95 protein-coding genes (1 of these 95 cut by a window edge) are annotated in these 112,810 nt (G+C 71.5%); 53 read left to right on the top strand and 42 right to left on the bottom strand.

What is annotated here, in order from left to right; genetic code table 11:
* The 3 genes in view from WDZ95_RS16905 to WDZ95_RS16895 are tightly spaced (at most 29 nt apart) and all read left to right on the top strand, a layout consistent with a single transcriptional unit that may run on beyond the window.
* Window positions 1–331 carry the end of a glutathione S-transferase family protein gene (locus WDZ95_RS16905; protein ID WP_425780329.1) on the top strand. 608 nt of this gene lie to the left of the window's left edge, so only the last 331 of its 939 coding nucleotides appear in the window; the start codon falls outside the window, past its left edge; it ends in the stop codon at window positions 329–331.
* Window positions 328–783: a GNAT family N-acetyltransferase gene (locus WDZ95_RS16900; protein WP_425780117.1), complete on the top strand. Its 456-nt coding sequence runs from the start codon at window positions 328–330 to the stop codon at window positions 781–783. The genes WDZ95_RS16905 and WDZ95_RS16900 overlap by 4 nt, the downstream gene beginning before the upstream one ends.
* A 29-nt stretch (window positions 784–812) precedes the next feature.
* A complete protein-coding gene (locus WDZ95_RS16895) occupies window positions 813–1,718 on the top strand; it encodes an SDR family oxidoreductase (protein ID WP_425780115.1) in 906 nt (301 codons plus the stop codon).
* Here WDZ95_RS16895 and WDZ95_RS16890 read toward each other — a convergent pair whose 3' ends face one another.
* Window positions 1,719–2,747, bottom strand: coding sequence for a DUF72 domain-containing protein (locus WDZ95_RS16890; RefSeq protein ID WP_425780113.1), 1,029 nt, complete (start codon window positions 2,745–2,747; stop codon window positions 1,719–1,721).
* Between the two features lie 9 nt (window positions 2,748–2,756).
* Window positions 2,757–3,686, bottom strand: coding sequence for a response regulator (locus WDZ95_RS16885; RefSeq protein ID WP_425780111.1), 930 nt, complete (start codon window positions 3,684–3,686; stop codon window positions 2,757–2,759).
* Between the two features lie 237 nt (window positions 3,687–3,923).
* On the opposite strand from WDZ95_RS16885, the gene WDZ95_RS16880 reads away from it, so the two are divergent.
* The 5 genes from WDZ95_RS16880 to WDZ95_RS16860 all read left to right on the top strand — a co-directional run bounded on the left by WDZ95_RS16880 (window position 3,924) and on the right by WDZ95_RS16860 (window position 10,307).
* Window positions 3,924–6,236, top strand: coding sequence for a Tex family protein (locus tag WDZ95_RS16880; RefSeq protein WP_425780109.1), 2,313 nt, complete (start codon window positions 3,924–3,926; stop codon window positions 6,234–6,236).
* Window positions 6,237–6,366: 130 nt separating this feature from the next.
* A complete protein-coding gene (locus tag WDZ95_RS16875; RefSeq protein WP_166226614.1) occupies window positions 6,367–7,194 on the top strand; it encodes an HDOD domain-containing protein in 828 nt (275 codons plus the stop codon).
* A 76-nt stretch (window positions 7,195–7,270) separates the two neighbouring features.
* On the top strand, window positions 7,271–8,134 hold the full coding sequence (locus WDZ95_RS16870) for an HDOD domain-containing protein (RefSeq protein ID WP_425780107.1): 864 nt from the start codon (window positions 7,271–7,273) through the stop codon (window positions 8,132–8,134).
* Window positions 8,135–8,180: 46 nt separating this feature from the next.
* Window positions 8,181–9,275 (top strand): phospholipase, encoded by a 1,095-nt coding sequence (locus WDZ95_RS16865; protein ID WP_425780105.1) that lies wholly within the window; start codon window positions 8,181–8,183, stop codon window positions 9,273–9,275.
* Window positions 9,276–9,317: 42 nt separating this feature from the next.
* Window positions 9,318–10,307: a rhodanese-related sulfurtransferase gene (locus tag WDZ95_RS16860; protein ID WP_425780103.1), complete on the top strand. Its 990-nt coding sequence runs from the start codon at window positions 9,318–9,320 to the stop codon at window positions 10,305–10,307.
* On the opposite strand, the gene WDZ95_RS16855 is transcribed toward WDZ95_RS16860, so the two are convergent.
* Window positions 10,256–12,442, bottom strand: coding sequence for a winged helix-turn-helix domain-containing protein (locus WDZ95_RS16855; RefSeq protein ID WP_425780101.1), 2,187 nt, complete (start codon window positions 12,440–12,442; stop codon window positions 10,256–10,258). The genes WDZ95_RS16860 and WDZ95_RS16855 overlap by 52 nt on opposite strands.
* Before the next feature lie 93 nt (window positions 12,443–12,535).
* Window positions 12,536–13,675, bottom strand: a complete 1,140-nt coding sequence (locus WDZ95_RS16850) for an iron-containing alcohol dehydrogenase (protein WP_287469939.1) — start codon at window positions 13,673–13,675, stop codon at window positions 12,536–12,538.
* Window positions 13,676–13,760: 85 nt separating this feature from the next.
* Here WDZ95_RS16850 and WDZ95_RS16845 point away from each other — a divergent pair, with 85 nt between their 5' ends.
* Both WDZ95_RS16845 and WDZ95_RS16840 read left to right on the top strand, forming a co-directional pair.
* Window positions 13,761–14,747, top strand: coding sequence for an alpha/beta hydrolase (locus tag WDZ95_RS16845; protein ID WP_425780099.1), 987 nt, complete (start codon window positions 13,761–13,763; stop codon window positions 14,745–14,747).
* A 1-nt stretch (window position 14,748) separates the two neighbouring features.
* Window positions 14,749–15,615, top strand: coding sequence for a YbgC/FadM family acyl-CoA thioesterase (locus WDZ95_RS16840; RefSeq protein ID WP_425780097.1), 867 nt, complete (start codon window positions 14,749–14,751; stop codon window positions 15,613–15,615).
* On the opposite strand, the gene WDZ95_RS16835 is transcribed toward WDZ95_RS16840, so the two are convergent.
* Together WDZ95_RS16835 and WDZ95_RS16830 are read right to left on the bottom strand one after the other, a co-directional pair.
* A complete protein-coding gene (locus WDZ95_RS16835) occupies window positions 15,602–16,435 on the bottom strand; it encodes an NRDE family protein (protein ID WP_425780095.1) in 834 nt (277 codons plus the stop codon). The two genes, WDZ95_RS16840 and WDZ95_RS16835, sit on opposite strands and share 14 nt — an antisense overlap.
* 6 nt (window positions 16,436–16,441) lie before the next feature.
* Entirely contained in the window at window positions 16,442–17,377 is a 936-nt protein-coding gene (locus WDZ95_RS16830) for a YgfZ/GcvT domain-containing protein (protein WP_425780093.1), read from the bottom strand.
* A gap of 136 nt (window positions 17,378–17,513) precedes the next feature.
* Between WDZ95_RS16830 and mltG the strand changes: the two genes are divergently transcribed.
* From mltG to WDZ95_RS16790, 8 genes are all read left to right on the top strand, one after another.
* Window positions 17,514–18,521, top strand: a complete 1,008-nt coding sequence (gene mltG / locus WDZ95_RS16825) for an endolytic transglycosylase MltG (protein WP_425780091.1) — start codon at window positions 17,514–17,516, stop codon at window positions 18,519–18,521.
* A gap of 5 nt (window positions 18,522–18,526) precedes the next feature.
* Entirely contained in the window at window positions 18,527–19,177 is a 651-nt protein-coding gene (gene tmk, locus WDZ95_RS16820; protein WP_425780089.1) for a dTMP kinase, read from the top strand.
* Window positions 19,174–20,184, top strand: coding sequence for a DNA polymerase III subunit delta' (locus tag WDZ95_RS16815; protein ID WP_166226603.1), 1,011 nt, complete (start codon window positions 19,174–19,176; stop codon window positions 20,182–20,184). Before tmk ends, WDZ95_RS16815 begins: the two co-directional genes overlap by 4 nt.
* Before the next feature lie 94 nt (window positions 20,185–20,278).
* Window positions 20,279–20,644: a PilZ domain-containing protein gene (locus WDZ95_RS16810; protein WP_425780087.1), complete on the top strand. Its 366-nt coding sequence runs from the start codon at window positions 20,279–20,281 to the stop codon at window positions 20,642–20,644.
* Window positions 20,645–20,713: 69 nt separating this feature from the next.
* Window positions 20,714–21,532: a TatD family hydrolase gene (locus WDZ95_RS16805; RefSeq protein WP_425780327.1), complete on the top strand. Its 819-nt coding sequence runs from the start codon at window positions 20,714–20,716 to the stop codon at window positions 21,530–21,532.
* A gap of 23 nt (window positions 21,533–21,555) precedes the next feature.
* Window positions 21,556–22,221, top strand: coding sequence for an ankyrin repeat domain-containing protein (locus WDZ95_RS16800; protein ID WP_425780085.1), 666 nt, complete (start codon window positions 21,556–21,558; stop codon window positions 22,219–22,221).
* A gap of 118 nt (window positions 22,222–22,339) precedes the next feature.
* Window positions 22,340–22,825 carry a tripartite tricarboxylate transporter TctB family protein gene (locus WDZ95_RS16795; protein WP_425780083.1) on the top strand — a complete coding sequence of 162 codons (486 nt, stop codon included), beginning with the start codon at window positions 22,340–22,342 and terminating at the stop codon, window positions 22,823–22,825.
* 18 nt (window positions 22,826–22,843) lie between these two features.
* Window positions 22,844–24,355: a tripartite tricarboxylate transporter permease gene (locus WDZ95_RS16790; RefSeq protein ID WP_166226599.1), complete on the top strand. Its 1,512-nt coding sequence runs from the start codon at window positions 22,844–22,846 to the stop codon at window positions 24,353–24,355.
* A gap of 120 nt (window positions 24,356–24,475) precedes the next feature.
* On the opposite strand, the gene WDZ95_RS16785 is transcribed toward WDZ95_RS16790, so the two are convergent.
* Genes WDZ95_RS16785 through modA form a run of 4 tightly spaced genes read right to left on the bottom strand, consistent with a single transcriptional unit; the run spans window position 24,476 to window position 27,499 of the window.
* Window positions 24,476–25,318, bottom strand: a complete 843-nt coding sequence (locus WDZ95_RS16785; RefSeq protein WP_425780080.1) for a TOBE domain-containing protein — start codon at window positions 25,316–25,318, stop codon at window positions 24,476–24,478.
* 33 nt (window positions 25,319–25,351) lie between these two features.
* Window positions 25,352–26,053, bottom strand: a complete 702-nt coding sequence (locus WDZ95_RS16780; protein WP_425780078.1) for an ATP-binding cassette domain-containing protein — start codon at window positions 26,051–26,053, stop codon at window positions 25,352–25,354.
* Window positions 26,054–26,056: 3 nt separating this feature from the next.
* Window positions 26,057–26,731 (bottom strand): molybdate ABC transporter permease subunit, encoded by a 675-nt coding sequence (modB, locus tag WDZ95_RS16775; protein WP_166226596.1) that lies wholly within the window; start codon window positions 26,729–26,731, stop codon window positions 26,057–26,059.
* A 12-nt stretch (window positions 26,732–26,743) separates the two neighbouring features.
* Window positions 26,744–27,499 carry a molybdate ABC transporter substrate-binding protein gene (modA, locus tag WDZ95_RS16770; protein WP_425780076.1) on the bottom strand — a complete coding sequence of 252 codons (756 nt, stop codon included), beginning with the start codon at window positions 27,497–27,499 and terminating at the stop codon, window positions 26,744–26,746.
* Window positions 27,500–27,722: 223 nt separating this feature from the next.
* Between modA and WDZ95_RS16765 the strand changes: the two genes are divergently transcribed.
* The 5 genes from WDZ95_RS16765 to WDZ95_RS16745 are packed head-to-tail and all read left to right on the top strand — an operon-like array spanning window position 27,723 to window position 31,966.
* Window positions 27,723–28,559 carry an ABC transporter substrate-binding protein gene (locus tag WDZ95_RS16765; protein WP_425780074.1) on the top strand — a complete coding sequence of 279 codons (837 nt, stop codon included), beginning with the start codon at window positions 27,723–27,725 and terminating at the stop codon, window positions 28,557–28,559.
* A 12-nt stretch (window positions 28,560–28,571) separates the two neighbouring features.
* The gene (locus WDZ95_RS16760; protein WP_205710734.1) at window positions 28,572–29,258 is read left to right on the top strand and encodes an ABC transporter permease; all 687 of its coding nucleotides are present in this window, start codon (window positions 28,572–28,574) and stop codon (window positions 29,256–29,258) included.
* A 12-nt stretch (window positions 29,259–29,270) separates the two neighbouring features.
* On the top strand, window positions 29,271–29,984 hold the full coding sequence (locus WDZ95_RS16755; protein ID WP_425780071.1) for an ABC transporter permease: 714 nt from the start codon (window positions 29,271–29,273) through the stop codon (window positions 29,982–29,984).
* Window positions 29,985–30,012: 28 nt separating this feature from the next.
* Window positions 30,013–31,149 carry a M14 family metallopeptidase gene (locus WDZ95_RS16750; RefSeq protein ID WP_425780069.1) on the top strand — a complete coding sequence of 379 codons (1,137 nt, stop codon included), beginning with the start codon at window positions 30,013–30,015 and terminating at the stop codon, window positions 31,147–31,149.
* 22 nt (window positions 31,150–31,171) lie between these two features.
* Entirely contained in the window at window positions 31,172–31,966 is a 795-nt protein-coding gene (locus tag WDZ95_RS16745; protein WP_425780067.1) for an ABC transporter ATP-binding protein, read from the top strand.
* Window positions 31,967–31,979: 13 nt separating this feature from the next.
* Here the strand turns inward: WDZ95_RS16745 and WDZ95_RS16740 are convergent, their stop codons facing one another.
* Complete coding sequence (locus WDZ95_RS16740) at window positions 31,980–34,475, bottom strand: penicillin acylase family protein (RefSeq protein WP_425780325.1); 2,496 nt, start codon at window positions 34,473–34,475, stop codon at window positions 31,980–31,982.
* A gap of 83 nt (window positions 34,476–34,558) precedes the next feature.
* Complete coding sequence (locus tag WDZ95_RS16735; RefSeq protein ID WP_166226585.1) at window positions 34,559–35,503, bottom strand: adenylate/guanylate cyclase domain-containing protein; 945 nt, start codon at window positions 35,501–35,503, stop codon at window positions 34,559–34,561.
* Between the two features lie 299 nt (window positions 35,504–35,802).
* Between WDZ95_RS16735 and WDZ95_RS16730 the strand changes: the two genes are divergently transcribed.
* Window positions 35,803–36,141 carry a hypothetical protein gene (locus tag WDZ95_RS16730; RefSeq protein ID WP_166226583.1) on the top strand — a complete coding sequence of 113 codons (339 nt, stop codon included), beginning with the start codon at window positions 35,803–35,805 and terminating at the stop codon, window positions 36,139–36,141.
* 20 nt (window positions 36,142–36,161) lie between these two features.
* Here WDZ95_RS16730 and WDZ95_RS16725 read toward each other — a convergent pair whose 3' ends face one another.
* On the bottom strand, window positions 36,162–37,121 hold the full coding sequence (locus WDZ95_RS16725) for an LD-carboxypeptidase (protein WP_425780065.1): 960 nt from the start codon (window positions 37,119–37,121) through the stop codon (window positions 36,162–36,164).
* Between the two features lie 2 nt (window positions 37,122–37,123).
* Window positions 37,124–38,500 carry a tRNA adenosine(34) deaminase TadA gene (gene tadA, locus WDZ95_RS16720; protein ID WP_425780063.1) on the bottom strand — a complete coding sequence of 459 codons (1,377 nt, stop codon included), beginning with the start codon at window positions 38,498–38,500 and terminating at the stop codon, window positions 37,124–37,126.
* A 101-nt stretch (window positions 38,501–38,601) separates the two neighbouring features.
* Between tadA and opgC the strand changes: the two genes are divergently transcribed.
* Window positions 38,602–39,729 carry an OpgC domain-containing protein gene (gene opgC / locus WDZ95_RS16715; protein ID WP_425780061.1) on the top strand — a complete coding sequence of 376 codons (1,128 nt, stop codon included), beginning with the start codon at window positions 38,602–38,604 and terminating at the stop codon, window positions 39,727–39,729.
* A gap of 12 nt (window positions 39,730–39,741) precedes the next feature.
* On the opposite strand, the gene WDZ95_RS16710 is transcribed toward opgC, so the two are convergent.
* Both WDZ95_RS16710 and WDZ95_RS16705 read right to left on the bottom strand, forming a co-directional pair.
* Complete coding sequence (locus tag WDZ95_RS16710) at window positions 39,742–40,479, bottom strand: SGNH/GDSL hydrolase family protein (protein WP_425780059.1); 738 nt, start codon at window positions 40,477–40,479, stop codon at window positions 39,742–39,744.
* Between the two features lie 8 nt (window positions 40,480–40,487).
* The gene (locus tag WDZ95_RS16705) at window positions 40,488–41,111 is read right to left on the bottom strand and encodes an FMN-binding negative transcriptional regulator (protein WP_425780057.1); all 624 of its coding nucleotides are present in this window, start codon (window positions 41,109–41,111) and stop codon (window positions 40,488–40,490) included.
* Between the two features lie 116 nt (window positions 41,112–41,227).
* Between WDZ95_RS16705 and WDZ95_RS16700 the strand changes: the two genes are divergently transcribed.
* Both WDZ95_RS16700 and WDZ95_RS16695 read left to right on the top strand, forming a co-directional pair.
* Complete coding sequence (locus WDZ95_RS16700) at window positions 41,228–41,824, top strand: hypothetical protein (RefSeq protein WP_425780055.1); 597 nt, start codon at window positions 41,228–41,230, stop codon at window positions 41,822–41,824.
* Between the two features lie 78 nt (window positions 41,825–41,902).
* Window positions 41,903–42,847, top strand: a complete 945-nt coding sequence (locus WDZ95_RS16695) for a RibD family protein (RefSeq protein ID WP_166226570.1) — start codon at window positions 41,903–41,905, stop codon at window positions 42,845–42,847.
* 24 nt (window positions 42,848–42,871) lie between these two features.
* Here WDZ95_RS16695 and WDZ95_RS16690 read toward each other — a convergent pair whose 3' ends face one another.
* Genes WDZ95_RS16690 through WDZ95_RS16675 form a run of 4 tightly spaced genes read right to left on the bottom strand, consistent with a single transcriptional unit; the run spans window position 42,872 to window position 46,245 of the window.
* Entirely contained in the window at window positions 42,872–43,735 is an 864-nt protein-coding gene (locus WDZ95_RS16690; RefSeq protein ID WP_425780053.1) for a hypothetical protein, read from the bottom strand.
* Window positions 43,732–44,799, bottom strand: a complete 1,068-nt coding sequence (locus WDZ95_RS16685) for a glycosyltransferase family 4 protein (protein ID WP_425780051.1) — start codon at window positions 44,797–44,799, stop codon at window positions 43,732–43,734. The genes WDZ95_RS16690 and WDZ95_RS16685 overlap by 4 nt, the downstream gene beginning before the upstream one ends.
* On the bottom strand, window positions 44,796–45,221 hold the full coding sequence (locus WDZ95_RS16680; RefSeq protein ID WP_425780049.1) for a 6-pyruvoyl trahydropterin synthase family protein: 426 nt from the start codon (window positions 45,219–45,221) through the stop codon (window positions 44,796–44,798). Before WDZ95_RS16680 ends, WDZ95_RS16685 begins: the two co-directional genes overlap by 4 nt.
* 22 nt (window positions 45,222–45,243) lie before the next feature.
* Window positions 45,244–46,245 (bottom strand): zinc-dependent alcohol dehydrogenase, encoded by a 1,002-nt coding sequence (locus tag WDZ95_RS16675; RefSeq protein ID WP_425780047.1) that lies wholly within the window; start codon window positions 46,243–46,245, stop codon window positions 45,244–45,246.
* Window positions 46,246–46,361: 116 nt separating this feature from the next.
* Here WDZ95_RS16675 and WDZ95_RS16670 point away from each other — a divergent pair, with 116 nt between their 5' ends.
* The 3 genes from WDZ95_RS16670 to WDZ95_RS16660 are packed head-to-tail and all read left to right on the top strand — an operon-like array spanning window position 46,362 to window position 49,440.
* Window positions 46,362–47,147, top strand: a complete 786-nt coding sequence (locus WDZ95_RS16670; RefSeq protein WP_425780045.1) for a CDP-alcohol phosphatidyltransferase family protein — start codon at window positions 46,362–46,364, stop codon at window positions 47,145–47,147.
* Entirely contained in the window at window positions 47,144–47,746 is a 603-nt protein-coding gene (locus WDZ95_RS16665) for a YceI family protein (RefSeq protein WP_425780043.1), read from the top strand. Before WDZ95_RS16670 ends, WDZ95_RS16665 begins: the two co-directional genes overlap by 4 nt.
* A complete protein-coding gene (locus WDZ95_RS16660; RefSeq protein ID WP_425780041.1) occupies window positions 47,743–49,440 on the top strand; it encodes a hypothetical protein in 1,698 nt (565 codons plus the stop codon). Before WDZ95_RS16665 ends, WDZ95_RS16660 begins: the two co-directional genes overlap by 4 nt.
* Here WDZ95_RS16660 and WDZ95_RS16655 read toward each other — a convergent pair.
* The gene (locus tag WDZ95_RS16655; protein WP_425780039.1) at window positions 49,381–50,166 is read right to left on the bottom strand and encodes an FkbM family methyltransferase; all 786 of its coding nucleotides are present in this window, start codon (window positions 50,164–50,166) and stop codon (window positions 49,381–49,383) included. The two genes, WDZ95_RS16660 and WDZ95_RS16655, sit on opposite strands and share 60 nt — an antisense overlap.
* A 125-nt stretch (window positions 50,167–50,291) precedes the next feature.
* On the opposite strand from WDZ95_RS16655, the gene WDZ95_RS16650 reads away from it, so the two are divergent.
* Complete coding sequence (locus tag WDZ95_RS16650) at window positions 50,292–51,071, top strand: class I SAM-dependent methyltransferase (protein ID WP_425780037.1); 780 nt, start codon at window positions 50,292–50,294, stop codon at window positions 51,069–51,071.
* Between the two features lie 12 nt (window positions 51,072–51,083).
* Here WDZ95_RS16650 and guaA read toward each other — a convergent pair whose 3' ends face one another.
* Window positions 51,084–52,700: a glutamine-hydrolyzing GMP synthase gene (gene guaA, locus WDZ95_RS16645; RefSeq protein WP_425780035.1), complete on the bottom strand. Its 1,617-nt coding sequence runs from the start codon at window positions 52,698–52,700 to the stop codon at window positions 51,084–51,086.
* A 70-nt stretch (window positions 52,701–52,770) separates the two neighbouring features.
* Window positions 52,771–54,240, bottom strand: coding sequence for an IMP dehydrogenase (gene guaB / locus WDZ95_RS16640; protein WP_166226511.1), 1,470 nt, complete (start codon window positions 54,238–54,240; stop codon window positions 52,771–52,773).
* A 148-nt stretch (window positions 54,241–54,388) separates the two neighbouring features.
* On the opposite strand from guaB, the gene WDZ95_RS16635 reads away from it, so the two are divergent.
* Window positions 54,389–54,937 carry a DUF4124 domain-containing protein gene (locus WDZ95_RS16635; protein WP_425780033.1) on the top strand — a complete coding sequence of 183 codons (549 nt, stop codon included), beginning with the start codon at window positions 54,389–54,391 and terminating at the stop codon, window positions 54,935–54,937.
* Window positions 54,938–54,956: 19 nt separating this feature from the next.
* On the opposite strand, the gene WDZ95_RS16630 is transcribed toward WDZ95_RS16635, so the two are convergent.
* Complete coding sequence (locus WDZ95_RS16630) at window positions 54,957–55,280, bottom strand: RnfH family protein (protein WP_166226509.1); 324 nt, start codon at window positions 55,278–55,280, stop codon at window positions 54,957–54,959.
* Window positions 55,281–55,283: 3 nt separating this feature from the next.
* Window positions 55,284–55,730 (bottom strand): type II toxin-antitoxin system RatA family toxin, encoded by a 447-nt coding sequence (locus WDZ95_RS16625; protein ID WP_166226507.1) that lies wholly within the window; start codon window positions 55,728–55,730, stop codon window positions 55,284–55,286.
* A 101-nt stretch (window positions 55,731–55,831) separates the two neighbouring features.
* Between WDZ95_RS16625 and smpB the strand changes: the two genes are divergently transcribed.
* On the top strand, window positions 55,832–56,320 hold the full coding sequence (gene smpB / locus WDZ95_RS16620; RefSeq protein WP_166226505.1) for an SsrA-binding protein SmpB: 489 nt from the start codon (window positions 55,832–55,834) through the stop codon (window positions 56,318–56,320).
* Here the strand turns inward: smpB and WDZ95_RS16615 are convergent.
* The 8 genes from WDZ95_RS16615 to WDZ95_RS16580 form a co-directional block, all read right to left on the bottom strand.
* Complete coding sequence (locus WDZ95_RS16615; protein ID WP_425780030.1) at window positions 56,262–57,428, bottom strand: NAD(P)/FAD-dependent oxidoreductase; 1,167 nt, start codon at window positions 57,426–57,428, stop codon at window positions 56,262–56,264. The genes smpB and WDZ95_RS16615 overlap by 59 nt on opposite strands.
* Window positions 57,425–58,177 (bottom strand): S1C family serine protease, encoded by a 753-nt coding sequence (locus WDZ95_RS16610; RefSeq protein WP_166226501.1) that lies wholly within the window; start codon window positions 58,175–58,177, stop codon window positions 57,425–57,427. Before WDZ95_RS16610 ends, WDZ95_RS16615 begins: the two co-directional genes overlap by 4 nt.
* A gap of 2 nt (window positions 58,178–58,179) precedes the next feature.
* Window positions 58,180–59,271, bottom strand: coding sequence for a nucleotidyltransferase domain-containing protein (locus WDZ95_RS16605; protein ID WP_240936636.1), 1,092 nt, complete (start codon window positions 59,269–59,271; stop codon window positions 58,180–58,182).
* Window positions 59,271–60,221, bottom strand: a complete 951-nt coding sequence (locus WDZ95_RS16600) for an HprK-related kinase A (RefSeq protein WP_425780027.1) — start codon at window positions 60,219–60,221, stop codon at window positions 59,271–59,273. The genes WDZ95_RS16605 and WDZ95_RS16600 overlap by 1 nt, the downstream gene beginning before the upstream one ends.
* Window positions 60,218–60,427 (bottom strand): hypothetical protein, encoded by a 210-nt coding sequence (locus WDZ95_RS16595; protein WP_425780025.1) that lies wholly within the window; start codon window positions 60,425–60,427, stop codon window positions 60,218–60,220. Before WDZ95_RS16595 ends, WDZ95_RS16600 begins: the two co-directional genes overlap by 4 nt.
* 80 nt (window positions 60,428–60,507) lie before the next feature.
* The gene (locus WDZ95_RS16590) at window positions 60,508–61,110 is read right to left on the bottom strand and encodes a hypothetical protein (protein WP_425780023.1); all 603 of its coding nucleotides are present in this window, start codon (window positions 61,108–61,110) and stop codon (window positions 60,508–60,510) included.
* A 113-nt stretch (window positions 61,111–61,223) separates the two neighbouring features.
* Complete coding sequence (locus WDZ95_RS16585) at window positions 61,224–62,618, bottom strand: TIGR03013 family XrtA/PEP-CTERM system glycosyltransferase (RefSeq protein ID WP_425780021.1); 1,395 nt, start codon at window positions 62,616–62,618, stop codon at window positions 61,224–61,226.
* Between the two features lie 92 nt (window positions 62,619–62,710).
* On the bottom strand, window positions 62,711–64,615 hold the full coding sequence (locus WDZ95_RS16580) for a hypothetical protein (protein ID WP_425780019.1): 1,905 nt from the start codon (window positions 64,613–64,615) through the stop codon (window positions 62,711–62,713).
* Between the two features lie 625 nt (window positions 64,616–65,240).
* Here WDZ95_RS16580 and WDZ95_RS16575 point away from each other — a divergent pair.
* The gene (locus WDZ95_RS16575; protein ID WP_425780017.1) at window positions 65,241–67,142 is read left to right on the top strand and encodes a hypothetical protein; all 1,902 of its coding nucleotides are present in this window, start codon (window positions 65,241–65,243) and stop codon (window positions 67,140–67,142) included.
* Between the two features lie 6 nt (window positions 67,143–67,148).
* Here the strand turns inward: WDZ95_RS16575 and WDZ95_RS16570 are convergent, their stop codons facing one another.
* Window positions 67,149–67,925 (bottom strand): IclR family transcriptional regulator domain-containing protein, encoded by a 777-nt coding sequence (locus tag WDZ95_RS16570; RefSeq protein ID WP_287470348.1) that lies wholly within the window; start codon window positions 67,923–67,925, stop codon window positions 67,149–67,151.
* Window positions 67,926–68,058: 133 nt separating this feature from the next.
* Between WDZ95_RS16570 and pobA the strand changes: the two genes are divergently transcribed.
* The 3 genes from pobA (at window position 68,059) to WDZ95_RS16555 (ending at window position 70,896) form a co-directional block, all read left to right on the top strand.
* Entirely contained in the window at window positions 68,059–69,258 is a 1,200-nt protein-coding gene (pobA, locus tag WDZ95_RS16565) for a 4-hydroxybenzoate 3-monooxygenase (protein ID WP_425780015.1), read from the top strand.
* Window positions 69,255–70,136: a CoA transferase gene (locus WDZ95_RS16560; RefSeq protein ID WP_425780013.1), complete on the top strand. Its 882-nt coding sequence runs from the start codon at window positions 69,255–69,257 to the stop codon at window positions 70,134–70,136. Before pobA ends, WDZ95_RS16560 begins: the two co-directional genes overlap by 4 nt.
* 94 nt (window positions 70,137–70,230) lie before the next feature.
* Entirely contained in the window at window positions 70,231–70,896 is a 666-nt protein-coding gene (locus tag WDZ95_RS16555; RefSeq protein ID WP_287470354.1) for a DUF1294 domain-containing protein, read from the top strand.
* Between the two features lie 26 nt (window positions 70,897–70,922).
* Here the strand turns inward: WDZ95_RS16555 and WDZ95_RS16550 are convergent, their stop codons facing one another.
* The 5 genes from WDZ95_RS16550 to WDZ95_RS16530 form a co-directional block, all read right to left on the bottom strand.
* The gene (locus tag WDZ95_RS16550; RefSeq protein WP_425780011.1) at window positions 70,923–73,271 is read right to left on the bottom strand and encodes a YgiQ family radical SAM protein; all 2,349 of its coding nucleotides are present in this window, start codon (window positions 73,269–73,271) and stop codon (window positions 70,923–70,925) included.
* Between the two features lie 92 nt (window positions 73,272–73,363).
* Window positions 73,364–73,972: a GAF domain-containing protein gene (locus tag WDZ95_RS16545; RefSeq protein ID WP_287470357.1), complete on the bottom strand. Its 609-nt coding sequence runs from the start codon at window positions 73,970–73,972 to the stop codon at window positions 73,364–73,366.
* A 28-nt stretch (window positions 73,973–74,000) separates the two neighbouring features.
* Window positions 74,001–74,453 carry a MarR family winged helix-turn-helix transcriptional regulator gene (locus WDZ95_RS16540; RefSeq protein ID WP_166226476.1) on the bottom strand — a complete coding sequence of 151 codons (453 nt, stop codon included), beginning with the start codon at window positions 74,451–74,453 and terminating at the stop codon, window positions 74,001–74,003.
* Window positions 74,450–74,641 (bottom strand): hypothetical protein, encoded by a 192-nt coding sequence (locus tag WDZ95_RS16535; RefSeq protein WP_166226474.1) that lies wholly within the window; start codon window positions 74,639–74,641, stop codon window positions 74,450–74,452. The genes WDZ95_RS16540 and WDZ95_RS16535 overlap by 4 nt, the downstream gene beginning before the upstream one ends.
* On the bottom strand, window positions 74,638–76,194 hold the full coding sequence (locus WDZ95_RS16530) for an FAD-dependent monooxygenase (RefSeq protein WP_425780008.1): 1,557 nt from the start codon (window positions 76,192–76,194) through the stop codon (window positions 74,638–74,640). Before WDZ95_RS16530 ends, WDZ95_RS16535 begins: the two co-directional genes overlap by 4 nt.
* Window positions 76,195–76,304: 110 nt before the next feature.
* Here WDZ95_RS16530 and WDZ95_RS16525 point away from each other — a divergent pair, with 110 nt between their 5' ends.
* From WDZ95_RS16525 to WDZ95_RS16505, 5 genes are all read left to right on the top strand, one after another.
* Window positions 76,305–77,213, top strand: a complete 909-nt coding sequence (locus tag WDZ95_RS16525) for a crotonase/enoyl-CoA hydratase family protein (RefSeq protein ID WP_425780006.1) — start codon at window positions 76,305–76,307, stop codon at window positions 77,211–77,213.
* Window positions 77,214–77,321: 108 nt separating this feature from the next.
* A complete protein-coding gene (locus WDZ95_RS16520; RefSeq protein WP_425780004.1) occupies window positions 77,322–77,879 on the top strand; it encodes a bactofilin family protein in 558 nt (185 codons plus the stop codon).
* A gap of 59 nt (window positions 77,880–77,938) precedes the next feature.
* Window positions 77,939–79,639, top strand: coding sequence for an ExeA family protein (locus tag WDZ95_RS16515; RefSeq protein WP_425780002.1), 1,701 nt, complete (start codon window positions 77,939–77,941; stop codon window positions 79,637–79,639).
* A 9-nt stretch (window positions 79,640–79,648) separates the two neighbouring features.
* Window positions 79,649–80,365: a general secretion pathway protein GspB gene (locus WDZ95_RS16510; RefSeq protein ID WP_425780000.1), complete on the top strand. Its 717-nt coding sequence runs from the start codon at window positions 79,649–79,651 to the stop codon at window positions 80,363–80,365.
* Window positions 80,366–80,369: 4 nt separating this feature from the next.
* Entirely contained in the window at window positions 80,370–81,020 is a 651-nt protein-coding gene (locus WDZ95_RS16505) for an ABC transporter ATP-binding protein (RefSeq protein WP_425779998.1), read from the top strand.
* 13 nt (window positions 81,021–81,033) lie between these two features.
* Here the strand turns inward: WDZ95_RS16505 and WDZ95_RS16500 are convergent, their stop codons facing one another.
* Window positions 81,034–82,197, bottom strand: a complete 1,164-nt coding sequence (locus tag WDZ95_RS16500) for an acyl-CoA dehydrogenase family protein (protein WP_425779996.1) — start codon at window positions 82,195–82,197, stop codon at window positions 81,034–81,036.
* A gap of 101 nt (window positions 82,198–82,298) precedes the next feature.
* On the opposite strand from WDZ95_RS16500, the gene WDZ95_RS16495 reads away from it, so the two are divergent.
* From WDZ95_RS16495 to WDZ95_RS16475, 5 genes are read left to right on the top strand one after another with little or no spacing between them, the layout of a single operon-like run.
* Complete coding sequence (locus tag WDZ95_RS16495) at window positions 82,299–83,507, top strand: acetyl-CoA C-acetyltransferase (protein ID WP_425779994.1); 1,209 nt, start codon at window positions 82,299–82,301, stop codon at window positions 83,505–83,507.
* A gap of 4 nt (window positions 83,508–83,511) precedes the next feature.
* Window positions 83,512–85,653, top strand: coding sequence for a 3-hydroxyacyl-CoA dehydrogenase NAD-binding domain-containing protein (locus WDZ95_RS16490; protein WP_425779992.1), 2,142 nt, complete (start codon window positions 83,512–83,514; stop codon window positions 85,651–85,653).
* A gap of 26 nt (window positions 85,654–85,679) precedes the next feature.
* Entirely contained in the window at window positions 85,680–86,423 is a 744-nt protein-coding gene (gene fabG / locus WDZ95_RS16485) for a 3-oxoacyl-ACP reductase FabG (RefSeq protein WP_425779990.1), read from the top strand.
* Window positions 86,423–87,019: a chromate transporter gene (locus WDZ95_RS16480; protein WP_425779988.1), complete on the top strand. Its 597-nt coding sequence runs from the start codon at window positions 86,423–86,425 to the stop codon at window positions 87,017–87,019. The genes fabG and WDZ95_RS16480 overlap by 1 nt, the downstream gene beginning before the upstream one ends.
* Window positions 87,016–87,612 (top strand): chromate transporter, encoded by a 597-nt coding sequence (locus WDZ95_RS16475; RefSeq protein ID WP_425779986.1) that lies wholly within the window; start codon window positions 87,016–87,018, stop codon window positions 87,610–87,612. Before WDZ95_RS16480 ends, WDZ95_RS16475 begins: the two co-directional genes overlap by 4 nt.
* A 16-nt stretch (window positions 87,613–87,628) precedes the next feature.
* Here the strand turns inward: WDZ95_RS16475 and WDZ95_RS16470 are convergent, their stop codons facing one another.
* Complete coding sequence (locus tag WDZ95_RS16470) at window positions 87,629–88,951, bottom strand: UDP-glucose dehydrogenase family protein (RefSeq protein WP_425779984.1); 1,323 nt, start codon at window positions 88,949–88,951, stop codon at window positions 87,629–87,631.
* 95 nt (window positions 88,952–89,046) lie between these two features.
* Here WDZ95_RS16470 and WDZ95_RS16465 point away from each other — a divergent pair, with 95 nt between their 5' ends.
* Window positions 89,047–90,447, top strand: coding sequence for a hypothetical protein (locus tag WDZ95_RS16465; protein ID WP_425779982.1), 1,401 nt, complete (start codon window positions 89,047–89,049; stop codon window positions 90,445–90,447).
* 1,081 nt (window positions 90,448–91,528) lie between these two features.
* Window positions 91,529–93,427 (top strand): hypothetical protein, encoded by a 1,899-nt coding sequence (locus WDZ95_RS16460; RefSeq protein ID WP_425779980.1) that lies wholly within the window; start codon window positions 91,529–91,531, stop codon window positions 93,425–93,427.
* 71 nt (window positions 93,428–93,498) lie between these two features.
* Here WDZ95_RS16460 and WDZ95_RS16455 read toward each other — a convergent pair whose 3' ends face one another.
* Window positions 93,499–94,509 (bottom strand): polysaccharide deacetylase family protein, encoded by a 1,011-nt coding sequence (locus tag WDZ95_RS16455; RefSeq protein ID WP_425779978.1) that lies wholly within the window; start codon window positions 94,507–94,509, stop codon window positions 93,499–93,501.
* 316 nt (window positions 94,510–94,825) lie between these two features.
* Here WDZ95_RS16455 and WDZ95_RS16450 point away from each other — a divergent pair, with 316 nt between their 5' ends.
* The 4 genes from WDZ95_RS16450 to WDZ95_RS16435 all read left to right on the top strand — a co-directional run.
* Complete coding sequence (locus WDZ95_RS16450; protein WP_425779976.1) at window positions 94,826–107,512, top strand: amino acid adenylation domain-containing protein; 12,687 nt, start codon at window positions 94,826–94,828, stop codon at window positions 107,510–107,512.
* 14 nt (window positions 107,513–107,526) lie between these two features.
* The gene (locus WDZ95_RS16445; RefSeq protein WP_425779974.1) at window positions 107,527–108,333 is read left to right on the top strand and encodes an alpha/beta fold hydrolase; all 807 of its coding nucleotides are present in this window, start codon (window positions 107,527–107,529) and stop codon (window positions 108,331–108,333) included.
* Between the two features lie 4 nt (window positions 108,334–108,337).
* Entirely contained in the window at window positions 108,338–109,183 is an 846-nt protein-coding gene (locus WDZ95_RS16440; protein WP_425779972.1) for a hypothetical protein, read from the top strand.
* Window positions 109,180–112,810: AMP-binding protein (locus tag WDZ95_RS16435; RefSeq protein WP_425779970.1), on the top strand; the 3,631-nt coding region annotated here is incomplete at its 3' end. The genes WDZ95_RS16440 and WDZ95_RS16435, both read left to right, overlap by 4 nt.

Raw genomic sequence — 112,810 nt, 5'->3', positions numbered from 1 at the left:
CACGCCCGACGTGCTCGAGTGGATGGACCGCATCGCCGCCATCGGCCATGGCCGGCCGCAGCGCCTGAGCAGCACCGAGGCCGTGGGCATCGCCCACGCGGCCACGCCCGAGCCCATCCGGCCCGACGAGGTGTTCCAGGACGACCACGGCATTCCCCTGGGCAGCCGCGTGAGCGTGGCCGCCGAGGCCTTCGGCACCGAGGCCACCGAGGGCGCCCTGGTGGCCGCCACACGCACGCGCTACACCCTCGAACGCCACGACGAGCGCGCGGGCACGGTGCATGTGCACTTCCCGCGCGTGGGCTATGTGCTGAAGGAAATCAAGGCTTGACCCCGTCCGACATCCGCTGGCGCTGCCTGCCCTTTGCCGACCTGGGCCCGCACGCGCTGTACGCGCTGCTGCGCCTGCGCACCGAGGTCTTCGTGATGGAGCAGCAGTGCCTGTTCCAGGACATGGACGGCGCCGACCCCGACTGCCACCACCTGCTGGGTGAGCACGATGGCCGCCTGCTGGCTTACGCGCGCCTGGTGCCCGCCGGCCTCAAGTTCAGCGAGGCCAGCATCGGCCGCGTGGTGAGCGACCCGGCCGCGCGCGGCACCGGTCTGGGCCATGTGCTCATGCGCGAAGCGGTGCAGCAGCTGGAGCGGCTCTGGGGCGCGCAGCCCATCCGCATCGGCGCGCAGGCGCGGCTGCAGGCCTTCTACGAACAGCACGGCTTCGTGCGCGATGGCGACATCTATCTGGAGGACGGCATCGACCACATCGAGATGCTGCGCCCCTGACCCCCACAACCCAACGAGGAGACACAACCATGATGCAGGACTTTGCCGGCAGGACCGCGGTGCTCACGGGCGCGGGCTCGGGCTTCGGGCTCGAATGCGCGCGCATCGGCGCGGGCCTGGGCATGAACCTGGTGCTGGTCGACGTGCAGGCCGACGCGCTCGAACGCGCCGAGGCCGAGATGAAGGCCGCGGGCGTGAAGGTGCTGGCGCGCCGCGTCGACGTGTCCGACGCCGCGCAGATGGAAGCGCTGGCGCGTGACGTGCACACCACCTTCGGCGCACCGCACTTCGTGTTCAACAACGCGGGCGTGGGCTCGGCCGGCATGATCTGGGAGAACTCGGTCAAGGACTGGGAATGGGTGCTGGGCGTGAACCTGTGGGGCGTGATCCACGGCACGCGCCTGTTCACCCCGATGATGCTGGCCGCCGCCAAGGCCGACCCGCAGTGGCGCGGCCACATCGTGAACACCGCGAGCATGGCCGGCCTGCTCACCCCGCCCAACATGGGCATCTACAACGTGGCCAAGCACGCGGTGGTGGCCTTCAGCGAAACGCTCTACCAGGACCTGCGCCTGGTCACCGACCAGATCGGCGCGAGCGTGTTGTGCCCGTACTTCGTACCCACGGGCATCAGCCAGAGCCACCGCAACAAGCCCGCCGAACTGGCCGACGAGAAGCCCACCCGCAGCCAGCTGATCGGCCAGGCCATGACCGACAAGGCCGTGAGCTCGGGCAAGGTCACGGCGGCCGAGGTGGCCAGCCGCGTGTTCGACGCGCTGCGCGAGGACCGCTTCTACATCTTCAGCCACCCCCGGGCGCTGGGCAACGTGCGCTCGCGCATGGAGGCCATCGTGAACGCCACCAACCCGCCCGACCCCTTCCTGGAGCGGCCCGAGGTGGGCGAACAACTGCGCCAGGCGCTGCGCGCCGGCTGATCAGCCCCGCGTGGGCGCCCCGGCCAGTGCCTCGGCCAGCGCCTGCGCCGACAGTGGCGCGCAGCCCTCGGCCTTGTTGCTGATGGTGACGAAGGCGTTCTGCCCCGCGCCCGTGACGCCGCGCAGCGTGCGCACGAGCAGCGCGCGTGTGTCTTCGTCCACGTCGTGAATGCGGTCGTAGGGCGCGTACTCGCGTTGCGCGTCTTCGTAGCCGTAGGCGCCGTGCAGCGGGTTGAGGTTCCAGCGGCACACCAGCGGCCCCGGCCAGAGCGCACGCAGCAGCGGCAGCTGTTCGGCCAGGCGCGGCATCTTGGCGTGCAGGCCCAGGCAGTAGGTGGCGCCGCTGTCGCGCAGCACCGCGGCCAGCGCGGGCGCGACCTCGGGCGACAGCCACTCGGGGTTGCGCACCTCGACCGCGATCACGCCATCGGGCGTGGCGCTGCGCACGTCGGGCAGCGCCTGGAGCAGCGCGCGCAGGCGTTCGAGCACGTGCGGCAGGCGTTGCCGCTGCGCGAAGGGCAGGGGGCTGAGCTGGAACACCAACGGGCCGGTGCGCTCGCCCAGGCCCGCGAGTGCGGGCTGCACGAAGGCCTGCACGGCCGCCGCGGGGTCGAGAAACAGCGGGTTGGGCTGGCGGCCCTGGCCGTCTTCGCCACGCACCAGCGCGTCGGTCACCAGGGCCGGCGCCTTCACCACGAAGCGGAAGTCCGCAGGCACCTGGGCCGCGCAGCGCGCGTACTCGGCCTCGGTGAGCGGGCGGTAGAAGCCGCGGTCGATGCCCACGGTGCGCAGCACGGGGTGCTGCGCGTAGGCCGACAGGCCCTGCCGGGCGAGCGTGGATTCGGCGTACTCGCGCGCCCACACGATGCCGGCCCAGCCCGGGTAGCTCCACGAGGAGCTGCCCAGGCGCAGCCGCGGCGGCAGGGCCTGGGCGAGCGTGCGCAGCGCCGGCCCGTGCTCAGCGGGCTGCACGCCGCGGGCGGGCGCCGGCGGCGGCGCATCGGGATCGGGGAACAGCGGGTTCTGCATCGGGCGCGATCATCGCCGGCCCGGGGCACGCCAGCGCGCCAGCCAATCGCGCCAGCCTGGCCGGGCGCTGCCCGCCGGCGGCACGGAGTCGGGGCCGCCCGCGGCCTCGTCGGGGCCGGGCAGTGGCACGGGTGCCTGCCGGTGGCGCTGCAGCGCGCCCTCGATCGCGCGGCGCAGGCTGTCGCGGGTGGTTGGCAGGGTGACGAAGCGGTGGATCAGGCCTTCGTTGATCAGGTGCTGCAGGCCCAGCGCGTCCTGCGAGGCGCTGCAGACCACCACCGCCGGGCGCTGCTGGCGCCGCCGCAGCGCGCGCACCAGGGCCGCGGTGTCGCCCGACAGGGGCACCTGGTGCACCAGCACCACGGCCACGCGGCGCTGGGCCAGCAGCGTGAGCGCATCGGCGGCGTCGTCGGCCGCCAGGGGGCGGGCCAGGCCCTCGCAGGCGTCCTGGCAGACCGCGGCCAGCGCCGCATCGGCCTGCACCAGCAGCAGCTCGGGCAAGTGCTCGGCGAGCGTGTCGGGTGCGGTGGCCTGGAAATCGCTCCAGCCCATGCGGCTCATGCGCGCCAGCCGCGCGGCCTCCTGCACGGCCTGCAGCAGTTTCTGGGTGTCCCAGGGTTTGCTGATGAAGCGGAACACATCGCCTTCGTTGATCGCGGCCACCACCGCGTTGAAGTCGGCATACCCCGTGAGCAGCAGCCGCACGGAATGGGGCGACAGCACCTTGGCCTGCTGCAGGAACTCGGTGCCGCTCATGCCGGGCATGCGCTGGTCCGACAGGATCACGTCGAAGCGGTCGCCGCGCAGCAGCGCCAGCGCCTGCGCGCCGTCCGAGGCCACGGCCACCTCGAACTCCCGGCTCAGTTGCCAGCGCAGCGCGCGCAGCAGGGCGGGCTCGTCGTCGACACACAGCACTTTGGGCAACGCGTGGGATTTCATGGCGGGCGGTGGCTGAAACCGCGGGATGCTAGGCAGGGCATACGGCCCTCCGGATACTGCTTCGGCAGTATTTCGGACCGCTGCGCGTGAACAAGTGCCCGGCCCCCGCCAGGGCTTGCCGCGACCGCCGCGCCCGGGCGTTTTCGAACGGCGGGCGGCGGGTGCTGTGGCACACTCGCGCGCTTTCCCCGTGGCCGGCCGGCCCCGCCGTCGGCCGCCACCGCTTCGACCCGAGACATGCAGAAGATCGTTGCGCAGATCGCGCAGGACCTGAAGGTCCGCGAATCCCAGGTGCAGGCCGCCGTGGACCTGCTCGACGGTGGCGCCACCGTCCCCTTCATCGCCCGTTACCGCAAGGAAGCCACCGGCGGCCTCGACGACGTGCAACTGCGCGAGCTCGATGGCCGGCTGGCCTACCTGCGCGAGCTCGAAGACCGCCGCGCCACGGTGCTCAAGAGCATCGAGGAGCAGGGCAAGCTCACGCCCGAACTGCGCGCCGCGATCGAGGCCGTGCCGACCAAGCAGGAGCTCGAAGACCTGTACCTGCCCTACAAGCCCAAGCGCCGCACCAAGGGCATGATCGCGCGCGAGGCCGGCATCGAGCCGCTGGCCGACGCGCTCTGGGCCGACCCCACGCTCGACCCCGCGGCCGAAGCCGCGGCTTACGTGAAGGCCGAGAAGGGCGAGGACGGCAGCGACTTCACCACCAGCGCCGCCGTGCTCGACGGCGTGCGCGACATCCTCTCCGAGCGCTGGGCCGAAGACGCCACGCTCGTGAAGGCGCTGCGCGAATGGCTCTGGGCCGAGGGCCTGTTCACGAGCAAGCTCGTGGCTGGCAAGGATCAAAACGCGCCCGAGGTCGCCAAGTTCCGCGATTACTTCGACTACAGCGAGCCGATCGCGCGCGTGCCCTCGCACCGCGCGCTCGCGGTGTTCCGCGGCCGCACGCTCGAATTGCTCGACGCCAAGCTGACCCTGCCCGAAGAGGCGGTGCCCGGCCAGCCCAGCCTGGCCGAAGGCCGCATCGCCCTGCACCTGGGCTGGCGCCACCAGGGCCGCCGGGCCGACGACCTGCTGCGCAAGTGCGTGGCCTGGACCTGGCGCGTCAAGCTCAGCCTCTCCAGCGAGCGCGACCTGTTCGCCCGCCTGCGCGAGAGCGCCGAGGCGGTGGCGATCCAGGTGTTCGGCAACAACCTGCGCGATCTGCTGCTGGCCGCACCGGCCGGCCCCAAGGTGGTGATGGGCCTGGACCCGGGCATCCGCACCGGCGTGAAGGTGGCCGTGGTGGACGCCACCGGCAAGCTGGTGGACACGGCCACCGTGTACCCGCACGAGCCGCGCCGCGACTGGGACGGCGCGCTGCACACCCTGAGCCAGCTGTGCGCGAAGCACGGCGTGCAGCTGATCGCCATCGGCAACGGCACCGCGAGCCGCGAGACCGACAAGCTCGCGGCCGACCTGCTCAAGCGCCACCCGGGCGCGCAGAAGGTGGTGGTGAGCGAATCGGGCGCCTCGGTGTACTCGGCCAGCGAATTCGCGAGCCAGGAAATGCCCGACGTCGATGTGAGTCTGCGCGGCGCCGCGAGCATCGCGCGCCGCCTGCAGGACCCGCTGGCCGAGCTCGTGAAGATCGATCCCAAGAGCATCGGCGTGGGCCAGTACCAGCATGACGTGAACCAGAGCGAGCTCGCGCGCCAGCTCGACGCGGTGGTGGAAGACTGCGTGAACGCGGTCGGCGTGGACCTGAACACGGCGAGCGTGCCGCTGCTCTCGCGCGTGTCGGGCCTGTCGGGCGCGGTGGCCAAGGCGGTGGTGCGCTGGCGCGAGTCGCACGGCGCGTTCCGCAGCCGCCAGCAGCTGCTCGAGGTGAGCGGCCTGGGCGCCAAGACCTTCGAACAATCGGCCGGCTTCCTGCGCATCCGCGACGGCGACAACCCGCTCGACATGACCGGCGTGCACCCCGAGAGCTACCCGGTGGTGCAGAAGATCATCGAGACCACCGGCCAGCCCGTGCAGTCGCTGCTGGGCCGCGCCGACATGCTGGGCAAGCTGCGCCCCGAGCTGTTCGCCAACGAGACGGTGGGCGTGATCACGGTCAAGGACATCCTCAAGGAGCTCGAGAAGCCCGGCCGCGACCCGCGGCCCGACTTCCAGGTGGCGCGATTCAACGAGGGCGTGGAAGACATCGCCGACCTGCGCGAGGGCATGGTGCTCGAAGGCACGGTGAGCAACGTGGCCCAGTTCGGCGCCTTCGTCGACCTGGGCGTGCACCAGGACGGCCTGGTGCACGTGAGCCAGCTCAGCCACAAGTTCGTCAACGACGCGCGCGAGGTCGTGAAGACCGGCGACATCGTGAAGGTCAAGGTGCTCGAGGTGGACGCGGCGCGCAAGCGCATCTCGCTCACCATGAAGCTCGACGCCACGCCCGCGCGGCGCGGCGACGGCCCGCGCGACAACCGCTTCGAACCCGCGCGGGGCGGCGGGCGCGCCCGCCAGGAGGCGGCGGTGCCGTCGGCCATGGCCTCGGCCTTCGCGAAGCTCAAGCGCTGAGGACAGGGCCCGCCACGCGGGCACAGACGGCGCTGCCAGGCGGCTGGACGGTAGGTAAATCCCCATCAAGTCCGGCCGCGATCTGCCGATGACCCAGGAAGAAATTCCTGGTCTCTTCGCGCGTCAATCCATGGACTTACAAGCCCTGCTCAATTACCCGGGCGCCTTGCCCGCGATGTCGCGCACCGTCGCCGATCTCATGTCGGAGATGAACAAGGACGATCCGAGCCCGCGCCGCGTGGGCGAGCTGATCGCCCAGGACCCCTCGCTGACCACGCGCGTGCTGCGCCTGTCCAACTCCTCGTTCTTTCGCGCCAGCCGCAAGATCGGCGACGCCCACGAGGCCGTGGCCATGCTGGGCATGACCCACGTGCGCTCGCTGGTGATGGCGGCCGCGCTGGGCTCGAGCTTCAAGAACGTGCCCGGGGTGAACCTGCCGCAGTTCTGGCGCTACAGCCTGCGCGCGGCCGACATCTCGAAGTCGCTCGCGGGCCTGCTGCGCCTGAACGAGGCCAACGCCTACACCGCGGGCCTGATCCATGCCATCGGCGATCTGGTGATGCACATCGCCATGCCCGACGACATCGGCCCGCTCGACATGGGCACGCCGCCGCTGGACCTGCAGCGCGCGAGCGCCGAACGCAACCGGTTTGGCTACACCTATGCCGAGGTGGGTGCCGGCATGGTGGAGCGCTGGAACTTCCCCGAAGCCATTGTGAATGCGCTCAAGCACCAGACCGAGCCCTTCGAGGGCGAGGTCTACGAGCCGCTGGCGGGCGTGCTGCACCTGGCCTCGTGGCGCGCGCGCGCCGAAGAGATCCAGCTCGACGACAGCGGTCTGGCCGCGACCTTCCCGGACATGGTCGGCATCTCGCTCGGTCTCGATCTGGGCGCGGTGCTGGGCAAGGACCCCGAGGAGTGGTCGTTCGAGGACGCGCTCGCGGCCTTCGTGGATTGAATCGAAAGTCCTCAAGTTCTCCTGCCGTCCATCGATAAAGCAGGCAACAGGTCACACTTCAATTGCGGGTACTGCCATGAACCTTGAAAAGCTCCTCAAGCAACCTCAGGCCCTGCCGTCGGTCCCGAAGGTCGTGCGCCAGCTGATCGACACCTTCGAGCAGCCCGACGTGGACCCGATGCGCGTGGCCTCGCTGATCGAAGAAGACCCGGTTCTCACGGCCAAGCTGCTCAAGACCGCCAACTCGGCCTTCTTCGGTCTGTCGCGCAACGTGACCAACGCGCGCGAAGCCATGAACATCCTGGGCCTGATCAAGGTGCGCGCCCTGGTCGTGGCCAGCGCCCTGGGCGAAGGCTTCCACACCGTGGGTGGCGTCAACCTGAACCAGTTCTGGCGCTACAGCCTCAACGCGGCCAACCTGGCGCGCTACATCGCGCTGCCGATCCGCATCGACGAGAACACCGCCTTCACCGCGGGCCTGATCCACGGCGTGGGCGAACTCGTGATGCACGTGGGCATGCCCGAGGCCATGATCGAGCTCGACCGCGCCGTGCCCATGCTCGACCTCAAGCGCGCCCGCGCCGAGCGCAGCCTGTTCGGCTACAGCTACGCCGAGGTGGGGGCCGCGCTGGCGCGCGAATGGAAGTTCCCGCGCCGCATGATCAACGCCATCGAACACCAGACCGCGCCGTTCGACAACGACGTGTACGAGCCGATCGCGGGCGTGATCCACATCGCCTCGTGGCGCGCGCGCGCCGAGGAGCAGGACATGCGCGGCGAGCTGCTGATCAACACCTACCCCGATCCCGTGGGCCTGGTGTTGGGCATCGACCCCGACACCGTGGTCGCCGACCGCATTCCCTCGATCTCGCGCGAGACCGACTTCGACGAGCCCGACGAGTCCGCGGCCGCAAACAACAAGGATTCGGTCGCGCACTGAGCCGCGGCCCCGACGGCGGGCCCGCGGCTCGCGGACAATCCGCGCCATGCGAGCACTGCGCCTCTACGCCGGGCCCCTGGCCCTGCAACACCTGCGAGACCACGGCCTGCGCCCCGACCACGTGGGCGTCATTCCCGCCGCTGCCGGCGGCCCCAAGGGCCTGATCCTCGGGCCCATCGACCGGCTGCTGTTCGGCCACTGGCTGCGCGATGCGCCCCAGACCATCCACCTCATCGGCGCCTCCATCGGCGCCTGGCGCATGGGCACGGCCTGCCTGCGCGACCCGGTGGCCGCGCTGCAGCGGCTCGAGCACGACTACATCCACCAGCACTTCGAGCTGCCCCCGGGCCAGCGCCGCCTCACGGCGCAGCAGGTCAGCGAGGCCTTCTCGGCCAACCTGCAGGCCTTCTACGGCGGGCGCGTGGACGAGGTGCTGCAGCACCCGCGCTGGCGTCTGCACATCGTGACCTCGCGCGGGCTGCGCCTGCTGGCGCGCGACGGCCGCTGGCGCACGCCACTGGGCTACATGGGCGCTTTCGCGGCCAATGCGCTGCACCGCCGGGCCCTGGGCGGCTGGATGGAGCGCGTGGTGTTTTCAGCGCCCGATGCGCCGCTGGGCGGCGTGAGTGCGCTGCCCTTCGGCACCCAGGACCTGCGCACGCGCCAGATCCCGCTCGGCCCGGGCAACTTCATGCCCGCCATGCAGGCGAGCTGCTCCATTCCCTTCGTGCTGCGGCCCGTGGCCGACATCCCCGGCGCGCCCCAGGGCACCTACTGGGACGGCGGCATCACCGACTACCACCTGCACCTGCGCTACCACGCCAGGCCCGAGGCCCCGATCGTGCTGTACCCGCACTTCCAGAAGGCGGTGGTGCCGGGCTGGCTCGACAAGGCCTGGAAGCGGCGCCACCGCAGCAGCGACGCACTCGACCACATGCTGGTGCTCGCCCCCGACCCGGCCTGGGTGCGCACGCTGCCCAATGGCAAGCTGCCCGACCGAACCGACTTCCAGCGCTACGGCCAGGACCTGGGCGCGCGCGTGGCGGTGTGGCAGGCCGCCGTGAAGGCCGCGCAGCAACTGGCCGACGAGCTGGACGAGTGGCTGGCGCGGCCCGACCCGTCGCGCGTCGAAGCGCTCTGAACCGCATCCGGCCAGCGGCCCGCCGGGCGGGATAATCGCGCCGTGACCGCCGCCTACCTCACCGCCGCCCTCTACCAATTCGTCGACCTGCCCGACCACGCCGAGTGGCGCGAACCCCTGCAGGCGCTGTGCGCCTCGCACGGCGTCAAGGGCACGCTGCTGCTGGCGCGCGAAGGCATCAACGGCACCATCGCCGGCCCTGAGGCGGGCGTGCGCGCCGTGCTCGACTGGCTGCGCCGCGACCCGCGCCTGGCGCGGCTGCAGCACAAGGAATCGTGGTCGCCCACGCCGCCGTTCCACCGCCTCAAGGTGCGCCTCAAGCGCGAGATCGTGACCCTGGGCGTGCCCGGGCTCGATCCCACGCGCACCGTGGGTGAGTACGTGAAGCCGGCCGACTGGAACGCGCTGATCGGCCAGCCCGACGTGCTGCTCATCGACACGCGCAACGACTACGAGGTCAAGATCGGCAGCTTCGAGGGCGCGATCAACCCGGGCATCCGCAGCTTCACCGAGCTGCCGGCCTGGCTCGCGCAGCAGCAGGCACTGCAGGCCGACAGGAAGACCCGCGTCGCCATGTTCTGCACCGGCGGCATCCGCTGCGAAAAGTCCACCGCGCTGCTCAAGATGCAGGGCTTCGAGTCGGTCTACCACCTCGAGGGCGGCATCCTCAAGTACCTCGAAGAGGTCCCGCCCGAGCAGAGCCGCTGGCGGGGTGAGTGTTTTGTGTTCGACGAGCGCGTGAGCATGGGCCATGGCCTCAGGCCCGGGGCCTCGTCGCTGTGCCGCTCCTGCCGCTGGCCGCTGAGCGACGAGGACCGCCGTTCACCGCTGTACCAGGAAGGGGTGAGCTGTCCGCACTGCCACGCCCAGCGCAGCGACGAGGATCGGGCACGGCTGGCCGAACGCCACCGCCAGGTGGAGCTGGCGCGCCGCCGCGGCCGCCCGCACATCGGCTCGGCCGTGCAGCCGACTCGGCCGCCTCAAGCGGCCCAGACCCAGAACGGGTCGGCGTCCGACTCGCCGACCGACTGAGACGCACCCGCGCGCGCGGCCGTGGCCTCGCCGGGCCGATCACCCAGCACCTGCCGCAGGCGGCGCCCCGCCGGCGACAGCTTGAGCCAGGCGCCCGCGTGCAACAGGGCCTGTTCACACACTTCGGGCTGGGGCGTGCTCAGCCAGCGCGCGGCCGAGGCTGCGGCCATGGCCAGCAGCCGCTTGGCCGTGGAGGGCGGGGCACCGCGCCAGGCGCTCACCATCAGCGCCTGCGCACGCACCGGGTCGCCTTCGAGCAGGGCCAGCGAGGCGTTGACGGCCGTGAGCAGCGCGGTGCGCGATCGTCCCGTCGGGCCCTCGGGGGCCTGCAGCAGGCCGCGCCAGTGCACGAGCGCATGGCGCGAGCGGGCCTGCAGCGCGGTGTCGATCGCAAACAGCCAGGCATCGTCGCGAAACCAGATGCCGGCCTGAGAGAGCGCGGGCCAGGCCTTTTCGATCAGGGGGAGGGCGTTCGCGTGCTGGGCGTGCAGCGCCAGCCGCCGCGCCTGCAGCCAGGCGAGCACGGCCTGCGGGCGCGGCTCGTCGCGCGCGGAATCGGCGCCGAGCGTGGCCACGCAGGCGTCGAGGGTGGGGTGTTCGCCCAGGCGCGCGCTGAGGTCGCCCAGCGTGAGCAGGCACAGCGGGCGGATGCCCGTCCAGCCGCAGCGCTGGGCCAGTTCGTGGGCGCGCTTCATGCGTTGCCAGGCGAGGTTGAGTTCACCGTCTTCGGCGCGCAGCATGCCGCACAGGTTGAGCAGCAGCGCCTGCAGCCCGTCGGTGGCGACGAGCGCGTCAATGCTGGCGTCCAGGCGCTCGATGCCCGCGAGCTCGACCACTTCGCCGCCGCTCAGGCGGTGCTCGAGCTGCGACAACAGCCACCAGCGGCGCGCCGCCGAGGTGGGCACCACGTCGCGCGACAGCAGGGCCTGGCGCCACCATTCGGGTGTGTCCACCACCGATTGCGTGGCGCACAGCAGGTGCGCGGCCACCGCGGCCGCGCGCTGCGCCCGCACCGGCCAGTGCGGCCGCGCGAGCCTGGCCATGGCGCGCTGCACGCGTGCGGCCACGCCGCGGGTGTCGCCCCGGTGCCATTCGGCCTGGGCGGCCGCGAGCTCGGCCCAGGACTCGGTGTCGGAGTCGCCCGCGGCGTGGGCCTGGTCGCGCAGCTGCAGCGCCTGCGAAAGCGCCGCCGGGTCGCCGCGCCACGCCGCCTCCATCACCAGATCGGCCTGCTGGGCCGGCGTGGACTGCACGAGCGGCATGGTCCAAACACTGGACAGCGTGGGCCCGCCGTCGCCCAGGGTGGGCGGCGTGGCATGCGACAGCGAGGCCAGGCGTTCCCAGCGCATGTCTTCAGAGGCGTCGGACGGGCTCGCGAGCATGTCTTGCAGGCGCACCAGCCAGGCCGCTGACTCGGCCGCGCGCCACACCGCCTGGAACGGAGAGGACGAACTCGCGCGCAGGCGCACCGGCGATGAGGGTTCGATGAGCAGGTCGAGGCAGGCGTCAAACCCCTGGGGCCCTGGCGCCACCTCGCAGCGCGCTTCGGGCGGGCGCAACGGCCCGCGCTCGGGCGGTGTGCCGTGAATGGCGATGCCGTGGCTGTTGAGGGCCCAGGCGCCGAACGCGCCCAATGCCGACGGCAGCCAGGCCGGCGCGCCGGGCATGTTGCGCAGCCGGGGCTCTTCCCAGCTCCAGGCCTTGGCGCCCGATGGGGCCTGCAGCTCGGCGGGCTCGATGCGCCGGTGCAGCACCTCGCCCACCACGCGGTAGCCCACCCGGTGCACGGTGCGCAATGGCCCGTCGGTGCCGTCGGCCAGGCGCAGCGCCTTGCGCACCTTGAGCACGCTCTGGGCGATCACCGACATGGTCACGAAGCGGTTCGACCAGACGTTGTCGAGCAGCTCTTCCTTGCTCACGACACGGCCGGCGTGGCGCAGGAGGTAGACGAGGAGATCAAAACAGCGCCGCTCCATGGGTCGCACGATGTCTTCGCATCGGAGTTCGCGCCGGTCCGTGCGCAGCACGAACGCGCCGAAGCGGAACTCTTCCGCGGTCCACGCGGCGTCGTGGGACGCGGCGTCGCGGGCATCGCGCCAGCGCCTCGCGCTGCCCCCATTGCTGTGCTTGGGCATGACGGCTTTCCTCACCTGAAAAGGCGATTAAAGCACTGCCAAAGTCGTCAGTTTTTCGTGATTTCTGGGGGTGACATGTACGTCAAAAGTGGATCAGGCCCAGGACGCTTCAAGCATTTCGCGGTAGTCCTCGGGCGTGGCCAGGCGCGGATTCGTCTTGTGGCAGTGATCGGCCAGCGCGCCGTCGATCACGCGATCGAACACGCCCGGGTCCACGCCCATGGCGCGCAGCCCCGGCGGCAGGCCGAGGCGCGCGCCCATATCGCGCACGGCCTCGGCCACATCGCCGATGGATCCAAGACCCATGGCCTCGGCCATGCGCTGGAGGCGCTGCTCTTTCTGCATCGATTCGGTGGCGGCGTTGAAGCCGATCACCGCGGGCAGAAAGACGGCATTGAGCGTACCGTGGTGCAGGCGGGGGTTGATGCCGCCCAGGCTGTGGCTGAGGCTGTGCACACAACCCAGGCCTTTCTGGAACGCCATGGCGCCCTGCATGCTCGCGCTCATCATGTTCAGGCGGGCCTCGCGGTCGTTGCCGTTGCGGGTGGCGCGCTCGATGTGGGCCCAGCCGCGGCGCAGGCCGTCGAGGGCGATGCCGTCGGCCGGCGGGTTGAAGGCCGCGCTCATGAAGGTCTCCATGCAGTGGGCGATGGCGTCCATGCCCGTGGCCGCCGTGAGCAGCGGCGGCAGGCCCAGCGTGAGCTCGGGATCGAGCAGGGCGGTGCGGGGCACGAGGTGCCAGCTGTGGAAGCCGAGCTTGCGGCCGTCGTCCACGATGATGATGGCGCCGCGCGCGACCTCGCTGCCGGTGCCCGCGGTGGTGGGCACCGCGATCAGCGGCGGCACGGCGGCCGTGATCCTGGGCGAGCCGCCTTCGATGGTGGCGTAGGTCTTGAGCGGGCCTTCGTGTGTGGCCGCGATGGCCACGCCCTTGGCGCAGTCGATGGCGCTGCCGCCGCCGAGCGCGATCAGGCCGTCGCAGCCTTGCGAGCGGTACAGATCGGCCGCGGCGCGCACCGCGGCCTCGGTGGGGTTGGACGGGGTCTGGTCGAACACCACGGGCCGCAGGCCCGGCAGGGCCGCCAGCAGCCGATCGAGCAGGCCCGCGGCCTTCACGCCGGCATCGGTCACCACCAGCGGCCGGCCCATGCCGATGCGCTCGCACTCGGCCTGCAATTGGGCCAGCGCGCCGAAGTCGATGACGATGTTTGTCACGTACAGGATCTGGGGCATGGGTGTCTCCGGTTATGTTTCGGGCTTCGCCGCGCACTATAGGCAAGCCGCCCGCGAAGGCGGTCGCCCAAAAGACAAAGCACGCATGTCCCACCCCCGTTCACCGCGCCATCGGCTCACGCCCGCCATGCGCGGCCTCATCGAGCGCATCGAGCGCGCCGGCTACCCGCCGTTCCACACCCTCGCGCCCCACGAGGCGCGCGCGGCCTACGCACAAAGCGCGGGCGTGCTCGACGTGCGGCCCGCACCCTTGCCGCGCGAGACCGCACTCGAGATTTCCACGCGGGACGGCGCACGCCTGCCCGCCAGGCTCTATGCGCCCGAGGCCGCTGCAGCCCTGCCGGTCCTGCTCTACTTCCATGGCGGCGGCTTCACCATCGGCAGCGTGGCCACGCACGAGCCGCTGTGCCGCACCCTGGCCCACGGCGCGGGCTGCGCGGTGGTGTCGGTCGACTACCGGCTGGCCCCCGATGCGAAGTTTCCGACCGCGGTGCACGACGCCTGGGACAGCCTGCAATGGCTGCGCGCTCAGGCCGCGGCGCTCGGGCTGGACGCGGCCCGCATCGCGGTGGGCGGCGACAGTGCCGGCGGCACGCTGAGCGCCGTGACCGCGATCGCCGCGCGCGATGCCGGCCAGGCCCTGTCGCTGCAACTGCTGTTCTACCCGGGCTGCGCGGGCCACCAGGACACGCCCTCGCACCACAGCTTCGCGCACGGCTACCTGCTGGACGAACCGCAGATCAGCTACTTCTTTGGCCACTACCTGCGCGACGCGCGTGACCGCGACGACTGGCGTTTTGCCCCGCTCGACGGCCGCGACACCAACGGCCAGACACGCGACCTCGAGGGCGTGGCGCCGGCCTGGGTGGGCCTGGCCGAGTGCGATCCGCTCACCGACGAGGGCATTGCCTACGCCGACCGCCTGCGGCTCGCAGGCGTGCCGGTCGATCTCGAGATCTACGCGGGCGTGGTGCACGGCTTCATCCAGTTCGGCCGCGCCATCCCCGAAGCCCTCAAAGCCCACCACGACGCGGCGCACGCGCTGCGCCGCGCCTTTTCCGGAGAAGCCTGACATGCCGCAACACCAACGCCAGGACTTCCGCCTGTTCCACCGCCTGCGCGTGCGCTGGGCCGAGGTGGACATGCAGAAGATCGTGTTCAACGCGCACTACCTGATGTACTTCGACACCGCCATCACCGACTATTGGCGCGCGCTGGGCATGCCGTACGAAGAAGGCATGGCCAGCCTGGGCGGCGACCTGTACGTCGTGAAGGCCACGGTGGAATTCCACGCCTCGGCGCGCATGGACGACCAGCTCGACGTGGCGCTGAAATGCTCGCGCGTGGGCAACAGCTCGCTGAGCTTTCACGGTGCCATCTTCCGCGGCGACGAGCACCTCATCAGCGGTGAGCTGGTCTATGTGTTCGCCGACCCGGCCACGCAGACCTCACGGCCGGTGCCGGCCGCGCTGCGCGAGCTGCTTCAGGCCTTCGAGGCACGCGAGGACGTGCTCGAACTGCAGGTCGGCAGCTGGGACCAGCTCGGTGACGGCGCGGCCGGCCTGCGGCGCGCGGTGTTCGTGCAGGAGCAGGGCATTCCGCTCGAACTCGAGATGGACGCGGCCGACGCCACCGCCGTGCATGCCGTGGCGCGCAACCGTCTGGGCCAGGTGGTGGGCACGGGCCGGCTGCTGCAGGCCGAACCGGGTGTGGGCAAGATCGGCCGCATGGCCGTGCACCGCGTGCTGCGCGGCAGCAGCGTGGGCCGGCGCGTGCTGCTCGCGCTGATGGAGGCCGCGCGTGCGCGCGGCGACCGCGAGGTGGTGCTGCATGCGCAGCGCAGCGCGGTGGGCTTCTACGACCGGCTGGGCTTTCAGGCGCGCGGCGAGCCGTTCCAGGAGGCCGGCATCGAGCACCTGGAGATGGTCAAGTCAGTGTGAAGGCCTCGCGCCGGTGCCGATCGGCCGCGAGCAGGGGCCGATCGCTGCCGGGGCCGTGGGTCCATTCGTCCACCTGCAGCACGCCGTTCGTGTGCCAGCGCAGCAGGGTGCTGCTGCGCGTGCCATAGGCGCGCTCGGGCATGCGCACGAAGGGGCTGGACAGCGCCCGCTCGATCGCCAGCGGCACGCCCGATTGCGGCAGCTCGGCGTCGTCGGCGAGACGGGTGTCCGTGAGGGCGTCGGCCAGCACCGGCTCGGCCGCATGGGGTTCGGCCAGCGCCTGCCGCAGCGCCCCGGCCAGCCGCCGGGCCTTGGGCCAGGGCGTGTCGAGCGTGGCGTTGGACAGCGTGTGCACGCCCGCGGACAGCGGCGCGAGGTGCAGCCGCACCGCCTGGGTCTCGGACGGGGGCGCGTGCGGCTGGGCGGGGTCGCGGTTGCTCAACCAGTGCCAGCGGCCGCGGCGCAGGTCGCCCACCACGAGGTTGAAGCCGCCGTAGCGCGCGGCTTCCAGGCCGTCGGCAAACCCCTCGGCGTCGGCGCGCGAGTCGAGCCAACGCGAGACCAGTTCGCCGCGGCTGCGGTCGCCGCGCTCCAGGCCGGGCTGGCGCACGTTGGTGAGCCAGGCCACGCGGCCGCCGGGCGTGAGGCCCATCCAGGTGCCCCCCTCGCGCAGGTCGCGGCCCGCCACCACGTCGGCGCCGCCCTCAAGGCGCCAGCGCTGCAGCGGCGCGGTCGGGCGCGCGAAATGCTCGTCGCGGTTCGCTGCCACCAGCAGCGGGCAGTCGGCCGCGGCGTCGATCGCAAAGGCGATCAGGCACATGGCGCGTCAGATGTCGTCGGCCAGGGGGTAGGGCAGGGGCAGCACCGTGAGGCGGGCCTCGCCCGCGCGCAGCGGCTGGCCATCGGCCGAGCTGGTCTGCATGGACACGATGGCGCGCCAGCCGCCCGCGGGATCGGGTGCGGCCTGCACCACGGTGCCGGTGGGCTGCTCGGCGTCGCTCGGGTGGAACACCTCCTGGCCCGCCTGCACCGACGCGCTGGCCTGCACCACGTAGGCGCGGCGCTTGAGCGTGCCGCGGAACTGGCTGCGCGCCACCACCTCCTGGCCCGGGTAGCAGCCCTTCTTGAAGTTCACGCCGCCGAGCGACTCGTAATTGAGCATCTGGGGCACGAAGGCCTCGACCACGGGCTGGGTGAGCGTGGCCACACCGCTGGCGGCGTCGAGGTAGGCCCAGCGCGCGGGGTCGAGTGCCTCGCCCGCGGGGGCGCTGCCGGCCGGGCCCACCCAGAGCGCGCGCGGCATGCCGTCGGCGGGGTACAGGCGCACCAGATTCGCCTCGCCGTCGGCCCACTGGCTCCAGGGGCTGGCGTGCAGGGCGGCCGGCACGGCATCGCCCACCAGGCCGTACACGGCGTGCGCCTCGCTCGCGTCGCTGAGCTTCACCTTGGCGCGCAACACGAACATCTGCAGCCGCTTGAGCGTGGCCGCGAGCAGGTCGCGGCTGCACACCAGCAGCACGCGGTCGTGCGTGCGCTTGAAGGCCACGAAGCTCGCGAGCATGCGGCCCTTGGCCGTGCAGAAGGCTGCCAGCCGCGCCTCGGACAGGCCGAGCAGGGCAAAGTCCTGCGTGAGCTGGCCTTGCAGGAAGCGGGTCGCCTCCTCGCCTTCCGCAGCGATCACACCCAGCGAGGGCAGGGCGGCGGCGCCATGCAGGGCGGGCGGCGCGGGGCGGGCGGTGTCGGGGGCGGGAAGGGTGGTCATGCGTTCGATGAGGGGTGGAAAGTCCGTGATCGGTGGCGGGGACCGCCGCAGGACTGATCGGGCGTGCGAATTATCATGACGGGCTTCGCACGCCGTCGCTGCCCGGCGCATTTTCCCTGCCGACAACAAGTTCTCGATGCGCGTTTTCCGAATCCTGGTGGTCTACCCGCTGCTGCTGCTCGGCATCGCCTACATGCTGGGCCAATGGTGGGTGCTCAAGCCGCTCACGCTGCCCGCGTCGGCCAGCGCCGAGGCGCCGCTGGTCTTCGAGATCCCGCCCGGCAGTTCGGCGCGGCAGTCGGCGCAACGCGTCGCGGACGCGGGGGTCGACGTGATCCCCGACCTGCTGTTCGCCTGGTTCCGGCTTTCGGGCGACTCGCGCGAGATCAAGGCCGGCGTGTACGAGATCGTGCCGGGCACCACCCCGCGGCAACTGCTGGGCAAGCTCGTGCGCGGCGAGCAGGCGCTGCGCAACGCCCAGATCATCGAAGGCCTCACGGCGCGCCAGGCGATCGACGCCCTGCGCCAATCGCCCGACCTCACGAACGACCTCAAGGACCTGAGCCTGGAGCAGGTGATGGAGCGCCTGGGCCTGCCTGGCGTGCACCCCGAGGGCCGTTTCTTTCCCGACACCTACCGGGTGGTCAAGAACGCCCCTGTCTCCAGCGTGCTGCGCCAGGCGGCGCGGGCCATGGACCAGCGCCTGGCGCAGGCCTGGGAGAAACGCGACCCCTCGTCGCCGCTGCGCTCGCCCGAAGAAGCCCTGATCCTCGCAAGCATCATCGAGAAGGAGACCGGCCGCGACGCCGACCGCGCCCGCGTGGCCGGCGTGTTCAGCAACCGGCTGCGCATCGGCATGCGGCTGCAGACCGACCCGAGCGTCATCTACGGCCTGGGCGATCGCTTCGACGGCAACCTGCGCCGGGCCGACCTCGGCACCGACACGCCCTACAACACCTATACCCGCGCCGGCCTGCCGCCGACGCCGATCGCGCTGCCCGGCATGGCCTCGCTGATGGCAGCCGTTCAACCGGCCAGAACCAGTGCGCTGTATTTCGTCGCGCGCGGTGACGGCTCCAGCCAGTTCAGTGCCACGCTGCCGGAACACAACGCAGCGGTGCGCCGCTTCCAGCTGGGCCGCTGATCCGCATGACGCTCTCCACAGCCGGTCTGTTCATCACGTTCGAAGGCATCGATGGCGCGGGAAAGTCCACGCACATCGAGGCCCTTGCACGCGCCTTCGAAACCCGGGGACGGCGCGTGGTGCTCACGCGCGAGCCCGGCGGCACGCCGCTGGCCGAGAAGCTGCGCGCCCTCGTGCTCAACGACCCCATGGACCCGCTGTGCGAAAGCCTGCTGGTGTTCGCGGCGCGGCGCGACCACCTGGTGCAGGTGATCGAGCCCGCGCTGGCCGAGGGCGCCGTGGTGCTCTGCGACCGCTTCACCGACGCCACCTTCGCCTACCAGGGCCATGGCCGCGGCTTCGACCTCGCGGTGCTCGGCCAGCTCGAACGCTGGGTGCAGCAGGGCGAGGGCGGCGGGCTTCGTCAGCCCGACCTCACGGTGTGGTTCGACCTGCCCGCGGCCGTGGCCGCCGAACGCCTGGTGGCTGCGCGCGTGCCCGACCGCTTCGAATCCCAGCCGCAGGCCTTCTTCGAACGCGTGGCGCAGGGCTATGCGGCGCGCGCGGCGCAGCACCCCGGGCGCTTCGCGCGCATCGACGCCGACCAGCCGCGCGAGGCCGTGGCCCTCGCGGTGCACCAGGCTTTCGTCCAGCGCGGCTGGCTGTCACCCCCATGAGCGCCCCGGCGGTTCTCGCCCCCTGGCTGCAGGCCCAGCTGCAGGCGGTGCTCGCCCAGCGCGGGCACGCGGTGCTGCTCGCGGGCCCTTCGGGCCTGGGCCAGTACGAGCTGGCGCTGGCGCTGGCGCGCGCCTGGCTGTGCGAGCGGCCCGGCCCGCAAGGCGCCTGCGGCGAATGCACGAGCTGCCACGCCATCGACGTGCGCACCCATGCCGACCTCTGCGTGCTGATGCCCGAAACCCTGTGCCTCACGCTGGGCTGGCCGCTCGGCGAGAGCGAACAGCGCGAGATCGACGAGAAAAAGCGAAAGCCCAGCCGCTTCATCCGCGTCGAGGCCGCACGGCAGGCCGTGGCCTTCACGCAGACCACCAGCGCGCGCGGCGGCCAGCAGGTGGTCATGGTCTACCCGGCCGACCGCCTCAACATCGAGGCCGCGAACACCCTGCTCAAGACACTCGAAGAGCCCGCGCCCGGGGTGCGCTTCGTGCTCGCCACCGAGGCCGCGCACCAGTTGCTGCCCACGATCCGCAGCCGCTGCCAGACCGTGCAACTGGGCTGGCCCGGGGCCGAAGAGGGCATGGCCTGGCTGCAGGCCCAGGGGGGCCTGAACGCCGCGGCGGCCTTTGCCTGGTGGCACGCCTCGGGCGGACGCCCCGACATGGCGCTGACGCTGTCGCGCAGCGGGCTCACGCCCGAGCAGTGGCTCAAGCTGCCGCAGTCGCTGGCGCGCGGCGACTGGAGCGCGCTGGCCGAACACCCGCCCGCGGCCCAGCTCGACGTGCTGCAAAAGCTCTGCCACGACCTCATGGCGCGCGCGGCCGGCGCACCGTCGCGCTTCTTTCCGCAGGAGCACCTGCCGCCGCCGCCACCCTGGCGGGTGCTGGCCCTGTGGTCGCGCGAGCTGCTGCTGGCGGCGCGCAGCGTCGAACACCCCTACCAGCCCGGACTGCTGCAAGAGGCCTGGGCCGCACGCGCCCGCGAGGCCCTGAACGCCGCCCGTCGTTGAAACGTGTCCGATCGTGACCCAGTGCCGAGACAAGGCCCGGGTCTGCGGCTTGAATCCCCGCAATGCCCCGGAGCCGAGCCTTTAAACTACCCCCATGAGTACCAATCCGAGCACCGCTGCGGCCCGTCCGAGCGTGATTCAGCTCTCGATCAAGGAGAAGGCCGCGCTCTACGCCGCCTACGTGCCCTTGTTCGCCGACGGCGGCATCTTCATCCCCTCGTCGCGCGACTACCGCCTGGGTGACGACGTGTACGTGCTGCTGAGCCTGCCCGACGACCCGCAGCGCTACCCGGTGGCCGGCAAGGTGGCCTGGGTCACGCCCGCCAAGGCACAGGGTGGCCGTACCCAAGGCGTGGGCATCCGTTTCCCGTCGGACGAAAAATCCCGCCAGCTCAAGCTCAAGATCGAAGAAATCCTGGGCACCAGCCTGTCTTCCGACCGCCAGACGCAAACGCTCTGACCGCGCGCGCCTTCAGGACAACGCCTCGCCGCCCCGGGCCGCGAGGCGTTTTTCATGGATCATTCCCCGATGTTCACCGACTCGCACTGCCACCTGAGCTTTCCCGAGCTGCACAGCCAGCTCCCCCAGATCCTCGACGCCATGAGCGCCGCGCGCGTGGACCGTGCGCTGTGCATCTGCACCACGCTCGAAGAGTTCGACACCGTTCACCGGCTCGCCCTCGAACACGACCGCCTGTGGGCCACCGTGGGCGTGCACCCCGACAACGAAGGCGTGCGCGAGCCCACGCTCGATGACCTGCTGGCCGGTGCGGCGCGGCCGCGCGTGGTGGGCATCGGCGAAACCGGGCTCGATTACTACCGCCTGGGCGAGCGCACCCTAGCCGACATGGAATGGCAGCGCGAGCGCTTTCGCGTGCACATCCGTGCCGCTCGCCAGACCGACCTGCCGCTGGTGATCCACACGCGCTCGGCCTCGGACGACACGCTGGCGATCCTGCGCGAGGAGGGCGGCTTCGGCGGCGCGGGCGACTTGCCCCACGCGCGCGGCGTGTTCCACTGCTTCACCGAAACCGCGGCCGTGGCCCGCGCCGCGCTCGACCTCGACTTCTGCATCTCGTTCTCGGGCATCCTGACCTTCCGCAACGCCGCCGAGCTGCGCGACACCGCGCGCCTGGTGCCGCTGGACCGGCTGCTGATCGAGACCGACAGCCCCTACCTGGCACCGGTCCCCCACCGCGGCAAGACCAACACCCCCGCGTTGGTGCCGCACGTGGCGCAGCAGGTGGCCGAGATCCACGGCGTGAGCGTGGAGCGCGTGGCCGAGGCCTCGACCGCCAACTTCCTGCGCCTTTTCAACCGCGTGCAACCCGGCACGGGCACCGCATAAATCTCATGTATTGCATGAAAAACATGAAAAAGCGCGATGTTCTGAAAGCCTTTTTGGCGCTATCGATTGCCCCTGCGGCGTTCGCCAACGCCTACGACGACTTCTTCACCGCGATCAAGCGCGACGACACCAGTGCCTTGTTGCTGCTGCACCTGCGCGGCTTCGACCTCAACACCCTGGATCCGAACGGCCAGCATGCCCTGTACCTGGCCTTGCGCGACGGTGCCGAGCGCGTGGCGGCCTATCTGCTGAACCAGCCGGACGTGAAGGTCGAGTACCGCAACGCCAAGGACGAGTCGCCGCTGATGATGGCCGCGCTCAAGGGCCGGCTGGCGCTTGCGAAAAAGCTCATCGAGCGCGAGGCCGAGGTCAACAAGCCGGGCTGGGCGCCGCTGCATTACGCCGCCACGAACCCGGGGGAGGGCAGTGTCGCGATGGTGGACCTGCTGCTCGAGCACCACGCCTACATCGATGCACAGTCGCCCAACGGCAGCACCCCGCTCATGATGGCCGCGCTCTACGGGCATGCGCGCGTGGTGAAGCTGCTGCTCGACTCAGGCGCCGACCCGCTGCTCAAGAACGAGCAGGGCCTGACCGCCATCGATTTCGCGCGCCGTGCGAGCCGCGATGCCGTGGCCGCGACGATTGCCGCCGCGGTGCGCGCCCAGCAACCGGCGGGCCGCTGGTAGCCGCTCCGGGCGCCTGAAAACTTCGCGCAAACTTAAGGCGCGGCGTAGGTGAATCCCACATGGCGGTGGCTTCACCGGATGACGACAATCCCAGGCTTTGCATCCCCGAGGAGACGTCGTGCAATTCAGAAGCCAGAAAGACTTCGTGTCGGGTCTGCTGTTCACCGCCGTGGGCATTGCCTTCGCGGTGGGCGCAACCAACTTCGACATCGGTGGGGCCGCCCGCATGGGCCCCGGTTACTTCCCGCTGTTGCTGGGCATCGTGCTGGCCCTGCTGGGCGTGCTGGTCACGCTGCAGTCCTTCAGGCGCAGCGCGGCCCAGGACAAGATCGACAACATCGCCTGGCGCCCCCTGGTCTTCATCCTGCTCGCCAACCTCGCGTTCGGCGTGCTGCTCGTGGGTCTGCCCTCGGTGGGCCTGCCGCACTTCGGTCTCATCGTCGCGATCTACGCGTTGGTGATCATCTCGGGCTATGCCCGCCCCAACAGCAGCCTCAAGGAATCGGTCGTGCTGGCCACCATCCTGGCCGTCGGCAGCTACGCGGCTTTCGTTTACGCCCTCAACCTGCAGTTCCCGGTGCTGCCGTGGTTCCTGGGCCAGTGATCTCGGAGACATAACAACATGGACCTGATCCAAAACCTGTCATTGGGCTTCAGCGTCGCCTTCACGGCGCAGAACCTGCTCTACGCCTTCGTGGGCTGTCTGCTGGGCACCCTGATCGGCGTGCTGCCGGGCCTGGGCCCCGTGGCCACCATCGCCATGCTGCTGCCCGTCACCTACGGCCTGGAGCCGGTGTCGGCGCTGATCATGCTGGCCGGCATCTACTACGGCGCCCAGTACGGCGGCTCCACCACGGCCATTCTGGTCAACCTGCCCGGTGAGTCTTCGTCGGTGGTGACCGTGCTCGACGGCTACCAGATGGCGCGCCGGGGCAGGGCGGGTCCTGCCCTGGCCGCTGCGGGCATCGGCTCGTTCTTTGCAGGCTGCGTCGGCACCCTGGTGCTGGCCGCCTTCGCGCCGCCGCTCACCGAGGTCGCCCTGAGCTTCGGCCCCGCCGAGTACTTCGCACTCATGATCCTGGGCCTGATCGGCGCCGTGGTGCTGGCCTCGGGCTCGCTGATCAAGGCGCTGGCCATGATCGTGCTGGGTCTGCTGCTGGGCCTGGTCGGCACCGACATCAACTCCGGCGTCGCGCGCTTCTCGTTCGACGTGCCCGAACTCACCGACGGCATCAACTTCGTCGTGGTGGCCATGGGCATCTTCGGCTACGGCGAGATCATCGCCAACCTGGCGCAGGACGAGTCCGAGCGCGAGGTGTTCACGGGCAAGGTCACCGGCATCTTCCCGACCGCCGAAGACTTCAAGCGCATGTTCCCGGCCATGATCCGCGGCACGGCGCTCGGTTCGGCGCTCGGCATCCTGCCCGGCGGCGGCGCGCTGCTGTCGTCCTTCGCGGCCTACACGATCGAGAAGAAGACCAAGCTCAAGCCCGGTGAACTGCCGTTCGGCCAGGGCAACATCCGCGGCGTGGCCGCGCCCGAATCGGCCAACAACGCCGGCTCGCAGACCTCGTTCATCCCGCTGCTCACGCTGGGCATTCCGCCCAACGCCGTGATGGCGCTGATGGTGGGTGCCATGACCATCCACAACATCCAGCCCGGCCCGCAGGTGATGACCAGCAACCCGGACCTGTTCTGGGGCCTGATCGCCTCGATGTGGATCGGCAACGCGATGCTGATCATCCTGAACCTGCCCCTGATCGGCATGTGGATCAAGCTGCTGACCGTGCCTTACAAGTGGCTGTACCCGGCCATCGTGCTGTTCTGCGCCATCGGCGTGTTCTCGACCAACAACAACAGCTTCGACATCTGGATGGTGGCGGCCTTCGGCCTCATCGGCTACGTGTTCATCAAGCTCGGTTGCGAACCCGCGCCGCTGCTGCTGGGCTTCATCCTGGGCCCGATGATGGAAGAGTACCTGCGCCGTGCGCTGCTGATCTCGCGCGGCGACTGGTCGGTGTTCGTCACGCGCCCGATCTCGGCCTCGCTGCTGGCCGCTGCCGTGCTGCTGCTCGTGATCGTGCTGCTGCCGGCCGTGAAGAAGAAGCGCGAGGAAGCCTTCGTCGAGGAATGACGGGCTGATTCAAGCCCCGACCAGCTGGCTTGGTCGGGGCTTTTATTGGGACTCATGACATTCCACGATGTATATTATGTAAATATAAACATGGGCCACAGCAAACGGGCCCGACCGCCCTCAGCTCACCACCGCCAGCACCACGTCCGACGCCTTCACCAGCGCCGTGACGGCCGCGCCCGGCTTGAGGCCCAGCTCCGCCACGGCCGTCTGCGGCACCACGGCCACCACCTCGAGTGCCTCGTCCACGCCACCCGCATCCGGCGTGCGCACGATCACCTCGGCGTTCACCGCGCCCGGCGTCACCCGCACCACGGTGCCGGCCAGGCGGTTGCCGGCCGACACGCGCGCCTCGCCCAGGCCCACCGCCAGCAACACGGCCGACGACTTCACGAGCGCGATCACCGGCAGCTGCGGCTTCAGGCCCAGCGCCTCGGTGCTGTCGCGCGTGACCATGGCCGACAGCCGCTGGCCACCCGGCAGGCGCAGCTCCACCTCGTCGTTGACCGCTCCGCTGTGCACGGCCGTGACCTCGCCCAGCCACTGGTTGCGCGCACTGGTTTTCATGTTCAACACCTTCAACATCGAGAACGGCTGCTCCAGGTCCATCGCGTCCTGCTCGAGCAGCTGCAGGAATCGCTGGTGCACAGCTTGCACCTGGGCGTAGCGCTCCACCAGACGCTGGCCATAGGCCGTGAGCAGCGTGGAGCCGCCGCCGCGCCCGCCCGTCACGCGCTCGACCACGGGCGTGCGTGAGCGCTGGTTCATGGTGTCGATGGCGTCCCAGGCGGCCTTGTAGCTCATGCCGAAGGCCTTGGCCGCCTGCGTGATGGAGCCGTGCTCGGCCACCGCGCGCAGCAGCGCGATGCGGCCCTGCCCCGCCACGTTCGCCCCGTCCATGGACAGCCACAGCGCGCCGTGCACCTGCAGCCGCTGCTTGCCCCGGTTTTTTTTCGTCGCCATCGCCGCCCCTGCGCTGATCGGAATCCGAGCGTATCAGCGTGCCGGTGCCACCACGCGGCCCGCGTCGAGGCACACCACGTCTTCGGCCAGCGCGCGCACGTCATCGTCGTCGTGCGTGATCACGAGCATGGGCAGTTGCAGCGTGGTCTGCAGCGCCTTGAGCTCGTCGCGCAGGCGCTCGCGCAGCCCTTTGTCGAGCGCCGCGAAGGGCTCGTCGAGCAGCAGCGCGGCAGGCTGCGACACCAGTGCGCGCGCGAGCGCCGTGCGCTGACGCTGACCACCCGAGATCTGGTGCGGGTAATGGCCGGCCACGCCGCCCAGCCCGAAGCGGTCGATCCAGTGGTCCACCGCCTCGCTCTGTACGCCGCGCGGCGGGTTGCGCGGGCCGCGGCTCAGCGCGAAGGCCAGGTTCTGGCGCACCGTGAGGTGCGGGAACAGCGCGTAGTCCTGGAACATGTAGGCCAGCCGGCGCTGCTGCGGGCTCAGGTTCAGGCCCTGCGCGCTGTCGAACAGCACACGCCCGGCCACCACCACGCGGCCCGCGTCGGGCGCCGCGATGCCCGCGACCATGCGCAGCGTCTGCGTCTTGCCCGCGCCCGACGGGCCGAACAGCACCACGCGCCGGGCGTGCGAGCGAAACGCGAGGTCGATCGGGAACACCGAATCGCCCTGCCGCAACCGCTTGCGCAGCGCAATGTCCCAGACCGGTTGAGGCACGGCGTTGACGGGTGCCATGGCTCAGCCCCGGCTCGCCACACGGCCCGGCGCGAGCCGCCCCGCCGCCAACAGCACCGCCATGCAGGTGAGGGACGTGACGGCCACGAGGAAGTTGGCGGTGTGGTCCTGGCCGGCCTGCACCGCCTCGTAGACCGCGATCGACAGCGTCTGCGTCTTGCCCACGATGCTGCCCGCCACCATGAGCGTGGCGCCGAACTCGCCGAGCGCGCGCGCGAACGCCAGCAGCAGGCCCGCCAGAATGCCGCGCCACGCCAGTGGCAGCGTGACCCGGAAGAACAACGCCCCCTCGCCCACCCCGAGCGTGCGCGCGGCGTCTTCGAGTTGCGGGTCCACGGTTTCAAAGGCCGCGCGCGCGGCCTTGAACACCAGCGGGAACGACACGATGGTGGCCGCGATGATGGCCGCCTCTGCGGTGAAGATGAGGCGGATGCCGAAGTGCTGCAGCAGCCACGCGCCCAGCACGCCTTGCGTGCCGATCACCACCAGCAGGTAATAACCCAGCACCGTGGGCGGCATCACCATGGGCAGGGTGAGCGCGGCGTCGAGCACGTCGCGCCCCGGGAAGCGGCCGCGCGCGAGCGCGAAGCCCACGGCCGTGCCCAGCACCAGGTTGATGGCCGTGGCCCAGCCCGCCACCTGCAGGGTGAGGGCGAGCGGCGTCCAGGCCTCGGTCACGGTCGCGCGGCCTCAGGGCTTGCCGAAGCCATGGCGCGCCAGCACGGCCTGCGCCGCGGGCGTGAGCAGGAAGGCCACGAAGCGCTCGCCCAGAGCCGCGTTCGGGCCGGCCACGACCGGCGCCACCGGGTACACGATGGGCCGGGCCGTGGGCACCGCGAAGGCCACGCGCACCTTGTCGGGCATGAGCGCCGCGTCGGTGGCGTAGACGAAGCCCGCGTCGACCTCGGCACGCTGCACGTAATCGAGCGCCTGGCGCACGTTGGTGGCGCCCACCATGCGGGCTTCGATCGCCCCCCACTGCCCTGCCGCTTCGAGCACGCCCTTGGTGTAACGGCCCACGGGCACGCTGGCGGGCAGGCCGATGGCGATGCGCGCGTAGCCGGGCTGGGCCAGATCGGCCAGCGACGCCGGCGTGCGCGGGCTGTTGGCGGGCACGATCACCACGAGGCGGTTGGACACGAAGTCGCGCCGCTGCGACGCCTGCACGAGCCCCAGCGCCTGGGCCTGGTCCATGGTGTCCTGGTCGGCGCTGGCGAACACGTCGACCGGCGCGCCCTTGGCGATCTGCTGCAGCAGCACGCCCGAGGCCGCGAAGTTGTATTGCACCCGGGTGCCGGGGTGCGCGGCCTCGAACAGCGGCGCGATGTCTCGCAAGGCATTCCCCAGGCTGGCGGCGGCCGACACCGTGAGATCGGCGGCCTGCACCCCCAGGGCCAAGCCGGCGCCGAACAACAAGGACAGACCGCGGATCAAGGGCTTGCGCATGGGGTGGTGGCGTTGGAAGCGGCGGAGGAAAAGCGTTGTATCCGAGTATATATAACGCCTCGTGGCATTTTTCTTGCGATCGACGTCGGTGCTGGTGCCAATTCGGCCGGCGCGCGGTCGGTAGAAACACCAGCCAGCGGCCCCGGGCCCCCCGTATTCACAGACCTACAATCGCCCCACTTTCCATCACCGTGGCCTAAAGCCTCACCACCGGAACCTCGTCATGAAACAGCTCCTGATCACCACGACCCTGATCGCTGCCGCCACCCTCGTGGCCTGCGGCAAGAAGGAAGAAGCCGCACCGGCGCCCGCGCCCGCCCCGGCCGCCGCCGCCCCTGCCCCGGCCGCCGAACTGCCCGAGCTCAAGGTCGCCATCGATCCCACCTACGAGCCGTTCACCTTCAAGACCCCCGACGGCAAGCCCACCGGTTTCGACGTGGACATCGCCGAAGCCATCTGCAACGAGATCAAGCGCAAGTGCACCTACGTCGAACAGGTGTGGGACAGCATGATCCCCGGCCTGCAAGCCAAGAAGTACGACGTGATCGTCAGCTCCATGACCATCACCGACGAGCGCCTGCAGGTGGTCGACTTCAGCGACAAGTACTACTTCACCCCGAGCCGCATCGTGGTGAAGAAAGAAACCCCGTACACCGACAACGCCTCGCTCAAGGGCAAGAAGATCGGCGTGCTCAAGGGCAGCACGCAGGAGAAGTACGCGCTGGGTGAGCTCAAGACCGTGGGCGCGAACATCGTGCCCTATGAGGCCCAGGACCAGGTCTACCTCGACATCAAGTCGGGCCGCCTCGACGGCACCGTGGCCGACCAGGTCGAGGTCAACGGCGGCTTCCTGAGCAAGCCCGAAGGCGCTGGCTACGGCTTCGTGGGCCCGGTGCTCGACGATCCCAAGTACTTCGGCACCGGCGTGGGCGTGGCCATGCGCAAGGGCGAAACCGAGCTCAAGACCGCGGTCAACAACGCCATCAAGACCATCCGCTCCAACGGCGTCTACGACACCGTCGCCAAGAAGTACTTCGACTTCGACGTGTACGGCAAGTAAGCCGAGCGGATCTTGTCCGGCTACTACCTGCTGATCCTGCAGGGCGCCCTCCTCACGGTGGGCGTCTCGCTGGCCTCCCTCGCGGTGGCCATCGTGCTGGGCCTGGCGGGCGCGGCGGCCAAGCTCTCGGGCCGCCCGCCCTTCGTGGTGCTGGCCACGGTCTACACCACCGTGGTGCGCGGCGTGCCCGAACTGGTGCTCATGCTGCTGATCTTCTACGGCGGCACCATCGGCCTGAACCACCTGCTCGCGGCCTTCGGCAGCCAGCGCTCGGTCGACATCAATCCCTTCCTCGCCGGGGTGCTCACCATCGGCTTCATCTACGGCGCCTACATGACGGAGACCTTCCGCGGCGCCATCCTCGCCATTCCGCGCGGGCAGATGGAAGCCGCCTGGGCCTTCGGCATGGGGCCGCTGCGCACCTTCCTGCGCATCACGCTGCCGCAGATGGTGCGCTACGCCATTCCCGGCTTCACCAACAACTGGCTGGTGCTGATCAAGACCACGGCGCTCGTGAGCCTGATCGGCCTGCACGAAATGACCTACCTGGCCAAGCAGGCCAGCTCGGCCACGCGCGAGCCCTTCACCTTCTTCTTGTTCGCCGCCGCGCTGTTCCTGGTCTACACCTCGGTGTCGCTGTGGGCACTGCGCTGGGTCGACCGCCGCTTCAGCCTCGGCGTCAAGCGCGGCACCGTCTGAGGCCCCACACGCATGCGCTGGGACGTCATCTTCCAGGCCAAGCACCTCGCGCTGTACGCGCAGGGCGCGGCCACCACGCTGAGCCTGCTGCTGGCCTCGCTGCTCATCGGCGCGGTGCTGGCGCTGGTGTTCGCGATCGCGCTCACGCAGGGGCCGCGGCCGCTGCGCTGGCTGGTCGGGGCCTACACCTATGTGATCCGCGGCACGCCGCTGCTGATCCAGGTCTACCTCATCTACTACGGGCTCGCGCAGCTCGAATGGATCCAGGCGCGCTGGGACGCGGTCTGGCCCTGGGTCTACTTCAAGGACGCGTTCTTCTGCATCCTGCTGGCGTTCAGCCTGAACACGGCGGGCTACACGGCCGAAATGCTCGCGGGCTCGATCCGCGAAACCGCGGCCGGCGAGATCGAGGCCGCGCAGGCCATGGGCATGGGCCGATGGCTCGCGCTGCGCCGCATCGTGCTGCCCAGCGCCATCCGCCGCACCCTGCCCGCCTACAGCAACGAGGTGGTCATGATGCTGCACAGCACCAGCCTCGCGAGCGCGGTGCCCGCCATGCTCGACATCACCGCCGCCGCGAGCCGCATCTACTCCGACTTCTACCTGCCCTTCGAGGCCTACGTGTTCGCGGCCGGCATCTACCTCACCATCACCTTCAGTCTGGTGGGGCTGTTCAAGCTGGGCGAACGCCGCCTGCTCGCGCACCTGGCGCCGCGCACGCACTGACGCCGGCCGGCACCGAGGACATCGCCCCATGCGCCGCACCGAACACGCCTTGCTGAGCCCGAGCCTGGGCGTGCAGAAGACCCTGGTGTCGTTCCACGCCGGCGACCCCGCAGCGCGGCCCAAGGTCTACCTGCAGGCCAGCCTTCACGCCGAAGAACTGCCCGGCATGCTGGTGGCGCACCACCTGCGCACCGCGCTCGAGCAGGCCGAGCGCGAGGGACGCATGCGCGGCCAGGTGGTGCTGGTGCCCGCGGCCAACCCCATCGGCCTGGCGCAGCGGCTCGACCACAAGGCCATGGGCCGTTTCGAGTTCGACACCGCGCAGAACTTCAACCGCCACTACCCCGACCTCGCGGCCGCGGTGTTCGACACCGTGCGCGAGCGCCTCGGCCCCGACGGCGCGGCCAACGTGGCCCTGGTGCGCCAGGCCGTGACCGACTGGCTCGCCGCCTGGTCGCCCAAGACCGAACTCGAGAGCCTGCGCCGCCAGCTGTTGCAGCTCGCGCACGACGCCGACGTGGTGCTCGACATGCACTGCGACTGGGAAGCCGTGATGCACCTGTACGCCGAAGGCGCGTGCTGGCCGCCGCTGGAGCCGCTGGCCTGGCTGCTCGGCTGCCGGGCCGTGCTGATCGCGCGCGACTCGGGCGGCGGGCCGTTCGACGAATGCCTGTCCGGCCTGTGGTGGCAGCTCGCCGAGCGGCTGCAGGCCGCGGGCATTCAGCACCCCCTGCCCCAGGGCTGCGCGAGCACCACGCTCGAATTCCGCGGCGAGGTCGACGTGGCGCACGAACACGCCGAGCGCGACGCGGCCGCGCTGATGGCCTACCTTGTGCACCTGGGCGTGATCGCGGGTGAAGCGCCCGCCATCCCGGCGCCGAGCTGCCAGCCCACCCCGCTCGCGGGCTCCGAGACCCTCACCAGCCCCGTGCCCGGCGTGGTGGTGTACCGCGCGCGCCCCGGCGACGTGCTCGCCGCGGGCGATCTCGTGGCCGAGGTGATCGACCCGACCGCGCCCGGCGCCTCGCGCGTGCACCGCGTCACCGCGGGCGTGGCCGGTGTGCTCTACGCCACCGTGGCCGAACGCTACTGCGTGGCCGGGGGCGAGCTGGGCAAGATCGCCGGCGCCATCCCCTTTCGCACCGGCGCCCTGCTCGGCGCCTGACACCGCCTTATTCCCAGAGTCCATGACCGCTGCCCCCACCCCGTCTTCCAGCGCACCGCTGCTTTCGGTGCACGACATCCACAAGCGCTTCGGCCAGAACGAGGTGCTCAAGGGCGTGTCGCTCGAAGCGCGCGCGGGCGACGTCATCAGCCTGATCGGCAGCTCGGGCTCGGGCAAGAGCACGCTGCTGCGTTGCATCAACCTGCTCGAAAAGCCCAACGCGGGCCGCATCGTGCTCGGGGGCGAAGAGCTGCGGCTCAAGGCCGACAAGCACGGCGAGCTGCAGGCCGTCGACGCGGCCCAGCTGCAGCGCCTGCGCACGCGCCTGGCCATGGTGTTCCAGCACTTCAACCTCTGGGCCCACATGACGGTGCTGCAGAACATCATCGAAGCGCCGGTGCACGTGCTGGGTGTGCCGCGCGAGCAGGCGGTGGAGACCGCGCGCAAGTACCTCGAACGCGTGGGCCTGCGTGGCGTTGAAGACCGCTACCCCGCGCACATGAGCGGCGGCCAGCAGCAGCGCGTGGCGATCGCGCGCGCGCTCGCGGTGGAGCCGGCCGTGATGCTGTTCGACGAGCCCACCTCGGCGCTCGACCCCGAGCTCGTGGGCGAGGTGCTGCGCGTGATGAAGCTGCTCGCCGAAGAAGGCCGCACCATGGTGGTGGTCACGCACGAGATGGGCTTTGCGCGCGAGGTGTCCTCGCACCTGATCTTCCTGCACAAGGGCTGCATCGAGGAACAGGGCGTGCCGGCCGAGGTGCTCGCGCGCCCGAAGAGCGAGCGGCTCTCGCAATTCCTCAAGGGCAACCTGAAGTAGGCCCGAGGCCCGCTCAGGGCCGCAGTTCGAGCGTGTGCTTCCAGGCCGGGGGGTTCAGGCTCAGCGGCCGGTGTTCGTTGGCGGCCCAGGTGGCGCTCATGTCGCGGTAGCGGCTGGAGAACAGGTTGCCGCTCTGGCCGGTCTGGTAGATGAACACCGAGCGGTCCAGGTCTTCGAGGTCGTAGAGCGCGCGCAGGCTCGCGGCGTGGCGGTTCGCGTAGGGTGCGTCGGCCTTGTCCAGGTGGTACTGGCCCACGTTCACGGTGAACGGGTCGCCGCCCGTGGGCACGCGCACCTCGAACAGCTTGGCCAGCGGCTTCACCTCCGACATCGGCCGGTGCACCGAGATCGCGGGGTGGGCGTCGCCCCAGCGCCAGCGGGCCACGTCGGCGCCATGCACGGCCTGCAGGCGGTCGAGCGCGCGCGTGAGCGCGGCGCCGCTGGCCTGGGCACAGCCCGCCGGGCCGCACCAGGCCTTGTTGTCCGATTCCAGAATGCCTTCGACCGCGTTGCGGAACAGGCGCTTGCCGTACAGGGTCTTGAAGCGCTGCTCGCCCAGGCGGCCGCCCACCACACCGCGCGTGAACTCGTCGACCCAGGCGCTGTAGATCAGCGGGGCCGCGGCGTCCGCGCGCATCACGCCATCGAAGCCCTGCAGCGCCTGCTGCGCGGCCGCGGCCAGCGGGTGGGCGCTTTGCGCCTTCTGCAGGAACGGCAGCAGGCGCAGCGTGGACGCGGCATACAGATCGCCCTGGATGCGCTGCAGGCTCGCGAGGTCGTGCTGGGGCGTCTGTTCGAGCAACTGCGCGATGCGCTCCATGCGGTAAGGCGCGGCCCAGTCCTGCGTGAGGAAGTGCGGGTAGTCGGGCCCGTGCACGCGCTGGTTGGCGGTGGCGACCCAGCCACGCGCGCCGCCGTCGTCCTGCGGCGTGTCGGCATACGGCAGCCAGCCGGTCCAGTCGTAGCGCGCTTCCCAGCCCGGCGATGGCGCCACGCCGCGGATGTCGTTGTCGGGCGCTCGCACCGGCACACGGCCCGCGGCCTTGTAGGCGATGCGGCCCGCGCGGTCGGCCATCACCACGCTCTGCATGGGCGCCTGGAAGTCGGCGAAGGCCGCGAGCAGTTCGTCCACCGACTGCGCCCGGTTGGCTTCGAGCGTGGCCAGCACGTTGCCGTCGTCGGCCTCGAGCGCGGTCCAGCGCAGCGACAGCACGAAGCGGCTGGTGTCGATCACCTCGCGGTGCAGCGCCTGCGCGTCACTGAGCACCGGGCCATGGCGCGTGTGGCGCACCATGTGCGTCACGTCGGGCTGGCCCTTGACCTGGATCACCTCGGGCCGCACCGTGAACGGCGCCCACGCGGGCTGGCCGTCGGCCGAGGGCACGCGGTACTGGCCCGGGTTGTCGGGGTTGATCTGCTCGAGGTAGAGGTCCTGCACGTCGGGGCCGGTGTTGGTGAAGCCCCAGGCCGCGTTGGCCGTGCGCCCCAGCACCACGAAGGGCGTGCCGGGCAGCGTGGCGCCGATCACGTCCAGGCCCTTCTGATCGGGTGTGTCGGGCGCCTGCAGCCGCGCGAAGTACCAGATGGCGGGCGCGCTCAGGCCCAGGTGCGGGTCGTTGGCGAGCAGCGGCTTGCCGCTGCGCGTGCGCGAGCCGGCCAGCACCCAGTTGTTCGAGCCCTTGCCCTCCGAATGGCCGAAGGTGTCGGTCCAGGCGCGCAGGTCCTGGGCGATGCGGCTGCGCAGGTCGTGCGCGGGCGGCTCGGACACGGCCGACTGCTTCTGCCCCGCGCCGTTGCGGTACACGCCGAGTTCGCGGTAGAGCTTGCCCAGGTCGGCCGACGCGGCGCGCGGCTCGCCCGGGTACGGCGGGAACAGCTCCCACAGCGCATCGGTGTCGAGCACCTGCAGCGCGGACAGGCGCGCGAACTCGTTGCCCCAGTTGCCGCCCAGGTCGAGCGCCAGCATGATCGACCAGCCCACGCTGTCGGCCGCGTCCCACCAGCCGCCGGCCGCGGCCGCCTCGCGCGGGTTCACACCCAGCAGCAGGAACTCGGGCGTGCGCGCTTCTTCGGTGTGGGCGAAATAGGCGTTGATGCCCGCGCTGTAGGCCTCCACCGCGGCCTTGGCCTCGGGCGGCAGCAGACCGAGCTGGCGCACCGCGGCCTGGCGGATGCCCAGGGTGCGCATGAGCTTGTCCGTTTCCAGCGTGGCCGGGCCCAGGAACGACGACAGCGTGCCGCGCATGACCGCGCGGTTGAACGCGAGCTGCCAGCCGCGCTCCTGCGCGTGCACGTAGCCCAGCGCCATCCAGGCATCGGTGCTGCGGCTGGCCAGCACGTGGGTCACGTCGCTCGCATCGCGGCGCACCTGCACGGGCGCGCTGAGGCCGCTCAGTTGCAGCTGGCCGTCCAGCACCGGCAGGGTCTGGCGCGCGTACCACAGACCACAGGCGGCGGCCACCACCAGCAACAGGCCCAGGGCGGCAAATACTCGGCGGATCCAGCGCATCACGGTGTTCTCACGGGCTCGGAAGGAGCCGGCGAGCATATCGCCAGACACCCCCATGGGGTACCGAGCGCTGTCGCGTCCGATCAGGCCGTGGCGGGGTTGCGGCCGAGCACCATGCGGCCGTTGACGAGCTTGAAGCTCACGGTGGGCGCGCTGAAATCCGAGAACGGCGCGCCGAGCGCGATCTCGCCGTCGCCGGTGAGCAGCACCTCCTGGCGGCGCAGGGCCACGAGCGTGTCGCTGCCGGTGAAGCGCACCCAGGTGCCATAGCTGCTCAGGTCTTCGAGCACGTAGTTGCCCGCGCGCAGTTCGATCTGCGCGTGCATGCGCGACACGCGCGGGTCGTTCACCACGAAGCCCGCCTCGGGCACGCGGCCGATGCGCACCGGCAGGTCGTCGGCGCCGAACGTGCGGGTGGCGTCGAGCCAGGCGAGTTCGATGCCGACGAAATCGGAGTCTTCGCGCGGCGAAACCGCGTGCAGCGCGGCCGGCATGGTCAGGAACTCCGACTGCATGTCGAGCTGCCATTCGATGCGGAAGACCTCGCAGGGGTCGACCTTGCCCTTGATGCGGATCGGCCCCAGGCTGCGACTGCGCACGCCCGAGCGCGCTTCGAGCTGCTGCACCACCGTGTCGGTGGCAAAAATCTGTTCGGGCCCGGCCAGGTCGCTCAGGCGCGAGGCCAGGTTCACCGCGTCACCGAAGCAGTCGCCGTCGACCCACACCACCGGGCCGCGCGCCAGGCCCACCTGCATCAGCAGCTTGAGGTGCGGCGGCCACTGCTGCACGCGCTTGGCGTGCTCCTGCTGGATCTGGGTCATGGCCTCGACGCACGCGCGGTTGTCGGCAAAGGCCATCAGCACACCGTCGCCCAGCATCTTGACCACCGTGCCGCCGTGCGCCTGGCCACGCGAGCCGATCCACTGGGTGAGCTTGGTCACGGCCTTGGTGGCGCGGTCGTTCCCCAGCGTTTCGAAAACCGAAGTGCTGCCGGTGAGGTCGACGAAGGCAATCGTGAGATCTGACATGGGACAGGCGGGGTCGCGGCGATTAAAGCATGCACATGTTCACGCCTTGGTTCATCGGCCGCCGAGACGGTTTTCTTCAACGACACACGGATCAAAGTGCAACTTGAACGGATCGCCGGTGCTGCGCCCGGGGTATGCAAAGGTATTAATAAGCTGAGGCATCACCTCAACCCCTTGCAACAAGTGGCTGATTTTGCTGTTGTTTTTTTGTGCTACAGATCTTGTGTCATTGCGCCGATATACATCAAACCGTATCCTGCGTTTCCCTTTGCATACCCCTTTTGTCCACGAGCAAGCCCATGCGCTGGTTCAAACCCAGTCTTCGCAACAGCATCTCGGCCCTCATCGGGCCGCAGCCGCATGCGGACGAAGAAGACGCCCTCGAGCCGGTGCGCCGCGCCATGCTCGATGTGCTGGGTGAAGAAGGGGCGCGCATGAACCCGGCGCTCAAGCGCCGCCTGAAGTTCATGCACGACGCGCACAGCCTCTGGTACGCGCGCGGCGAACTGGTGGCCGTGCTGAGCCAGATCCATGGCGAAGCGCTCGCGGTGCACCGCGTGCAAGGCCTGTCGCCGCACTTCCAGGGCCTGATCCCCAAGGCCCTGATCGACGCCTCCGCGCGCGGCCGCCGGCACTGAAGCCGCGGCACCGCACGGCCTCAGTGGCCGTGATCGTGCGCGTCGTGCCCGTGCCCCAGGTGGCCCCAGTAGATCAGCGCATTGCGCCCTTCCACCGCGAAATCCACCGTGCGGCCCACGGGCAGCAGCACCTTGGTGGGCACATGGCCGAACGGCAGGCCGGTGTAGACCGGGGTCTTGGTCTGTGAGCGGAACCAGTCGATCACGGTCTTGAGCGAGTAGCCGCGGTCGTGGCCCGGCACCAGCTTGAAGCGGTTGAAGCCGCCCAGCAGCACGGCCTTCTGGGCATCGACGATGCCGCTGCGCAGCAGCTGCGTGAGCTGGCGCTCGATGCGGTACGGGTGTTCGTTCACGTCTTCGAGGAACAGCACACCGCCCTTCACCGCGGGCAGGTAGGGCGTGCCCACGAGCGCGCACAACACGTTGAGGTTGCCGCCCCACAGCGTGGCCTGGCGCACGTGGCGCTCGGGTTTGGCGGCATGGGCCTTGGCGTCGGCCGCGGGCAGCGTCCAGCCCGAGCCCTCGCCCGCGCCGGCCAGCAGGTCGTCGAAGCAGGCCTGCATGATCTCGTCGGGCTCGCCCTCGGGGCCGAAGTCTTCACCCAGGGCCGGGCCGGCCCAGGTGGTGGCGCCGGTTTTGGCAAGCACCGCGAGCTGCAGCGCGGTGAAGTCGCTCAAGCCCACGAACTGCGTGCCCTTCTCGATCGCCCGGGCGATCGCCTTGTAGGGCAGCGCGGGCAGGATGCGCGTGAGCCCGTAGCCGCCGCGCGCGATCAGCGCCACGTCGGCGCCGCTGGCCGCGGCGCGGCCGATCGCGGCCACGCGGGTGGCGTCGTCGCCGGCGAAGCGGGTGTGGCTCGCGAGCGCGGCCTCGTCGATCTCGATCTCGTGGCCCTGGGCCTGCAGCCGCTTCACGCCGCGGCGGAACGCGGCCTTGTCGCGCACCGCGCTGGAAGGGGAATAGATGTAGATGTGGCTCATGGTCAGCGGGAAAAATGCGTCACGGCGGCGCGTGCGATGGCCTCGCCGTGCTCCTGCACGAAGTGGCCGGCCTGCGGCAGCAACAGGGGTTCGGGGCAGCCGCGGATGTCGGCGCGCAGGGCGCGCATCACGGGCTCGCCGAGCACCGGGTCCTGCAGGCCGATCGCCATCAGGCTCTCGCCCTGCCAGCGTTCGCGCCAGAAGTCGCGGGCCTCGCGCGAGACCGCCGCACCCTCGCTGTCCGGGTGCTCGGGCACCAGCGGCGGAAACGCGCGCAGCGCGGCGCGATGGCCGCGGTCGGGAAACGGCGCGTCGTAGGCCCGGCACTCGGCCTCGCTCATGTGCGGGTTGCCGCGCGCGAACAGGCGGCCGACCGCGAAATCGGGCTTCTTCGCGCACATCTCGCGCCAGGCCAGGAAGCCGGGCGACAGCGGCGTCTCGCCGGTGGCCAGCGTGGTGTTCATCACCAGCAGGCCGCGGTAGCGCTCGGGCGCGGCCATGGGCAGCGTGAGACCCAGGATGCCGCCCCAGTCCTGCACCACCAGCACCACGCGGCGCAGATCGAGCCGCTCCACGAATTCCAGCAGCACCTGCCGGTGCCAGCCGAAGCGGTGCGCGCCTTCGCGCTTGGGCTTGTCGCTCTTGCCAAAGCCGATCAGGTCGGGCGCCACCACACGGTCGCCCGCGGCCAGAAACACCGGGATCATGTGGCGGTACAGGTAGCTCCACGCGGGGTTGCCGTGCAGGCACAGCCAGGTGCGCGGCGCATCGCGCGGGCCTTCGTCGAGGTGGTGCAGGCGCAGGCCCGCGAGCGCGGGCAGCTCGCTCAGGTAGTGCGGCGCCCAGGGGTAGCCGGGCAGGTCTTCGAAGGCGCGCTCGGGCGTGCGCAGCGCGTCTTCGCGCAGCGGGTGCGTTGGGGTCTGCATGCGTCGCTCCTGGAAAAAGTCGCGCAGCAGCGCGCCGCAGTCCGCGGCCAGCACGCCGCCTTCGATGCGGGTCTGGTGGTTCAGCCGCGGCTCGCCGAACAGGTCGAGCACCGAACCGGCCACGCCGGTCTTGGGGTCGGCCGCGCCGTACACCACGCGCGCCAGCCGCGCGTGCAGCATCGCGCCGCTGCACATGGCGCAGGGTTCGAGCGTGACGTAGAGCGTGCAGCCGTCGAGCCGGTAATTGCCCAGGCGCTCGGCGGCGGCGCGCAGCGCCTGCACCTCGGCGTGGGCCGTGGGGTCGTGGCGCGCGATCGGGGCGTTGCGGCCGCTGGCGATGACCACGCCGTCCTTGACCACCACCGCGCCCACCGGCACCTCGCCCGCCGCGGCGGCGGCGCGCGCTTCGGCAAGCGCGAGCTGCATGAACGCGGAATCGTCGGGCAAGGGCATGCGTCGAGTGTAGGGGAGCCCCGCGCAGCGCCCGCGCCGCCGCCGGTGCTCTGGCATGATCGCGGGTTGCCCGGGTAAACCCGGACGTTTCTTCCTTCCCCATGCAGCCCACCCCGAGCAGCGGCCGGCAATGGGAGCTCGACGCCTTGCGCGGGCTCATGCTGGTGCTGATGACGCTCACCCACATGCCCACCGGCTACTCGCCGGTGCTCAGCCAGCCCTTCGGCTTCGTGTCCGCGGCCGAAGGCTTCGTGCTGATCTCGGCCATCCTGGCCGGGCGGGTGTATGCGGCGCGCGCCGAACGCCACGGCTTCGCCGCGCTGCGCCGCGGCCTGTGGCAGCGCGCGGGCAAGCTCTACCTGTGCCACGCGGGCCTGCTGCTGCTGGCCTTCACGCTGATCGCCTGGCTGGGCGTGGTGCGGCACCAGGGCGGTGTCACGGGACTGCTCGAGTACTTCTTCATCGCGCCCGCCACCGCGGTGCCCGCGGCCTTTGCCTTGGCCTACAACCCGCCGCTGCTCGACGTGCTGCCGCTCTATATCGTGCTCATGCTGGTGTCGCCCTGGCTGATCGCGCACGGCCAGCGCCACGGCTGGCGCGGTCTGCTGTGCCTGAGCGTGCTCGTGTGGCTGGCCGAGCAGTGGGGCCTGAGCGCGGGCCTGCACGCGCTGGCCCGGGACCTGGGCTGGCCCGTGCCCTACCGCGACATGGGCGCCTTCCACACCTTCGGCTGGCAGCTGTTGTGGGTGGTGGGCCTGTGGCTGGGCGCGCGCCGCGCGCCCTGGCCCGTGCTGCGCTGGTGGGTCTGGCTGCCTGCGCTGGTGTTCGTGGCGACCACGCTGGTGTGGCGTCACACCGTGGGGCAAGACCCCATGCCCGGCGTGCCCGCCGTGGCCGCGCTGTTCGACAAATGGTCGCTCGGCCCGCTGCGCCTGCTCAACCTCGCGGCCATGGTGGCGCTGCTGCTGGCCAGCGCGCCGCTGTGGCGCGCCCTGCCCCGCCCGCTGCCGCTGGAGCTGCTGGGCCGGCAATCGCTGCCGGTGTTCTGCGCCCACATCGTGATCGCGCTGCTCACGCTCGCCTTCTTCGGCTCGGTCGAGGTGCTGCGCCCGCGCAGCACCGACCTGCTGCTGCTGGCCGCGGCCTTCGCGGGCCTGTTCGCGGTGGCGCTGGTGGCGCAGCGGCGCGACCAGGGCGGCGGCCTGCGCCTGGCCGACGCGCTGCGCTGAGTCAGCGCGGGCTCAGGGCTGCCTCAGGCGCGGCGCGATCAGCTCGCGCCACAGCGCATAGCCCGCGGCGTTCAGGTGCAGCCGGTCGGGGGCGTACAGCTCGGGCCGGGGCCGGCCCTGTTCGTCGAGCATGGGGCCGTGCACGTCGATGTAATCGAGCAGCGGCTGGCCCTCGGTGTAGGCGCGGATCAGGCGGTTGGCGCTCTGGATCGCGGGCAGCAGCGCCTGGCGCGCGGGGCTGGGCTTGATGGACACGAACGCGATGCGCGTGCCCGGCGCGATCTTGTGCACGTACTGCACGAAGCGCTCGTAGCGCAGCAGCACGTCCACCGGCGAAGCGCCCTCGTCGATGTCGTTTTCCCCCGCGTACAGCACCACCTGCCGCGGCTGGTAGGGCGTGACCAGCCGATCGGCGAACAACACGCAGTCGGCCAGCCGCGAACCGCCGAAGCCGCGCTTGAGCACCCCCGGGTGCGGCGCGAACGCGGTCTCCAGGCCGTCCCACAGCCGGATCGAGGAACTGCCCACGAACAGCACACCGCCCGCGGGCGGCCGCGCGCGGCGGTCCTGTTCGGCGAAGGCGTCCAGGCTGCTGCGCCAGCGCAGTTCGGCGCTCGCCAGATCGATGGCGCTCACCGCGAGCGACGGCGGCTGGGGCGGTCCCTGCAGGGGCGGCGGCGGCAGCGCGTCGGCGGCGAGGACCCCGCCGGCGCACAAGGCCAGCACCAGCGGCACGAGGCGGGTGTGCATGGCCGCCCTCACACGAGACCGAGGCGGCGCATCCAGCCCGCCAGTGCCTGCTCCTGCACGCCGCCCTGTTCGTACAGGCGCAGCATCTCGGCGTGCGACTCGCGCCGGTGCTGGTTGAGCTTGACCTTGCAGCGCAGTTCGAGCACGCGGAACTCGAGCGCGTGGATGCCTTTCATGAGCCCGGTCTGGAAATCCTCGGGCAGGCCGCGCCACTGCGCCGCATAGGCCGGGTCGTGGTCGTGGATCAGGTGCTTGAGCAAGCGGTCCTTGTCGTCGAAGGCCTCGACGAAGCGGGCCTCGACGCGCGCCTGCACCATCAGGTAGTTCCAGGTCGGCACGCGCGCCAGGTCGGGGTAGACGCGCGGCGTCATGTAGGCCTGCGGCCCCTGGAACACCAGCAGCGCCTGCGGCCGCGCGCGCAGGTGCGCGGCGTGCGGGTTGGGCCGGGCCACGTGGCCCAGCAGCACCATGCCCTCGCCCACCGGGCCGTCCGCGGGGACGTGGATGGGCAGTGGCGTGACGAAGGGAAAGCCCTCGTCGTCGGTGGAGACGAGCTGCGCGAACGGGTGCTGGCGCATCAGGTCGCGCGCCACCGCGGGATCGGGGTGGGCGAACTGGGGAGGCAGGTACACGAAAGACTCGGCGGGTACGGGTAGGGGGTAGTCGCAAGCGTAATGCATGCGCCGCGGTTCCCCCGGACCGGCCCCGGTGCGATGATGGCCGCCGGTCACTGCCACGGGGGCCGCCCATGCCTGTCCCGATCACCGACTGGTCCTTCATCCACCACCCGCTGTTCCAGAGCCTGGTGCTGCCCGCGCTGGCCTGTGCCTTGGCCCTGCTGGCCCTGCGTGCGCTGCGGCCGGCGTGGGCACCCTGGGGCGCGGCACTCGGGCTCGCCGCGGCGTTCCTGGTGTGGCCCGGGCCGGTGTGGCCGCCCACGGCGCACGCGCAGTGGCTGCCCTGGGTCGGGCTGCTGGCGCTGGGCGCCGGGCTGGCCCTGGCGCGCTGGCCCCGCGCCGCGGCGCCGCTGTCGCGCGGCCGCGCCACCGCTGTGCTGGTGACCACGGGCCTGCTCGCGCTGGCCCTGGCGGCGCTCGCGGGGCTGGGCGGATCGCTGCTGCTCGCGCAACTCGCGCTCATGCCCGCCGCGGCGCTCGCGGTGCTGCTCGCCGCCGTGTGGCTGCCGCCGAGGGCGGGCACGCGCCCCGGCCTGGCCGCGCTGCTGCCGCTCGCGGCCGTGCTGCTGGCCCTCGCGCTGCTGGTGGCCGGGCAGTGGCACGTGGCTGAGGCGGCCCGCGGCGCACCCAAGACGGACGACCCTTATTACACGCCCGGCTGGCGCTGAACACGGGTAGGTGAGCGGGCCACAGGGTGTAACACGCGCCGCTGGCCGGCCGCGGGGGGGCGGTGCCATGATGCCCGCATGCTGCTGTCCCCCGAGTCCGCGCGCCGCCTGCCCGACCCGACCGAGCCCGGACCGGGCGGGCTTGCCGACGTGCCACCCGACTGGCCCGCCGTGTGGGAGGCCCTGCTCGCGGTGCGCCACGGCCGGCCCACCACCGCCCTCGCCTTCCAGCCCGACACGGGCTGGCGCCTGGCGCAGCCGGTGGACGCGCGCTGCCAGGCGCTGTTCGACCTCTACCGCCCGCTGCTCGACGCGCGCAGCCGGGCGCACGAGACGCCCTGGGTGGTGGCCCAGATGGGCCAGAGCCTGGACGGCTTCGTGGCCACCGCCACGGGCGATTCCTACTACGTGAACGGCGCCCACAGCCTGGTGCACCTGCATCGCCTGCGCGCGCTGTGCGACGCGGTGCTGGTGGGCGCGGGCACGGTGGCGATCGACAACCCGCAGCTCACCACCCGCCGGGTGAGCGGGCCGCACCCGGTGCGCGTGCTGCTCGACCCCGAGGCACGGCTCGATGGCCAGGCGCGCGCCCTGCACGACGGCCAGGCGCCCACGCTGTGGGTCTGCGACGCGCGCCACGCCGAGTCCGCCCGCGCGCGCTGGCGCAGCGCCGCGGCGCCGGGCGCGGCCGCGACGGCCGAGGTGGTGCCCGTGCCCGGCCTGCTCGGCGACGGCGGCGCGTGCGAGCTGCCGCGCGCGCTGCAGGCCCTGGCCGCGCGCGGCCTGCGTGTGCTGTTTGTCGAAGGTGGCGGTGTCACGGTGTCGCGCTTTTTCGCGGCCGGGCTGCTGCAGCGGCTGCACCTGTCGGTGGCGCCGGTGCTGGTGGGCGAAGGCCGGCGCGGCCTGCGCGTGCCGCCGCACGCGGTGATGGCCGACTGCCCGCGCCCGCCCGCGCGCATGGTGGTGCTGGGCGACGACGTGCTCTGGGACCTCGACCTCGCGGCCGGCGCCGCGGGCGGCTGAGTCCATCGCGCCGCGCGGCGGGTCTCAGCGCGCGGGCCAGGCCAGCAGGTCCAGATGCCCCACCCGCAGGCGGCCGCGCGCCACCTGCGCGAGCCGGCGCTCGCGCCAGCCGCGCACCAGCGGCGCCTGCGCCGGGTCCTGCTCCTGCGCGGCGCGCGCCAGGCCCTCGATCAGCGCGCGCTGCAGCGCGCCGTCCGGATCGTGCGGCGCGGCCACGCGCCAGTCGCTGCGCGCCAGCCGCACGCGGTAGCCGCGCTCGCGCAGCAGCCGCGCCAGCATGGGCACGGCCTGCGCGCCCAGCGCCGGTCCCAGGCCCTTGTCGCGCCGCTGGTGGGCGGCGAACAGCGTGTCCACGGCGGCGTCGTGCGGATCGCGCGGCGACCAGACGTGACGGCCGTCCACGCTGAGTGCGAAGAACAGCGTGGCGCGCGCGCCGCTGGCATGTGCCACGAGCGCGCGCAACCACGCCTCGCCCACCAGATCGAGCAGCGCCGAGGCCGTGACCAGGTGCGCCGCGGCCCAGGGCAAGGCCGCAAAGCCGCGCGCAAGATCGGTCTGGCGGCGCAGCACCTCGGCGCTGAAGCCCGCGCCCTGCCAGCGCAGGCGCCCCGCGTCCGCAGGCGCGAAGCCGGGCTGATGGTCCCAGCGCGCGAGCAGCGATTCATCGTGATCGATCACCAGCCATTGCTGCGCGCCGCCCAGGCGCGGCGCGAGCCAGCGCAGGTTGGCGCCGGTCCCGCAGCCCAGGTCCATCACGCGCCAGGGCCCGCTGGCGGGCGCACGCGCGCGCAAGGCCTGCAGCAGCGGCGCCGACGCGGCGCGCGCCGCGGCATCGAAAGGCTCGCGCAGCGCGAGCCAGTCGGCGCTGAACGCGGCGCCGGCCTTCATGCCGCCACCGCGTCGATCAGCGCCGCGAAGCGCGCGGCCTGCTGCGGCCAGGCGGGCAGGCGCTGGGCCGCGGCACGCGCACCGGCCGCGAGCCGCGCGCGCAGCGCGGCGTCGCCGATCACGGCCGCGAGCGCCGCGCGCCACGCGGACGCGTCGCCCGCCGGCACCAGCAGGCCGGCCTCGGGCGGCACGGTCTGCGCGAGCGCGCCCGCGCGACTGGCCACCACGGGCAGGCCGTGCTGCAGGGCCTCGTTGATCACCATGCCGTAGCCCTCGTGGCGCGAGGCCAGCACGAACGCGTCGGCCGCGGCGTAGCGCGCCTGCAGCGCGGCCTCGGCCAGCTCGCCGTGCCACACCACGCGCGGCGCGAGCGGGCCCGACGCGGTCAGCGCGTGCAGGGCCCGGGCGTGCGCGGCGTCGCGCGTGGCGCTGCCCACGGCGTGCAACCGCCAGTCCAGGTGCAGCAGCCCGCCGAGTGCGCGCAGCAGCAGGCCGTGGTCCTTGCGCGGGGTCAGCGTGGCCACGCAGAGCAGCTCGACCGGCCCGTCGGGTGCGCGCGGCCGCGGCACGGGCACCGCAACCGGGTCCGCGCCCGGCTCGACCACCGCGATGCGCGCGGCCGGCACGCCCAGTGCGGCCACGTCGTGCGCGGTGTGCTGGCTGGGCACCACCACCTGGTGCGCGTGGCGCAAGGCTTCGCCTTCCTGCCGCCGCAGGGCTTCGGCGAGCGCGGGGGCCAGCCCGGTTTCGAGGTGCAGCGGGTGGTGCACCAGCGCGACCCAGCGCAGGCGCTGCGCGTGCGGCGCCACCTGCGCGGCCAGCGCGCCGAAGGCCAGGCCGTCGGCCACCACGCAGGCGCCATCGGGCAGCGCGGCCAGCGCAGCGGCCGCACGCGCCAGCGCCGCGGCGTCGGGGTGCGGCCAGTCGCCGTCCAGGCGCAGCACGTCCACCGCCCGGCCCTGCGCGCGCCAGGCCTGGAGCAGCCGGCGGTCGTACACGTAGCCGCCCGTGGGCGTGTGCAGATCGCCCGGCACCAGCAGCACCCAGGGCGCGCGCGCACTCATGCCGCCACGAGCGGGCCTTCGTAGGCTGCCCAGGCCACGTGCGATTCCTGCAAGGACACGCGCAGGGCCGTGAGCCCGCCGGTGGCGCTGCCCGGCACGGCGTGCGGGCCCAGATCGCCCGCAGCGATGCGCTGTGCGAGGCGGTCGAACACCACGCGCGCGAGGAACTCGGTGGTGGTGTTGCGGCCCGCGAACTCGGGCAGCTCGTCGAGGTTGCGGAAGTTCAGTCGGCCCAGTTCTTCGTGCAGCACCTGCGTGGCCAGGCCGATGTCGACCACGATGCCGTCGGGGTCGAGCGCGGGCCGGCGCAGTTCGAGGTCGACCACGTAGGTGGCGCCGTGCAGGGCCTGGGCGGGGCCGAAGACCGCGCCGCGGAAGCTGTGCGCGATCATGAAGTGGTCTCGGACGGTGACGCTGTACATGCGGAGGTCTCGGGTGTCGGTCTCAGGCGGGGTGGTCGATGCGCTGGCACAGCGTGTCGCGGTCGCCCGCGGCCAGGCGCGCCAGCACCTGGGGCAGTTCGTGAAACGGCGCGTGGTGGGTGATGAGGCGGTCGAGCGCCGGGTCGGTCAGCAGCGACAGCGCCAGCGCCAGCCGGCGGCCATGCGTCCAGCGCGCGCGCTGCGCCGTGGCCACCTGCCCCACCTGCGAGCTGCGCAGCGTGAGGCGCTGCGCGTGAAAGGCCTCGCCCAGCGGCAACGGCACGGCACGGGTGCCGTACCAGCTGAGTTCGAGCACCGTGGCCTCGAAGCCCGCGAGCCGCAGCGCCGTGGCCAGGCCCGCCGGGTGCCCGCTCGCGTGCACCACGAGGTCGGCCTCCCCACGCGCGGCCTCGGGCAGCGCAAAGTCCGCGCCCAGCGCCTGCGCGAGCGCGGCGCGGCCGGGGTTCGTGTCCACCACCTGCACCGCGCAGCCCGGCATGCGCGCCGCGAGCCAGGCCACCAGCAGGCCCAGCGTACCGCCGCCCACCACGCTCACGCGGTCGCCGACGCGCGGGGGCGCGTCCCAAAGCGCGTTGACCGCGGTCTCCAGGTTGGCCGCGAGCACGGCGCGCGCGGGCGGCACGCCCTCGGGCAGCGGCGTGACCGCGGCCGCGGGCACCTGGAACACGGTCTGGTGCGGGTGCAGGCAGAACACCACGCGGCCGAGCAGATCGGCGGGCCCGGCCTCCACGCGGCCCACGCTCACGTAGCCGTACTTCACGGGCGAAGGGAAATCGCCCACCTGGAAAGGCGCGCGCATGCGCTGCGCCTCGCTCGCGGGCACCTCGTGGCGGAACACCAGGCCTTCGGTGCCGCGGCTCACGCCGCTGTGCAGGCAGCGCACGCGCACCTCGCCCTCGCGCAGCGGGCCCAGGGTTTCGGCGCGGATTTCGGCCCGCGAAGGACCGGTGATCCAGCAGGCCAGCGCGGCCATGGGGGCGTGGTGGGGCGAAGGAGCGGTCACGGGCCTGGGTTGGGGTTATTCGGGGCGCCGACTTGCGCCGCGCGGCCAAGCCGCGCAACCTCGGGGGGCTGCACGCATCTTAGAAGGCCCGACCGCGACCCGCTCCGCGACCCGCCATGAATCCCACCCTCGCACCCGACCATGCCCCCGCCGACGCACCGGCCCGCGCGCTGCGGCGCGAGGCCGCGCGTGCGCTGCTGGCCGTGGGCCTGCTGCTGGCGGCCGCGACGGCCGCGCTGGATGCGGTGTTCGGCCTCGGGGCCGACCACGTGCTCAAGGCGCTGGCGGCCTATTCGATCGGCGCGCTGCTGGTGTGGCGCGGGCTGGCCGGCGGCGCACACCCGCACGCGCGCTTCGGCGCGGCCAACCGCATCACGCTGCTGCGCCTGGCCGGCATGGCGCTGGTGGCCGGGCTGGTGGGCGATGCCTTGCCGCTGGCCCAGGGGCCGGCGGGCTGGGCCCTGATCGGCTTCGCCACGCTGATCGCCGTGCTCGACCTGCTCGACGGCCACCTCGCGCGGCGCGAAGGCCTGGCCAGCCGCTTCGGTGCGCGCTTCGACATGGAGACCGACGCCGCCTTCACGCTGGTGCTGAGCGCGCTCGTGTGGCAGGCCGGGCAGGCCGGGCCCTGGGTGCTGGCCGCGGGCCTGATGCGCTACGCCTTCGTGGCTGCGGCGGTGCTGTGGCCCTGGCTCGATGCGCCGCTGCCGCCCAGCAAACGCCGCCAGACCGTGTGCGTGGTGCAGATCACCGCGCTCATCGTGTGCCTGGGGCCCATCGTGCCCGCGCCGCTGGCCACGGCCATCGCGGCCATCGCCCTGCTCCTGCTCACGGCCTCGTTCGCCGTGGACGTGTCGACCCTGGCCCGGCAGCGCCGCGCCTCACCGGAGACCACGCCATGAAGACCCCTGCCCTGCTCGCCACCGCCACCCTCGCGCTGGCCCTGGCCGCCCCCGCCGCCCGGGCCCAGCCCGCGCGCTACGAGCTCGACCCCGACCACATCTCCATCGGCTTCCTGGTGGACCACGTGGGTTACGCCAAGGTGCTGGGCCTGTTCCGCTCGGCGCGCGGCAGCTACCGCTTCGACGAGGCCACGGGCGCGCTGTCGGACGTGCGCATCGAGGTGGAAACCGCGAGCGTGTTCACCAACCAGCGCAAGCGCGACGAGCACCTCAAGGGCCCGGACTTCCTCAACAGCGGCGAATTCCCGCGCATGGTGTTCACCGCGAGCGGTGCCAAACGCACGGGCGATCGGCAGTTCGAGATCGCGGGCCAGCTCGAACTGCTGGGCAAGTCGCAGCCGCTCACGCTGCAGGCCACCTGGAACAAGAGCGCCGAGTCGCCCGTGGCCGGCGGCTTCGGCCGCAAGCCCTATGTGATGGGCGTGTCGGCGCGCGGCAGCTTCAAGCGCAGCGCCTACGGCATGAACTACGCCGTGGCCAACGGCTGGGTGGGCGACGAGGTGCCGCTGATCATCGAGTTCGAGGCGGTGCGCCAGTGACGCCAGGCCTGGCCTGGCTGCTGCGCTTCGGCGGCGCGTTCGCGCTGCTCAACGCCCTGCTCACCTTCGAGAACCGCTGGCCCGGTTTCGGGGTGCACGCCATGCCGCGGCTGTCGTTCGAGCTTTGCCTGGGTCTGGCCGCGCTGCTGGCCTGGGTGGCCTGGCGCGGCCCGCTCGGGCGGCGTGCGCTGACGCTGCTCGCGCTGGGCTTCGCGGCGCTGGTGCTGGTGCGCTACGCCAACGTGACCGCGCCCGCGCTGCTCGGGCGCCCGGTGAACCTCTACTGGGACGGCCGGCACGCGCTGGAGCTGCTGCGCGTGGCCGCGGGCTCGCTGCCCGCGTGGCAGGTGGCGGCGGCCGCGGCCGCCGTGGTGATCGGTGCCGCGCTGCTCGTGCGCGCCGCGCGCGCGCTCATCGCGCTGCTCGCGCAGGCCCTGCAGGCGCCGCGCCCGCGGCCCTGGCTGCTGGCCGGGGTGGCCGCGCTCAGCGCGAGCTACGTGGCCTATGTGCCGGGCGAGCGCGACACGCGCTGGTTCTTTTCGCTGCCGATCACGCCCACGCTGTGGCAGCAGGCCGGGCTGCTGGCGCGCGTGGTGCTGCCCGCGCAGCACGACGGCCTGGGCGAGAGCCCGACCTTCGACGGCGGACTGCAGGCCCTGGCCACGCCGCAGGGGCCGAGCGACGTGCTGCTGGTGTTCGCCGAGTCGTACGGCATGGTGGCCTTCGACCGGCCCGAGCAGGCCGCGGCCCTGGCCGGCGCGCGCGCGGCCTTCGAGGCCACGGCCCGCGCGCAAGGCCTGGAGGTGCTGAGCGCGCGCGTGGGCTCGCCCACCTTCGGCGGCGCTTCCTGGCTCGCTCACGCGGGCCTGCTCGCAGGCGTGGACACGCACGACCCGGCCGACCACGACCTGCTGCTCACCAGCGATCGGCCCACACTCGTTCGGCATTTTGCGAACCACGGCTACCGCACCGTGGGCTGGATGCCGGGCCTCAAACGCCCCTGGCCCGAGGGCCGCTTCTACGGCTTCGAGCGCCTCGCCGACGACGCCGGCATCGGCTACCAGGGGCCCGACTTCGGTTACTGGCGCATCCCCGACCAGGCCGCGATGGCCCTGCTGCGCGCGCAGGAGCTCGATGCGCCCGCACGCGCCGCCGACGCGCGGCCGCGCTTCGTGGTCTTTCCCACCACCAGCACGCATGCGCCGTTTCACCCGCTCGCGCCCTTCGTGGACGAGGTGCAGCGCCTCACCGGTCCGCAGGCCTACAGCGCCGGCGAGGCGGCCCGCGCGCTGGCCGCGCCGCTCGCGCTGCGCGAACCGCTCGCGCCCTACCTCGACAGCCTGCGCGGCCAGTACGCCTGGCTCGCGCAGCACCTGCGCCAGCCGCGGGCCGCGCCGCAGTTGCTGATCGTGGTGGGCGACCACCAGCCGCCCGGTGCGGTGAGCGGGCGCGGCGCGCCCTGGGAGGTGCCGGTGCACGTGGTGGGCGCGCGCGGTGCGCTGCGCCAGCACCTGCTGGACGAGGGCTTCGTGCCCGGCCTCACGCCACCGGCGCAAAGCCTCGGGCCCCTGCACCGCCTCACGCGCGTGCTGCTCGACGCCTTCGACGCGCCGCAGCCGCCCGACGACGCCGACTCACCCGGCGAGCCAGGCATGCACGTCGCCCGACGGCGCGCCCTCGGGCAAGGCACCTAGCCAGGCGCGCAGGGCTGCGGCGTCCAGGCCCTCGGGCGGGCGCAACCGCAGTTGCTCGCCCAGCGAGACCGCATAGCGGTAGCGGCCGGGGCCGGCGAGTGCTTCGAGCCGGTCCACGCAGGCCAGCGCCAGGTCGCGCACCGCGGGCACGAACTCGAAGGACATCGCGGGCAGCGCCTGCCCCAGGCCCATGAGCACCTCGGGCTCGAAACCCTCGACGTCGATCTTCACGAAGTCGGGCACGCCGTGCTGCGCGATCAGCGCGTCGAGCGTGCCCACCGCCACCGAGGGCCCGGGCTGCCAGCGCACGCCGCGAAACGACGCGCTCGCGCCGGCGCGCGCCACGAAGTCGCCCGAGAGCGTGGCCACCGTGGGCGTGCGCGGGCTCGCGAACAGGGGCGCACGGCCTTCGGCGCGGCCCAGCGCGCCCTCGAACAGCACCACCCGGCCCGCCTGCACCGCGGGCGCGAAACGGCGCGCCAGCCGCGCCGCGAGCGCGGGCTGCGGCTCCACCGCGACCACGCGCGCGCCCAGCTCGAGAAAGGCCTGCAGCCGGTTGCCCGTGTGCGCGCCGACGTCGAAGGCCAGCCCGCCCGCGGGCACGAAGCGGCGGTAGAAGCGCCGCAGGCGCGCGCGCCGCCCCGGAATGCCGTGGTAGATCAGCAGCGAGCGCCACAGGCCGAGGCGGCTGTGCAGGGCGTCGATCCAGGGGGCGCGTGCGGGCATGGCCGCAGGATAGCCGCGGCCCTGGCCCGCGCCGGCGGTTTGCGCGCGAATCGCCGGGCTTTTCGGCGCATCGCCCGCGGGCGCAGCCGGTAGCCTCGTGGCATGCCCACACCCGAGCTCCCCGCATGAAGATCTGCATCACCCCGCGCGAAGGCCTGTACCAGGTGCTGGCCGCCGTGTTCGACGCCTTCGACCGCGTGCCCACCGTGGCCGAACTCGGCGTGCTCAAGGGCGACAACGCGCTGCAGCTGCACCAGACCCTGCGCCCCGAACAACTGCTGCTGGTGGACGCCTGGAGCGCCGCGTCGAACGCCGCCTACTGCCCCTTCGAACAACTGCCGCCCTGGGTCACGCCGGTGGCCGAGTACGCCTACTACTACGGCGGCCCGATGGACGACCCGCAGACCTGGGAGCGCCTGTACCAGAGCTGCGCGAGCAAGTTCGACGGTCACAGCGAGGTCAGCCTGATCCGCCAGGACTCCTTCAGCGCCTACGAAACCGTGCGCGAGCGCGTGGCCGGGCGCGGGCTCGACCTGCTCTACGTGGACGCGAACCACCAGTACGAATACGTGCTGCGCGACCTCATGACCTACCAGGACCTGGTGCGCCCCGACGGCCTGCTCATGCTCAACGACTGCTGCCACAGCGAGAAAGGCGCGCGCCAGAACCTGGGCGTGCTCGAAGCCCTGGGCAGCTTCATCAAGCGCAGCGATTTCGTGCCCGTGGCCATGACCAACACCGACTGGACCGACGTGGTGCTGGCACGCAAGGGCTCGCACATGGTGGAGGCGATCGACACCGTGCTGGTCAACGCCGACATCCCCTTCGTGGAGCTGCCGCACCAGCTCATCACGGCGGCGCGCATCCGCAACGGGCGGATGGGGGCGAACCTCAGCTTCTGCTGAGGGCCGGCGCGCTCACTCCCACTCGATCGTCGCCGGCGGCTTGCTCGACACGTCGTACGTCACCCGGTTGATGCCGCGCACCTCGTTGATGATGCGGCCCGAGACGCGCTTGAGCAGGCTGTAGGGCAGCTCGGCCCAGTCGGCGGTCATGAAGTCGCTGGTCTGCACCGCGCGCAGCGCCACCACGTAGTCGTAGGTGCGGCCGTCGCCCATCACGCCCACGCTCTTCACCGGCAGGAACACGGTGAAGGCCTGGCTGGTCAGGTCGTACCAGCTCTTGCCCGAGTTCGGTTCGATGGTGGAGCGCAGCTCTTCGATGAAGATCGCGTCGGCGCGGCGCAGCAGGTCGGCGTATTCCTTCTTCACCTCGCCCAGGATGCGAACGCCCAGGCCCGGCCCCGGGAAGGGGTGGCGGTAGACCATGTCGTGCGGCAGGCCCAGGGCCACGCCGAGTTCGCGCACCTCGTCCTTGAACAGGTCGCGCAAGGGTTCGAGCAGCTTCAGGCCGAGCTGCTCGGGCAGGCCGCCCACGTTGTGGTGGCTCTTGATGGTCACGGCCTTCTTGCTCTTGGCGCCGCCCGACTCGATCACGTCGGGGTAGATGGTGCCCTGCGCCAGCCACTTCGCGCCCTGCTTGGACGCGCCGCTCGCGGTGAGCTTGGCGGCCTCGGCCTTGAACACGTCCACGAACAGGCGGCCGATGATCTTGCGCTTCTGCTCGGGGTCGCTCACGCCGGCGAGTTCGCCCAGGAACAGCTCGCTCGCGTCCACCCGCACCACCTTGGCGTGCAGCTTGCCCGCGAACATGTCCATCACCATGTCGCCCTCGTTGAGGCGCAGCAGGCCGTGGTCGACGAACACGCAGGTGAGCTGGTCGCCGATGGCGCGGTGGATCAGGGCCGCGGCCACCGAGGAATCGACACCGCCCGACAGGCCCAGGATCACCTCTTCGTCGCCCACCTGGGCGCGGATTTTCTCGACCGCCTCGGCGATGTGGTCGCGCATGACCCAGTCCGCGCGGGTGCCGCAGATCTCGAGCACGAAGCGCTCGAGGATGGCGCGGCCCTGCACGGTGTGCGTGACCTCGGGGTGGAACTGCACCGCGTAGAAGCGGCGCGTCTCGTCGGCCATGCCGGCGATGGGGCAGCTGTCGGTGCTGGCCATGAGCTTGAAGCCCGGGGGCAGCTCGGTGACCTTGTCGCCGTGGCTCATCCACACCTTGAGCATGCCGTGGCCTTCGGGGGTGGTGAAGTCGGCGATGTCCTTGAACAGCGCGGTGTGGCCGCGCGCGCGCACCTCGGCGTAGCCGAACTCGCGGGTGTTCGAGCCCTCGACCTTGCCGCCGAGCTGCTGCGCCATGGTCTGCATGCCGTAGCAGATGCCCAGCACCGGCACGCCCAGCTCGTAGACCGCGTCGGGGGCCTTGTCGTCGACCTCGTACACGCTCGCGTGGCTGCCCGACAGCACGATGCCCTTCAGGTGGCCGTCGGCCGCGAATTCGCGCACCCACTCGCTGCTCACGTCGCAGGGGTGGACCTCGCAGTACACGTGCGCTTCGCGGATGCGGCGCGCGATGAGCTGGGTGACCTGGGAGCCGAAATCGAGGATGAGGATCTTGTCGTGCTGCATGTTCGTGGGACGGGTCGGCGGGAGAAATGAAAAAGGCCGTCGCTCGCGACGGCCTGTGGAACGGCGGGACTCAGTCCGCTCGGTAGTTCGGGGCTTCCTTGGTGATCTGCACGTCGTGCACGTGGCTTTCGCGCATGCCGGCCGCGGTGATCTGCACGAACTCGGCGCGGTCCTTCATCTCCTGGATGGTGGCGCAGCCGCAGTAGCCCATGCTGGCGCGCACGCCGCCCGCGAGCTGGAAGATGATGGCCACGACCGAGCCCTTGTAGGGCACACGGCCTTCGATGCCCTCGGGCACGAGCTTGTCGGCGTTGGGGTTGCCGGTGCTGCTCTCCTGGAAGTAGCGGTCGGCGCTGCCCTGCTGCATGGCGCCGATGGAGCCCATGCCGCGGTAGCTCTTGTAGCTGCGGCCCTGGTACAGGATGACCTCGCCCGGCGCTTCTTCGGTGCCCGCGAACATGCCGCCCATCATCACGGTGCTCGCGCCCGCGGCGATGGCCTTGGCGATGTCGCCGCTGTAGCGGATGCCGCCGTCGGCAATGAGGGGCACGCCCGTGCCCTGCAGCGCGGTGGCCACGCTGTCGACCGCCATGATCTGGGGCACGCCCACGCCCGCCACGATGCGGGTGGTGCAGATGGAGCCCGGGCCGATACCGACCTTGACCGCGTCGGCGCCGGCCTCGACCAGCGCCAGCGCGGCCGCGCCGGTGGCGATGTTGCCGCCGACCACGTCGACCTGTGGGTAGTGCTGCTTGACCCAGCGCACGCGGTCGATCACGCCCTTGCTGTGGCCGTGCGCGGTGTCGACCACGATGGCGTCGACGCCGGCCTTGACCAGCGCCTCGACGCGCTCTTCGGTGCCTTCACCCACGCCCACCGCCGCGCCCACGCGCAGGCGGCCGGCCGCGTCGCGCGCGGCGTTCGGGAAGTTGAGCTGCTTGGTGATGTCCTTGACGGTGATCAGGCCCTTGAGCTCGAAGGCGTCGTTGACCACCAGCAGCCGCTCGAGCTTGTGCTTGTTGAGCAGGGCCTTGGCCTCTTCGGGCGTGGTGCCTTCGGGCACGGTGATCAGGCGCTCGCGCGGCGTCATGATCTCGCGCACCGGCAGCTCGTAGCGGGTTTCGAAGCGCAGGTCGCGGCCGGTGACGATGCCGACCACGCGGCCCGCGTCGACCACGGGGAAGCCCGAGACACCGAGCTCGTCGGACAGCTTCATGACCTGGCGCACCGTGGTGTCGGGCGCGATCACCACCGGGTCGCGCAGCACGCCGCTCTCGTAGCGCTTGACCTTGGCCACGTGCGCCGCCTGTTCAGCGGCCGAGAGGTTCTTGTGGATGATGCCCATGCCGCCCTCTTGTGCGATGGCGATTGCCAGTCGGGCCTCGGTGACCGTGTCCATGGCCGCGGACACGAGGGGCAGGTTGAGCTGGATGTTGCGGGAGAAACGGGTGGCCAGCGAAGTGTCCTTGGGCAGGACCTGGGAGTACGCGGGCACCAGCAAGACGTCGTCGAACGTGAGCGCGTTGCCGAGGAGGCGCATGAGGGGTATCTCCAAAAACGGCATTGTACCCAGGCCCTCCGGGCCTTCGCCGCGCGGGGCCATGGCGGGCCTGCCGTCCGGGCTGCCCCAGGGCCGCTTGGGCGGGCGTCCTTGACGGCCCGCCGCCCCCGCGTTCTACACTGCCCGGATGCGCAAATCCCACCGCCCCCACCGCCTCCTGGCCCAGGCATCGCTGGCATTGGCCACCGCCCTGGCGCTGCCCGCCGCCCTGGCGCAGTGGCAATGGATCGACAGCACCGGCCGCAAGGTGTTCAGCGACACCGCGCCGCCCGCGGGCACGCCGGACAAGAACATCCTCAAACGCCCCGGGCAGGCGGGCCCCATGGCGCCCGTTGCGCCGGCGGCGCCTGCCGAACCCACCGCGGCCAGCCCGGCCGCGCCCGCCGCCCCGCAGTTGCCCGCCAAGGACAGCGAACTGGAAGCGCGCAAGAAGCAGGCCGAGGCGGCCGAAGAGGCCAAGCGCAAGGCCGAGGCCGAGCGCGTGGCGCGCGCCCGCGCCGACAACTGCAACCGCGCCACCCAGGCCCGCAACACGCTCGACTCGGGCATGCGCGTGGCCATCACCAACGCCAAGGGCGAGCGCGAGTTCATGGACGACAAGACCCGCGCAAACGAGCGCCAGCGCATCGAGCAGATCATTCGCAGCGAGTGCGGGCCCGCGCCCGCGGCGCAGTGAACGCCGGCCCGCGCCGGGTTCAGTAGCCGGCCTTGGAATTCGGACGGCGTTTGGCGAACAGGCCCGCCGAGCGCGCGCCCTGCCCCACGAAGCGCTCGCGCCGCGCCACCTTGGGGTCCACGCGCAGACCGCGCAACAGCTCCACCCGGTCGCCCTCGCGCAGCGGCTGCCCGCCCGCGCAACGCCGGCCCCAGACCGCCAGGCTCAGGCCGTCCACCGCAGCGAAGCGTTCGTGCCAGCCCGCGGCCCTCAGGGCGTCGGCCACGGTGGCGCCTTCGGCCACGTCCACAGCGGCTTCGTGCACCTCGCGCGGTCCGCTCGCGAACACCAGGGTCACGCGCATGCCTCAGGCCTCGCCGTAGACCTGGTCGGCCCGCTTCACGAAGGCATCGACCAGGCTGCCCGCGATGCGGTCGAACACCGGGCCCACCACGGCCGCCAGCGTGCCGCTCGAAAAACCGTAGCGCAGCGTGAACTCCACCTTGCACGCGCGCTGGCTGCCGTCACCCAGCGGCGTGAACAGCCAGCGGCCATCGAGCTGCGAGAACGGGCCGTCGACCAGCGCCATGTGGACCTCGCGGTCTTCGACGTGCAGGTTGCGTGTGGTGAAGCTCTGCTGCAGACCCGCGATGGCCATGCCCACGCGGGCCACCATGCCGTCATCGAGGCGTTCGATCACGTCGGCGCGGTCGCACCAGGGCAGAAAATGGGGGTAGTGCTGCACATCGGTCACCAGCGCGAACATCTCGTGCGCGCTGTGCCACAGCAGCACCGACTTGTTGATGGTTTTCATACAATGCCGGTCCCTCGCGCCCCGCTGCCGGGGCACTCGAAAGGTCGCGCTGATTCTAGGTGGCCTTGCAGCACAGGCCCTCAGGCCCCAGATAGAAGCCCATGGCCACCTCCCAGAAATCCAAGCCCGGCACGGGCGACAGCCGCATCGCCGACAACAAGAAGGCGCTGTTCAACTACGCCATCGAGGAACGCTACGAGGCGGGCATGGTGCTGCAGGGCTGGGAAGTGAAGGCCCTGCGCGAGGGCAAGGTGCAGCTCACCGACGGCTACGTGGTCATCCGCGAAGGCGAACTGTTCCTCATCGGCTGCCAGATCAACCCGCTGCGCACCACCAGCACCCACGTGAGCGCTGACAGCGTGCGCACCAAAAAGCTGCTGCTGCACAAGGAGCAGATCAACCGGCTCGTGGGCAAGGTCGAGCAGAAGGGCTTCACGCTGGTGCCGCTGAACCTGCACTGGAAAGGCGGCCACGTGAAGTGCGAGATCGCGCTGGCCAAGGGCAAGGCCGAGCACGACAAGCGCGACACCATCAAGGAGCGCGAGGGCAAGCGCGAGGTGGAGCGCGCCATGAAGCACCACCAGCGCTGAGGCGCTCGGCCACGAGCTCGCCGATCGCCAGGCAGCTCGTGAGCCCGGGCGATTCGATGCCCAGCAGGTTCACCAGGCCGGGCAGCCCGTGCTCGGCGGGGCCTTGCACCACGAAGTCGGCCGCGGGTTCGTGCGGCCCGCTGATCTTGGGCCGCATGCCCGCATAACCCGGCAGCAGCGCGCCGTCGGGCAGACCGGGCCAGTAGCGCCGCACCTCGGCGTAAAAGGCTTCACCGCGCGCCGGGTCCACCTGCAGGTCGGCGGGGTCGTCGACCCATTGCACATCGGGCCCGAACTTGGCCTGGCCGCCCAGGTCGATCGTGAGGTGCACGCCCAGGCCGGCCAGGTGCTTGTCGGGCTCGGGCGCGGGGTAGATCAGGCGCGTGAAGGGCGAACGCCCGCTCAGCGTGAAGTAGCTGCCTTTGGCGTAGAACGGCCGCGGCACCAGGCCCGCGGGCATGCCCTCGATGGCCTGCGCCAGCGCGCAGGCCTGCAGGCCCGCGGCGTTCACCACGCGTTCGGCGAGCAGTTCGGTGCCGTCGTCGGCCTGCAAGCGCCAGGCCGTGCCGTCGCGCAGCACGGCGTGCACGTTGGCGTGCAGCGCCACCAGACCGCCCGCGTGTTCCAGGTCGCCCTGCAGCGCGAGCATCAGGCCGTGGCTGTCGACGATGCCGGTGGACGGCGACAGCACCGCGCCGCGGCAGTCGAGCGCAGGCTCCAGCGCGCGGGCCTCGTCGGCCGTGAGCAGGCGCAGATCGTTCACGCCGTTGCCGGCCGCGCGCGCCACGATGCCGGCCAGCGCGCCCTGCTGCGACGGCGTGTTCGCCACGATGAGCTTGCCGCAGCGCCGGTGCGCGATGCCGCGCTCGGCCGCATAGTCGTAGAGCAGTGCCTTGCCGCGCACGCACAGGCGCGCCTTGAGCGAGCCGGCCGGGTAGTAGATGCCTGCGTGGATCACCTCGCTGTTGCGCGAGCTGGTACCGGTGCCGATGGCGGCCTCGCGTTCGAGCACCCAGACCTCACGCCCTTGCAGCGCGAGCGCGCGCGCCACGGCCAGGCCGACCACGCCGGCGCCGATCACCACCGTGTCCACGCGCTCCAGGCTCACCGCGCGCGCTCCATGAGTTCGCGCAGCCGCGCCGCCGGCACCGCGTAGGCGATGCCCGAGGGCTGGCTCAGCGCCGACTCGCGCGTGCCCTTGAGCAGCACCATGTTCATCACGCCCACCACCTCGCCGGTCTCGGGTCGGAACAGCGGCCCGCCGCTGTTGCCGGGGTAGGCCACGGCGTCGAGCTGGAAGAGCGAGAAATTGCCCGAGCGCAGGCCGCGGATGGCGTTCTCGCGCAGGCGCTCGGCATCGGGGCTGGGCAGCAGCGCCGCGGTGATGCTCGACACCATGGCGCGGTGCACCACGTGCGAGTAACCCAGCAGGTTGCCGATCGGAAAGCCCATGAACGCCAGGTCATCGCCCTCGCGGACCTTGCCGGAGTCGCCGATCGGCAGGCCGGGGCCGATGGCGCTGTCGAGCGTGAGCAGGGCCAGGTCGCTGCGCTCGTCGAGTGCGCCCAGGTGCACCGGGTGGCGCGCCCAACCGCCGTCGGGCCGCAGCACCTGGACCACCAGGTCGGCGTCGGCGCCCGGCAGCACGTGCGAACACGTGACCACCTGCTGGCCGCGGCCGATCAGAAAGCCGCTGCCGCGCAGCTGGAAACGTGGCGTGTCGGTTTCGCGGTAGGTGCCCACGAGCACGACCGAAGGCTTGACGCGTGCCACCGTGTCCGCCATGCCGGCGGCCCGCCCTCTCAGGGGCGCGGCGATGGCGGCGGCGCCCATGGCCAGCAACTCGCGTCGGCGCATGATCAACCGGCTTTCGGGGGGCTGCGCCAGGCCATCACGGCCTTTTGCAGCAGGTGGCGCGCCAGCAGCAGCGGCGGCATGCGCAACCAGTGGCCGCGCAGGTACAGCGCGCTGCGCGACACGGTTGTCAGGGCACTGGCGAACAGCGGGTGGTCGGGTTGCAGGGCGCGCCGGTACAGGGCGTCCACCAGCGGCTGGCGCCAGCGCGCGCGGCCCTGCGAGGCCAGCCAGCCGGCCGCGGCCGCGGGCGTGGGCCATTCAAGCACCTGGTCCAACTGGCGCAGGGCCTGGGCAAGCGGGGCCTGCCAGCCCAAGGCGTCGGCGCGCGCCAGCAGCGCGGGCCAGAAGGCGCTGTCGCGACCCAGTTCGTCGAGCAGCAGCTGCAGATCGACCAGGCCGCGCAGCCCCATCTCGAGCTCGCCTTCGGTGTAGAGGTGGGCGGCGCTGTGCAGCACCAGGTCGGCGGGCCCGAGCGCGCAGACCCCGGGCCAGCCGGGCAGCGGGCGCGCGGCGGCCAGGATGGCGTCCATCTGCGGCGGCAGCGCGCCCGACAGCGGCACCAGCGCATGGTGCACATCGAGCACGGTGCCGCGCCGCAGGTGGCGCATGGGGGGCAGCTCGTGCATCCAGGTGCGGTAGTAGTGCTGGTCGTAGGCGTCGGGCTTGGTGCTGACCCAGCCATGGATCATGAGCACCGATTCGGCCTCGCCCAGGCGCGCGCGCGGCACCAGGATGTCGATGTCCGACACCATGCGGCCTTGCCCGGCCTGCATACCGCCCAGCACGTAGGCCGAGCCCTTGAGCAGCACCAGCGGCAGGCCGATGCGGCCGAACAGCGGCTGCAGCCGGCGCACCTCGTGCCGCAGCTCGTCGTGCTGGCGCAGCGACAGCCGCCGGGCGGCGTCGAAGTGGCGCCACACCGGGGCGGGAAGCTCGGTGTCCAGGCCGGCGCCCGCCAGGCGCTCGGCCATGCGCGCCAGCAGGTCGGCGCGGCGGCCGACGCGCACCACCAGATCCCACTGCGCCAGGCTCAGGCCGCGCGCGCTCGAGGGCTCGCGCAGCAGCTGCACAACGGGTCGCAGGGCCGGGTGCATCAAGCGCCGGCCCCTTCGTCCACCGCGGTACGGCGCTGCGCCTGCACGAGTGCGTCGAACCAGGCGGCGGCCTCGTCGAGATCGCCATAGCTCAGACGCAGCGTGTCGCAGGCCTCCACGGTGGCGGCCAGCCGCTCGAAGCCCTGCGGCCCGTGCACGTGGTAGTTGAAGCTGTTCGAGGTGAATTCCACCAGTGCCGTCGGACGGTCCAGCGCTTCGGTCGTGAGGGAGGCGCCGGCGCTGAAGCGCGGCAGCACGATCCAGCGCGGGGTGGCACGCTCATGGGCGCGTGCCAGGCTGTCGGGCGAGGCCTGCAGGTGGGCCACCATGCCCTTGGCCGTGTCGTGCGCCACCGGGCCGATCACCGCACCGGGAATGCGCTGCGAGATCACCTCGATGGAGCGGTTCTTGAGGCTGATGGGCCGCGGCGATGCGGTGAGCCCGCCGTGCGCGGGATCGATCAGCGCGAGTTCGTCGGACAGCAGCCGCCAGCCCTGGTGCATGAGCCACGCGCAGAGCGTGCTCTTGCCCGAGCCGGGCGGGCCCGGCAGCAGCACGGCGAGGCCGTCGCGCTCGAGCACGGCCGCGTGAATGGTGATCCAGCCGTGGCAATGGCTGGTGACGCACCAGTTCAGCCCCCACTCGAACAGCGCAAAGGCCTCGCCGCGCGCGAGCGGCGTGAACGGGCGCATGCCGTCCACGTCGAGCTCGCACAGGGCGCCGCTCCAGCCGCGGCGCGGCACCAGACCGATGTGGAAATCGCAGAACGCCTCGGTCGCATCGAGCACGGCATGGGCCGCGTACAGCCGGTGCACGCCATCGGCCACCACCGGTATGGGGCTGCGCAGGTGGACGTTGAACGGTGGAATGGCCAGCACCAGGCCGGGGCCGGCCAGGCGTTCGCCGAGCTCGGCGCGGCTCAGATCGCCCACGCGCAGCGCCGCGCTCATGCCACCACCCGCTCCAGCAGGCCCAGGTGTTCGAAGTGCAAGAGCTGCTGTCGCACGCCGTCCACCTCGTCGGTCTCGGGGGTGTCCTGCAGCATGCGGCGTGCGAGGTCGTCGGGTGTGTGCTCAGCGCCGTCGAGCATCAGGGCCAGCAGTTCGGCCGCGACCGCGGTGAGCGCGTGAAGGCTGCTGTCGGCGGCGTCGTACACCACCGAACCTTCGGGCCAGGATTTCAGGACAAGGGCGTCAGGGTGCCGGCAGATCCAGCGGTCTTCGGACGCCTCGGCGGTCACAGGAAGGAAGGACCGTACACCGTGTCGAAGTAGGCCATGGTCTGGGCCAGGGTCCAGGTGGTGCCGGCGAACGGCGACCACACGCCCTGGTTGTTCCAGATCGCCTGGCACTGGCTGGTCGTGAGCATCACGACGGTCGGGTCGTTGCGGTAGGCCACCGCGGTGAGGTACGCCGCGACCACGTGGCGCGCCAGCGCCGCGTTGTACTGGTTGCCGCCCATCTCAAGCACCTGCTGCAGCGACTTGCCTGCATAAGCGCTGCCCGGGTTGGCGACGAAGCCAGTCGTGGTCGAGATGAATTGCGTCGCGGTCTTGAAGTTGCGCTCGAGACCGGCGTTGTTGTTCTTCCAGTAGCCGTGCGAGCGGCACTCGTAGTCGGTCTTGATCTCGCGCTGCGCGCTCACCTTCATGTTGGCCGCACGCAGCGACGAGAAGGTGGACGGCTTGACGCACGAATGGTCGCCGGCCAGCACGGTGTTGCTCTTGACGGCAGCGACCACGGGCGCCGCACTCAGGCCGGCCCGCACGATCTGTCGGCGCGACAGGCCTCCACGGGGCGCGGGGCGCTGGGGGGTCGGGTCTTGGGTCGGTTGGGTCATGCTGGGCCTCTCTTGGCTGACACCCTGGGGAGCATCATGGATACCCCCGTGGTTTGGGCGGATTCTACGTCGTTCTGTAGCAAAAAGTAATCGGTTGGGGCCCGGCGGCGGCCTTATTGCGCACCTTTGCCGGTCAGCACCACGCCGACCGTCTCGAAAAGCACCACCAGATCAAGGAACAACGAGTGGTTCTTCACGTAGTACAGGTCGTACTGGAGCTTCTCGGCCGTGTCTTCGACCGTCGCGCCGTACTGGAAGCGCACCTGCGCCCAGCCCGTGACACCGGGCTTGACGCTGTGCCGCACCGCGTAAAAGGGAATTTCCTGGACCAGCTTCTCGACGAAGAAGGCGCGCTCGGGGCGCGGGCCCACCAGGCTCATGTCGCCGCGCAGCACCGACCAGATCTGGGGCAGCTCGTCGATGCGCAGCTTGCGAATGACCTTGCCGACGCGGGTGACGCGGCTGTCGCCCGCCGTGGCCCAGCGCGGCACGCCGTCTTTCTCGGCATCGGTGCGCATGCTGCGGAACTTCACCACGTCAAAAGGCTTGCCGTTCAGGCCCACGCGCTCCTGGCGGTAGAAGATCGGACCCGGGCTTTCGAGCTTGATGATGACGGCGGTGACCAGCATCACCGGCAGCGACACCAGCAGCAATACCAGTGCGCCCAGCAGGTCGAACAGGCGCTTGATGGAGGAACGGATCACGCCCTGGTTGAAGCCCTCGCCGAAGATGAGCCAGCCCGCCGACACCGCGTCCAGGCGGATCTGGCCGACGTTCTGCTCGTAGAAGGTGGCGATGTCGGTCACGCGAACGCCGCTGAGCTTGCAGTCGAGCAGCTCGCGCATGGGCATGCTGCCGCCGCGCCGCTCCGACAGCGCCACCACGATTTCGTCCACGCGCTTGGCGGCCACCACGTCGGCCAGCCGTGGCGCGGGTGGCAGGATCGCTTCGTTCGGCACCACCTGCTCGCGCTCGTTGGGGCCGGCCAGGTAACCGCAGAGCTCGGCATTGGCGCCGCGGCGGCTGAGGCACTTGCCCACGGCGTGGGCGCGTTCGCCCGTGCCGAACACCAGCACGCGCCGCTTGGCGACCGACTTGGGCAGGAACTCGCCGGCCACCACCTGGTAGATCAGCAGCCCGGCCGTGACCATCATGATCAGCACCACCGACCAGGTGCGGCCGTAGAAGGCCTGCAGCGGCATGAGCAGCAGCACGCCCACCACGAACAGGGTGGTCAGGCAGAACGACACCAGCGAGCGCGCGATCGCCTGGCGCGTGCTCAGGCTGCTGTGGCGGTCGTAGAAGCCCAGGGCCGAGTTGATCGCGAGGAAGCCCACGCCCATGATCAGGCCGCGCACCAGGCCCTGGCTGATCTGCGTCGGGTTCAGGTCGGCCGGTTCGGACAGGGCGATGAGGGCCCCGAGGAACACGCCCGCCACGAGCGACACGTCCAGCAGCAGCTGGAACACCGTGCGCCGGTCGAAGTAGTGGTTGAAGATCTTGATCACGCGGTCTTGCCGAGGGCATCGGTGATGCCCGCATCACGGCGGCTGATGTAACCCGGTCGAGGATAACGGTCGCTACAAGTCAGAACAATCGTTTACATCCTGACTTTGTGTGATGTTTTTGGCTTCAACTGCAGGCACATGCCCAGACCGAGCCAGACCAGCAGCATCAGGCGCGGCATTTCAGCGCTGCTGATCAAAAGCCCGAGCAGGCCCATAGCCAGCGCGGCCGCCAGCATGCCGGGCGCGGCCGACCAGGGGTCGGCGCGGCTGGCCCGCCAGCCTGCCAGCAGGGCAGCGCCGAGCAGCACGAGCAGGCCCGCCAGGCCCGGCGCGCCGCGTTCCAGCAGGAACTCCAGGTAGAGGTTGTCGACATGCCAGGGTTCGAATCGCCCCTGGGCGGCGCCCACCCAGCGCGCCGCGCCGGCACTGAAATCGGTGTTGCCCAGGCGCTGCCGGCCGCTCGTGTCCCACAGCTCCAGCCGGTCCACGCGCACCGTGGTGCCGGGGGTCAGCACCGACACGCCCAGCACGGCGGGCCGAACGGACGCGAGCCAGCCGTCGCGCTCGAAGGCACTGCCGCGCAACACCGTCTCCACCAGCGGCGCGGGCGAGACGCCGGCTTCGCTCGCCGGCACCTGCACACGCCGCCACTGGCAGCGCCGGTCGTAGAGCAGGTGCCGCTCGCAAACGCTCAGCAGCAGCGTGGCCGGCTGCGACGCCGCGATGGCCCAGCGCACGCTGTGGCCGCCGGGTTGCAGCCCATAGAGGCGCTGCGACAGGCCGAACAGGTGGCCGATGCGGGGGTCGCTCAGCGGGCCGCTGAGCCAGGGCCGCACGCCGCCCTGCCCCTCGCGCCGCCATTCGAGCCGCCCGGGGAATTCGCCCTCGCCCGGCACGGCCCCGTAACGCGCGGGCAGTTGTCCCGCACCCAGCCCCCAGCCGATCGGGCGGCCCTCGAGGGTGTCCAGCGCGCGGCCCCAGTGCTGCAGGCGCGAGCCGAGGTCGCCTGCGGACGTGGCCAGGCGATGCTGCAGATCGGAGCCCATGTAGAGCCCCCAGCCGAGCTGCGCGCTGAGCAGGCCCGCGAACAGCACCCAGTGCCAGCGCTGCCGGCGCGACCAGCCCGGCGTGGGCCAGCGCCCCGCGCAGGCGAGCAGCAGCACGATCGCCACCGCCGCCGCGACCACAAGCGCCCGCGATTGCGTGGCCACCAGCACCTGCAAGGCCAGCAGGTGCAGCCCGGCCAGCACCCACCAACGCCGGCCTGGGCGCTCGCGCAGCAGCGCCCAGGCTGCCAGGGGCAGCGTGCAAGCCAGGTAAACGTCGATCGCTCCGCCGCCCAGGCGCATCTCCCAGAACCAGCCGACGGCGCGGTAGCCAGGCAGTGCCAGCGGCCAGCCGCTGAAAGCCACGAGCTCCAGCAGCACCGCGCCGCCCACCAGGGCCAGCCCCAGGGCTTGGCCAAGCGTCCAGCGCCAGGCCAGGCGCTCCGCATCGCCGGCGTGCGTCGCGAGCCACAAGGGCAACAGCAGCGAGGCCCACACGAACGCCTTGCTCGCAGGCCACAGCAGGCCCGGCTCGGCGGGCGGCGGGGCCCCCCAGACCGGGGCCGCACCGCCGAGCAACACGAGCGCGCCGCACAGCCAGAACAGCGCCAGGCGCCGCGTCAACCTGGGCGGCCCGGTGTCGGCGGTGCGAACGGCCAGCCGCGCCAGGACGCCCGTGGCCGTCGCGAGCACGAGCAGGTCGGTCTCCTCGGCGGCCCAGGGGCCCGTTTGCAGGCCCAGGTCCACCACCGGCAGCAGGCTGGCGAACACCACCACCGAGCCGGTTGGCCGGGCAGCGGCCAGTGCGGCGATCGAGATGAAGGCCACCACCGCCCAGCCCGGGCCCAGGGGGTGCTGGCCGGCCCACCAGAGGCCCAGCCCCGCCGCGCCCAAGGCGCCCAACAGGGCCGCGATGCGCCAGGCGCCACCGCCACGCAGATGTGCGACCATCGGGTTAAATGTATCCAAAGGAAACAGTCCGAACATGTGTGATTTTGACCTCACGCATCCCCCTTCCGAGGGAAACACCCCCTTTGGCCACCCCCTGCTGGCGGGCCGGCAACCTACATCCTGAATCGGTGATGACACAAAGCCGTGGAACCATCGCGCCGCTGGCGGCGTGTTGACCTCGCGAATGCGCGATCCCGCGCCGCCCGCTCCCCCGCTTCCCCGACATCCGCGCAGACCTTCATGCGCTGGCCGTGGTTGTGCCGTACCTGCTCTTTCTTCATCATCGATGAACCCCAACGCCGGCGCTTCGCCTTCGATCAATCGCTCGCGGATGCTGTGTTCGCTGCTCGCTACCCTGGCTTTGTCTGCCTGCGGCGGCGGTGGCGGCACCCCCACCGAGATCAGCCGGTCGACCCCCGCGCCCGCGCCCTCCTCCGGCGTGCCCTCGCCCGCCCCGGCGCCAGCCCCCGCGCCTTCGCCGGCGCCCTCCGGTTCGCCCGCTCCCTCCCCGGCCCCCGCACCTGCCCCCGCGCCTGCCCCAGCCCCCGCGCCTTCGCCGGCCCCTGCGCCGGCCGCCGGCGCCGCCGGCCTGGCTTGCGCCAGCGGCGCGATCACCTGCATCGAGGTGTCGGCCGCCAGCGCGCAGACCAGCGTGCCCGTGACCTTCGGTCAGCCTTTCAAGCGCGGTGATTGGTCCAGCAACACCCAGGGCCTGGTGGCGCGCGACGCCGCGGGCAACACCGTGCCGCTGCAGGCCGACGAGATTTCCACCCACAGCGACGGCTCAGTGCGCTTTGCCGTGCTCAGCGCGCAGCTCAACAACCTGGCGGCCAACACCCCGCGCATCGTCAACTTCTACACGGCCGCCAAGACCACGCCCAGCGTGACGCTGCCCGCTGCGCCCAACTGGAACCTCAAGGTCACCGCCACGCTGTCCGACGGCAGCGTGCTCACCGCCGACCCCCAGGCTCAGCTCGTGCAGCAGATCGCCTCGGGCAGCAACCGCCGCCTCCACGGCCCCGTGGCCAGCGAGTTCACCGTGGTCGCGCCCATGATGCGCGCCAACGGCACCGCCCACCCGCACCTGGTGGCGCGGCTGCACACCCGCCTCTACGACAACGGCACGCGCTTTCGCACCGACGTGGTGATGGAGAACACCCGCACCTTCACGGCCAGCCCCTCCAACATCACCTACTCGCTCAACGTCACGGCCAACGGCAGCACGCTGCTGAGCCAGCCCAGCTTCACCCACTACCACCATGCGCGCTGGCACAAGGTGGTCTGGAGCGGCGGCGTCAACCCCAATGCCCGGGTGCGCCACCACATGCCCTACTTCCTGGCCTCGCGGGCGACGTGGAACTACAACCTCGGGCTCAAGATCCCCGAGACCACGCTGGCCAACGAAGCCAAGTACCTGGCCGCGGCCCAGACCGGCCCGATGCAGCCGGCGCTGCTGGACACCAACTTCCCCGGCACCGGCGGGCGCCCGGAGATCGCGCCCGTGCCGCGCTGGACCGCGCTGTACCTGATCACCCAGGACGACCGCGCCCGCGCCTCCATGCTGGCCAACGCCGACGCCGCCGCGGGCGTGCCCATCCACTACCGCGACGAGAACACCGGCCACCCGGTGAGCATCGACGGCGCCAACGCCAACCTCAGCCTGAAGTACGGTACCTCCAGCCCGGCGGTTCCGGCGGGCATCGGCTCGACCATCTGGGAACCCGATGGCGCGCACCAGGGCTCGTTCTCCTACATCCCGTACCTGGTCACGGGCGACGCGTTCTACCTCGAGGAGGCCATGTTCTGGGCCGGCTGGAACATCGCCGCGGCCGACCCGTACTACCGCGACGGCGGCAAGGGCATCATCAAGGCCGAGCAGGTGCGCGGGCAGTCCTGGGGCCTGCGCTCGATGGCCGAGGTCGCCTTCGCCATCCCCGATGCGCACCCGAAGAAGGCGTACTACCGCACCATCTTCAACAACAACCTCACCTGGTTCGCCGAGACCTACGGCAAGTTCACCGCGCCCTGGATCTCGCCCATGGGTGCCGTGGTCTCGCAGTACAACAACGACCAGTCGCCGTCGTACGAGAGCGACTTCATGACCATCGTGCTGAGCTGGCTCAGCGAGAACGGCGAGACGCCGGCCACCACGGCGCTGACCAACATCGCGCGCATGCAGGTCGATCGCTTCATGGCCGAGTCGCAGGGCTTCTGCACGGCCAAGGCGCCGGGCTACTGGCTCAACGTGAAGAACGCCTCGGGTGCCTACGTGACCACCTGGCGCGACTACTACACGCTCAACTACGGTGCGCCGCCCAGCTCCTGCGCCGGTGTGGCCGTGGAAGGCTACCCCGACTGGGCCGCCGGCTACGCCGCCGTGGCCCGCGCCATGCTGGGCTCGGCCGCCAACGCCGGAGTGGCCAACGCCGCAGCCGCCTACACCCGCTGGGTGGGCTTCACGCCCCTCATCGACACCGGCTCGGCCGGCTTCCTCACCGAGCCCCAGTACGCCATCGTGCCGCGCTGAGCGCCGTCACAGCATCGGCCGCAGCTCGCGCGCGGCCTCCTGCAACAGCGGCAACAGGTCGCGCAACAGCGCGTCCTCGCCCATGCGATCGGGCGAAACCACCACATTGAGGGCAGCCAGCGTGCTGCCCTTCATGTTCCTGAGCGGGACCGCCAGGGCCAGCACGCCCAGCTCGTGCTCTTCGCGGGCGATGGCGAAATCGTCGCTGCGCGCCTGCTCGATGCGCGCGCGCAGCGCCTTGGGGTCGACGATGGTGCCGGGCGTGAGCCGCTGCAGTTCGCGGCCGCGCACCCAGGCGTTGAAGGCCTGGGGTCGCATGGCCCCGAGCAGCACGCGGCCGGTGGACGTGGCGTGCGCCGGCAAGCGCGTGCCCAGGTGCAGGCCGTAGGGCAGCAGGCGCTGCGCCTGCGGCGAGGCGCTGCGTGCCACGATCACCACCTCGTCGCCGTCGAGCACCGCCACCGAGAACGACTCGCGCGAAAGCAGGGCCAGCCGGTTCAGCGTGGGCTGCACCAGGCGCGGCAGCCGCGCCGACGCGAGGTAGCTGCCCGAAAACCGCAGCACCTTGGGCGCGAGCCAGTAGTGGCTGCCGTCGGTGTCGAGGTAGCCCAGGTGCGCGAGCGTGAGCAGGTGCCGGCGCGCGGCCGCGCGCGTGAGGCCGGCGCGCTCGGCGGCCTGCGTGGCGTTCAGCCGCTGGCGCTCGGTGTCGAAGCTCTCGAGCACCGAGAGCCCTTTGGCCAGGCCTTCGATGTAGTCGGCGCGTGCAATGGCGGGTTCGGTCACCGGGACCTCCGAAAGTTTGCGCGATGATCGCACAAGCTGCGCGCTGTCCGCGCACACGATGCGCGTGGCCGTTGAGGCGCGGCGACCGGCGCTCTAGCCTCGGGGTTTGTTCTGACACCCGGAGACAAGTCCCATGCGAACCCAGGTCGCCATCATCGGCGCCGGCCCCTCGGGCCTGCTGCTCGGCCAACTGCTGCACAAGGCCGGCATCGACAACGTGATCATCGAGCGCCAGAGCGGCGACTACGTGCTCGGCCGCATCCGCGCCGGCATCCTCGAGCAGATCACCGTGGACCTGCTGCACGAAGCGGGCGTGGGCGCCGGCGTGGACCAAGGCGGCACGGTGCACCACAGCATCGAGCTGGTGTTCAAGAACACCCGCCACCCCATCGACGTGACCGGCCTCACGGGCGGCAAGGTGGTGACCGCCTACGGCCAGACCGAGGTGACGCGCGATCTCATGGAAGCGCGCAGCGCCGCCGGCCTCACCACCTTGTACAGCGCGGGCAACGTGAGCATCCACGGCTTCGACGGCACGAGCCCGAGCGTGCGCTACGAGAAGGACGGCCAGAGCCACGAGTTGCAGTGCGACTTCATCGCCGGCTGCGACGGCTTCCACGGTGTGTGCCGTGCGAGCGTGCCCGAAGGCTCGATCACCGAGTACGAGAAGGTCTACCCCTTCGGCTGGCTCGGTGTGCTCGCCGACGTGCCGCCGGTGTCGCCGCACGCGGTGGTGTATGCCAACAGCGAGCGCGGCTTCGGCCTGTGCTCGATGCGCAGCCTCACGCGCAGCCGCTACTACGTGCAGTGCCCGATCGACGACAAGGTCGAGGCCTGGAGCGACGACCGCTTCTGGGACGAGCTGCGCCGCCGCCTCGACCCGGCCATGGCCGAGGCCATCGTCACCGGCCCCAGCATCGAAAAGAGCATTGCGCCGCTGCGCAGCTTCGTGGCCGAGCCCATGCGCTTCGGCCGCCTGTTCCTCGCGGGCGACGCGGCGCACATCGTGCCGCCCACGGGCGCCAAGGGCCTGAACCTGGCCGCCAGCGACGTGAAGTACCTGTCGTCGGCCTTCATCGAGCACTACCGCGAGAAAAGCAACGCGGGCATCGATCACTACTCGCAGCGCGCCCTGGCGCGCGTGTGGCGCGCTGAGCGCTTCAGCTGGTGGCTGACCTCGCTCATGCACCGCTTCCCCGACACCGGCGGCTTCGGTCAGAAGGTGCAGGAGGCCGAGCTCGATTACCTGGTGAACTCCGAGGCCATGTCGCGCACGCTGGCCGAGAACTACGTGGGGCTGCCGCTGAATTTCGGCGAAACTCCGCGTCCATGACCCGAGCCCTCAAGCCCCTGCGCGGCGTGCGCGTGCTCAGCCTCGCGCTGAACCTCCCCGGACCGGCCGCCCTGATGCGCCTGCGCGCACTGGGCGCCACCTGCACCAAGGCCGAACCGCCTGGCCGCGATGGCGGCAGCGGCGACCCCATGGGCCAGTACAACCCGGCCGCCTATGCGCAGTTGCACGAGGGTGTCAAATGCATCACGGTCGACCTCAAGACCGAGGCCGGCCAGGCCGCGCTGCGGCGCGCGCTCGCGCGCACCGACGTGCTGCTCACCTCGTTCCGCCCCTCGGCGCTGACCAAGCTCGGGCTGTCGTGGAAGGCGCTGCACAAGGCCTATCCCACGCTGTCCATGGTGGCCATCGTGGGCGCGCCCGGTGAGCGCGCCGAGGAACCCGGGCACGACCTCACCTACCTGGCCGACGCCGGCCTGGTCACGGGGCTGGACCTGCCGGCCACGCTGTTCGCGGACATGGGCGGTGCGCTGCTGGCCACCAACGCCGCGCTGCAGGCCGTGCTGCTGGCCCGCTCCAGCGGCCGTGGCAGCTTCCACGAGGTGGCGCTGTCGGACGCCGCCGCCTGGCTTGCCCTGCCCCGCCAATGGGGCCTGACGCAGCCCAAGGGGGCCGTGGGCGGCGCGCACGCGGGCTACCGCGTCTACCCCTGCAAGGACGGCCGCGTGGCCGTGGCCGCGCTCGAACCGCACTTCGCCGCCGCGCTCTGCGAGGCCGCCGGCGTGCCCGTGGGCGGCATGGCCACGCTGTTCGCTCCCGCCACGCACCAGGCCATCGCGGCCTTCTTCGCCGGTCGCACGCGGCGCCAGCTCGACCGGCTCGGCGCCGAGCGCGACATCCCGCTGCACACGCTGGCCTGAACCGGCGCGACAAACGCCACTTTTTCGGCGGTTTTCCGGCGGCCCGGCGGGTGGGCCGAGGTGGACAATCGCGAGATACCCCCGTTCACCGGCCATGAAAAAGCAAGGCGTCATCGTCCGCTGGGACCCCGCACAGGCCTGCGGCCACATCCGCAGCCCCGACACACCGGCCGAGGTGTATTTCCACATCGGCGACTACGACGGGCCGCACCCCGTTGAAACCGGCACCCCGGTGGTGTTCAACGAAATCGTGGTGGGCGGCAAGGGGCCGCGCGCGCTGGCGGTGCGCCTGCCGCCACCGCCGCCGCTGCGCCGCGAGGCGGCCGAGCCGGCCCCCGAGCCGGTGCTCGCGGCCACCGGTCCTTCGCCCGCGCAGCGCTGGCGCGAGGCGCGCGACCGCAAGCGCCAGGCCATCACGGCCCTGGCGCTGCTGGGCGGCTGGTCGTTGCTGTGGCTGCTGGGCATCGCCTTCGGCCGTTTTCCCTGGGTGGTGCTCACGGGCGTGGTGCTCGTGAACGCCGCCGCCTTCTTCCTCCACTGGCGCGACCAGTACGTGGAGAAGGAAGGTGGTGAGCCGGTGCCGACGGAGCTGCTGCACCTGGTGGCGGCGCTGGGCGGCTGGCCGTCGGCCTGGCTGGCCCAGCATGCGCTGCAGCACCGCCTGAACGAGCCCGCTTTTCAGCGGGTCTTCATCGCCAGCGCCGCGCTCAACGTGGTCGCGCTGTTCTTCTGGGTGGTCTGGCCGCTGGCCGGGCGCTGACCGGTCGTTGCACGGCGCCGCGGCGCTCAGCGCGGCTTGGGCCGGCGCGCCGCGCCGCCCGTGCCCGCCCGCGGCGGCAGGCCGGTGTGCTGCGTGAGCAGGCGGCCCTTGGCCACCGGCTGCCCGGCCCCCGGCGCGCGCGCCTGGCCGGGCGGCGTGCTGTTCTTGCGCCGCGCGCTCTGGTAACCACCGTCGGTGAGCGGCTGGTAGGTCGGGATCAGGTGTTGCTTGCCGTTGCCGATGAGGTCGGCGCGCCCCATCGCCTTGAGCGCCTCGCGCAGCAGCGGCCAGTTGTTCGGGTCGTGGTAGCGCAGAAAGGCCTTGTGCAGGCGGCGGCGCTTCTCCCCGCGCACGATGTCCACGCGCTCGGAACGACCGCCCGGTCCGATGTCGCGGTGGATGCCCTTGAGCGGGTTCAGACCCGAGTGGTACATGGCCGTGGCCGTGGCCATGGGGCTGGGGTAGAAGGTCTGCACCTGGTCGGCGCGGAAACCGTTGCGCTTGAGCCAGAGCGCGAGGTTCATCATGTCCTCGTCGCTGGTGCCGGGGTGCGCGGCGATGAAGTACGGGATGAGGTACTGCTTCTTGCCCGCCTCTTCGCTGTACTTCTCGAACATCTGCTTGAAGCGGTCGTAGCTGCCGATGCCGGGCTTCATCATCTTCGACAGCGGGCCGCTCTCGGTGTGCTCGGGCGCGATCTTGAGGTAGCCGCCCACGTGGTGCTGCACCAGCTCCTTCACGTACTCGGGGCTCTGCACCGCGAGGTCGTAGCGCAGGCCCGAGCCGATCAGCACCTTCTTGATGCCCTTCAAGGCGCGTGCGCGGCGGTAGATCTTGATCAGCGGGCCGTGGTCGGTGGTGAGGTTCTGGCAGATGCCCGGGTAGACGCAACTGGGCTTGCGGCAGGCGGCCTCGATCTCGGGCGTGCGGCAGCCCAGGCGGTACATGTTGGCCGTGGGGCCGCCGAGGTCGCTCACCACGCCGGTGAAGCCCTCGACCTTGTCGCGCATCTCCTCGAGCTCGCGGATGATCGAGTCTTCGGAGCGGCTCTGGATGATGCGGCCCTCGTGCTCGGTGATCGAGCAGAAGGTGCAGCCGCCGAAGCAGCCGCGCATGATGTTCACGCTGAAGCGGATCATCTCCCACGCGGGGATCTTGGTCGCGCCGTCGTGGCGGCCGTGCTCGTCGGCGTAGGACGGGTGCGGCGAGCGCGCGTACGGCAGGTCGAACACGTGGTCCATCTCGGCCGTGGTGAGCGGAATGGGCGGCGGGTTGATCCACACGTCGCGCGCGGTCGCGCCCTCGCCGTGCGCCTGCACCAGCGCGCGCGCGTTGCCGGGGTTGGCCTCCACGTGCAGCACGCGGTTGGCGTGCGCGTAGAGCACCGGGTCGCTCCTGACCTGCTCGTAGCTGGGCAGGCGGATCACGGTGCGCTCGCGCGGCGGGCGTTTGCCCTTGCCCTGCAGCGCGGGGTTGGGCACGAAGGTCAGCGGCTGCACGGCCGCGCCTTGCGGCGAGGCCGTCGCATCAGGCGACTCGTCTTTCGAGCACGACTGGCCCTGCGACTGCGCCGCCTCGCTGGTGGTCATGTAGGGGTTGAGGTGGGCTTCGACCGGCCCGGGCTGATCGACCTCGGTGGAATCGATCTCGATCCAGCCCTCGGCGCTCGGGTCGCCCGGGCGGCGGATGAAGGCGGTGCCACGCACGTCGGTGATGGCCTCGACCGGCGTGCGCGCGGCCAGGCGGTGCGCGACCTCGACCAGCGCGCGCTCGGCGTTGCCATAGAGCAGCAGGTCGCACTTGCTGTCGACCACGATGGAGCGGCGCACCTTGTCGCTCCAGTAGTCGTAGTGGGCGATGCGGCGCAGGCTGCCTTCGATGCCGCCGAGAACGATGGGCACGTCCTTGTAGGCCTCGCGGCAGCGCTGGCTGTAGACGATGGCCGCGCGGTCGGGGCGCTTTCCGCCCACGTCGCCGGGCGTGTAGGCGTCGTCGCTGCGGATCTTCCGGTCGGCGGTGTACCGGTTGATCATCGAGTCCATGTTGCCCGCGGTCACGCCCCAGAACAGGTTGGGCTTGCCCAGGGCCTTGAAGGCCTGGGCGCTGGTCCAGTCGGGCTGGGCGATGATGCCCACGCGAAAACCCTGGGCCTCGAGCACGCGGCCGATCACGGCCATGCCGAAGCTCGGGTGGTCGACGTAGGCGTCGCCGGTGACGAGGATGACGTCGCAGCTGTCCCAGCCGAGCGCGTCCATCTCGGCCCGGCTCATGGGCAGGAAGGGCGCTGTGCCGAAGCGCTTCGCCCAGTAAGGGCGGTAGCTGGTCAGCGGCTTGGCGGGCCGGTGGAAAAAGGAGACGTCGATGGGGGCGTTCATGGCGCGATGGGCGCAAAAGGCGCGCCGTGCGGGCGCCGCGCAAAACGCGCGATTTTACCGGCCGCCCCCTGTTTGCGCAGCCGTGGGCCCTCTCACTTGGGCTTGAGCTGCCAGTCGGGCACGCCCCCGGCGGCCTGGCGCGCCGGTGCCGGGGCGCTGGCCTGGGCCTGCCGGCGGCTTTCCAGGCGCTGCGCGGCCAGCTTGGCCGTGAGCTTGAGCCGCGTGAGGTCCTCGAAGCTCACGTGTCCGTTGGGCTCGAAGCTGAAGCAGCACAAGGTGCCATAGACCTCGCCGTTGCCGAGCACCAGCGGCGTGCTCAGGTGGGTGCCGATGGGAAACGGCAACTCCTTGAGCAGGGGCGCGGCCGCGGGCTCCTTCTTCGCATCGGCGATGTACTGCGGCAGGCGGCCATCGACCACGCGCTGGCACCAGCTCTGCTCGAGTGGCGCGCCCTCGCCTTCCGCGATCACCTTCACGCCCGGGGCCTGGTCGACCTTGCGGAACACGCGCTCGCCATTGACGAACTCGGAGACAAACACCACGTCCATGCCCATGCGTTCGCGCAGCAGCTTGAGCACCTCGCCGATCGAGCGGTCGATGCCTTCGTCGGTGTTGTCGGCGGTGGCCACGAGCAGTTCGGACACCTGCACCGAGATGCTGTCGGGGCCGAAATCGGAAGGAGCAAAGGGATTCATCTTCATGCGCCGGTTTATAGCGGCGCACGGTGTATCAAGGTGTTTTTCCGCCCGCCCCTGCATGGGCAATCAGGCGGTCGATCATCTCCAGCAGCGTCTTGCGCTCGGCCGCGCTCAGGCAGCCCATGATCTCGCGGTTGCGGCGCTCGATCAGCGCCATGGCGCGCTGGTGCAGCTGCGCCCCGCGGCGCGACAGGCTGAGCACCACGGCCCGCGCGTCGGTGTCGCTCGCGCTCTTGAGCACCAGCTCGCGTGCCACCAGCATCTGCGCAGCGCGGCTGGCCTGGGCCTTGTCGAGGTGGGCGTGCGCGGCAAGGTCGTTGACCGACAACGGACCGAACGCGCCCACGGCCGCGAGCGCACGGCCCTCGGCCACGCCCAGCCCGAGCTCGTCGGCATAGGCCTGCGCAGTGGCGCGGTCGGTGAGCTTGCCCAGGCGGTGCAGCCGCCAGGTGAGCTGCTCGCCCAGCGGCCGCGCGGGCTTCATGCCAGGGGCTCCTGCAGGCAGCGCACGCGGGCCTGCTCGATCAGCGGCAGGGCCGCGGCGGCGTCGGGCAGCCGCGCGAGCAGCGACAGGCTGAGCATGGCGAGCATCAGCGGGGCCTGCGGCTCGCCCACGTCGCCCAGGGCCTTGCACAGGGCGGTGTAGCTGGTGTCCAGGTCGGTATCGGTCATGCGAACACTCCGGTGGTGGCGAGCGCCTGCGCCACGGGGCGCGGATCGAGGCCGTGCCAGCGGCCCATCACGTAGCCGTCGGGGCGCACCAGCACCAGCGCGGCCTCGTCGGGCCCTTGCAGGCCGTGGCGCTGCCAGGCCTGGCCGTGCACGTCCATGGCGGCCGTGATGCACACCGCCTCCACGCCCTCGGGCAGGGCCGGCGCGGCGCCGCCGAACACCAGGCACACGAAGCCCTGGCCGTAGCGGCGGCTCAGGTGGGTCTCGCCCTGCGGGCCGCGCAGCAGCGCTTCGGGAGCGGGCGAGCCGGGCGCAGCGACGTTGTTCGCCCAGGCGCCGTCGTCGGCCACGTTGAGCACCGAGCCGGTGTACGCGATGGGCGCCGATTGGCGCGGGTTGATCAGCGCGCGCACGTGCGGGTCGTCGACTGCGAGCCGCAGCGCGGCCTCGCGCATGAGGCGGAAGGCGAAATCGGGCGGCGCCATGAACTCGGTGCTCTTGGCGCCGTAGGCAAGGTTCTCGTGCGTGGCGTGCACGCGCTCGGTGCTGTAGCTCTCCAGCAGCGCCTCGGGCGACTGGCCGCGCACCACGCGCGCGAGCTTCCACGCGAGGTTGCCCGCGTCGTCCAGGCCCGAGTTGAGCCCGCGCACGCCGAAGATCGGCACCAGGTGCGCGGCGTCGCCCGCGAAGCACACGCGCCCATAGCGGTAGCGCGGCAGCGTGAGGCACTTGGCGTTGTAGATCGAGATCCACAGCGGCTCCCAGGGCTCGGTCTCGCCGATCATCTGCAGGTGGCTCTGCACGCGCGGCAGCACGTTCTCGGGCTTGACGGCTTCGGCCGGGTCTTCGTCGTCGCGGATCTGGTAGTCGATGCGCCAGACCTCGTCGGGCTGGCGGTGCATGAGGATGGTCGAGCCGGGGTTGGACGGCGGGTCGAACCAGGCCAGGCGCTCCACTGCGCGGCGCGTCTTCTGGCGGATGTCCACGATCACGTAGCGGCCCTCGTACTGGGTGCCTTCGAGCTGCAGGCCCATTTGCTCGCGCACCGTGCTGCGGCCGCCGTCGCAGGCCACGAGCCAGTCGGCGCGCAGCCGGCGCTCGCCGGCGGGCGTGTCGATCGTGAGGTCCACGCCGTCGGCCTGCGGCTGCACCGCGCGCACGCGGTGGTTCCAGAATACCGCGCCGCCCTCGCCCATGGCCTGGTGCGCGTAGGCCTCGACGTAGAACTGCTGGATGTTGACCATGGGCGCGAAGCGCTGCGTGGGCTCGCTGGGCATCTGGAAGTGCAGCACCTCGGTCTCGCGGAAGTGGCTGCGCCCGCCGACCCAGCCCAGGCCCTTGCCCACCAGCGGCGCATCGGCCCCGACCCAGCCCAGGATCTCCTGCGAGCGGCGCGAGATGCAGATGGCCCGGCTGCCGGTGCAATAGGCCTCGTCGGCTTCGATCACCACGCAGGCGATGCCCTGGCGCGAGAGCAGCGCCGCCAGCGTGAGGCCCACCGGGCCGCCGCCGGCGATGGCCACGGGAATGTGTTCGGGAAGGGTCGGGTTCATGGTTCCGAATTGGTTGCGGGCGCAACTATATAGGGATTCCCATGCCCACCGGCGCACCACCCGTCGATACGATGGACCGACCCCATTGCGACCCACACCTGGAGACCCCCATGCCCGTTTTCGACACCCTGCGCATCGACCACGACCCGCAGAACCCGCGCGTGGCGCGGCTGCTGCTCAACCGCCCCGAGCACTACAACGCGATCACCGACCGCACGCCGGCCGACATCCGCGCCGCGGTGGAATGGGCCAACGCCGACCCGGCCGTGCACGTGATCGTGGTGGAAGGCGCGGGCAAGGGCTTCTGCGGCGGCTACGACCTGGTGCACTACGGCCAGGGCGAGATCGACCACCCCTGCCAGCAGGAACGACACCCCTGGGACCCGATGGCCGACTACGCCGTGATGAAGCGCAACACCGAGGACTTCATGAGCCTGTGGCGCAGCGCCAAGCCCACCATCGCCAAGGTGCACGGCGCGGCCGTGGCCGGCGGCAGCGATATTGCGCTGTGCTGTGACCTGCTGGTGATGGCCGATGACGCGCGCATCGGCTACATGCCCACGCGCGTGTGGGGCTGTCCCACCACCGCCATGTGGACCTATCGGCTCGGCCCGGCGCGCGCCAAGCAGCTCATGTTCACGGGCGACGTGATCGACGGCCGCACCGCACTCGCCTGGGGCCTGGCCAACGAGGCCGTGCCCGCCGACCAGCTCGACGCGCGCACGATGGCGCTGGCCGAACGCATCGCGGGCGTGCCCTCGTCGCACCTGGCCATGCACAAGCTGGTGGTCAACCAGGTGATGCTCACCATGGGCCTCGAACAATCGCAGCAGATGGCCACCGTGTTCGACGGCATCACGCGCCACAACCCCGAGGGCCTGTGGTTCCGCCGCTATGCCCAGGAACAGGGCTTCAAGGCCGCGGTGCAGTGGCGCGACAGCGGCCAGCCCATCCCCGAGGGCGATGAGGCGCGCGCGCTGATCCGCGAAATGGAGTCGCGCCGGCCGCCGCGCGGCTGACCCCTGTTCATCTGGACACAGGTCTTACGGAACCGTCCCGGATGTAAGGCCTGTGCTGCCTAGCATGGCGGCTCTCGCATCCCGCACCATCACACCAAGGAGAGTCACATGGCACTGCAGTTCGGCAAACGCGACAACGAGCAAGCCCGTCCGCTGGGTTCCGGCATGGCCAGCCCGCGCCCCACCCCCGGCGCCTACGGCAGCACCGCCACGTCCCCGTCCAGTCCCGAACCGCAGGCCCCGGCGGCCAGCCAGCCGGCCGCGAGCACCGCCACGGCCACGCCCGAAGGTGGCAGCAAGCTCATCGTCGGCCCGAACATCAAGCTCAAGGGCGTCGAGATCCAGGACTGCGACACGCTGTTCGTCGAAGGCACGGTGGAGGCCACGATGGACTCGCGCGTGATCCAGATCGCGCAGCAGGGGGCGTTCAAGGGCTCGGCCGAGGTCGACGTGGCCGAGGTGCACGGCACCATCGACGGCAACCTCACGGTGCGCCAGAAGCTCGTGATCCACGCCACCGGCAAGGTCACGGGCCGCATCCGCTACGGCAAGGTCGTGATCGAGGAAGGCGGCCAGCTCTCGGGCGACGTCGAATGCGCGGCCGCGGCCACGGGCAAGGCCACGCAGGCCGCGGGCAGCAAGCCGTCCATGGCGCTGGCGGCGTGAGCGCGGCGCGGGCCTGACGCGCTGGCGCAAGGCCCGCCGGCCCCGGTATGCTCGGGGCCATGTATGCCGAGTTCTTCGGGCTCGAGCGCGAGCCCTTCTCGATCGCGCCCGACCCGCGTTACCTCTTCATGAGCGAGCGCCACCGCGAGGCGCTCGCTCACCTGCTGTACGGCATCCGCGGCGGCGGCGGCTTCGTGCTGCTCAGCGGCGAGATCGGCGCCGGCAAGACCACCATCTGCCGCTGCTTTCTCGAGCAGGTGCCCGAGAACTGCCGGGTGGCCTACATCTTCAATCCCAAGCTCACGGTGGGCGACCTGCTGCGCACCATCTGCCGCGAGTTCAACGTCGAGGTGCGGCACGAGGGCATGGGCCCGGCCACGGTCAAGGACCACCTCGACCCGCTCAACGAATACCTTCTGGCCAGCCACGCGCGCGGCGAGCGCAACCTGCTCATCATCGACGAGGCGCAGAACCTCACGCCGCACGTGCTCGAGCAACTGCGCCTGCTCACCAACCTCGAAACCAGCGAACGCAAACTGCTGCAGATCGTGCTGATCGGGCAGCCCGAGCTGCGTGATGTGGTCGCGCGGCCCGAGCTCGAGCAACTCGCACAGCGCGTGATCGCGCGCTACCACCTCGAAGCCCTCAACCCCGCCGAGACGCGCGAGTACATCCAGCACCGCCTGCAGGTGGCCGGCCTCAAGGGGCCGGTGCCGTTCGCCCCCGCGGCCATCGAGCGCATCCACCAGCTCTCGCGCGGCGTGCCGCGTCGCATCAACCTGCTGTGCGACCGCGCCCTGCTGGGCGCCTACGCCTCGCAGCAGCACCGCGTGGAGCGCGCCACGGTCGACAAGGCCGCCACCGAGGTGTTCGACGACGTGTCGCGGCCGCGCCGGCCCGATCGCCGCGCCGCCCAGCAGCGCCCCGCGCGCGCTCGCTGGAGCGCGCTGGCCACGGGCGCGCTGGCCGGTGCCGTGGTGGGGGCGGCCACGGCCGCGGCCGTGGCCTGGTTCTGGCTGCAGCAGCGCGTCCCGGCGCCGGTCCCGGCGGCCGCCGTGCAGCCCGCGCCTGCGCCGTCACCGGCCACGGCCACGGCCGCCGCCGGCCCCGCGGCCTCGCCGGTCGAGGCGCGCGCGGCCGCGTCGGCCGAGGTCGAGCTGCCCCTGGCCTGGCCGCCCGCGTCCGCGCTCATCGCGAGCGACACCGAGGCCTGGCGCGCCATCGCACCGCTGTGGGGCGCGAGCCTCACGGGCAACGACCCTTGCGCCCAGGCCATCGGCGCAGGCCTGCAGTGCTACCGCACCGACCGCATGACCGTGCACGGCCTGCGCCAGCTCAACCGCCCCGGCGTGCTGCAGCTGCGCCTGCCCGATGGCGCGAGCGGTCGCCTGCTGCTCACCGCCCTGAACGGCGACAGCGCCGTGCTCGGCCGCGGCGAGCAGCGCTGGCGCGTGCCGCTCACCGAACTCGCCGAACGCTGGCAGGGCGACTACGCCACGCTGTGGCGCCTGCCCCCGGGCCAGACCACGCGGCTGATCGACGGCCGCAGCGGCCCCGCCGGGGCCTGGCTGGCCGAGCGCATCGCCGCGCTGCAGGCGCAGGGCCGGGTGCCGGCCTCGCGCGACGAACCCGCGGCGCGGCTCGCGAGCTTCCAGCGTGCCCAGGGCATCGACGCCGGCGGCCCGGCGGGCCCCGTCACCTTCATGCAGCTCAACCTGGCCAGCGGCGTGGACGAGCCCCGGCTGTTGCCGCGATCCTGAGGCCACGCCATGTCCTACATCCTCGATGCCTTGCGGCGCGCCGACGCGGAGCGCGAACGCGGCCGCGTGCCCGGCCTGCACACCCAGGTACCGCCCACGCGCACAGGCGACGCGGCGCGCTCGGGCGAGGGCCGCGGTGCGCGTCGGCCGTGGCGGCTGGCGCTGTGGCTGATCGCGCTGCTCGCGTTGCTGGCCGTGGCCGCCGGGTGGTGGTTCGGCCGTGGCAGCGCGCCGGTGACGGCCCAGGCCCCTGCGCCGGCGCCCGCACCGGCGGTGGCCACTGCGCCCCCACCCCCGGCCCCGCCTGTTTTGCCGACCCCACCGGCCCCATCGGCCCCACCCGCACCGGTACAGCCGGTACAGCCCATCCTCGCGCCGCCTCCGCCGCCTCCGCCCGCTCGCGCGACGGCCCCCGCCCCCTCTCCCGCCGCGGCGTCCACGCCCGCGCCCGCCCCCGCGGCCAAACCCGCCGCCGCCGGCCCCGCGCCGGCCGACGAGGCCCTGCCCCGCGTGGCCGACCTGCCCGAGCCCGCGCGCGCGGGCCTGCCCGCGCTGAAGGTCAGCGGCGCCACCTACGCCAGCAATCCCGCGCTGCGCATGCTCATCGTCGACGGCAAGGTGCTGCAGGAAGGCCAGGACATCGCGCCCGGCCTCAAGCTCGAGACCATCGGCCCGCGCGCCGCGGTCATCAACCACCAGGGCCAGCGCCTGCGCCTGACCTACTGAGCCCATGGCCGCATCCCGCCCGCTGCTCTGCGTGGAGCAACTGCATTTCGCCTGGCCCGGCGCCGCGCCGCTGTTCGACGGCTTTTCGCTGCAGGCGGGCCCGGGCCTGACCTGGGTGTGTGGTGACGAGGGCGTGGGCAAGACCACGCTGCTGGCCCTGATCGCGGGCGCACTCGCGCCGCAGGCCGGCCGTTTTGAAGCCGCCGGCACCGACCGCGCCCGCGACCCGGACGGCTACCGGCGCCAGGTGTTCTGGGTCGACCCGCGCAGCACCGAGCACGATGCCATGCCCGGTGCCGGCTACCTCGAAGCCGCGGCCCGCCACTGGCCCGCGCTCGACGAAGACCTGCTGGCCGACTGCGTGGATGGTTTCGGGCTCGACGAGCACCTGCACAAGCCGCTCTACATGCTGTCCACGGGCAGCCGGCGCAAGCTGTGGCTGTGCGCAGCGCTGGCCTCGGGCGCGCCCGTGACGCTGATCGACCAGCCCTTCGCCGCGCTCGACACGCCCTCGATCCGCTTCCTGCGCGGCTGCCTGGCCGACGCCGCAACGGCCGCCAGCGCCGGCACGCGCGCCTGGCTCGTGGCCGACCACGAACCGGCCGAGCCCGGCGTGCCCGCCGCCACCGTGTGGCTGCCGGCCCGCGCGGGCTGAACCCCGCAAGCCCTCAGCGCGCCCCCAGGCCCATCTGGCGCGAAATCAGCTCTTTCATGATCTCGTTGGTGCCGCCGTAGATGCGCTGCACGCGCGCGTCGGCGTAGGCGCGGGTGATGGGGTATTCCCACATGTAGCCGTAGCCGCCGTGCAGCTGCACGCATTCGTCCATCACCTTGCACTGCAGGTCGCTGCACCAGTACTTGGCCATGCTCGCGGTGGCCGAGTCGAGCTTGTCTTCGACAATCAGCTCGCAGCACTTGTCCACGAACACACGCGCCACCTGCACCTCGGTCTGCAGTTCGGCCAGGGTGTAGCGGGTGTTCTGGAACGCGCCCACCGTGCTGCCGAAGGCCTTGCGGTCTTTCACGTACTGCACGGTCCAGTCGATCGCGGCCTGCGCCGCGGCCACCGCGCCGATGGCGATCTGCAGCCGCTCCCAGGGCAGCTGCTCCATCAGACAGACGAAGCCGCGGCCCACGAAATCGGGCCCGCCGAGCACGTTCTCGGCCGGCACGTGCACGTTGTTGAAGAACAGCTCGGCCGTGTCCTGCGCCTTCAGCCCCAGCTTCTTCAGGCGTTTGCCCTTCTCGAAGCCGGGCATGCCGCGCTCGACCAGCAGCAACGTGGTGCCCTTGGCGCCCGCGGCCGGATCGGTCTTGGCCACCACGATCACGAGGTCGGCGTGCCAGCCGTTGGTGATGAAGGTCTTGCTGCCATTGAGCCGGTAACTGCCATCGGGCTGCACCAGGGCCGTGGTCTTGATGCCCTGCAGGTCGCTGCCTGCGGCGGGCTCGCTCATGGCGATCGCGCCCACCATCTCGCCCGTGGCCAGGCGCGGCAGGTAGTGCCGCTTTTGCGCCTCGGTGCCGTAGTGCAGGAGGTAGGGCGCCACGATCTCGCTGTGCAGGCCGAAGCCGATGCCGCTGAAGCCGCCGCGGGCCAGCGCCTCCATCTGGGCCACGGCATAGAGCTTGTCCACGCCCGAGCCGCCGTAGGCCTCGGGCATGGTGGTGCAGAGAAAGCCGTTTTCGCCGGCCTTGCGCCAGACCTCGCGGTCCACGTAGCCCTGCTCCTCCCAGGCCTCGTGGAAGGGGGCGATTTCCTTGTCCACGAATCGCTGGAAGCTGTCCGCGAAGGCGGCGTGGTCGGCATGGAAGAGGCTGCGTTCGATCATGATGTCTCCAAGTGGACGCCCGATGGGATTTTTAGCAAGCAGTTGCTTGGCAAAAGTCTATACTGGCCCGGGTTTTCGGTGATCACCGAGGAGACACGCACATGAGTGAAGCGGCATTCATCTTCGACGCCATCCGCACGCCCCGGGGCAAGGGCAAGAAAGACGGCAGCCTGCACGAGGTCAAGCCGGTCGACCTGCTCGCCGGCACACTGGACGCGCTGCAGCGCCGGCAGGGGTTCGACACCGGCGCGGTCGACGACGTGGTGATGGGCGTGGTCTCGCCCATCGGCGAGCAGGGCTCGGTGATCGCCAAGGTGGCAGCGCTCAAGGCCGGCTGGGACTGGCGCTGCGCCGGCGTGCAGCTCAACCGCTTCTGCGCGTCGGGGCTGGAGGCGGTGAACACCGCGGCCATGAAGGTGGCCAGCGGCTGGGAAGACCTGGTGGTGGCCGGCGGCGTGGAGAGCATGAGCCGAGTGCCCATCGGCTCCGACGGCGGCGCCTGGGCGCAGGACCCGGCCACCAACAGCGCCACGCTGTTCGTGCCCCAGGGCATTGGCGCCGACCTGATCGCCACGCTCGAAGGTTTCACGCGCGAGGACGTCGATGCCTACGCCCTCGCCTCGCAGCAGCGCGCGGCCGCCGCGCGCAGCGAAGGCCGCTTCCAGCGCTCGGTGGTGCCGGTGCAGGACATGCTCGGCCAGACCCTGCTCGGCGAAGACGAGTTCATCAAGCCGCACACCACGCTGGAAGGCCTGGCCGCGCTCAAGCCCGCGTTCGAGCAGCTCGGCGCCATGGGCTTCGACGCCGTGGCCTTGCAGCGCTACCCGCAGGTCGAGCGCATCGAGCACGTGCACCACGCGGGCAATTCCTCGGGCATCGTCGACGGTGCGGCCGCCGTGCTGATCGGCAACGAGGCCGCGGCCAAGGCCCACGGACTCACGCCGCGCGCACGCATCGTGTCGGTGGCGCTGTCGGGCGCCGACCCGACCATCATGCTCACCGGCCCCATGCCCGCATCGCGCAAGGCCCTGGCCAAGGCGGGCCTCACGGTCGACGACATCGACCTGTTCGAGGTCAACGAGGCCTTCGCCGCGGTGCCCATGAAGTTCATGCGTGAGATGGGCGTGCCGCACGAGAAGGTCAACGTCAATGGCGGCGCGATCGCGCTCGGCCATCCGCTGGGCGCCACGGGCGCCATGATCCTGGGCACCCTGCTCGACGAACTCGAGCGCCGCAACCTCAAGCGCGGCCTGGCCACGCTGTGCGTGGGCGGGGGCATGGGCATCGCGACCATCATCGAGCGGGTTTGAACGCATGAAGACCATCCAGTACGAACTGCACCAAGGCGTCGCCACCATCACCTTCGACGAGCCCGGCTCGCCGGTGAACACCATGTGCGCCGACTGGCAGCGCGACATGAGCACCGTGACCGGCCTGGTGGTGCGCGACAAGGCGCTCATCAAAGGCATCATCCTCGCGTCGAACAAGAGCACCTTCTTCGCGGGCGCCGACCTCAAGGCCACGCTCAAGCTGCAGGCGGCCGACGCGCCGCGCGTCTTCGCCGAGATCGAGCAGCTCAAGAAGAACTTCCGCACCCTCGAAACCCTGGGCGTGCCCGTGGTGAGCTGCATCAACGGCGCTGCGCTCGGCGGCGGCTGGGAGGTGGCGCTGGTGGGCCACCACCGCATCGCGCTCGACAACCCGCGCATCCAGCTCGGTCTGCCCGAGATCACGCTGGGCCTGATCCCGGGCGCCACCGGCATCACCAAGATGACGCGCCTGCTCGGCCTGCAGGGCGCGCAGCCCTACATCCTCGAGAGCCGGCTGTTCAACCCGCGCGAGGCGCTCGAGCTCGGCCTGGTGCACGAGCTCGCGCCCGACGCCACCACGCTACGCGCCGCAGCCGAGGCCTACATCGCCACCCACGCGAGCGCCCAGCACCCCTGGGACGCCAAGGGCTACAAGATGCCCGGCGGCACGCCCGCCAACCCCAAGATCGCGGGCATGCTCAGCGTGGCGCCCGCGGTGCTCAAGCAGAAGACGCGCGGCCTCTATCCCGCGCCCGAGGCCGCGCTCGCGGCCATGGTCGAAGGCGCGATGGTCGACTACGACACCGCGCTGCGCATCGAAAGCCGCTACCTCGCCCAGCTCATCGTGAGCCCGGTGGCGCGCAACATGATCACGGCCTTCTTCTTCCACCTGAACGCGGTCAAGGGCGGCAGCTCGCGCCCCGCCGACGTGCCCCGGTTCAAGCCCCGCAAGGTCGGCATCCTGGGCGCGGGCATGATGGGCGCGGGCATTGCCTACGCCCAGGCCAGCCGTGGCATCGACACCGTGCTCGAAGACGTGAGCCTGGAGAACGCCGAGCTGGGCCGCGCCTACAGCCTGCGCGTGACGCAGCCGCGCGTGGACAAAGGCCAGATGAGCGTGGTCGCGCAGCAGGCGCTGCTGGCGCGCATCACGCCCACCGATCACGCCAAGGACCTGCAGGGCTGCGAGCTCATCATCGAGGCCGTGACCGAGAACCGCGACGTGAAGGCGCAGGTCACGCGCGAGGCCGAGGCCCAGCTCGCGCCCGGCGGCTTCATGGCCAGCAACACCTCCACCCTGCCCATCACGGGTCTGGCCAAGGCGGTGGCGCGGCCCGAGAAATTCGTCGGCATCCACTTCTTCAGCCCGGTCGACAAGATGCAGCTGGTGGAGATCATCCGCGGCCAGAAGACCGACGACGAGACCATCGCGCGCGCCTACGACTACGTGCAGGCCCTGGGCAAGCTGCCCATCGTGGTGAACGACTCGCGCGGCTTCTACACCAGCCGCACCTTCGGCACCTTTGTGATGGAAGGCGCGACCATGCTCGGCGAAGGTGTGCCGGCGCCGGTGATCGAGAACGCGGCGGTGCAGGCCGGCATGCCCGTGGGCCCGCTCGCGGTGCTCGACGAAACCGCGCTCTCGCTCGCGGTGCACGTGCTCGACCAGACCCGCGCCGATTACAAGGCCGAAGGCAAGGTGTACGAGCCGGGCTCGGGCGAGCTGCTGGTGGAGCGCATGGTGAAGACGCTGCGGCGCGCGGGCCGGCACGCCGGTGGCGGCTTCTACGACTACCCGCCGGGCCAGCGCAAGCACCTGTGGCCCGAGCTCAAGGGCCTGTTCGAAGACCCCACGCTCGATTGGTCGCTGCAGGACGTGAAGGACCGGCTGCTCTACCGCCAGTCGGTGGAGACCGTGCGCTGCCTGGCCGAAGGCGTGCTCACCACGGCGCACGACGCCAACATCGGCTCGATCTTCGGCATCGGTTTTCCGGCCTGGACCGGCGGCGCCTTGCAGTTCGTCTATGGCCAGGGCATCGATGCATTCGAAAAACGCTGCGATGATCTCGCGCGCCGCTTCGGCCAGGGCTTTCTGCTCGATGGCGCCGCGCGCGACGCCATCCGCCGCTTCGCGCCCCAACCCTGATCGTTCCTTTCGCTGCTTCGTCGCCCATGTCCCGTCTGCACAACAAGGTCTGTCTCATCACCGGCGCCGCCCAGGGCATCGGCCTGGCCACCGCCGAAACCTTTGCGCGCGAAGGCGCGATCGTGATCCTCGCCGACCTCAAGCCCGAGCCCGTGGCCGAGGCCGTGCGGCGCTGCCAGGCGCTGGGCGCGCGGGCCGAGGGCCATGCGCTCGACGTCACCGACCGCGCGCGTGTGGACGCCGTGGTGGACGAGGTGCTCGCGCGCCACGGCCGCATCGACGTGCTGGTGAACAACGCCGGCATCACCCAGGACGCGCGCCTGCAGAAAATGACGCTCGAGCAATTCGATCGCGTCATCGACGTCAACCTGCGCGGCGTGTTCCATTGCGCCCAGCGCGTGGCCGACGCCATGGTGCAGCAGGGTTCGGGCGTGATCCTCAACGCCTCGTCGGTGGTGGGCATCTACGGCAACTACGGCCAGACCAACTACGCCGCCAGCAAGTTCGGCGTGATCGGTTTCACCAAGACCTGGGCCCGCGAACTCGGGCCCAAGGGCGTGCGCGTGAACGCGGTCGCGCCCGGCTTCATCGAAACGCCCATCCTCGGCACCATCCCCGACAAGGTGATCGCCGAGATGCAGCAGCGCGTGCCGCTGCGCCGCCTGGGCCGACCCGAGGAAATCGCCAGCGTTTATGCCTTCCTTGCGAGCGACGACGCGAGCTACGTCAACGGCGCCGTGATCGAGGTCAGCGGCGGCATGTCGGTGTGATGCCCGAACCCGAACCCGCAACCGAGGCTGCCCCCGCCAGCCCGCGCTCGCGCCGCGAGCTGTTCACCGCCTTTACCTGGCTCGCCCTGCAGGGCTTCGGCGGCGTGCTCGCCGTGGTGCAGCGCGAGCTGGTCGAAAAGCGCCAATGGCTCACGCGCGAGCAGTTCGTCGAGGACTGGGCGGTGGCGCAGATCATGCCGGGCCCCAACGTGGTGAACCTGGCCATGATGATCGGCGGCCGCCACTTCGGCCTGTCGGGTGCGCTGGTGGCGGTGGCGGGCATGCTGCTCGCGCCGCTGGCCCTGCTGCTCGTGATGGCCGTGCTCTACACCCAGCTCGCGCACGCACCCGCCGTACAGGGCGCCTTGCGCGGCATGGGCGCGGTGGCCGCGGGCATGATCGCGGCCACCGGCATCAAGCTCGTGGCGGCCCTGCGCAACAACGCCATGGGCATGGGGGCCTGCCTCGCCTTCGCGGCCGCGAGCTTTGCCGGCGTGGGGCTGTTGCGATGGCCGTTGGCCTGGGTGCTGCTGGCGCTGGGCCCGCTGGCCTGCGGCTGGGCCTGGCGCCGGCTGGCCGCACGGAGCACCGCATGAACACGTTGCCGATCGCCGTCGACTGGTTCGACCTGTTCCTGCACTTCCTCACGCTCTCGCTGCTGGCGGTGGGCGGCGCGATCACGGTCGCACCCGACATGCACCGCTACCTCGTGACACAGCACGGCTGGCTCAGCGACGCACAGTTCACCGCCTCGATCGCACTCTCGCAGGCCGCGCCCGGCCCCAACGTGCTGTTCATCGCGCTGCTGGGTTTCAACATCGGCCTGAACGCGGGCGGCGGCCCGCAGGGCGGCGGGTGGGCCTGGGCGCTGGGCCTGTTCGGCGTGTGCACCACCATGCTGGCCATCCTGCTGCCGTCTTCGGTGCTCACCTACACGGCCACGCGCTGGGCGCACCACAACCGCGAACGCCGCGCGGTGCGCGCCTTCAAGGCCGGCATGGCGCCCATCGTGGTGGCGCTGCTGATCGCCACGGGCTGGCTGCTCACGGCCGCCCACAACGAGCCGGCGCGAGACTGGCGGCTGTGGCTGCTCACCGCCGCGGCGGTGTTGCTCGTGTGGCGCACCCGCATCCACCTGCTGTGGCTGCTGGGTGCGGGGGGCTTGCTGGGGGCGATGGGCTGGGTGTGAGCCCCGGCGGGCGGTTTCAGCGCCCGATCGGCAGGTAGTCGAAGCCCATGCGGCGCACGAAGGCCGGGTCGTAGAGGTTGCGGCCGTCCACGATCAGCGGCTGCTTCAGGCGCTGCTTGATGAGGTCGAAGTCCGGGCTGCGGAACTCCTTCCACTCGGTCACGATGACCAGCGCGTCCGCACCTTCCAGGGTTTCGTTGGGCGACTTGGCGTAGCTCAGGCCTTGCACGCCCTTGAGGACGCGCTGGGTTTCCTCCATCGCGGCCGGGTCGTAGGCGGTCACGGTGGCGCCGGCGGCCAGCACCTCGTGGATGAAGCTCAGGCTCGGCGCTTCGCGCATGTCGTCGGTGTTGGGCTTGAAGGCCAGGCCCCAGAGCGCGATGTGGCGGCCCTGCAGGTTCTCGCCCAGGCGCTGCTTGAGCTTTTTCGCAAGCACCTGCTTTTGCGCGTCGTTGGCGGCCTCGACCGCCTTGAGCACCTTGAGCTCCAGGTTCGCGTCGGTGGCCGCGGTCTGGATCAGGGCTTTCACGTCTTTGGGGAAGCAGGAGCCGCCGTAGCCCGCGCCGGGGTACAGGAAGTGGTAGCCGATGCGCGGGTCGGAGCCGATGCCCTGGCGCACCATCTCGATGTCGGCGCCCAGCTTCTCGGCCAGGTTGGCCAGCTCGTTCATGAAGCTGATGCGCGTGGCCAGCATGGCGTTGGCCGCGTATTTGATGAGCTCGGCGCTGCGCACGTCGGTCACCACCAGGCGCTCGTGGTTGCGCTGGAACGGGGCGTAGAGCGCGCGCATGAGGAAGATGGCCTGCTCGTCGCTGCCGCCCACCACGATGCGGTCGGGGCGCATGAAGTCGTCGACGGCCGCGCCTTCCTTGAGGAATTCCGGGTTGGACACCACCGCGAAAGGCGTGTCCACGCCGCGCTGAGCGAGCTCGTCGGCGATCGCGGCCTTGACCTTGTCGGCCGTGCCCACGGGCACCGTGCTCTTGTCGACCACCACCTTGTAGTCGGTCATGAGGCGGCCGATGTTGCGCGCGGCGGCCAGCACGTACTGCATGTCGGCCGAACCGTCTTCGTCGGGCGGCGTGCCCACGGCGATGAACTGGATGGTGCCGTGGTTGACGGCGCGCGCCACGTCGGTGGTGAAGTGCAGGCGGCCAGCGGCCACGTTGCGCGCCACCATTTCCTTGAGCCCGGGTTCGTAGATCGGGATGCCGCCCGACTCCAGAATGCGGATCTTCTCGGGATTCACATCGAGGCACAGCACGTCATTGCCCACCTCGGCCAGGCAGGCACCGCTGACCAGGCCCACATACCCCGTACCCACCACCGTGACTTTCATGTTCCGTGTTTCCTTTGCGTCATCCCTCTTCCTCGGGGACGGCGCATGATAGCGGCGCAAATTGACAACCAAGGTACACGCCTGGGGGGTATTCCATGAAGAAATTCCTGTTCCAGGTGTTCATCGCGCTGCTCGGTCTCGGCGCGCTGGGTCTGCTGGCCGCTGCGGCCTGGCTCTGGGCCAGCGACACCGGCCGCCAATGGCGCGCGCAGCTCGGCGAGCGCAGCCCCAACGACGCGCTGCGCCACCTGCAGCGGCGGCTGCAAGGGCACACCCGGCTCGAGGCCGTGCTGCTCCCCGCCCTGCAGGCCGCGCAGCGGCGCCTGGAAGTCGAGCCCCCGGCGGGCGTGTTGCCCGATCTGGGCAAAGGCCAGCGCAGCGAGCCGGCGCCTCGGCCCGCCGGGCTCGTGCAGACCCGGCGGGTGGACAGCCCGCAGGCCATTCGCGAAGCCTTGCTGCAGGCCACGCCCGGCACCGACATCGTGGTCGCGCCCGGCCTCTACCCCTTCGAGACCAAGCTGCGCCTGGGCCAGGACGGCACGGCCCTGGCGCCCATCGCGCTGCGCGCGGAGCGCCCGGGCACCGTGTGGTTCGCGTTCGGGCAGGTCGAGGGCGTGCTGGTGGACAAGGCCCACTGGCGCTTCGAGAACCTCGACATCCGCGGCGTGTGCCCGCGCCACGACGACTGTGAACACGCCTTCCATGTGGTCGGGCGCGGCCACCACGTGGTCATCCGCAACAACCGCATCCGCGACTTCAACGCGGCCATCAAGGTCAACGGCTGGGACGGCGACTGGCCCGACCACGGGCTGCTGGCGCAGAACACCCTGGTCAACAGCGGGCCTCGGCAAACCGACAAGCCGGTGGTCATGTTCGACCTCGTCGGGGCCAGCCATTGGCGCATCCAGGACAACCTCGTGGCCGGCCTCGTGAAGGCCTATGGCAACCAGGTCTCGTACGGCCTGTTCGCCAAAGGCGCGAGCGAAGACGCGCGCTTCGAGCGCAACCTGGTGGTCTGCACACCCAGCGGCATTTCGCAGCCGGGCGTGCGCGTGGGCATTTCCTTCGGCGGCGGCGGCACCGACCCGGGCGCCTGCCGCAGCGAGCGCTGCGCCGCGCACGAGCACCGCGGCGGCCTGGCCGCCAACAACATCGTGGCCCATTGCAATGACGTCGGGCTCGACGCCAACCGCGCGCAGGACATCCAGCTGCTGCACAACACGCTGGTCAATACCGCGGGCATCGGCGCCCGCAACGGCTCCGGCGTGCGGCTGCGGGCCAACCTCTCGGACGCCGGGGTGTGGGTGCGCGACGGCAGCCGGGTCGACCGCCAGCTCGATGCCCGGCTCGCCGAGTTCTTCGATCCGGCACTCGCCCGTGCATTGCAATGGCGGGCGCAGCCCACTACTGCCAATGCGGGGATTCCTGCATTTGCCGAGACCGACTTTCACCGCATTCGGCGTTCGGAAATTGCCATTGCGGGCGCATTGAATTGATCTTAAATAGGCTTGTCACGCTTTTCCGACATTTTGTGACAATTGCCCTTGCCGGGCATTGATTGGCCATTCGGCTTGCAAATTCTTACCCGCCTGCCAGGCCGGCCGCTGAATTTTGGCGGTCAATAATCCAGACGCGTGATTTTGTCCGGTTTTTGCCGCCGGTCCATCCCGTCGAACCTTCCATCTCCCTTCACTGGATTTCCCCGCACAAGCGTGGCGGTTGCCCCCATTTGTGTCTATTCGTAAGCAATTTACCGTTCGTCTGTGGCCGCTGACCGCCCAACAGCGCGAATTTCCGCACATCGTTCGCCGAAAACAGCTTGTCCTTTGTGCGGCTTTTCACGAAATCGTCAACCGTAAAGTCCGCCACAGTGCAGCCGAGAAATGGGAGGAAGGCCGCCCGGTTGTGAAAACAGTCACAGCCCTTCGCCAATAGGAAGCCCCCTGAATACCTTTTTCGGATAGGCCTCCTCGAACCCGAATCGCTTATCAACCTTTTGTCGAGTTTCTGGATCATATGCAACCCGAACTGATTACGAGCACCCCCCAGCCGGCCCGCGCGGTGCTCGCCGCCCTCTTTGCGGCCGCGACCCTGAGCGCCTGCGGTGGTGGAGGTGGCAGCACCCCGGCCCTCGAGAGCACGGCATCGGCGACCGAGGTTTATCCCGCCGATATCGAAACGATGGACGCCGCGGAACGGCTGCGCCGCTACCCGAATTGGCGGCCGCGGACGACGGCACCTGCGCCGGCTCCCGCACCTGCGCCGGCTCCCGCACCTGCGCCGGCTCCCGCACCTGCCCCGGCTCCCGCACCTGCCCCGGCTCCCGCACCTGCCCCGGCCCCCGCGCCTGCCCCGGCCCCCGCACCTGCGCCGGCCCCCGCACCTGCGCCGGCCCCCGCACCTGCGCCGGCCCCCGCACCTGCGCCGGCCCCCGCACCTGCGCCGGCCCCCGCACCTGCGCCGGCCCCCGCGCCTGCCCCGGCTCCCGCGCCTGCTCCGGCACCGGCACCGGCACCGGCACCCGCCACCGGTCCTGGCGGCCTGGCCTGTGCCACGGGTGCCATCACCTGCGTTGAGGTGTCCGCAGGCAGCGCACAGACCAGCGTGCCCGTGACCTTCGGTCAGCCCTTCCGCCGCGGTGACTGGTCCAACACGCAGGGCCTGGTGGCGCGCGACGCCGCGGGCAACACCGTGCCGCTGCAGGCCGACGAGATTTCCACCCACAGCGACGGCTCGGTGCGCTTTGCCGTGCTCAGCGCGCAGCTCAACAACCTGGCGGCCAACACCCCGCGCATTGTCAACTTCTACACGGCCGCCAAGACCGCGCCCAGCGTGACGCTGCCGGCCGCGCCCAACTGGAACCTCAAGGTCACCGCCACGCTGTCCGACGGCAGCGTGCTCACCGCCGACCCCCAGGCCCAGCTCGTGCAGCAGATTGCCTCGGGCAGCAACCGCCGCCTCCACGGCCCCGTGGCCAGCGAGTTCACCGTGGTCGCGCCCATGATGCGCGCCAACGGCACCGCCCACCCGCACCTGGTGGCGCGGCTGCACACCCGGCTCTACGACAACGGCACGCGTTTCCGCACCGACGTGGTGATGGAGAACACCCGCACCTTCACGGCCAGCCCCTCCAACATCACCTACTCGCTCAACGTCACGGCCAACGGCAGCACGCTGCTGAGCCAGCCCAGCTTCACCCACTACCACCATGCGCGCTGGCACAAGGTGGTCTGGAGCGGCGGCGTCAACCCCAATGCCCGGGTGCGCCACCACATGCCCTACTTCCTGGCCTCGCGGGCGACGTGGAACTACAACCTCGGGCTCAAGATCCCCGAGACCACGCTGGCCAACGAAGCCAAGTACCTGGCCAGCGCCCAGACCGGCCCGATGCAGCCGGCGCTGCTGGACACCAACTTCCCCGGCACCGGCGGGCGCCCGGAGATCGCGCCCGTGCCGCGCTGGACCGCGCTGTACCTGATCACCCAGGACGACCGCGCCCGCGCCTCCATGCTGGCCAACGCCGACGCCGCCGCGGGCGTGCCCATCCACTACCGCGACGAGAACACCGGCCACCCGGTGAGCATCGACGGCGCCAACGCCAACCTCAGCCTGAAGTACGGCACCTCCAGCCCGGCGGTTCCGGCGGGCATCGGCTCGACCATCTGGGAACCCGATGGCGCGCACCAGGGCTCGTTCTCCTACATCCCGTACCTGGTCACGGGCGACGCGTTCTACCTCGAGGAGGCCATGTTCTGGGCCGGCTGGAACATCGCCGCGGCCGACCCGTACTACCGCGATGGCGGCAAGGGCATCATCAAGGCCGAGCAGGTGCGCGGGCAGTCCTGGGGCCTGCGCTCGATGGCCGAGGTGGCCTTCGCGCTGCCCGACGCGCACCCGAAGAAGGCGTACTACCGCACCATCTTCAACAACAACCTCAGCTGGTTCGCCGACACCTACGGCAAGTTCACCGCGCCCTGGATCTCGCCCATGGGGGCCGTGGTCTCGCAGTACAACAACGACCAGTCGCCGTCGTACGAGAGCGACTTCATGACCATCGTGCTGAGCTGGCTCAGCGAGAACGGCGAGGCGCCGGCCACCACGGCGCTGACCAACATCGCGCGCATGCAGGTCGATCGCTTCATGGCCGAGTCGCAGGGCTTCTGCACGGCCAAGGCGCCGGGCTACTGGCTCAACGTGAAGAACGCCTCGGGAGCCTACGTGACCACCTGGCGCGACTACTACACGCTCAACTACGGTGCGCCGCCCAGCTCCTGCGCCGGTGTGGCCGTCGAGGGCTACCCCGACTGGGGCGCCGGTTACGCCGCCGTGGCCCGTGCCATGCTGGGCTCGGCCGCCAACGCCGGTGTGGCCAACGCCGCGGCCGCCTACACCCGCTGGGTCGGCTTCACGCCCCTCATCGACACCGGCTCGGCCGGCTTCCTCACCGAACCGCAGTACGCCATCGTGCCGCGCTGAGAACCAGCGCCACCCGGACGGCAAAGGCCGTCACCGCTGACCGCGGTGACGGCCTTTTTCATGGGCGGCGCTCAGGCCGCGACCGGGGCGGCCGCGCTGGCGCGCGCCCACAAGGCGAGCGGCGTGGAGAACTCGCCGCCGCGCTCGCGGAAGTGGCGCAGCACGATGTCGATGCGGTCGAGGAATTCGCGCAGGTCCGCGCCGGTGCGCACATAGGGCGTGTGGCCAGGCACCAGCGAAGGCGAGTGGTAGGTCAGCGTGAACACCCGATGGCCTTGCGCGAGCATGGCGTCGATCAGGCGTTTCTGCACCGGCGCGTCGAAGCCTTCGGGGCTCAGGCGCGCGCGCCACAGGGCATTGAGGCGGCTCAGGCTGCCCTGCACGTGCAGGCGCTGCATCAGCGGGCTATCCCACAGCGCGGGCAGGCGCCGCCCCATGCGCCAGGCCCAGCCGCCATAACCCACCGTGAGCGGCACTTCGAGCAGGCGGCGCGAGGCATCGGTGAAAAAGGGCTCGGCGGGCATGCCCAGGTAGTCGGGGCCGTGGCTGTGTGCGAACGTGGTGTCGGGCACGAAGCTGCAGTCCACGCAGTAACCGAGTTCGAGCAGGCTGTCGAAGGTCTTGGGCCCCAGGCCGTAACGGCCGGCCTTGAACACACGCGGCGCGGCGCCGAAGGCCTGCGCCACGGCCTCGGTGCTCGAACGCAGCTTGGCGGCCTCGAGCGCGGGCGGCAGATTGCCGTGGAAGGAGTTGAAATTGGTGACCGCCTCTTCGTGCGGCGGCGTGATCCAGGGGTGGCAGTGCGTGCCGAAGCCGGCCAGGCCCTGCTCCACCAGCCCGCGCAGCGTGGCCACCTCGCGCGACACGGCCACGGCGTGGTTGACCACGTAGGTCGGCTGCACGCCATACCGGGCAAACACCTCGTGCGCCCGCCCCTGTTCGGCGATCGAGCCCGTGGTACGGGCATTGCGGTCAAAGGGCTTGGACCAGTCGAATTCTTCTTCGGTGTCCACCACCACCAGCAGCACCGGGCGCTCCAGGCGCAAGCCGGCCTCGACGGGGACGATCGGTGGCAGTGTCATTCAACGCTCCCTGGCGTTCGACCCGCCGGCACACCCCGCTCCTCCCTCGATAGCATGTCTTCTCCTCGCGATGCCCCATGGTATTTGTGTCGTGCGCCGTCCCGGCTGTGGTCCGGATGCGACTGCGGCCACAGCCTAGCCGCACCATCCGACCCCGGACACGCACGTTTCATCCGTCTTGACCCGTAATTCCAATTAGTTCACATACTCTCACCCGTATGGGGGTAGCGGCTGTGCGCAGGGTAGTTACAGTTGGTTTCGGGTAGTGCTATTTTGTATTAGATTTCCCGGTTTCGGCGAAGAGGGGCGGTGATTCATGAGTGAGAAGACGCGCGGGGCCGCGCAGGCTGGAGAGCCGCCTTTGCTGGGCGACTGGCTGGTGCGTGGCGCCTCGGCCTGGCCCGAGCGCGCCGCGCTCGAAGCGGCCGGCGGCGACAGCTTCGGCTACCAGGCCCTGCTCGCCCGCGTCGAACAGGAGGCCGCCCACTGGCGCCAGGCCGGCATTGCCCCGGGCCAGCGCATCGCGATCGCCGCCACGCGCTCGCCCGACTCCGTCATCGCGATCCTCACCGCCGCCCACCTGCGCGTGGGCTATGTGCCACTCGACCTCGCCTACCCGCCCGAACGCCTCAAGGCCATGCTCGAAGACGCGGCCCCGCGCGCCGTGGTGGGCGAAGCGCCCGCGCTGCAGCGCCTGGCTGAGCTCGTGGGCCCGGTGCCCACGCTGGAAAAGCCCGCGCCCGACACCGCCGACCTGCACGCGGCCCGACCCGACCTGGCCTACGTGCTGTTCACCTCGGGCTCCACCGGGCGCCCCAAGGGGGTGGCCATGGGCGAGCGGCCGCTGCGCCACCTGATCCACTGGCACGCCCGGCACCCGCGCCTGGGCGAGCCCGCGCGCACACTGCAGTTCGCGCCGCTGTCGTTCGACGTGCACTTCCAGGAGATCTTCTCCACCCTGGCCTGCGGCGGCACCCTGGTGCTGGTGCCCGAAGCCGAGCGCCGCGACCCGGCCTTGCTGCACCGTGCGCTGATCGAACGCCGCGTCGAACGCCTGTTCGTGCCCTATGTGGCGCTGCAGATGATCGCCGACGCCTCGCGCGAGGCCGTGCCTGTCGACCTCAAAGAGGTGGTGAGCGCGGGCGAGCAGCTCACGGTCACGCCCGCGATCCGGGCCCTGTTCCAGCGCCTGCCTGGCGCCGAGCTGCACAACCACTACGGCCCCACCGAGAGCCACGTGGTCACGGCGCACGAGCTCACGGGCGATGCCGCCCACTGGCCCGAGATCCCGCCGATCGGCGTGCCGCTGCCCCATGTGCAGGTGGCCCTGCACGAGGCCCAGCCGCTGGAGGACGGCACCACCCAGGGCGAGCTGCTGCTGGGCGGGGACACGCTGGCCAACGGCTACCTGGGCCGCGCCGAACTCAGCGCCGAGCGCTTCCGCCGCGACGCCGACGGCCGCGCCGGCACCTGGTACGTCACGGGCGACCTGGTGCGCCAGGACGCGGCCGGCGTCATCACCTACCTCGGCCGCGCCGACCAGCAGGTCAAGGTCGATGGTTTCCGCATCGAGCCCGGCGAGGTCGAGGTGGCGCTGATGGCCCACGAGGCCGTGAAAGAGGCGGTGGTCACCGCGCCCGACCTGCCCGGCGTGGGCAAACAACTCGTGGCCCACGTGGTGCTGCACGCGCCCGCGGGCGCCGACGCGCTGGCCGCGCTGATCGGCCAATGGCGGCAGTTCCTGCGCGCGCGCATGCCCGAATACATGGTGCCGGTGCGCTACGTCGCGCTCGAGCGCCTGCCCGTGACCCCCAGCGGCAAGATCGACCGCCGCAACCTGCCGCTGCCCGTGGTCGAGGCCGCGCCGGCGGCCGCCGCCACCGAACCGCGTGCGCTGGTGCGCCAGCTCTGGCAGGAACTGCTGGGCCTGCCCGCACTCGCCGACGACCAGAACCTGTTCGACCTCGGCGCCAAATCGCTGCTGGTGATGCGCTTCGTGGCGCGCCTGCGCGAGGCCGGTGTGAACCGCGTGGGCGTGGCCGACGTGTACGACCGCCCGACCGTGGCGGGCATCGCTGCCGCGCTCGAAGGCCAGCGCGCCGCGCGCGGCCCGCGCCGCAGCGCGCCGGTGGGCGCCACCCAGGGCATCGCCATCGTGGGCATGGCCGTGCGCGTGCCTGGGGCGAACGGGCTCGACGCCTTCTGGCAGGCCCTGCTCGAGGGCCGCGAAGGCATCCGCCATTTCCGGCCCGAGGAGCTCGACCCCGCCGTGCCGGCCGAGCTGCGCGCGCGGCCCAATTTCGTGCCCGCGCACGGCATGCTCGACGAGGCCGACCGCTTCGACGCCGCCCACTTCGGCATTTCCGCGCGCGAAGCCACCATGCTCGATCCGCAGCAGCGCCTGATGCTCGAACTGAGCATTGACGCGCTCGAACACGCGGGCATCGACCACACGCGCGGCCACGACCGCATCGGCGTGTACGCGGGCACCGGCAACAACGCCTACGCGCCCGCGCTGCGCCAGGAACAGCCCCAACTCGTGCAGCAGTACGGCGAGTTCGCCACCATGCTGGCGAGCGAGAAAGACTACGTCGCCACCCGCATAGCCAACCGCCTCAACCTGCGCGGTCCGGCGATCAGCATCCACACCGCGTGCTCCACCAGCCTGGTGGCGCTCACCCAGGCCTGGCACGCGCTGGCCAGCGGGCAATGCGACGTGGCGCTGGCCGGCGGGGCCAACGTGCACGTGCCCCAGGCCACGGGCTACCTGCATGTCGAAGGCGGCATGGAATCGGCCGACGGCCACTGCCGACCCTTCGACGCCCAGGCCAGTGGCACGGTGTTCGGCAGCGGTGGCGGCATGGTGGTGCTGCGCCGGCTCGAAGACGCGATCGCCTCGGGCGACACGGTGTACGCCGTGGTGCGCGGCGTGGGCATCAACAACGACGGCGGCGACAAAGCCAGCTTCACCGCGCCCAGCGTCAGCGGCCAGGCCGAGGCGGTGCGCATGGCGTTGGACCACGCGGGCATCGACCCACGCTCCATCGGCTATGTCGAGGCCCACGGCACCGGCACCTCGCTGGGTGACCCGATCGAGATCGCCGCGCTCACCCAGGCCTGGCGCGACGGCACGGCCGACAACGGCTTCTGCGGCATCGGCTCGGTCAAGGGCAACGTCGGCCACCTCGCCGCGGGCGCGGGCGTGGTGGGCCTGATCAAGGCCACGCTGGCGCTGCACCAGGGCACCATCCCGGCCACGCTGCATTTCCGCGCGCCCAACCCGCAGATCGATTTCGCGCACACGCCCTTTCACGTGATCGCGGCCAACACGCCCTGGCCGCGCACGCCCGCCGCGCCGCGCCGCGCGGCCGTCAGTTCGCTCGGCGTGGGCGGCACCAACGCGCACGCGGTGCTCGAAGAAGCGCCCGCGGCCCGACCGCTGCCCGCCGACGACGGCCAGCGCTGGCTGCTGCCGCTGTCGGCGCGCACGCCCGATGAACTGCTGGCGCGCGCGCGCGACCTGGCCGACCACCTCGAACGCCACCCCGAACTGCCCCTGGCCGGTGTGGCCGCCACGCTCATGCGCGGTCGCCGTGCCATGGGCCAGCGCGCCTGTGCCGTGGCCACGAGCACCGCCGAGGCGGTGCAGGCGCTGCGCCAGATCAAGAGCGCGAGCGCGGCCAGCGCCGCGCCGCGCGTGGTCTTCGTGTTCCCGGGCCAGGGCTCGCAGCACCCCGGCATGGCGCGCGGCCTGTTCGACGAATCGCCCGCTTTCCGCGACGCCTTGCAGAACTGCCTGCGGCGCGTGCAGGCCCGCCTCGGCACCGACCTGCTGCCCTGGCTGCTGCACGACGACCCCAAGGACGAGGCCGTGGGCCGACAACTGGCCGAAACGCGCCACGCCCAGCCCGCGCTGTTTGCCATGTCGTACGCGCTCGGCGCCTGGCTGGAAAGCCTGGGCATCCGCGCGCAGGCGCTGATCGGCCACAGCATCGGCGAGTACGCGGCCGCCTGCCATGCGGGCGTGATGTCGCTCGAAGACGCCGTGGCCGCCGTGGTCGCGCGCGGCCAGGCCATGTTCGACCAGCCGCCCGGCGCCATGCTCGCGGTGCGCCTCGCGGCCGACGCGCTTGCGCCGCGCCTGCCGCCCGAGGTGGAGATCGCAGGCTGCAACGCGCCCGCGCTCACCGTGGTGGCCGGCCCCTTCGCCGCCATCGAGGCCCTGGCCGTCACGCTCGAAGCCCAGGACGTGGGCTGCACGCGGCTCAAGGTCTCGCACGCCTTCCACAGCGCCGCGATGGACGGCGCGCTGCCCCGCGTGCAACAGGCGCTGGCGCAGGCCCGGCTGGCCGCGCCGCGCGTGCCGGTTTACTCATGCGTGAGCGGCGAGCCGCTCACCGAAGCCCAGGCCACCGACCCCGCCTACTGGGCCCACCAGGTGCGCGCACCGGTGCTGTTCAGCAAGGCCGTGAGCGCCGAGCTCGCGCACGCCGACGTGGTGTTCGTCGAGGTCGGCCCCGGCCAGGCGCTGTCGGCCCTGGTGCGCCAGCACCGCACCGCGAAGAACACCGTGCCGCGCAACCTGGCCCTGCTGGGCCCGGCGCAGGAACCCGGCCAGCCCGCGGTGGTGGCCCTGTCGGCCATCGGCGCGCTCTGGAGTGCCGGGGTCGAGCTGGCCTGGCCGGTCGCCGCGACGGCGCCGCGCGTGGCCCTGCCCGGCTACCCCTTCGCGCGCACCCGCCACTGGTTCGAGCGCCGCACCCCCGCGGCCCCCTCGCCCGTCACCGACGCCCAGCCCGCGCTGGCGTCCCCTTCTTTTCCCGAGCAGCTTCCCATGCCCATGAGCCGCATCCCCACCATCGAAGCCGAACTCAAGCGGGTCTTCAGCGACGTCTCCGGCCTGCCCGCCGCCGAACTGGCCAGCGACGCCACCTTCGTCGACCAGGGCCTGGACTCGCTGTCGCTCACCCAGGCCACGCTGGAGATCGAACGCGTGTTCGGCCTGAAGCTGCGCTTCCGCCGCCTGCTCGAAGACCTGGACACCGTCGCCAAGCTCGCGGCCCTGCTGGACCAGCAACTGCCGCCCGGGCGCTTTGCTCCGGCCCCCGCGCCCGCGCCGGTCGTGGCCCCGGTGGCGCAGGCCGCGCAGGTCGCGCCCGCGGTGGCGCAGATGGCCGTGCCGGCCATGGCGCCGATCCACCCGACGGCCGCCTTCGTGCCCATGGCCCCCCTGGCCCCCGTGGCCGGCGGCGCCGCCGTGCACCAGCTGATCCAGCAGCAGATGCAGCTCATGTCGCAGCAGCTCGCGCTGCTGTCGGGCGTGCCCGCCGCGGCCGTGGCGCCGGTGGTGCTCCAGGCGGCGCCGGTGGAGGCGCCGTCCGCCGCTGCCCCCGCTGCACCCGCAGCGGCACCGGTGGCCAGCGCGGCGCCCGCGCCCGCCGCCCAGCCCGCCGACAGCGGCGAGCCCACGCTCAAGTCGCTGGTTGAAAAACCCTTCGGCGCTTCGCCGCGCCTCACCCTGCAGGCTGGCCAGGACTTCACGCCCGCGCAGCAGCGCTGGATCACCGACTTCATCGCCCGCTACAACGCGCGCACCGGCAAGTCCAAGACCTTCAGCCAGGACAACCGCAAGGTGATGGCCGACCCGCGCGTGGTGACCGGCTTCAACCCGCTCTGGAAAGACCTGGTCTACCCCATCGTGGTCGACCGTTCCAAGGGCGCCCAGCTCTGGGACCTCGACGGCAACGAATACATCGACCTGCTCTCGTGCTTCGGCGCCAACATGCTCGGCTACCAGCCCGACGACGTGCTGGCCGCCATGCACCAGCAGCTCGACCTCGGCCTTGAGGTGGGCCCGCAGCACCCGCTGTCGGCCGACGTGGCGCGCCTGATCTCGCGCTTCACCGGCATGGAGCGCGTGGGCTTCTGCAACACCGGCTCCGAGGCCGTGATGGGCGCCATGCGCATCGCGCGCACGGTCACCGGCCGCAAGAAGATCGCCATCTTCACCAACTCGTACCACGGCATCTTCGACGAGGTCATCGTGCGCGGCACCCGCCAGCTGCGCTCGCTCTCGGCCGCGCCCGGCATCCTCGCCAACGCGGTGGAGAACATCCTGGTGCTCGACTGGAACAGCGAAGAGTCGCTCAAGGTGCTGCGCGAGCAGGGGCCGCAGCTCGCGGCCATCATGACCGAGCCGATCCAGAACAAGTACCCCAACATCCGCCCGCGCGAGTTCGTGCAGGCGCTGCGCCAGATCGCCGACCAGTCGGGCTGCGCGCTGATCTTCGACGAGGTCGTCACGGGCTTTCGCGTGGGCCGCGGCGGCGCGCAGGAGTTCTACGGCGTGCGCGCCGACATCGCCACCTACGGCAAGGTCATCGGCGGCGGCCTGCCCTTCGCGGCCATCGCGGGCAATGCGAACTGGCTCGACGCGCTCGACGGCGGCCACTGGCAGTACGGCGACGACTCCTACCCCGAGGCCGGCGTCACCTACTTCGCCGGCACCTTCGTGCGCCACCCGCTCGCGCTCGCGGCCGCACACGCCTCGCTGCTGCACATCGACCGCCAGGGCCAGGCCTTCTACGACACCATCAACGCGCGCACCCAGCGCATGGTCGACCGGCTCAACGCCGGCTTCGCGCAGCGCGGCGCGCCCTGCAACGCGGTGAACTGCGCGTCCATCTGGCGCCTGCACTGGGACGACGGGCAGAAGAACGTCAGCCTCTTCTACTACCTGATCCGCCACCTCGGCCTGCACGTGTACGAGCAGTTCGGCCACTTCGTGACCGAGGCCATGACCGACGAGATCACGACCCGCATCGCCGACACCATGCTGCAGGCGCTCGACGAGCTCATGGCCCTGGGCTTCATCACGCGCCGCGACGGCGGCTCGCCCGGCGGCGGCCAGCCCGTGCCGCCGCTGCCCGGCAGCGCGCCCGCCCCGGCGGGCACGCCCGCGCCCGTGGCCGGTCCGGCCCCGGTGGAGGCCGCGCTCTCGCCCGGCCAGACCGAGCGCTGGCTGGTCGGCGCCTTCGACGACGCCGCTCGCCGCGCGCTCAACGAGTCCTTCTGCGTGAGCCTGCGCGGCAACGTGAGCAAACCCGCGCTGCGCCAGGCCCTGCAGGACGTGGCCCAGCGCCATGCCGCCTTCCACCTGAGCTTCGACACCAGCGAGCCGCGCCAGCACGCGCACGAGCCGCGCCCGGTGGAGATCACCGAGGTCGACCTGCGCCACGAGGCCGACGCCGATGCCGCGCTCGACGCCTTCTGCACGCGCGCGAGCCAGCGCGACTTCCCCTTCGACCAGGCCCCGCTCGCGGCCTTCAGCCTGCTCGACCTGGCCGACGGCCGCGTGGTGGTGCACGTGGTCGCCAGCCACCTGATCTTCGACGGCTGGGCCTCGAGCGTGTTCAACGCCGAGCTCGCCGAGGCCTACCAGGCGCGCTGCCGCGGCCAGGCGCCGCAGTTCAAGCCCGCCGAATCGCCGCTGGCCTTTGCCGAGGCCGAGCAGGCGCGCATGGACAGCCCGCAGGGCCGGGAAGCCCTGGCCTTCTGGCGCGAGGCCCTCAAACAGCCGCCGGCCCCGGTGAACCTGGGCGACCGCAACCCCGAAGGCCGCCGCCAGTTCAGCGCCGACACCGTGCGCGTGCGCCTGGCCGGCGAGCGTTACGAGCGCCTGCGCAGCCAGTCCAAGGCGCGCGGCGCCACGCTGTTCCAGTGGCTGCTCACGGCCGTCACGCGCCTCATCCACGAGCGCAGCGGCCAGCCCGAGTTCGTGGTGAGCATTCCCTACGCAAGCCAGTCGCTGCAGCGCCATGGCCCCCTCATGGCCGACGGCGTGCTCGACCTGCCGCTGCGCCTGTCGTGCGGCCCGCAGGACAGCGACGAAGCCCTGCTCGCGCGCGTGCGCTCGCACCTGATGGACGCGCTCGAGTACCCGGTGATGACCCAGGGCACGCTCGCGCGCGCGCTGGGCCTGCCCAGCCGCGGCGACCGCCCGCCGCTCACCGGCATCTACTTCAACCTCAACCCCAAGGTCGACCTCTCGGCCTACCTGCCGCTGCAGGCCGCCCTGCACGAAGGCCGCAAGCAGGGCATCCTGGCCGAGCTGTTCTTCAACTTCTATGAGCAGGACGACGCCCTCACGCTCGACCTGCACCACAGCGCCGAGTTCTTCAGCCCCGCGTGCGCCCAGGCGCTGGTCGATGGCCTGGTGGCGCAGATCGACCGCCTCAACGGCGTGAGCGCCGCCGTGAAAGCCCCGGCCGTGCCGGCCAGCGCTGCGCCCGCGGCGCGCAGCGTTGCCCAGCCCGGCCCCGCCGCCAGCGCCGACCCGCGCCTGATCGCCTGGAACCAGGCCACCGACGTGCCCTTCGACGTGGCCACGCGCGTGGAGGCCTCGGTGAGCCGCCAGGCCCAGGCCTCGCCCGATGCCACCGCGCTGGTGGCCCAAGGCGTGTCGCTGAGCTACGGGGCGCTCGAACGCCGCGCCAACCAGTTCGCGCAACTGCTCGCGCAGCGCGGCGTCGGCCCCGGTGGCCTGGTGGGCGTGTGCCTGGCGCGCGGCCCCGAGCTCGTGCCCGCGCTGCTGGGCATCCTCAAGACCGGTGCGGCCTACGTGCCGCTCGACCCCAACTTTCCCAAGGACCGCCTGAGCTACATGGCCGAGGACGCCGGCCTGCGCCTGGTGATCACCGAGGCCGCAAACGCCGCGCTCAGCGGCCTGCCGCGCGAGCAGCAGCTGCGCGTGGACGACGACCGCGCCGCCATCGACGCCGCGAGCGACCAGGCCCTGCCCGCGCCGCACAACCCCGCGGGCGACGCGCCCATGTACGTCATCTACACCTCGGGCTCCACCGGCAAGCCCAAGGGCGTGGTGGTGCCGCAGCGCGCGGTGAGCAACTTCCTCGCGAGCATGGGCCGCGAGCCCGGCCTGAAAGCCAGCGACCGGCTCATGGCCGTCACCACGCTGTCGTTCGACATCGCGGTGCTCGAGATCTTCCTGCCCCTGGTCACGGGCGCCACCACGGTGCTCGCGCAGCGCGACGAGATCATGGACGCCGAGGTGCTCGGCCGCCTGCTCGGCGAGCAGCGCATCAACGTGATGCAGGCCACGCCCACCACCTGGCACATGCTGCTCGACGCCGGCTGGCAGGCGCCCGCGGGCTTTCGCGCGCTCTGCGGCGGTGAACCGCTGCCGCCCTCGCTCGCGGCCAAGCTCCTGGCCCAGGGCATCGAGCTCTGGAACATGTACGGCCCCACCGAAACCACGGTCTGGTCCACGCTCAGCCGCATCACCGACGCCGCGCAGAAGATCAGCATCGGCCACCCGATCGCCAACACCCAGGTCTGGGTGCTCGACGAACAAGGCAAGTCCTGCGCCATCGGCCAGGAAGGTGAGCTGTGCATCGGCGGCACCGGCGTGGCCAACGGCTACTTCAAGCGCGAAGAACTCACCGCCGAGCGCTTCGTGGCCGACCCCTTCAGCCGCGTGCCCGGCGCGCGCCTGTACCGCACCGGCGACCTCGCGCGCTGGCTGGACAACGGCACGCTCGAACACCTGGGCCGGCTCGACTTCCAGGTGAAGATCCGCGGCTACCGCATCGAACTCGGCGAGATCGAGGCCCGCCTGGCCGCGCTGCCCGGCATCGCGCGCACCGTGGTGATGGCGCGCGAAGACACGCCCGGCGACGTGCGCCTGATCGCCTACGCCGTGCCCGCGCCCGGCACGACATCCGCCACCACGCCCGAACCCGCCGCGCTGCGCGACGCCCTGCGGATCGGCCTGCCCGACTACATGGTGCCCCAGCAGGTGGTGCTGCTCGAGACCCTGCCGCTGCTGCCCAACGGCAAGATCGACCGCAAGGCCCTGCCCGCGCCCGTGGCCACCGCACCGGCCTCCAGCGGCCCGCTCAAGCCGCCGTCCACCGACACCGAGCGCACCGTGCTCGAGGCCATGCAGGCCGTGCTCAAGCTGCCCGCCGTCGGCGTCGACGAAGACTTCTTCGCGCTCGGCGGCCATTCGCTGCTCGCGGCCAAGCTCATGGGCCAGCTCAACAAGGGCCTGGGCCTGCAGCTCAACCTGCGCGTGCTGTTCGAGTCGCCCACGGTGGAAAAACTCGCGCGCGCGATCGACAACGAGCGCGGCGGCAAGACGCCCAAGCGCGCCCCGCTGGTGCACGAGCCCGAGCGCCGCCAGGCGCCGCTCACGCAGATGCAGGAGCGCATCCGCTTCATCGAAGAGATGCAGCCCGGCCGCGTGGTCTACCACGTGCCCTCGGTGCACCGGCTGCGCGGCCCCATGCAGCCCGAGCTGTTCGACCGCGCCTTCCAGGCCATGGTGCAGCGCCAGGCCTCGCTGCGCACGGTGATCGTGCGCGACGGCGACACCTGGGTGCAGCGCACGCTCGACCACGTGCCCTGCTCGCTGCTGCCCGTGGAAGACCTGAGCGAGCTGCCCGCCGATCAGCGCAACGACGCCGCGATGGAGCTGGTCGGCCGCTGGCTGCACCAGCCCTTCGTGCTCGACCAGGCGCCGCTGTTCCGTGCGCGCCTGATCCGCCTGGACACGCAGGAGCACCTGTTCTTCTTCATGACGCACCACGTGGTCTGGGACGGCTGGTCGTTCGACCTGCTCTACGAGAACATGAGTGCGCTCTACACCGCCATGCTCGATGGCAGCGAGCCCGCGCTCGCGCCCATGCCGCTGCAATACACCGACTTCGCGGCCTGGCACAACACCTGGATGCAGAGCGAGGAGATCGCGGGCCAGCTCGACCACTGGCAGCGCCAGTTCGTGCAACGCCCGGTGCAGACCCCGCAGGCCGACCTGCCGCGCCTGCCCGGCGCGCAGCGCGTGGGCGCCACCGAGTTCATGCGCATCGAATCGGCCGACGCCGAACGCGTGCGCGACATCGCCAAGCAGACCGGCTCCACGCTGAGCATCGTGGCGCTGTCGGTCTACGCCGTGCTGGCCTCGCAGCTGTTCGACGAGCCGCAGCCCACCATCGGCGTGCCGGTGCGGGGCCGCCCGCACCCCGACCTCGAGCCCATCATGGGCTTCTTCAACAACATGCTGCCGGTGCGCCTGGCGGTGCGTCCCGAGCTGACCTGGATCGAGTGGATCAAGCACGTGCGCGCCACCATGGTCGAGGCCTTCGCCAACCAGGACGTGCCCTTCGAGCGCATCGCCGCCGCGCTGGAAAACCTGCAGCCCGGCCAGCACGGTCGCCTCTACCAGGCGCTGTTCACCTTCCAGGACGCGCGCGCCCGGCCCAAGAACTGGGGCCCGCTCACGCACGAGCGCACGCGTTTCCGCCACCGCGGCGCGACCGAAGACCTGAACTTCTGGCTGGTCGAGATTCCCGCCGGCATCGAGGGCGGCATCCAGTACGACACCGGCCTGTTCCTGCCCGAGACCGCGGCCTGGCTGCGCGAGCGCTTCCTGGCCACCTTCCTGGGCCTGGCGAAACAGCCGAACCAGCGCATCGCCGACGCCTTGCAGGCCACCGAGGCCGACCGCGCCCGCGTGCTCGCGCTCGACGCCGCCCCCGTGCAGGGGCCGGACCTGCTCAAGCTGCTCGAGCGCCACAGCGGCGCGGCCGTGCTGCGCCAAGGCGAGCGCAGCCTGAGCGCGGGCGAACTGCTGCAGCGCGTGCAGGCCGCGCGCCCCGCACCCGACGCCACCGACCCGATCGACCAGCTGGTGCAGGCGCTCGCCGGCCCCGACCGGGCGCGCGCGTCCGACACGGTCGAAGCGCTGGCCGCGCAGGTGCAGCTGCTGCCCGGCGACCGCCTGCTCGCCATTGGTGCGCGCCCCGGCCTCGCGCTGGCGCTGCTCGGCCTGGCCGCGCGCCAGGGCGCCGAACTCGTGCTGTTGCCGGCCGACGCCGCGCAGCGCCCCGACACGCTGGAGGCGCTGCGCGCCGACAGCACCGGCCTGGTGGCCGCCGACGCGGCCGCCTGGTCGGCCCTGCTCGCGGCCAATGCCGGCCGGGCGCTCTCGGGCATCGCCGTCATCGACGTGCGCGAGAACAGCCAGGAGCTCATGCAGGCGCTGAGCGCCACGCAGGCCAGCGTGCTGCAGATGGCCACCGACACCGCCACCGGCCTGCCGCTGGCCGCGGGCTGGGCGTCCGGCGTGGCGCAGCACGCGGTGTTCGGCCGCCCGCTGCTGGCCGGCACCGTGGTGGTGGGCGAAGCGGCCGACCGGCCCGCCGGCCTCGCCGTGGCCGCACCGCTGTGGCTGCGCGGCAGCGATGGCGCGTGGCGCGCCAGCGGCATGCGCGCGCGCTGGCGCGCCGATGGCGTGCTGCAGTACCTGGGCGAAGACGGCCCGCACGCCGTGCTGGCCGGCGAGCGGCTGGCGCTCGACGCCCTGGAGAAAGACCTTGCGCAGCTGCCGCTGGTGGCGCGCGTGGCCAGCGCGCTGCACACCACGGCCACGGGCGAACGCCGCCTGCAGATCGGCATCGAACTCGACGCCAGCGTGCCCGACGGCGGTGTCGACGCCCTGATGGAGCGCGCCGGCCAGCGCCTGAACGCCGCGCTGCCGGCGGCCGCGCGCGCGCGCACCGACCTGCTGTGCCTCGAGCGCCTCGCGAGCACCCCCGACGGCCGCCTGCTGGCCACCGCCTCGCGCCCGCGCCGCCGCGCCGCGAGTCAGGCCGCCGAGCACTTCCAGGGCAGCGCCACCGAGCGTGAAGTTTTCGCGGTCTGGAGCGAGCTGCTGGGCACCACGGCCATCCGCCGCAACGACAATTTCTTCGACCTCGGCGGCACCTCGCTGAGCGCCATGCAGGCGGTGCAACGGCTCGAAAAGCGCATCGGCAAACAGGTGAGCCCGCGCCGGCTGGTGTCCGAATCGCTGGCCCAGCTCGCCGCCGCCTACGACGGCCTGCAGGCCGAAGCGCCCGCGCCCGCCGCCGCCAACCCGGCCCCGGCCGGCACCGCCCCGGGCGGGCTGCTGGGCCGGCTGCGCCGGCTCGTGCAGCGCGCCTGAGCCCTCCTGCGCCCATGAGCATCTCGATCCAGCATTTCGGCACGCCCGAGCGCCCCATGGTGGGCGTGCACCTGGCGCCCGACAACGGCGCGTCCCCGCGCGCGCGCTTCCTGCTGTGCCGCCCCATCGGCCAGGAAGCGGTGCGCAGCGCCGCCGTGTTCCGCGTGGCCGCCGAACGCCTCTCGCGCGAGGGCGTGGAGACGCTGCGCTTCGACTACCACGGCACCGGCGATTCGCCCGGTGACGAGCAGGCCCAGTCGCTCGACGACTGGGTGCGCGACACCTTGACCGCGCACCAGCAGCTCGCCGGCGACGGCAGCGTGCCCGTGCACTGGTTCGGCATGGGCCTGGGCGCGGTGATCGCGCTGCGCGCCGCGCTGCTGGCCCCCACGCCGCCGCGCCACCTGGTGCTGTGGGAGCCGGTGCTCGACGGCGCGGCCTACCTCGAAGCGCTGCTGGCCGGCCACCGCCAGGAACTCGCGATGATGTTCGCCCAGCCCTGGGCGCAGCTGCGCGCCAGCGGCAAGGTGCAGGAGCCCCAGGTGCCCGGCGACGTGCTCGGCTTCGCGCTCGGCGAACGCCTGGTGGCGGGCCTGCGCGAACTGGGTGCGCTCAAGCTCGCGCCGGCGCTGCGGCGCGGGCTGCGCATCACCTGCGCGCTCAAGCCCGGCCAGGCCAACCCCTTCGAAGCGCACGCCGGCCTGCCCGCGCTGCGCCTGCACACGGTCGAACACCCCACCGACTGGATGTCGAGTCAGGCCATGGGCACCGCCATCGCCCCGCCCGACATCCCGCGCGTGATGCTCGCCACTCTGAACTGATCCCATGCAGGAACACACCCGAATCGTGGGCGCGGAGGGCCATCTCGTGGCCACCTTCACGCCCGCCAACCGGCTGCCCGGCGCGTCCACGCCCCTGGTGGTCATCCTGAGCAACTCCGGCGTGATCCCGCGCAGCGGGCCGCACCGCATCAACGTGCTGCTGGCGCGCGTGCTCGCCGACATGGGCATACCCTCGGTGCGCTTCGACATGAGCGGCCTGGGCGACAGCCAGCGCAGCAGCAGCACGCGCACCGTCACGCAGCAATGGGTGGCCGATACGCGCGACGTGATGGACGCGGCCCAGGCGCAGTTCGGCTGCGGCCGCTTCATGATGGTCGGCCTGTGCTCGGGCGCCATCATCGGCCACCTGGTGGCGCTCGAAGACGCGCGCATGCGCGCCGTGCTGCTGTGGGACATGTACGCCTACCAGACGCTGCAGTCGCGCCTGCGCACCCTGGCCTTCAAGATCGGCCGCGCCGGCCTGGCCGGCTCGGCGCAGAAGGCCGCGGTCATGCTGCTGCGCCGGCTGCGCCTCGTGGCGCCCGACAACACCCCGCCCAAGCCCAAGGGCGAGATGTCGACCTCGCCGCCCAAAGAAGAATTCATGGCCCGTGTGGAACGCCTCACCTCGCAGGGCGTCGAACTGCTCTTCGCCTACTGCGGCGGCCAGCCCGAGTGGTTCAACCACCGCGGTCAATTCGCCGCCATGTTCCGTGGCCAGCCCTGGCTGCCCCGCGTCTCATTCGAAATGCTCGAGAACACCGACCACCTCATCACCAGCGGGCCCGCCAAACAGGCGTTCATCGACATGACGACGGCGTGGATCCGTCAGAAGCTGGTGCGCGCATGATGGCTCCGCCTGCGGCTGCTGCCCCCACCGAAGCCAGCGCCTGCCCGACCCTCTCACGCCTGTTCCTGGCGCGCTGCGCGGACCCGCGGCAACCGGCCTTCACGTTCGTGCGCGGCGCGCTCGATCAGACCGAGTCGCTCGACCGCGGCCAGCTGCAGCAGCGCGTCACCGCCCTGGCCAGCCGCCTGCTCGCGTGCAGCACCGCCGGCGACCGCGTGCTGATCGCCCTGCCCCCGGGTCTCGATTTCGTCTGCGCCTTCTGGGCCTGTCTGCTCACCGGCCGCGTGGCCGTGCCCGTGCCCGCGCCCGACGCCGCCCGCCTCAAGAACAGCGCGCCGCACCTGCAGGCGGTGGCGCGCGACGCCCAGGCCGCGGTGCTGCTCTGCACCGAGGGCATCCGCGACATCCTGGCGTCCTCGCCCGAGTCCTTCGCGCTGGACACCGCCCATTGCGTCCTCGTCGATGCCGAGCCCGACGGTGCGGCGCCCGACACCGCCGCGGTGCTGGCTGCGGCCGATGCGGTGAAGCCGCAATCGCTGGCCTACCTCCAATACACCTCGGGCTCGACCTCGGCCCCGCGCGGCGTGATGCTCACGCACCAGCAGGTGCTGGCGCAGTGCCGCCACGCCACCGCGGCCCACGGCATCGGGGCCGACAGCCGCATCCTGTGCTGGCTGCCGCACTACCACGACTACGGTCTGGTGCTCGGCCTGCTGTGGCCGTTCCACGCCGGCGCGCCGGCCTGGCTGATGTCGCCCCTGGCCTTCCTGCGGCGGCCCCTGCGTTGGCTCGAGGCGGTCGAGCGCTGGCGCATCACGCACAGCGGCGCACCCAACTTCGCCTACGTCGCCTGCCTCAAGGCCTTGGACGACGCACCGGGCTGGCAGGCCGCGCTGGACAGCCTGCTCAACTGCAGTTGCGGCGCCGAGCCCATCCACGCCGACACCCTGCGCCGCTTCAGCGAGCGCCTGGCGGTGCACGGCCTGCGCGCCGACGCGGTCAAGCCCGCCTACGGCATGGCCGAAGCCGTGCTCTGCGTGAGCACCACGCCCGCGGGCCGCGGCCTGGAAGCCGACCGCCTCGACCCCGATGCGCTGGCCGCCCACGCCGTGCGTGCGGCCGCGCCCGGTGCGGACCGCGTGGCGCCCATCGTGGCCTGCGGCGAGCCCATCGGCGGCCTGGAGCTGGCCATCGTGGAACCCGCCAATGGCGTGCGCCTGGGCGAGTCGCAGATCGGCGAGATCTGGGTGCGCGGCGACTGCGTGGGTGCGGGCTACTGGCAGCAGCCCGAGCGCACGCGCGAAACCTTCGAAGCCACCCTGCCCGATGGCAGCGGCCCCTGGCTGCGCACCGGCGACCTCGGCTATCTGCGCGCGGGCTCGGTCTTCGTCACCGGCCGCCTCAAGGACCTGATCATCGTGCGCGGGCGCAACGTCTACCCGCAAGACATCGAATGGACCGCGCAGGCGGTGGACCCCAGCCTGCGCGCCGGGCACGGTGCGGCGTTCGCGCTCGCCGGCCCCGAAGGCGAAGCCGTGGTGCTGGTGCAGGAGCTCGACAAGCGCGAGCGCGACGCCGACCTGCCCGCCCTGATGGCCGCGATGCGCCGCGCCGTGGCGCATGAACACGAACTGCCGCTGCACACCCTGGTGCTGGTGCGCTCGGGCTCCCTGCCCCGCACCTCCAGCGGCAAGATCCGCCGCCACCGCTGCGCCGAGCTGTTCCAGGCCGGCGAACTGCAGGTGGTGCTGCAACAGCGCTTCGGTGCCGACGGCGCCACGCCGGGCGAGAGCGATCTGGGTGACCTGGTGGCGCGCTTGCGCTCGGCCACGGGCGAAACGGAACAACAGGCGGCCATGGCCGCCCTGCTGCTCGCGGCCTGCGCCGACGCCCTGGGCCGCGAAACCCAGGCGCTGTCGCTGGCCCATTCGGCCGTCGAAAACGGCCTCGACTCGCTCAGCGCGGTGCGCGTGCTCGCGCGCCTCGACGAAGCCCTGGACCTCGCGATCGCACCCGGCGCCTTGCTGGCCCAGCCCGACCTGGAAAGCGGCGCGCACGCGCTGTGGCGGGCCTGGCGCTCGCGCGCGCCCGCGGCCGCCAGCCCGCACCGCGACGCCCCGCTCACCCCCGATCGTGTGCCCCTGGCCGAGCTCGACGCCACGCACCTCGAACGCCTGGCCGCCCGCGTGCCCGGCGGCCCGGCCAACGTGCAGGACGTCTACCGCCTCGCGCCCCTGCAGGAAGGCCTGCTGGTGCTCGCGCAGCTGCAGCCGCGGGGCGACGCCTACGTGGCGCGCCAGATCGGCGCGTTTGCCGACCGCGCCGCGCTCGACGCCGCGCTGCAGGGCCTGCAGCGCCTGGTGCAACGCCACGGCGCGTGGCGCACCCTGTTCGCCTGGGACGGGCTGCCGCACCCGGTGCAGGTGGTGCTGCGCGAGGCCAGCCTGCCGGTGCACGAGCACGCCGCCGCCCCGGGCGACGACGCGCTCGCGCGCCTCGAAGCGCTGAGCGACCCGCTCACCCACACGCTCGACCTCGCGCAAGCGCCGCTGGTGCGCTGCGACGTGCTGCACGACGCCGCCCACGGCCGCTGGCTGCTGGCGTTGCGCATGCACCACCTGGTGTTCGATCAGGTCTCGTTCGACCTGGTGCGCGAAGAGCTCGACGCCATCGTGGCCGGCCGCGAAGCCGAGCTGCCGCCGGCGCCCGACTACCGCGATTTCGTGCAGGCGACGCGCGCCGGGCTGGCCGCCGACCACGACGCTTTCTTCCGCCAGCAGTTCGCGGGCCTCGACGCCGGCACCCGGGCCTTCGGCCTGGACCGCGCCGAGCCCGGCGAGGTGCGCAGCCACCGCCTGCGCCTGCCGCACGCCCAGGCCGCGCGCCTGCGCCGCGCCGCGCGCCAGCATGGCTGCACCAGCGCCACGCTCACGCACACCGCCTGGGCCCTGCTGTTGGCGCGCGCCGCGCAGCGCAGCGATCCGGTCTTCGGCACCGTGCTCTCGGGCCGCCTCACCCCCGCGGCGCGCCTGGGCCGCACGGTCGGCCTGTTCGTCAACACCCTGCCGCTGCGCCTGCCGCTCGCGGGGCTGAGCGCCGCGCGCGCGCTGCGCCAGACCCAGAGCGCCCTGCGCGAACTCGTGCGCCACGAACAGGCCCCGCTCACGCTGGCGCAACAGGCCGCCGGCCTGCCGCACGGCGAGCCCCTGTTCAACACCAGCTTCAACCACCGGCACCAGCCCCTGGCCGCGCCCGCGGGCCTGGGGCGCCCGGTGTCGCGCTGGGAACGCACGCACTACCCGATCGCGGTCGCCATCGACGACCTCGGCGACGGCTTCGAGATCGGGGCCCAGTGCGCCGCCGGCATCGCCCCCGAGGCCCTGGCCGCGCAACTGCAGCAGGCCCTGCAGGGCCTGGCCGACGCGCTGCTCGACGCGCCCGATACGCCCGCGTTGGCCATCGAGGTGCTGCCGCCCGCACAGCGCCACCAACAACTCGTGGACTGGAACGCCAGCGCGCACGACGCCTTCGATGCGCGGCCCGTGCACCGCCTCGTCGAGGCCCAGGCCGCGGCCACGCCCGAGGCCACCGCCGCGGTCTTCGGCGATCAAAGCCTGAGCTACGCCC

This window comes from Hydrogenophaga sp. T2 (assembly GCF_049843535.1).
Classification (GTDB): Bacteria; Pseudomonadota; Gammaproteobacteria; order Burkholderiales; family Burkholderiaceae_C; genus Hydrogenophaga; species Hydrogenophaga crocea.
This window is presented reverse-complemented; position numbering and strand designations above follow the sequence as displayed.

Excerpts from the sequence above, each read along its gene's own strand:
- WDZ95_RS16895 (WP_425780115.1), top strand. The coding sequence starts at position 813 with ATGATGCAGGACTTTGCCGGCAGGACCGCGGTGCTCACGGGCGCGGGC.
- WDZ95_RS16890 (WP_425780113.1), bottom strand. The coding sequence starts at position 2,747 with ATGCAGAACCCGCTGTTCCCCGATCCCGATGCGCCGCCGCCGGCGCCC.
- WDZ95_RS16885 (WP_425780111.1), bottom strand. The coding sequence starts at position 3,686 with ATGAAATCCCACGCGTTGCCCAAAGTGCTGTGTGTCGACGACGAGCCC.
- WDZ95_RS16880 (WP_425780109.1), top strand. The coding sequence starts at position 3,924 with ATGCAGAAGATCGTTGCGCAGATCGCGCAGGACCTGAAGGTCCGCGAA.
- WDZ95_RS16875 (WP_166226614.1), top strand. The coding sequence starts at position 6,367 with ATGGACTTACAAGCCCTGCTCAATTACCCGGGCGCCTTGCCCGCGATG.
- WDZ95_RS16870 (WP_425780107.1), top strand. The coding sequence starts at position 7,271 with ATGAACCTTGAAAAGCTCCTCAAGCAACCTCAGGCCCTGCCGTCGGTC.
- WDZ95_RS16865 (WP_425780105.1), top strand. The coding sequence starts at position 8,181 with ATGCGAGCACTGCGCCTCTACGCCGGGCCCCTGGCCCTGCAACACCTG.
- WDZ95_RS16855 (WP_425780101.1), bottom strand. The coding sequence starts at position 12,442 with ATGCCCAAGCACAGCAATGGGGGCAGCGCGAGGCGCTGGCGCGATGCC.
- WDZ95_RS16850 (WP_287469939.1), bottom strand. The coding sequence starts at position 13,675 with ATGCCCCAGATCCTGTACGTGACAAACATCGTCATCGACTTCGGCGCG.
- WDZ95_RS16845 (WP_425780099.1), top strand. The coding sequence starts at position 13,761 with ATGTCCCACCCCCGTTCACCGCGCCATCGGCTCACGCCCGCCATGCGC.
- WDZ95_RS16840 (WP_425780097.1), top strand. The coding sequence starts at position 14,749 with ATGCCGCAACACCAACGCCAGGACTTCCGCCTGTTCCACCGCCTGCGC.
- WDZ95_RS16835 (WP_425780095.1), bottom strand. The coding sequence starts at position 16,435 with ATGTGCCTGATCGCCTTTGCGATCGACGCCGCGGCCGACTGCCCGCTG.
- WDZ95_RS16830 (WP_425780093.1), bottom strand. The coding sequence starts at position 17,377 with ATGACCACCCTTCCCGCCCCCGACACCGCCCGCCCCGCGCCGCCCGCC.
- mltG (WP_425780091.1), top strand. The coding sequence starts at position 17,514 with ATGCGCGTTTTCCGAATCCTGGTGGTCTACCCGCTGCTGCTGCTCGGC.
- tmk (WP_425780089.1), top strand. The coding sequence starts at position 18,527 with ATGACGCTCTCCACAGCCGGTCTGTTCATCACGTTCGAAGGCATCGAT.
- WDZ95_RS16815 (WP_166226603.1), top strand. The coding sequence starts at position 19,174 with ATGAGCGCCCCGGCGGTTCTCGCCCCCTGGCTGCAGGCCCAGCTGCAG.
- WDZ95_RS16810 (WP_425780087.1), top strand. The coding sequence starts at position 20,279 with ATGAGTACCAATCCGAGCACCGCTGCGGCCCGTCCGAGCGTGATTCAG.
- WDZ95_RS16805 (WP_425780327.1), top strand. The coding sequence starts at position 20,714 with ATGTTCACCGACTCGCACTGCCACCTGAGCTTTCCCGAGCTGCACAGC.
- WDZ95_RS16800 (WP_425780085.1), top strand. The coding sequence starts at position 21,556 with ATGAAAAAGCGCGATGTTCTGAAAGCCTTTTTGGCGCTATCGATTGCC.
- WDZ95_RS16790 (WP_166226599.1), top strand. The coding sequence starts at position 22,844 with ATGGACCTGATCCAAAACCTGTCATTGGGCTTCAGCGTCGCCTTCACG.
- WDZ95_RS16785 (WP_425780080.1), bottom strand. The coding sequence starts at position 25,318 with ATGGCGACGAAAAAAAACCGGGGCAAGCAGCGGCTGCAGGTGCACGGC.
- WDZ95_RS16780 (WP_425780078.1), bottom strand. The coding sequence starts at position 26,053 with ATGGCACCCGTCAACGCCGTGCCTCAACCGGTCTGGGACATTGCGCTG.
- modA (WP_425780076.1), bottom strand. The coding sequence starts at position 27,499 with ATGCGCAAGCCCTTGATCCGCGGTCTGTCCTTGTTGTTCGGCGCCGGC.
- WDZ95_RS16765 (WP_425780074.1), top strand. The coding sequence starts at position 27,723 with ATGAAACAGCTCCTGATCACCACGACCCTGATCGCTGCCGCCACCCTC.
- WDZ95_RS16755 (WP_425780071.1), top strand. The coding sequence starts at position 29,271 with ATGCGCTGGGACGTCATCTTCCAGGCCAAGCACCTCGCGCTGTACGCG.
- WDZ95_RS16750 (WP_425780069.1), top strand. The coding sequence starts at position 30,013 with ATGCGCCGCACCGAACACGCCTTGCTGAGCCCGAGCCTGGGCGTGCAG.
- WDZ95_RS16745 (WP_425780067.1), top strand. The coding sequence starts at position 31,172 with ATGACCGCTGCCCCCACCCCGTCTTCCAGCGCACCGCTGCTTTCGGTG.
- WDZ95_RS16740 (WP_425780325.1), bottom strand. The coding sequence starts at position 34,475 with ATGCGCTGGATCCGCCGAGTATTTGCCGCCCTGGGCCTGTTGCTGGTG.
- WDZ95_RS16735 (WP_166226585.1), bottom strand. The coding sequence starts at position 35,503 with ATGTCAGATCTCACGATTGCCTTCGTCGACCTCACCGGCAGCACTTCG.
- WDZ95_RS16730 (WP_166226583.1), top strand. The coding sequence starts at position 35,803 with ATGCGCTGGTTCAAACCCAGTCTTCGCAACAGCATCTCGGCCCTCATC.
- WDZ95_RS16725 (WP_425780065.1), bottom strand. The coding sequence starts at position 37,121 with ATGAGCCACATCTACATCTATTCCCCTTCCAGCGCGGTGCGCGACAAG.
- tadA (WP_425780063.1), bottom strand. The coding sequence starts at position 38,500 with ATGCCCTTGCCCGACGATTCCGCGTTCATGCAGCTCGCGCTTGCCGAA.
- opgC (WP_425780061.1), top strand. The coding sequence starts at position 38,602 with ATGCAGCCCACCCCGAGCAGCGGCCGGCAATGGGAGCTCGACGCCTTG.
- WDZ95_RS16710 (WP_425780059.1), bottom strand. The coding sequence starts at position 40,479 with ATGCACACCCGCCTCGTGCCGCTGGTGCTGGCCTTGTGCGCCGGCGGG.
- WDZ95_RS16700 (WP_425780055.1), top strand. The coding sequence starts at position 41,228 with ATGCCTGTCCCGATCACCGACTGGTCCTTCATCCACCACCCGCTGTTC.
- WDZ95_RS16695 (WP_166226570.1), top strand. The coding sequence starts at position 41,903 with ATGCTGCTGTCCCCCGAGTCCGCGCGCCGCCTGCCCGACCCGACCGAG.
- WDZ95_RS16690 (WP_425780053.1), bottom strand. The coding sequence starts at position 43,735 with ATGAAGGCCGGCGCCGCGTTCAGCGCCGACTGGCTCGCGCTGCGCGAG.
- WDZ95_RS16685 (WP_425780051.1), bottom strand. The coding sequence starts at position 44,799 with ATGAGTGCGCGCGCGCCCTGGGTGCTGCTGGTGCCGGGCGATCTGCAC.
- WDZ95_RS16680 (WP_425780049.1), bottom strand. The coding sequence starts at position 45,221 with ATGTACAGCGTCACCGTCCGAGACCACTTCATGATCGCGCACAGCTTC.
- WDZ95_RS16670 (WP_425780045.1), top strand. The coding sequence starts at position 46,362 with ATGAATCCCACCCTCGCACCCGACCATGCCCCCGCCGACGCACCGGCC.
- WDZ95_RS16665 (WP_425780043.1), top strand. The coding sequence starts at position 47,144 with ATGAAGACCCCTGCCCTGCTCGCCACCGCCACCCTCGCGCTGGCCCTG.
- WDZ95_RS16655 (WP_425780039.1), bottom strand. The coding sequence starts at position 50,166 with ATGCCCGCACGCGCCCCCTGGATCGACGCCCTGCACAGCCGCCTCGGC.
- WDZ95_RS16650 (WP_425780037.1), top strand. The coding sequence starts at position 50,292 with ATGAAGATCTGCATCACCCCGCGCGAAGGCCTGTACCAGGTGCTGGCC.
- guaA (WP_425780035.1), bottom strand. The coding sequence starts at position 52,700 with ATGCAGCACGACAAGATCCTCATCCTCGATTTCGGCTCCCAGGTCACC.
- guaB (WP_166226511.1), bottom strand. The coding sequence starts at position 54,240 with ATGCGCCTCCTCGGCAACGCGCTCACGTTCGACGACGTCTTGCTGGTG.
- WDZ95_RS16635 (WP_425780033.1), top strand. The coding sequence starts at position 54,389 with ATGCGCAAATCCCACCGCCCCCACCGCCTCCTGGCCCAGGCATCGCTG.
- WDZ95_RS16630 (WP_166226509.1), bottom strand. The coding sequence starts at position 55,280 with ATGCGCGTGACCCTGGTGTTCGCGAGCGGACCGCGCGAGGTGCACGAA.
- WDZ95_RS16625 (WP_166226507.1), bottom strand. The coding sequence starts at position 55,730 with ATGAAAACCATCAACAAGTCGGTGCTGCTGTGGCACAGCGCGCACGAG.
- smpB (WP_166226505.1), top strand. The coding sequence starts at position 55,832 with ATGGCCACCTCCCAGAAATCCAAGCCCGGCACGGGCGACAGCCGCATC.
- WDZ95_RS16610 (WP_166226501.1), bottom strand. The coding sequence starts at position 58,177 with ATGCGCCGACGCGAGTTGCTGGCCATGGGCGCCGCCGCCATCGCCGCG.
- WDZ95_RS16605 (WP_240936636.1), bottom strand. The coding sequence starts at position 59,271 with ATGCACCCGGCCCTGCGACCCGTTGTGCAGCTGCTGCGCGAGCCCTCG.
- WDZ95_RS16600 (WP_425780027.1), bottom strand. The coding sequence starts at position 60,221 with ATGAGCGCGGCGCTGCGCGTGGGCGATCTGAGCCGCGCCGAGCTCGGC.
- WDZ95_RS16590 (WP_425780023.1), bottom strand. The coding sequence starts at position 61,110 with ATGACCCAACCGACCCAAGACCCGACCCCCCAGCGCCCCGCGCCCCGT.
- WDZ95_RS16580 (WP_425780019.1), bottom strand. The coding sequence starts at position 64,615 with ATGGTCGCACATCTGCGTGGCGGTGGCGCCTGGCGCATCGCGGCCCTG.
- pobA (WP_425780015.1), top strand. The coding sequence starts at position 68,059 with ATGCGAACCCAGGTCGCCATCATCGGCGCCGGCCCCTCGGGCCTGCTG.
- WDZ95_RS16560 (WP_425780013.1), top strand. The coding sequence starts at position 69,255 with ATGACCCGAGCCCTCAAGCCCCTGCGCGGCGTGCGCGTGCTCAGCCTC.
- WDZ95_RS16555 (WP_287470354.1), top strand. The coding sequence starts at position 70,231 with ATGAAAAAGCAAGGCGTCATCGTCCGCTGGGACCCCGCACAGGCCTGC.
- WDZ95_RS16550 (WP_425780011.1), bottom strand. The coding sequence starts at position 73,271 with ATGAACGCCCCCATCGACGTCTCCTTTTTCCACCGGCCCGCCAAGCCG.
- WDZ95_RS16545 (WP_287470357.1), bottom strand. The coding sequence starts at position 73,972 with ATGAAGATGAATCCCTTTGCTCCTTCCGATTTCGGCCCCGACAGCATC.
- WDZ95_RS16540 (WP_166226476.1), bottom strand. The coding sequence starts at position 74,453 with ATGAAGCCCGCGCGGCCGCTGGGCGAGCAGCTCACCTGGCGGCTGCAC.
- WDZ95_RS16535 (WP_166226474.1), bottom strand. The coding sequence starts at position 74,641 with ATGACCGATACCGACCTGGACACCAGCTACACCGCCCTGTGCAAGGCC.
- WDZ95_RS16530 (WP_425780008.1), bottom strand. The coding sequence starts at position 76,194 with ATGAACCCGACCCTTCCCGAACACATTCCCGTGGCCATCGCCGGCGGC.
- WDZ95_RS16525 (WP_425780006.1), top strand. The coding sequence starts at position 76,305 with ATGCCCGTTTTCGACACCCTGCGCATCGACCACGACCCGCAGAACCCG.
- WDZ95_RS16520 (WP_425780004.1), top strand. The coding sequence starts at position 77,322 with ATGGCACTGCAGTTCGGCAAACGCGACAACGAGCAAGCCCGTCCGCTG.
- WDZ95_RS16515 (WP_425780002.1), top strand. The coding sequence starts at position 77,939 with ATGTATGCCGAGTTCTTCGGGCTCGAGCGCGAGCCCTTCTCGATCGCG.
- WDZ95_RS16510 (WP_425780000.1), top strand. The coding sequence starts at position 79,649 with ATGTCCTACATCCTCGATGCCTTGCGGCGCGCCGACGCGGAGCGCGAA.
- WDZ95_RS16505 (WP_425779998.1), top strand. The coding sequence starts at position 80,370 with ATGGCCGCATCCCGCCCGCTGCTCTGCGTGGAGCAACTGCATTTCGCC.
- WDZ95_RS16500 (WP_425779996.1), bottom strand. The coding sequence starts at position 82,197 with ATGATCGAACGCAGCCTCTTCCATGCCGACCACGCCGCCTTCGCGGAC.
- WDZ95_RS16495 (WP_425779994.1), top strand. The coding sequence starts at position 82,299 with ATGAGTGAAGCGGCATTCATCTTCGACGCCATCCGCACGCCCCGGGGC.
- WDZ95_RS16490 (WP_425779992.1), top strand. The coding sequence starts at position 83,512 with ATGAAGACCATCCAGTACGAACTGCACCAAGGCGTCGCCACCATCACC.
- fabG (WP_425779990.1), top strand. The coding sequence starts at position 85,680 with ATGTCCCGTCTGCACAACAAGGTCTGTCTCATCACCGGCGCCGCCCAG.
- WDZ95_RS16480 (WP_425779988.1), top strand. The coding sequence starts at position 86,423 with ATGCCCGAACCCGAACCCGCAACCGAGGCTGCCCCCGCCAGCCCGCGC.
- WDZ95_RS16475 (WP_425779986.1), top strand. The coding sequence starts at position 87,016 with ATGAACACGTTGCCGATCGCCGTCGACTGGTTCGACCTGTTCCTGCAC.
- WDZ95_RS16470 (WP_425779984.1), bottom strand. The coding sequence starts at position 88,951 with ATGAAAGTCACGGTGGTGGGTACGGGGTATGTGGGCCTGGTCAGCGGT.
- WDZ95_RS16465 (WP_425779982.1), top strand. The coding sequence starts at position 89,047 with ATGAAGAAATTCCTGTTCCAGGTGTTCATCGCGCTGCTCGGTCTCGGC.
- WDZ95_RS16455 (WP_425779978.1), bottom strand. The coding sequence starts at position 94,509 with ATGACACTGCCACCGATCGTCCCCGTCGAGGCCGGCTTGCGCCTGGAG.
- WDZ95_RS16450 (WP_425779976.1), top strand. The coding sequence starts at position 94,826 with ATGAGTGAGAAGACGCGCGGGGCCGCGCAGGCTGGAGAGCCGCCTTTG.
- WDZ95_RS16445 (WP_425779974.1), top strand. The coding sequence starts at position 107,527 with ATGAGCATCTCGATCCAGCATTTCGGCACGCCCGAGCGCCCCATGGTG.
- WDZ95_RS16440 (WP_425779972.1), top strand. The coding sequence starts at position 108,338 with ATGCAGGAACACACCCGAATCGTGGGCGCGGAGGGCCATCTCGTGGCC.